The following is a 114,046-nucleotide window of genomic DNA, read 5'->3' as shown; positions in this document are numbered from 1 at the left end:
CTGATCGGCGTCTTCCTGCTCGTCGGGATCACCAAGCAGCGCGTGATCGCGGTCGTGTTCCTGTGGCCGCTGCTGGCCCAGATCGCCCGCGCGACCGACTCCGGCATGCTCAACTCGCTCCTGTTCGCCGAGTACGCCCCGTTCTTCGCGATGGGCATGGCGCTGTTCCTCATCTACCGGTTCGGCAACTCGTTCATCGCCTGGCTCGCGGTGGCCTACAACGTGATCCTGGGCATCCGCCAGGCGACGGAGTACGCCGACCGGGCCACGGAGCTCGTCGGTGCCACCGTCTCGCCAGCGATCACCGGCTGGGCGATCGTAGGGTTCGCGGCGCTCGTCTGGCTGGTCTCGGCCGGTCCGCTGGGCCGGGTGGAGGCGCGCTTCCTGACGACTCTGGGAGCGCTGACCTATCCGCTCTACCTGATCCACGCGCAGTTCGCGTTCTGGATCATCGACATGTTCCACGGCCGCTACGACGAGTACGTCGTCCTGGCCGCTGCCGTATCGACCGCCCTCGTGCTGGCCGTCGCGCTCCACTACCTCATCGAGCGCCGCCTCCACGACCCGGTGCGCGACGCCGTTCTGCGTGGTTTACGGGAGACTCCGCTTCAGGGGCGCTAATGTCGCTCCATGTGGCCCAGAGCCCGGCAGGATCGCGGCACAACGGTTCAGCCCCGGCACATCAATCCATCCCGTGTGCGTCTCCGCCAGGAGATGGCACGCTTCGCCAAAGGCACCAAGCGTGGCATGCGTGTCCTCGACGCCGGTGCGGGCCGCTCGCCCTACCGGAAGCTGTTCAAGCACGCCCACTACGAGGCTGCTGACTTCGCCCAGCTGAGCTCGGCGTACGCACCGCTGGACTACGTCTGCGACATCACCGACATCCCGGTCGATGACGGGCACTTCGACCGGGTGATCTGCAACCAGGTCCTCGAGCACGTGCCCGAGCCGGAGAAGGCCATCGCGGAGCTCTACCGCGTGCTCAAGCCGGGCGGGCGGATCTTCCTCTCCGCGCCCCTCTTCTTCGCCGAGCACCAGAAGCCCTACGACTTCTTCCGCTACACCCAGTTCTCGCTGCGGAAGATGTTCGAGGAGGCGGGCTTCGAGATCGCCAGGATGAACTGGCTCGAGGGCTACTTCGGGACGGTCGCCTACAGCTACCAGATGATGGCGAAGAACCTTCCCACGAACGTCAGTGAGCTCCGCGGGCGCGGCCTGCGCTGGAAGCTCGCCTACGTCGCCCCGATCGTGCTCCTCAACCGGAAGCTCGCAATCCGGCTCAGCCGCCTCTACGCGCGCCTGGAGGTCTCCGGCCGCCGCCTCGAGCGCGGGATGCCGAAGAACTACGTCGTGGTCGCGCGCAAGCCCGCCGACGGGACGCCACCCGCATCGAAGCAGCCCGAGGCCGAGACGAAGACGGGGACGAAGACGGGGACGAAGACGGGGACGAAGACGGGGACGAAGACGGGGACGAAGACCGCCCCGACCATGGCCGAGCTCCGGGCCGAGGTCGAGAGGCTGAGGATGGAGACCGTACGCACCCGGGAGTCCCTGCGCGACCCGCTGGTCGATCTCCCGCTCCCTGCCGAGGTCCGCACCGTCCTCGACGGCGTCCGCACCGAGCACCTCACCTACCTCAAGCCCGAGAACCTGCAGGTGCTCGCCCGTCAGGTGCTGGATGCTGACCTGCAGGACCGGCCCGGCCTGATCATCGAGACCGGAGCGGCGCTCGGCGGCTCCTCGATCGTGATGGCCGCGGCGAAGGACCCGAAGCGGCCGATGAGGGTCTACGACGTCTTCGGGATGATCCCGGAGCCGTCCGGGCGCGACGGCGACGACGTGCACAAGCGCTACCAGAAGATCGTCAGCGGCACGTCGAAGGGCATCGGCGGAGAGACCTACTACGGCTATCGCGACAACCTCTACGACGAGGTGAGCGACTCATTCACCAGGCACGGGATCGATCCGGCGCAGCACAATGTCGAGCTGGTGCAGGGCCTGTTCCAGGACACGCTGAAGATCGACGAGCCGGTCGCCTTCGCGCACCTCGACGGCGACTGGTACGAGTCGACGATGACGTGCTTGGAGCGGATCGCCCCCCACCTGGTCGTGGGCGGACGGATCGTGCTCGACGACTACTTCCACTACAGCGGGTGCCGCGACGCGGTCGACGGGTACTTCAAGGACCGTCCCGGCTTCCGGCTGGAGCGGCGTACGAAGCTGCACGTCGTCCGCACCGCCTGAGCCTGACGCCCACCGGTCAGCGCCGCTGCAGGTGAAGGACGTCGTTCGGACCGAACGACACCTCAAAGTTCGGGCGCACCTCGCGTGGCCGGCCGAGCTTGGTCTCCCAGTTCCAGTTGTGGACCGTGAACCGGAGCCGTAGGTCGAGGTTGCGCGCCCTCTCCGAGAACTCCTCGAAGACCTCCGCGAGGTCGAACCTGGAGGCGAGCCGGAACTCGCCGCGGCCCTCGGGTGAGACCTCCAGCGGCAGCGCGGCCACCTCGCCGGTCTCGTTGCAGACGGCGTCGAGGGTGACGATGCGGTCCGCCATCACGCCCTTCGGCCACTCGCCCATCACGGTGAGCATGGCGTCGAAGCGAAGGGTACGAGAGTCACGGAAGGCTGCCGAGCTGGCCTGGGTGCGACCCAGCCGGCTGGCCGGACCCGGGAGCCGGGTCGCGACGCCCTCAGGCATCGGGCGCGCCCAGCCGAGGGCGTGGACGTCGAGCCGGGCGCGTGCCTTCTCGATCCGGCCCGGTCGCTGCGCGACGGCGCCCTCGAACGCGACCCGCCAGTCATCGAGGAAGGCGCGCCAGTCGTGCTTGCTCGCCTTCTCCAGGGCCTTGCGGGACATCTCGGCCACCTTCTCGGGGGCGTCGATCATCTGGATGCAGCGCTCGGCGACCGCGTCCGTGTCCTCGGCCTCGACGATGAAGCCGTCGACCCCGTCGCTGATCTGCTCGCGCGGACCGTAGTTGATGTCGTAGCTGATCACCGGGCAGCCGAAGGAGAGCGACTCGAGGGTCGCCAGCGGGTAGCCCTCGTTGACGCTGGTCATGATGAACCCGGTGGCGTGCAGCAGCGCTTCCTTGGCTCGCGGGTCGTGACCCATGAGCTGGACGTTCTTGCCGACGTCGAGGGTCTCGATCAGGTCGGCGAGCGGCTTGTAGAGCTTGCCGTCACCGTAGATCTGGAACTTGGCCTCCGGCCGCTTCTCGATCACCTTCGCGAACGCCTTGATGGCGTGCTCGAGGCGCTTCTGCGGCTCGAGCCGGGCGACGGTGACGAACGTCGCCGGCTCCCGCTGGGGCATCGTCTCGGGCAGCACCGGCAGCTCGACCGGGTTGGGCACCACGAACCGGTGCGAGGTCGAGCCGTAGCGCATCGCGATGTGCTCCGACTGACGATGGGTCAGGTTCACCAGCGCGTCGTACTCGTGGATGTTGTCGAGCAGCGGGGCGTACTTGCCCGAGAGCTGGGAGTTCCAGCGGCGCTCCTTCACGACATGGTTGTTGTGCATGAGGTGGAGGAAGTAGAAGCGGTCGTCCTGGCGGGGCATGACGTCCCGCAGCGCGAACCGGGAGTCGGTCACGAAGAAGACCCGCTCGGCGTCGCCGGCGAGCAGCTCGAGCCAGTGCCACAGCCAGCCGCCGATGGTCTCCCACGACCGGATCGGACACCCCTCGGCGTCGGTGAGGATGTAGGGCACCCGGGACGCGGCCGGGGCACCCGGACCCGGCGCCCGCAGGTAGATCGACCCGTCGGCGCGACGGTAGTCGCGCGCCAGGTCCTTACCCGACTGCGAGTGGGCGGTGTAGTAGACGGTGCCGTCGGGGTGGAGTACGTCCGAGATGGTCGTGCCGGCCACCTCGCCCAGCTGGCCCCCGAGCGCGGCCACGGACTCGTCCGGCGCGTCGGTCGGGGTGTTCAGCCGGTACCACTCGTAGAGGTTGAGGAGGTCCATGCCCTCGACCAGCTGGCCGGAGTCGCGCAGCACCTCGCGCACCTCGTCGTAGACGGGCTTCGACTCGGTGGTCAGCAGCGTGGTCGGAATCCCGGTGTGCTGCGTGATCAGGCGGTTGCGCATGATCATCGCCCGCGTCTGCCCGCCGAACTTGGTCGCGATCTCGTTGCACATCGTGAGGTAGCGGCCCTCGGGGAACGCGACCTGCTCGTGGGGGTTGGGGATCGGCATGCGCAGAGATTAGTCGGCGTCTTTGGGGATTGCCGATTCTTCGGGCAGGATATCCGGCCTGGATCATAGGGGGAAACGTGTGAACGGACCGCGAACATCGCGGCTCCGCCCGACGACACTGCGTCGAACCATCAATGAAGGAGTCCCATGGCCAGCCCAGCTCGACGACTCGCTCGCCAGCTGCTTCCCGAGCGCCTGCGTCAGAGCCTGACCGCTCGCGTCCCGTCCATCTCGGAGGGTGCGTCACAGGCTGCGAACCAGGAGGGGAAGCCTGCGCCGATCTCCATCGAGGTCGAGCCGCTCGTCGTCGCCGCTGATCTCGAGGGTGCCGTGAACGCCGCCGGTGGCGGCTTCTATGAGCGCGCCTGGGCCCTCTTCCAGGGCATCCCGGTGGAGAAGTGGGCCGCCAAGGCCGCCGACGAGTACGTCATGTCCGGCCTCCACGTCGACCCCGACGCGACCCGCGAGACCCTGCGCGAGCTCGCCGAGTCCGGCGCTGCGTACGTCCCTGGGCGCGCGTGGCTCGCGATGACCAGCCGTGTCTTCGGCTTCGGCGACCAGGAGCTGGCCCGCAGCCTCTACGCCCGGCTCGACGAGGCCGTCGGCGACGGCACCAACGGCGACACCAAGTGGGTCGTCGAGAGCCGTGACTGGCTGCGCCCTTGGGTGGCGGCCGACAACGACGAGCCCGACGCTCCGGCCGCGCCGGAGGGCACCGTCTCCTACGCCGTCGTCGACTACGGCCACCCCGGCCGCTCCCGCGCCTCCGCCAACATCGGCGACCACGTCCAGACCGTCGCCTCCCTCGGTCACCTGGTCCGCCACCGCGACCTCGAGTTCACCGGCGAGTCCGAGCTCGACGAGCTCGCCGACCGGCTGCGCGAGCGGGTCCGCCCCGAGCGCGTCCGCGAGGGCCTCTCCGCCAAGGTCCAGCTGATGACCCTCCAGCGCGACGCGTCGATGTACCAGCCCGTCCCGAAGGACACCTGGATGCTCGGCTTCGGGTGGTACATGCACCCGATCTTCGAGATGCGCTACGGGATGCCGTTCCACAAGAACCTGCGCCCGATCTTCGTCTCGTTCCACTGCAGCACCCGCGCCATGATGACCGACGAGACGATCGAATACCTCAAGAAGTACGCCCCGATCGGCTGCCGCGACTGGACGACCGTCGACATCCTGCTCTCCGTCGGTGTGCCCGCCTTCTTCTCGGGCTGCCTGACCACGACCGTCTCGACCGTCTTCCCCGACGCCGAGGAGCTCCCTGGCCCGGACGCTCCGGTCGGCTACGTCGACGTCTTCGACGGCACCATCCCCGAGGGCGCCCCGACCTACGCCCAGGGCGGCCTCGACGAGGTCCGCTTCCGGCCGTTCGTGCAGAACATCGACGACGCGATCACGATGCTCGAGGGCTACCGTCGCGACCACCCCAAGCTGGTCACCAGCCGCCTGCACTGCTACCTGCCCGGTCGCAGCATCGGCATCGACATCGACTTCCGCCCGAAGAACCTCTCCGACCCGCGCTTCGCCGGCCTCAACCCGCTCACCCCCGCCGAGTTCGACGGCATCCGGGAGAGCATGAACGACCGGCTCGAGAAGATCCTCACCAAGATCTTCTCCGGCGCCAGCGTCGAGGACGTCTACGCACAGTGGCGTGAGATGAACGCCGCCGAGGTCGAGATCGCGCGTCAGCGCCGCGCCGGCGCCCGCAAGGTGGGCGAGCTGGTCAGCTCGATCGCCGAGGACGTACGCAGCAACCCGGTCAACACCCCGGAGCAGGTCCCGGCTGACGCGATCCACGTCGCCGTCTCGGCCCGTCCGAAGCAGCGCCCGAAGCTGCGCCGGCTGGTCAAGTCCATCGCCGCCTACTCGTCCCGTCCGGTCCACCTGTGGGTCCAGACCGGTGGGACCGACCTGCGGCTCGACGAGCTCGCCCGGCCGGGGATCACGCTCAGCGCCCTGGACGTGTCCGGCTTCGACGGCATCAAGCAGCCCGACGGCAGCACGCTCCCGATCGGCCAGGTCGAGCGGCTCGTGGTCGCCGACCTGCTCCCCGACGTCGACAAGCTCGTCATCCTCCCGGTCTCCGCGGTGCTGACCGAGGACATCGCCGGGCTCGCCGACACCGACCTGGAGGGCAACCTGGTGGCTGCCGCCGATGTCGTCGGCACGCGCGCGGTCAGCGGTTTCCAGCAGATCCACGCCGCCGCCAACAAGCAGGCCGAGCGCACCACCGAGGCAGCCGAGCTGCGTCGGGACGGCCACCAGCGGCATGCCTTCGACTTCGACGCCTTCGACATCGACGTGCTCGTGCTCGACGCCGCTCAGTGGCGCACTCAGGACCTGCTCACCTCGCTGGCGCCCTATGTCGAGACCTACGGGATGACCTACCGCAACGTGCTCCTCCTCGAGGTCGGCCCGCACCGCGCGGTCCTGCCGGAGCGCTGGAACGCGATCCCCGGCAAGACCGCGGTGGCCGAGCCGGCTCTCGCCCGGATGCCGTGATCCTGGGCTGACTCCTTGGAGAAGCAGCGATGGCGCGCCCCGCAAGGGGACGCGCCATCGCTGCTTTTGTGACCCTCAGGCCTTGTCGAAGCTGGGCTTGTCGAAGAAGGCCTCGACGACCCGCTCGGTCGCCTTGCCGTCCTGGGTGTACTGGTACTTGGCGTTGAACTCGGCGATCCGGTCGCGGTGCTCGGCCTCGAGCCGGTCCAGGTCGGACAGGGCCGCGACGACCTCCTCGGCGGTGTCGAGCATCGGCCCGGGGGCGGTGTCGGCGTAGTCGTAGAGGAAGCCGCGGATGCCGCCGGTGTAGTCGGACAGGTCGGGCACCAGGAACACCATCGGCCGGCCGGTGAGGGCGAAGTCGAAGCGCAGGCTGGAGTAGTCGAGCACCGCCGCGTCGGAGGCCAGGATCAGGTCGTTGATCTCCGGGTAGTCGGTGACGTCGATGATCCGGGCGGTGCGCTCGCTGCGCTCGCTGCCCTTGGAGTTGAACCGGTGACCGCGGAGCAGGATGACGTACTCGTCGCCCAGGGCCTCGCTGGCCGCGACCACGTCGAGGTGCTCGACCATCTTCGCCGAGCGGTAGTTCAGCGCCAGGTGGTCCCGCCAGGTCGGGGCGTAGAGGACCACCTTCTGGTGCGCGCCGATGCCGAGCAGGTTGCGCGTACGCTCGCGGGCCTCCGCCGCCGACGGGAGGACCAGCGCGTCGTCGCGCGGGTAGCCCTCGCTGTGGATCGGGCCGTCGTAGGCGTACTCCTCGCGGTAGTAGCGGTCCATCTCCGGCGTCGGGGTCAGGATCAGGTCCCACCCGGCGGTCGTACGGTCGAGCTCGGCCTCGCAGCGCAGCGGCGAGAACATCTTCGCGCGCCACATCCGCAGGCCCATCGACTTGGCCGGGTAGCCGTGGAAGGTCTGCAGGAACCGCTGCCCCTCCCGCTTGCGCCACCAGCGGTCGAAGTCGATGTTCTGGACGAGGTACTTCGCGGTGCCGATGACCCGATACCACTCCAGGCTCTGGAGCACGACCGGGATGCCGCCCTCGGGGACCCGGGAGGCGTGGTCGGCGACGCCCCAGTAGAGGGTGAGGTCGGGCCGGGTGCGACGCAGGTGCTCGTGGATCGCGAGCTGAGAGTCGGTGGCGGTCGAGCCGGCGTAGGTCGAGAGATAGACCGCGGACTCGTCGAGCGGCTCCTCGGCCGCCAGCACGCGCTCGCGGGCGAGGTTGTGGGCGTAGCTGCCGGCGTGGTCGACGGGGATCGGCGGCTGCAGGGTGACTCCGGGGCCGTTGCCGTTGACCGGACGCAGCCGGACCTCGTCACTGGTCTGGAACTCGGCCTGGTGCTCGAGGAACGCGGTGGTGTGGCGTACGTTGCCGCTGCGCTTGGCTCCGCAGGTGAGCTGGAACTGGTAGATGCCGCTGGGCAGGACGGACTCGCCCAGGCCCCACTCGTCCCAGCGCAGCGTGAAGACGACCTCGAACTCGGCAGCAGCGGTGTCGATCTTGACGGTCTCGCTGTGGCGCGATCCGGAGAGGGTCAGCCGGGCGTGCTTCGGGATCGTGCTGAGCCACTCGCCCCGCACCGTGATCTGGCCCTCGCCGAGCTCGACACGGTCGATCGCGACGGTGTCGGCCACCTCGATGATCTGGGCGTAGCCCCGGCCGTCTCGCGAAGCCAGCACGCTGCCGCCGCGTTCGCCGGTCCACGGCGTGCCGATCGGGTCGGCCCAGACGATCCGGCCCGAGGTCCCGTCCTGGAGAGTGTCCAGCCGCCAGGCGGCGGGCGCCCCGGGCTCGACGGCACCGTGGGCGGGGAGGCTGAGGGTGACCTTGCCGTCCCTGACGGGCGCCTCGATACGTACGCCGCCACCGATCGCCCGCACGGCCTGCGGCAGCTCGCCGGCGAGGGTCAGGGAGACGGTGCGGCCCTCGACCTCCGCCTTCTCCAGGGAGGTCGCCGTCGTCGGGACGGCGCGGAAGCTGAGCTGATCGAGGTAGCGATCGCAGGCCACCGACAGACCGGTGGAGGTGTGGACCCGCGGCCGGTAGCGCGTCGCCAGGTTGCCCGCCGGGCCGCGGGTGTCGATCTGGACCTCGCTGGTGGTGCGGACGACACCGTCGACGCCGACGGTGACCTCGAGGTGCCAGCGCCCGGCGGTGAGCCGGGTGAGGTCGATCTCGGCGCGGCACCCGCCGGCGCGGTAGTCCTGGTACTTGTGGCCGATCGTCATGTTGGCCTGCGCGTCGCGCCGCGGCGTCACGGTCAGGTCGATCGGGTCGGGCAACGCCGCGTCGGGGTCGCTCGCGGCGCCGTCCTCGTCGGCGGTGGCGACCACGTCGGGCACCAGGCGGGCGGTGAAGAACGGGGTCGTCTCGGCGAGGTCGACGAGCTCGATCCGCGCCACCAGGTCGACCACGACCCGGTCGGAGTCGAGCGGACGTACGTCCCGCACCAGCACCCGCGCCGGTGTCTCGTGCTCGTTGAGCGTGGTCACGGCCTCGGGCAGGTCCGTGTCGGGGAAGATCCCGCGCACCTGACCGCCGACGACCCGGGTGCTCAGGTTGCCGCGCTCGAACCAGCGCGACGCGACGAACGCGGTCAGCTCCTCGCGCTGGTCGGCGATGAGGTAGGTCAGCCGGGCCCGCACCTCGACCGGGAGCTTGAGCCACACCTCCGGAGAGACGTCGCGCTCGATCTCGACGACGAGGTCGCGCAGGCCGGTCCACTGCTCGGCGCTCATCCGCTCGACGTCACCGAGGATGGTGTTGGCGCGGCCGGCGAGCCCGCCGAGCGCCCAGTGGTCGCGCAGGTCGGAGGCCAGCTCACCGATCGCCACCCAGGTCGAGCGGGTCTGCTCGATCCACTCCGCCATGCCGAGGGTCTGGTCGTGGAGCTGCTCGACCGGGGTGCCGTCGGCGCGGTCCATGTCGACGCACACCGGCGCGGTGACCACGTCGAAGCGGCTGGCCTTCAGGTAGCCGTCGAAGCCGACCGCGTCGGCGCCGCCGCGGCCGCCGAAGCTGAAGCCGTTCTGACGCCAGAACGAGGTGCGGAAGAGCCGGTTGCTCACCCCGACATCGCTCAGCGCCACCGGGAACTCGTCGAGGGTGAGACCGGAGCGGTTCTCGGCGTGCACGACGTCGTAGGCCGGCACCACCGGCGGGGAGAGCCGCTGGCGACTCTCGATACGACCGACCGCGAGATCGGAGCCGCTCTCCTCCAGGGAGGTCACCAGCGTACGCATCGCGTTCTGGGTGAGGAGATCGGCGGCGAGCAGGAAGCAGACGTAGGCTCCGCGCGCCACGCGACCACCACGGTCGCGGGCCTCGGCCTGCGTCGCGGAGCTGTCCAGCAGCCGCAGGCGGTAGTCGTCAGGGAGATCGGCGAGGATCTGATCACTCACCACGCTGGCCTGGCCGTAGGGGGCGATCAGGATCTCGAGGGTCGTGTGGGTCTGCTCGCGCACGGAGAGCAGCGACTCGGCCAGATACTGCTTGTCCTGGTCGGTCACCGTCACCACGACCGAGACGAGCGGACCGCGCTCGTGGCCGAGAACGCGATGCCCGGCGTCACGAGCCAGTCGACGGACACCCTGAGGCATCCTTCGTTCGGCGCGACGCAAGACGTCGACGATTCCCTGACCCATGCACAGTCCCTCTCGGTTCGGGGGCGTCCCGAATGACGCTCCCGCGAATCTGATCGAACTCAGAGGTTACAGGCGAAGGAACAGTCTTCCGCACTCCGGCCGATACCCCTCAGGGAACCTTCGCCAGGGAGTCTGCCGATCGAGACCACGATCCCGCCCGGCAGACGTACGGTGCTCACCTGCACCTCTGAGCCAGAGTCGTCGGCCATCAGGGCAACGATGTCGGCGACGCCGCGACCGGTGAGCTTCACGACGCACTCCGCCCGGGTCCATCGCGCCCAGAACCCGTCGGCGCCGAACCGCCTGGCGAGGGCCGCCGGGACCGTACGCTCCACCTCGGCATCGACCGCCACCGGGACGTCGTAGGAGCCCGCCCAGGCGACCACCCGGCCGTCGTGCAGGTGGCTGCGGGCGCGATAGGCGGCGAGCTCGGCATCGCTGCCGACGCGGAGCCGGCCCCGGGACATCAGATCGAGCCGCCGCCGTCGACGACGATCGACTGGCCGTTGATGTTGGTCTGCTCGAGCAGCAGCATCCGCACGGTCGGCACGACGTCCTCTGGAGTGGTCATGGCACCCGAGGGCGTACGCCGCGCGATCGACTCGAGCTGGTTCGCACCGAGCACCGCGGACATCTCCGAGGCGAAGAACCCGGGAGCGACCGAGTTGACCAGCACCCGGCCACCGAGCTCACGGGCCAGCGAGCGGGTCGCCGCGTCGAGGCCTCCCTTGGTGGCCGAGTAGGCCACCAGGCCCTGATAGCCGCGCTGGCCACAGATCGAGGTCACGTTGACGACCCGACCCTTCAGCCCCTTGCCGATCAGACGCCGCAGCACGAACCGGGTCAGCACCAGGGGCGCGGTCAGGTTGGTCTCGATGATCTGCGCGATCCGGTCCGAGGAGGTGTGCACGTGCAGCGAGTCCTGCCCGATCGCGGCATTGTTGACCAGCCCGTCGATGACGCCGAGCCTCGCCTCGACCTCCTTGACGAACGCCTGGGCCGCCTTCTCGTCGGTCACGTCGACCGAGCCGACGTGGGTCTCCTCGGGGTACTTCGACGCCAGCGCCTCGAGCTCGGGGGTCACCGTGCGCGCGAAGGCGGCGACCTTCACGCCGCGCTCGAGCAGGTCGGTGACGATCGCGAGGCCGAGGCCGCGCGAGGCACCGGAGACCAGCACAACGGATACGGGCGGGAACGGATCGAAATCAGACATCGCTCTTCAGTGTCTCCTTGGCCGGGATCTCGGCAAGCATCTTGATGCGCCGCGGCACGGCGTACTCGGGCAGGCGTTCGGCGGCCCAACGGGTCAGGTCGTCGGCAGTCACGCCCGAGTCCTGGTCGGCGACCACGTCGGCGACGACCATGGTGCCGACAAGCGGCGCCTTCCGGCCGCGTACGGCCGCCCAGGCGATCGCGGGGTGGGACTGCAGCAGGTCGCGTACGGCACCGGCGGACACCTTGGAGCCACCGACGTTGAGCTCGTCACGGTCCAGGCGACCAGTGACCAGGACCCGACCGTCCTCGATGCGGACGGCATCGCCGGTGCGTACGGCTCCGGTCAGCTCCGCACCCGAGGCGTCGGTGCCGTGGTGCGGCGAGGTGATCACCAGCTCGCCGTCGACCACCGACAACCGCGGGCGACCGGGGACGTCGCGGTCCAGCCACTCGGTCGGGAAGCCCGCGCGACCGTCGTGGACGACGATCGAGGCGCCCACCTCGGAGGAGGCGTAGATCCAGGAGACGCGCGCGTCCGGGAAGGCCTCGCGGAGCTGCGTCAGCACGGCCTGGTCGACCGGCTCGCCGCCGAGCGTCACCTGCTCGAGCGGGAGCTTCTGCAGCTCGGCTCCGTGGCGCATCAACGTACGTCGCCAGAACGTCGGGGTGCCGGAGACGGCGGTGATGCCGTGCTCGAGCGCGGGCGCCACCCAGTCGTCCAGGTCGGCCGGGTCGACGAGCACCAGGTCCTGACCGGGCACGCCCAGCCCGAGGGTGATCACCTGCCACCAGGCGTAGGTGCCGGGCGAGTAGGGGCACAGCCAGGTACGTGGAGCCAGCTCGCCGGTCACCGTCGAGAGCGACTCCAGGGTGTGGCCGACCCGCTTGGGCCGGCCGGTCGACCCGGAGGTGAGCAGCCAGACCCGGCCGTCCTCGGCCACACGTGGGTTGGTCGCCTCCTGCACGCCGCCGGACGGCTCGACGAGGTCGAACCCGGCCCCGCGCAGCTCCGTCGCAAGGGCCTCGTCGAGCCGTCCGGCGGCGACGACGAGCAGCTCGCCGCCGTCCTTCAGACCGGCGACCGCCGGCAGCGCGTCGACGCTGTGCTCCACCACGAAGGCCGTCGGCACCGGCCGTGGGGCGGCGAGCTGGACGAGCTCACCCCAGGTCGTGCGCCGCCCCGTCCGGGCGTCGACAACGAGGTTGTCGGCGATCACTGCCCCTGGATCTCCACGAGCAGGTCGAGCACGTCTCCGATCGTCTCGATCGAGCGGAGCCCGGCCGCCTCGAAGTTGAGCTCGTCGCCGATCTCGTCCTCGACCCGGAGCGCGAGCTCGGAGAAGTCGAGGGAGCGGAAGCCGATGTCGGCCAGCTTCGCGGTGTCGTCAGCGGGCAGGGTCTTTCCCTGCACGGCCAGCACCTCGCCCATGAGCTTGCGGACCGCCGGTCGGTCAAGAGTCTCCATGGCCTCGGACCATATAACGTGAGCGCGCATCCCATGACGTCTGAGGAGACCGATGTTACGACCGGCGACCGCCGACGACCTGCCGAACATGCTCGCGTGGCGCAACCAGGACGCGAACCGGTCGGTGAGCATCAATCAGCACCTGATCACCGCCGAGGAGCACGCTGCCTGGTGGTCCCGGGCCAGCCAGGACCCGACCCGGCGAGTGCTGATGTTCGAGTACGCCTCCCGCCCGCTCGGCGTGGTGACCTTCTTCGACCACGATCCGGTCGCCAGGTCGGCCTCCTGGGGTTTCTATCTCGACCATGACGGCACCACCGCCGACGGGACCGCGCTGCTGGCGTGGACCAAGGTGATGCGCGAGGCGGTGGCGTACGCCTTCGCCCCCGAGGCCGACGGTCTCGACCTCGACCTCCTCCAGGGCGAGGTGCTCCCCCACAACGAGTCCGTACGCGCCATGAACCGCAGGCTCGGATTCACCGAGGGCGAGCCCGTCGAGCAGACCGTCGACGGCGGCTCCGTGACAGCGATCCCGGTCCGCCTGCACCGCGACGACCGACCCACCCGACGTTCCGGCAAGGAGCAGTGATGACCACCCACGAGATCGCCGTCGGCGACCGGCTGATCGGCCCGGGCCACGAGCCGTTCGTGATCGCGGAGATGTCCGGCAACCACGGTGGCGACCTGGAGCGGGCCCTCGACATCGTGCGCGCCGCGGGCGAGGCCGGCGCGCACGCGCTCAAGATCCAGACCTACACCGCCGACACCATCACCCTGGACGTCGACACCCCCGCGTTCCGACTCTCCGCCGACCACCCGCTGTGGCCCAACCGCCGCCTCCACGAGCTCTATGAGGAGGCGCACACGCCGTGGGAGTGGCACGAGCCGATCTTCTCCCTGGCCAGCGAGCTTGGGATGGTGCCGTTCAGCGCCGCCTTCGACCCGACCGCGGTCGACTTCCTCGTGAAGCTCGGCGTCCCGATGCTGAAGTCGGCCTCCTCCGAGATCACCGACCTGCCGCTGGTCCGCGCGATCGCCGAGGCCGGGCTGCCGACGATCATCTCCACCGGCACGGCCACGCTGGCCGAGATCGACGCTGCGGTGCGTACGGCCCGGGCGACCGGCAACGAGGACCTCGTCGTGCTGGCCTGCACGGCGTCCTACCCGGCTCCTCCGGAGGCCTCCAACCTCCGCGGGATCCCGGTGCTGCGCGACGGGCTCGACGTCGCTGTCGGCCTCTCCGACCACACGCTCGGCATCGGCGCCTCGGTCGCCGCCGTCGCTCTCGGCGCCTGCGTGATCGAGAAGCACATCACGCTCTCGCGCGAGAACGGTGCCGTCGACTCCGACTTCTCCCTGGAGCCGGACGAGTTCGCCTCGCTGGTCAGGGAGACGAGGATCGCCTGGCAGGCGCTCGGCGAGGCCCGGATCGGCCCGAAGTCGGCCGAGCGCGAGGGCCTGCGTTTCCGTCGTTCACTCTTCGTCACCCGCGACGTCCGTGCCGGGGACAAGGTCGGACCGGACAACGTCCGCTCCGTCCGCCCCGCCGACGGGCTGCCCCCGGGCGACGTCGACATCGTCTTCGGCCGCACCTTCACCCGCGACGCCCCGGCCGGCACACCGCTCAGCTGGGACCTGGTCTAGACCTGGTCGCGGTCGAGGGCGAGGAGCGCGTCGGCGACGCGCGCCGGCCCTCGGCCGTCGACCGTGCCCCAGCAGGCGGCGCGAAGCCTCTCCCGCAGACGTACGTCACCCAGGAGGTCACGCATCCGGGCCACGGCATCCGCGGAGTCGCCGTCGAGCTCGGCCAGGGTGGCGATCCCGACGGCCAGCCGGTCCTGGTCCATCCGGACGTACGCGTCCTGCTGATTGTCCGCGACGCAGACGAACCCGATGGCCGCGCCGAGGCAGAAGAGCTCCCAGGCCGAGGTGCCGGCGGCACTGAGCACGACGTCCGAGTCGGCGACGAGCTCGGCCAGGCTGTCGGTCGGCCCGATCACGTGGACGGCCTGTCCCGCTGCCGGCTCGATGCCGGCGATCTCCTCGGTCAGCTCCGGGGTGGCCGCGATGGCGGTCAGCTCCACGGCGATCCCCGTGCGTGCGACCAGGCGTACGACGCGTGGTGCGACCCCGAAGGCGTCGGTTCCGCCGAAGAAGGCCAGCACCCGTAGGGGCGTGTGCTCGTCGGCGGCGGTCTTGGGTGCGCTCGGACGCTGCCGGACGATCTCACGTCGCTGCTGGGCGTAGTCGAGCCCACCGAGATGCCTGGCCCCGTCGGGGATTGCCCAGGTGGAGGCCTCCGCGCCGAGGTTCTGGTCCAGGTAGAGGTCGGCGACCCGCCCGCGCGGGTCGCCGTCGGTGAGCGCCAGCAGGGGCCAGCGCTCCCTCAGCTCGGCGTAGACCGAAGCCGGGAGGAGATAGGAGTCCACGACCAGCGAGGACGGCTCGAGGCGGGCGAGAACGTCGCGGACATCGCCGACATCGTCCGGTCCCGGCGACGCGATCTCGATCCCCCGGCGCCGCACCTGCTCCGCGACCCACGGCACGCGGTCCAGGTCGGCGACCACCACGACGCGTACGCCCCGGGCGACGAGCTCCTCCCCCAGGGCCAGGCAGCGCATGACGTGCCCGATCCCGACCTCGGGACCGGCGTCGCACACCATGGCCACGCAAAGACCTTCGGCCTCGACCGATCCCACGGACATGTATGCGCAACCTCTCGGATTCGTCCGTTTCGTCGGACGGCACGGCATGTGTCACCTTTTGCGCGCCGTATCGTTGGCGCACCAGTGAGGCCCAGAGTAGAGAGCACCCCTGTGACAGTGCCCAATTCGGAAGTTCGAGAGTCCGCCCCGATCGACCATCCTCTCGATGGCGCCAGCATCCTGGTCACCGGTGGGACGGGCTCGTTCGGAAAGGCGTTCATCCGCCATCTCCTGGACAACCTCAACCCGAGGCGAGTGATCGTCTTCTCGCGCGACGAGCTGAAGCAGTACGAGTGCCGCCAGCTGTTCGGCAACGACCCGAGGCTGCGCTGGTTCATCGGCGACATCCGCGACCGCGACCGGCTTCACCGGGCGCTCCACGGCGTCGACTACGTCGTCCACGCCGCTGCGCTCAAGCAGGTCGACACCGGGGAGTACAACCCCTTCGAGTTCATCAAGACCAACGTCCTGGGTTCGCAGAACGTCGTCGAGGCCTCCATCGACGCCGGGGTCAAGAAGGTCGTCGCCCTCTCGACGGACAAGGCCTCCTCGCCGATCAACCTCTACGGCGCGACCAAGCTGACGGCCGACAAGATCTTCATCCTCGGCAACAACTACGCCTCGTCGTACGAGACCCGGTTCTCCGTGGTGCGCTACGGCAACGTGACCGGATCACGCGGCTCGATCATCCCGAAGTGGAAGGCGATGGCCGAGCGCGGCGAGCCACTCGGGATCACCGACATGCGGTGCACCCGGTTCCTGATCACGCTGCCGCAGGCGGTGCAGATGGTGCTCGACACCTTCGAGTTCATGCAGGGCGGCGAGCTGCTCGTCCCGCACATCCCGTCCCACAAGGTCGTCGATCTGGCGAAGGCGGTCGCTCCTGAGGCGACCTTCGTCGACATCGGGCTGCGCCCCGGCGAGAAGCTCCACGAGGAGATGATCAGCCCGGAGGAGGGCCGCCGCGCGGTCAGCATCCGCGACGGGAAGTACTACGTGATCGAGCCCGAGAACCCGCAGTGGGGCTACAAGCCGATCATGGATGCCGTGCCGGTCCCCGACGGCTTCCACTGCGCCTCGGACAAGAACGACATCTGGTACGACGCCGAGGATCTCCGCACGGTTCTGGAGTCGGGGATCTGAGCATGCTTCCCTATGGCCGCCAGTCGGTCTCCGAGGAGGACATCGAGGCCGTCACGGCGATCCTGCGCGGCGACTGGCTCACCACCGGTCCGACGGTCGCCGCGTTCGAGCAGGCGCTCTCCGACCTGGTCGGTGGGCACCGGGCGGTCTCGTGCACCTCCGGCACCGCCGCCCTCCACATCGCCTACGCCGCCGCCGGGGTGAGCGTCGGCGACGAGGTCGTCACCACGCCGATGACGTTCGTCGCGACCGCGTCGGGGGCCTCGCTGCTCGGCGCGAAGGTCGTCTTCGCCGACGTCGGTCCGGACACAGCTCTGATCGACCCGGCCGCGGTCGACGCGCTCGTCACCGACCGCACCAAGGTGATCGCGGCCGTCGACTACGCCGGCCACCCGGCCGATTATGCCGCGCTCCAGCCGATCGCCGACCGGGTCGGCGCGCTGACCCTCGCCGACGCGGCCCACTCGATCGGCGGCTTCTCCGGCGGGCGCCCCGTCGGAGACCTGGCCGACCTGACCACGCTGTCGTTCTTCCCGACCAAGAACCTCACCACCGCCGAGGGTGGCGCCGTCGTCGCCAAGGATCCGGCCATCGCGCAGCGGGCCCATGAGTTCCACTTCGTGGGGCTGATGCGTGACCCCGACCGGTTCCGAATCAAGGACGAGGGGCCGTGGCACCAGGAGGTCCACGAGTTCGGGCTCAACTACCGGCTCACCGACCTGCAGTGCGCCTTCGGCCTCTCCCAGCTCGCCCGGCTGGCCGGGTTCAAGCAGCGGCGTGCGGAGATCACCGCCCGCTACAACGCCGCGCTCGCCGACGTCGACGGGCTGCGGCTGCCGGTCCGGCGCGAGGGCGTCGACCCCGCCTGGCACCTCTATCCGGTGCGCATCCTCGAGGACCGACGGCGCGAGGTGTTCGAGAAGATGCGGGCGGCCGGCATCGGCGTACAGGTCAACTACATCCCGGTCTACTGGCACCCGGTCTACGCGGACCTGGGCTACCAGCGCGGGATGTGCCCGAACGCGGAGGCCTTCTACGCCGAGGAGCTCTCCTTGCCGCTCTACCCCGACCTGACCGACGACCAGGTCGACCAGGTCGTCGAGACGCTGATCGGAACCCTGTGAAGACCGCGGTCATCACCCAGGCACGCATGACCAGCACCCGCCTGCTCGGCAAGGTGCTTCGGGAAGCAGCGGGCATCACCATGCTCGAGCACCACCTCACCCGGCTCACCGCCGCCGGGCTCCCGGTGATCGTCGCGACGACCACCAACATCGACGACGACCCGGTCGCCGTCCTCGCCGACAAGCTCGGCGCCGGGGTGGTTCGTGGCAGCGAGCCCGACGTGCTGTCGCGCTTCGCGCTGGCGGTGCGGGAGTTCGAGCCCGACGTCGTCGTCCGGGTGACCAGCGACTGCCCCCTGATCGACGGCGAGGTCGTACGCCGCGGCATCGACGCCTGGGTCGCGGCCGGCGACCCCACGCTCTATGCCAGCAACGCCCTGGAGCGCACCTACCCGCGCGGCCTCGACTTCGAGGTCTTCTCCGCGGCGGCGCTGCTGGAGGCCGACCGGCTCGCGACCGAGACGCCCCACCGCGAGCACGTCACCCCGTGGCTCTACTCCGACGACACCCGGCCCAAGCTCAACCTGCCGTGGGAGCGGGACGCCTCGGCGTACCGGATCACCCTCGACACCCCCGAGGACCTGCGGCTCCTGCGGATCCTCATCGAGGACCACGACGCCCATCGTCTCGACACCAGTGGCCTCGTCTCCCTCCTGGAGAGCCATCCCGAGCTGGTCGAGATCAACGCTCGGATCGAGCAGAAGAAGCTCGGCCAATAAGCCCCGGCGGGTAAGATTCGTGCACGCGGGACGTCGCGCCGCACCTCATCCCAGCAGCGACACTTGGAGCGGTGCATGCAGAAGACTCTGATCGTCCATTCCGGCACGTTCAAGACCGGAAGCACGGCGATCCAGACCTTCCTTGCCCGCGCAAGCCGCGAGGGAAATCTTCCTCCCGAGGTCGCCTACCCGACGATCGGCCGAGGCACGCACAGCGTCCAGCACCAGAACCTCTACTCCCAGCTCCTGGGCGAGGTGCTCTTCACACCCGCCCTCGGCACCTGGGAGCAGCTCGTCGAGTCGATCGCCTCGGGCAGCGCCGAGACCACGGTGATCTCGTGCGAGTCGTTCTCGCTGCTCAAGCCCGAGCACATCAGCGCGATCGGCGACTACGCGCGCCAAGCGGGCGCGAAGGTCCGCTGGGTTCACTACGTCCGCGATCAGGCCACGTTCTACAACGCCTTCTACGTCGAGCGGCTGATGGTGATGAGGCCGGAGCACGCCGAGCTGGTCGATCTGCCCTTCGAGGAGTTCCGCGAGTGGTCACCGCTCGACATGAGCTTCCTGCGCTACGGAGAGTTCGCGGACACGATCACCACGGCCATCCCCGACGTCGACCTGCGGCTGCGCCCCTTCATCCGCAAGGAGCTGCGCAACGGGAACGCGGTCGCGGACTTCCTCAGCACGTGCGAGCTCCCGATCCAGGGCGAGGGGGCGGGATCGAGCAACGTCGGATCCGGCTGGCGGACCGTCGAGACCGCGCGGCACCTGGCTCCGATCGTGGCCGCCGCACCCATGCGTGGCCGACTCCGAGGCGTCGACTCCTGGAAGGCCACTCGTCTGAAGTGGATCCAGATCCTCCGTGGCGAGTTCGTCACCAGGGCCACCCAGCTCGGCTGGAACGACTCCAGCGCGGTCTACATGACCTCCGAGTTCCGGCAGGAGCTGCTCGACGACTATCGCGACGACAACCTCCTCATCGGCAAGCTCGGCGGCTTCTCCTTCACCGAGATGATCGAGCAGAGCACCTTCCCCGAATACAACATCGGCGACTACTCCGAGATCCCCGGCGATCAGGTGATGCAGGTCGTGAAGCTGGTCATGCAGGGCCTGCACACGATGCCGGAGGAGATCGAGCAGGAGGTCGAAGCCGCCCGCGCTCGCCGGCGCGAAGCAGCTCCTCCGCCACGGCGGCGGCTCCGCGGCCTCCTGCGCCGCTAATCGTCGACTTTCGCCACGCCCACACTCTTCCACCACCATTGGCGCGTCGCCGACAAACGACGCGCATTACTAAGACCGCCGCCAGCATTGGTGAACCCCGGGCGAGTCACTCTTACCCCCGGGGTAGATTTTAGTACGCTACCGAGGTGCCCGCCCCTGAAGAAGCGCCAACGAGTCCCGAGGACGACTTTCACATCGTCCGTCTGCTGGCGAGCGTCGAAGCGATCCCGGACCCCGTAGAGCGGGTCCGCCAATGTGTCGTCATCGGTGATCAGGTGCGGGCCCTCCAAGGTCGACTTGGCGAGATCCGTCGTCGTGCAGTGTACGAGGCGACTCTGAAACCCGGTGCTACCGGCCGGTCCGTAGCAGCCGCCCTCGGCGTCAGCACCAAGGCAGTATCCCAGGCTTCCTCGGAGTATCGGCAGACCGATCTTGCACTGCTCGACAGAACGGTCGATGTGCTCAGTAGCGCCCTGTCGCCGAACGACCCCGATATCAACCAACTCCTCGCGCTCAGGGCATCGACCAGGTCGGTGTCATTGATCGCCCAAGCGCTACTGCGCACCTACCGCGCGTGGCTCGACCTCGTCGCAAAGGACGACGATGTCCCCGACGAAGTCAGGACGCTGGACGAGGCCTACGAACGGGCCGAGTACTTGTGCGCCCTGGCGGAGATCAAGCCGACCGCGACCGTCCGTTTCCCGACGCTCGCGGTCGCCGAGCCCCGCTACGACGACGTGCCGGACGAATTGCTCTGGCCGGCCAAGATCCTGAACGCCATGCCTGGAATCATCGCCACGGCCTGCAACTACACCTACGAAGACCGCGTCAGCGAGTGGTCGCTGCAGTGGCAGATCCTGCCGGCCGAGCGATACACCAGCGTTTTTGATGCGGGACCCGACCCACAGGGCTGGGCGGTTTCGGAATGGCTCGTCTGGCTGGCCCGTGACTTCCAGCGCAGTGGCGCACCGATACATGCTCGAGTCACCTCCCCGCCGCCCTACCTCAACGAACCGGGCGAGTCGATGGCCTTCATCGTTGAAGGCGAAACGGGGACACCGGAGAGTGTCTCGGCTGTCGATTTCGCTGACACGCTGATGCGGGTATGGGACGGCACCGACAGTGGCCGACCCGCCGGATACTTCGAGGTCAAGTGGCCAGAGCGCGAGGCAGCCGAGTGATCCGGGGCCAAGCGTTCGTCGATGAGTCGAAGGTCAAGGACTATCTTCTCGTTTCGGCCGTACTTGCCGAGGAGGAGCTCGCGGCCGCACGCAAACTGCTGCGCGACCTTCTTCTCCCAGGACAGCCGCGTCTGCACATGAAACAGGAGAGCGATCCTCGCCGACGGAAGATCCTCTCCGCGATCAATGAACTGACACCAGAGGTCACGCTCTACCGAGCCCCGTCGCTAGGCCGCACGGAGCTCAGTCGCCGCGCAATCTGCCTCCAGCGGCTCGTCACCGACCTACACCGCCATGGGCATCGGGCGCTCTGCATCGAACTCGACGAGACCCTGCGGCGTCGTGATAACCAAACCTTGATCGAGGCAACCAAGGCAGCCGACTCGCGCGACTGGCTGACCTACCGCCACGAGCAGGCTCGCCGCGAGCCGTTGCTCTCCATCCCGGACGCCCTGGCGTGGGCGTGGCCGAAGGGCGGCGACTGGCGTCGGCGCTGCGACTCCCTCGCCGTCGTCGTTGTCGACGTTTAAGAGCCCGAGAAAGCGCGAAACCCGAGCGCCACGACCATTCCGGACGGGTCTCGGGTCCACTTTCCGAAGCTCAACGCAACGGACACTCACAGTGTAGACCGAGCCACTACCTTCCACAATGACGGTGGGGATCAGAGCCCCTTCTGTGACCACTTCTCAGGTGAGACTCCCCACCCCGATGTAGCCGCTCAGTCGTGCTACGTTCGAGGAGCAGGCCGCAGCGATGCCGCCCGTATGGCCCTCAGCCCGCCTCGTGCGGGGCTGTTGTGCGTCATGGCCACCCACCCGGCTAAACAACTTCCCGATGACATCCTCGTGCAGGATCGCGCGAACAACCTGGCTCGCCAACTCCACCGATCTGGGTCGATGACCAGCGCCGCTAGCGGAGGTCGAAGACCGAGTACAGCCCGCCCTTGAAGCGCGGCTGGCCGAGCTCGCGGCGCAGGCCGCGGAGGTCCGCGCCATAGCGGCGATCGACGACGAGCCAGTCGACCTCGTGCTCGTCGCGCAGCGTGGCGAGCGTGGCCGGCGAGGGCTGCGTGATCGCCGCGTCGTTGGCCGCGAGCAGCTGCGGGTCCCAGAAGGGCAGGTAGGCGGAGTTGTTGAGGTCGGTGGACGGCAGCCCGACCACGAGCGGGTCGATGTAGGCCCAACCTTCGACCAGGACCCGGCGCTCGGCGTACGCCGCGATCCAGAAGTTCCGGCGATCGCAGTCGAGCACGGGCAGCCCGATGCAGTGGGCGTTGGTCGCGATCAGATCATCGGTCTGCGAATGCTCACGGACGAACCGTGCGGCAGCGACCCCGCCCGGACCGATGATGTCCGTGTCTGCGGCCCGGGGAACCGCAGGGCCGACCGTCGCCAGGGCGATGGTCTGCGGCGCCCCAGCGAGCACGACCCCCAGCATCAGCGCCACCACGGCCGGGAGCACCGCAATCGTCGATCGCTTGGCGTAGACGAGCACGGCGGCGAGCGCGACTGCGAGCACCAGCAGCCCCACGACGAGCTGGGTCAGCAACGTCGGTGTGAAGGCGGAGCCGTCCGCCGGCATGTCGTCGCCCACCACCAGCCTCGCGATCACGACGGCGAGGCAGCCGAGAGCGGCGCAGCCGGCGATCCGGAGGCCGTCGCGCAACGACAGGTCGACGGGGAAGATGTCCGAGAGCGAGACGGCGATGAGCACGGCGAGGAATCCGCCGGCGCCCAGGAGGAAGTACGCCTGGCTCAGCGCCGGATGGCTCAGGACCATGAACGCGCCGGCACCAGCGGCCCAGGTGCCTGCCAGGAACACGAAGTCGGGCCGTCGCCAGCCGCCACGCGCCAGGGCCGCGATCACCGGCACCGCGACGAGGAGGAGCCCGACCGTGAAGCTGATCCAGATCGACAACGGCGCTGAACCGGGGAGGGTCTCACCCTCCGGCAGCATCAAGATGCCGAGCCGCTGCACGGTGCTCCCGTTGAGATCGATCCCGGTCGCCCGGGTGCCGCCGCCGTAGAACAGCTGTTGTGCGACCAGGAAGACAGCGACAGCCGACCCGAGCAGGACGCCGAGGGTGCGGACCATCCGCGTGCGACGCAGCACAGCCGCGATCACCAGCGCCAGGAACAGGCCGGCGACGATCGTCGGCAGGGCAGACGACTTCGCACCGGCCACAGCGACCATGACGACCACCGTGAGCAACCACGGCCCCCATCGCCACTGCTCGCGCCGGATCATCTCCACGACCAGCACCATCAGGACCATCTGGAGCGGCATCACCAACGCGTGCGTCGGACTGTCGAACGCGCGGGTGACGGAGTCGAAGGCCAGCTGCGCGGGGCTGACCAGGCTCGTCCAGCCGAAGAAGTCCGGAGTGGCACCCATGGCGAGGACGAGGGCAGCGACGAACCCGGTCCACTTCCGTCCGGTGAGACGGGTGGCCGCTGCGTACGCTCCACCGGCCGCGAGCAGGACGAGCAATGCGATCGACAGGCTGCGCATGAGCACGATGAGCTCGATGTGCGTGACCGTCGCCGCCGACGCCAGGTGGACGTAGACCAGCCAGTGGTAGAAGAGCGGGGTGCCGTCCACCCACGGCATCTGGGCGGGGAAGTGGTGCAGCAGATCGCCGGCGATCGCGAGATGGAAGGGCTCGTCGACGTACGGGGCCCGCAACGCGTCGACCGGTCTCTGGGTCCACACCTGGTTCGTGACCAGAAGCACCTGTACGCCCGCCACCGCCGCACCCACCCACGACCACACGCTCGCCCGCCCGATCACGACCGGGCCGACCCGCCGGCGGCGCCAGACGACGACCACCACGCCGACGAGCACCGCGACCGGATAGCCGTAGATCAGCTGGGTGAGATCGATGAGCCGCAGCAGCACGTAGAGCGGAGCCTCGAGGACGAGCCCGAGGATGGTGCCGAGAACCAGGTCGTTGCCGAGACTCGGGCCCGGCCTGGCGACCGCTCGCCACACCACGGTGCCCGGGAAGGTGAGGAACGCCAGGACGTACCCGGTGAAGAGCAGCACGTCGCCGAGAGCGACGCCGGCCACGGCCATCGCGAGGACGAGGGTCACGCCCACGACGACTAACCCGGGGAGCAGACCGGACCAGGTTCCTCCCGGAAGCACACGGCCCGAGAGCTTGCGGTCCGAGGAAGGCTTTGCGTCTGGTTCGACGCCCACGGTTGCCGGGTCTGCAGTCACCCGGGCGATCATGCCAACAAAACGCCTACATGGAGTACACCGAAGCCCCTCCGGATGCGCTATTTTCCTAGCGATGTCCCTCACCCACACCGTCTCCGTCGTCATCCCGGTCTACCGCGGTGCCGAGACGCTTCCGGACGTGGTGAGCGAGGTCGTCGACCTCGCCGACCCGTTCGTCACCCCGAACGGGCACCAGGGACGTGTCACCGAGATCCTCCTGGTCCACGACCATGGCCCGGACACGTCCGACCTCGCCATGCGACAGCTCGCCGAGAAGTACGACATCGTTCGCCCGATCTGGCTGAGCCGCAACTTCGGCCAGCACGCCGCGACCCTCGCCGGTCTGGCGTCGTCTGGGTCGGACTGGATCGTCACGATGGACGAGGACGGCCAGCACGACCCGGCGTACATCGGGCCGATGCTCGACACCGCGCTCAGGGAGCGGGCCGCCCTCGTCTACGCCCGCCCCACCAACGCGGCGCCCCACGGTCCGCTACGCAACCTGACCTCGCACGGCTCGAAGGTCGTCATCGACCGGCTCATGCCCGGCGGCAGCGCCCGGCAGTTCAACAGCTTCCGGCTGATCCTGGGCGAGTACGGCCGGAGCGTGTCCGCCTACGCCGCCAACGGGGTCTACCTCGACGTCGCGCTGAGCTGGGTGATCTCGGATGTGGCGACGTGCCCGGTGGAGCTGCGCGAGGAGGGTGAGCGGCCCTCCGGTTACAACTACCGCTCCTTGATGTCGCACTTCTGGCGCATGGTGCTCACCGGCGGCACCCGGCTGCTGCGGGCGGTCAGCATCTGCGGAGCCCTGCTCGCCGCTTCCGGCATCGTCCTCGCGGTCGTGCTGGTCGTCGCCCGTCTCGCCGGCGGGGTCCCGGTCCAGGGCTGGACCTCGCTGATGGCGGCCGTGCTGGTCTGCTCCGGTGCCATCATGCTCACCCTCGGAGTGATCGCCGAATACCTCGGCGTCTCCGTCAACATGGCCATGGGCAAGCCGCTCTACGTCATCGTCAGCGACCCAGCCAACGGCCCGCTTCGCGAGTCACCCCTGCCGGGTCAGCCCGAGTGACCGGCGTTCAGCGCCCCTCCCGACCGCCGACGCTCGTCGTCGGTGGCGGCGGCCTGCTCGGCCGCCACGTACGCAGCGCGCTCGAGCGCTCCGGGGCGCCCGTGCGGACGACGAGCGTGCCCTGGGACGACCCGGTCGCCGCCCGCGCCGTCCTGAGGTCCGAGCTCACCGCCTTCGTCGACTCGTCGCCGGACGGCCGCATCAACATCGCCTGGTGCGCCGGCGCGGGCGTGGTGTCCACCCCGGCAGACGAGCTCGAGACGGAGGTGTCGCTCTTCCGCGCCGTACTCGATGACCTGCGTGCAGCACTGCGGCCCACCACCCGGCTCGCGTTCTTCTTCGCCTCCTCCGTCGGTGGCGTCTACGCCGGTTCGGCCGATCCTCCGTTCACCGAGCACTCCGAGCCTCGTCCCCTGGTGGCGTACGGCAGGGCCAAGCTGGCCATGGAGCAAGCGGTGACCGCATTCTGTGCCGAGACCGGATCGGTGGCGCTTCTCGGCCGGATCACCAACCTCTACGGACCCGGCCAGAAGCTCTCCAAGCCCCAGGGCCTCGTCTCTCAGCTGTGTCTGGCCCAGCTGCGCGGCACCCCGCTGCCGGTCTGGGTCTCCTTCGACACGATCCGGGACTATCTCTACGTCGGCGACTGTGCCGAGATGGTCGTCGACGCCCTCGACGGGCTCCACGAGCACGCCCGAGGTTCCGGATCCAACGCCGTCGTCAAGATCCTGGCCACCGGCACCGGAGCGACCCTCGCGGCTGTCATCGGAGAGACCAACCGGGTCTTCAGGCGGCGGTCAAGGCTGCGCATCCCGGGAGCCGGCACGCCCGGTCAGGCGCGCGACCTGCGCGTGCGCAGCGTCGTCTGGCCGGAGCTCGACAAACGGACACAAACACCCTTCTCCGTTGGCGTGCGTCGCATCGCCGATGAGATCGCGCTGGCCTACGCTGCTGGTACCTCCGCCCCCGGCCACAAACATCAGTCGACCCACGTGAGCGAGGTCTCCATCCGATGACCGACATGGGCATGCTGCTGGGCTCCAGGCCCGGCGGCTCTCCATCGATCGCCCAGAGCGACTACTGGTGGTACCGAGCACGCACCCGGATCCTCGAGACCGTCATGAAGCCGTACGTCGGGACGCCGCGCCGTCTCCTCGATGTCGGCAGCGCCGACGGACCGAGTGTGACCTGGCTCCAGGGCACCGCCGGGCATCACGTCTCGCTGGACGTCGACCCGCGTGGCCTAGCCGACGGCGGCGTGTGCGGCTCCGCGATCCGGCTTCCGTTCGCCGACGGCTCCTTCGACGTGGTCGCGGCCTTCGACGTCATCGAGCACTGCGATCCCGAGGCCGACGCCCTCGCCGAGATCGAGCGGGTTCTCGCCCCCGGCGGGCGCTTCCTGATGTCGGTTCCGGCGTACAACTGGGCCTGGACCCGCCACGACGACCACAACCACCATTACCGGCGCTACACCCTGCGGCGGGCGGTGGAGGCGATCAAGGCGGCCGGGCTCTCGCCCGTGCGAGCGACGTACGGCTTCACGGGGACGTTTCCGATGTTCGCGGCTCAACGCCTGGTCACCCGGGTCAAGGAGCGCGGCACGGCCAGTGCCCGGCAGCTTCCCGAGGGCGGCGTCGCACCGCTCCCCGAGGTCTCGCCCGGGATCGAGAAGGTTCTGCTCGGCGCCACCCGCATCGACGAGCGGCTGCTGACCCGACTCGATCTGCCGTTCGGGTCCTCGGTGCTGGTCGCGGCGGTCAAGGCCGGCTGAAATTGCTTACACTTCAAAGGCGGGCCGGTCGACGTTCGCCAGACCGTGGAGACTGAAGACTTGGACACGAGCAATCACTGGTACGGACACGCCCACATCCTCTCGGAGTACTGCGGACTCTCGTTCGAGCAGCCGCGCCCGATCTGGGGCGTCCTCCAGCACGGCTGGAACCTTCTTCACGGCTTCGGCCCGGGCCACGAGCCGCCCTATGGCTTCCCCAAGTTCGTCTGGTCCCACGCGAACCTGCGCCGCGGCCAGGCGGTCGGCTGGCGCGACTACGCCGTGATCGGCGCTCCTTGGAACTACCTGCTCGAGCTCAAGAAGGACGTCGAGCCCGTACCCCCGGCTGACGAGCGCGAAGGAACGATCTTCTACCCGTTCCACACCTGGGACCACGGTGAGATCAGCGGCGATCACGACCGCCTGATCGCGGAGATCCGGGACACCGAGGACGGCCCGGTGACCGTCTGTCTCTACTGGATCGAGTACGACATGCCGGAGATCCGTCGCCGCTATGAGGACGCCGGCTTCCGGGTCATCTGTCACGGCAAGCGAGGCACGTTGCGTCAGGGCACCGACATCCGCTTCCTCCACAAGCAGTACGCGGAGCAGATCCGCCACCGTCGGGTCGCCTCGAACCGCCTGACCACGGCGATCTTCTACGGCGCCTCGGTCGGCTCCGAGGTCGCGGTCTACGGCGACCCGATGACCTTCGCCGACGTCAGGGACGCCAGCGTGAGGGACGGGAACGAGCAGGCCAGACGGTTGTTCCCCGAGTTCCACGGGGTGGAGACCGACGCAGAGGAAGTACGCGCCACGACCGTGCGCGAGCTCGGGCTGGATGCCATGGCGTCGCCTGCTGAGCTACGCGCGCTCTTCGGATGGGAGATCACCGCATGAACGACATCGACACGCCTTCGAAGGCGGCCTTGAGCGTGGTCTCGGGGGACATGTACGACTGGTCCGACATGGTCGGCGGCGGCCCGCTCCCTCGCGGACCGGTCCTGACCCGAATCGCTGTGGCGACGGCAACCGGTGCCTCCCACCTGCTCGTCGTCGGCCCGCACGACCTCGAGCTGCTCGATGCGGTCGTCGACCGCGCCGCGACGACGACCATCGTCCTCCGGACACATTCCGACGCGGAGCTCGTCTCCGAGCGGTACGCCGACAGGGCTGTCGACGTCGTCTGCGGTGACCTGCGTGCCTGGACTGCCGATCGGCCGGCCGACGCCGTGCTCGCGCTGGACGGGTTCGGACGGGTCGCATCGATCGACGCGGACCCGGCTGACTGGCACGCGATCGCCGAGCACCTCGCCGGCCACACGAGCGGCGACTCTCGGCTGGCGCTGGTCGTTCCCAACCCGGGATCCCCGCTCGCACAGCTCAGGGCCGTCAACCCAGAAGCATCCAACGAGAACGCTGACTGGTCGTTCCCCGTCCATGATCGTGCGAACCCGCGAAGCCTCGCGGACGCGAGCGCACGGTTCGGCGGTCGCGGCTACACGCTGTGGCCCGACGTCGGCTCTCCGACCCTGGCCGCAGCTCCCGAAGCCTGTTCGGTGGCGCTCGCGGTCGCTCACGGCCGCCCCACCGACACCCCCACGCTGCGCGAGGTCCAGCCTGCGCTGGGCCAGGCTCTGGACACGTTGGGAGCCGCGGGAGCCGCCGGCGGTTGGCTGGTCACGCGCGGCCTCGAGACGACCGGAGCGAGGTCGAGCGGCGAGCTTGCTCGTCCGCTCGCGCCGAGCGAGGGCGTGACCGCGCGAAGCGCGGAGACGATCTCGGCTGTCGTCGGTGTCGATCGGACCGGTGACGAGACGTCTTGGACCGCTGCCGAGCGGTCCTGGCTGATCGAGGCCATGCACGACTCGGCACGGCGCGACGCTTCGGGCCTTCGCCACCACGTACGCCGGCTGCGCGACGCGGTCGCCGACGCACCCGAGCGCTGGTGCGGTCTTCAGGTCGACGAGATCGGCCTCGACGCCGGCCATGTCGTCCCTGTCCACGAGTCGACGGTGAAGCTCGGCGAGTCCGCCGACGAGATCCTCTTGGGGCTGCTGGACGAGCTCGCCGCGTACCTCTGTGTGGCGGGGTGGCGCCACCCCTGGCCCGCCGGTCGTGGCAGGGACGAGCTCACCGTCCTGCTCGCGGCGACCATCGATGTCGCGGTGACTCCGGCCGACGTCTACCAGGTACGCCGTCGGCGAGAGTCCGCGCTCTCCTCGACCGGCATGACACCCGTGGTCGCAGGACGGCATGCGCCGCAGGAGGCCGACCCGAGCGAGCTCCGGAAGCTGATGGACGAGAACGAGGCGCTGCGCGGCCAGGTGACCTGGTTCAAGCAGCAGATGCGTCAGCGTCAGACGATGACCCACGAGGTACGCACGGCGGCCCGACGCGACGTCGCGGCACTGAACGATCGCATCAAGGAGCTGGAGGACCAGCTGAGCGCTCGGCAGGCCCCCGCCGTCAACCGAGTCGCCAAGCGCGCATCGTCCGTCCCCGGGCGGGCGCGTTCCGGCTTCGGACGCGTACCCGGGGCCCGGCGCGCTGCCCGCCTGCTCAGAAGGGTTCTCCGCGCGATCCGACGCGTGGCCAAGCGTTAGGGCCTGAGCCGGTCACGCCTCGGTGGGCGGGGCCGGCGCGAGCCGCAGGTGGATCTCGTCCGACCAGCCGAACTCGAGCTTCGCCGCCTCGGCAGCGGTCGGCTGAGGCACCCGCTCAGAGAGCTCACGGGCCACGACGATCGGCTTGAGATCGCGGCCGTCCAGCAACGACCACTGCGACGTCTCACAGGCATCGTGCTCGACCGCGGTCTTCCGCAACGCACCCACAGGCACGGTGATCAGGAAGACTCCGTCACGGTCGCCCACGTCCAGGGAGACGTCGAGGGGCTTCTCCGGGGTCGGCCAGGTCCGGAGCACCGCTCCCGTGGACTCCAGCCGGGGACCGTCCGGACCACGCAGGATCAGGTCCTCACCGTGCCACCAGGCGTCGTGAACGACGGGACGGTCGGGCGTCGCGGTGATGACGAAGGAACCGTTCGGGTCGCGGGTGGCGTTCACCGCGCGCCCCTTCATCAGAGACCGAGAGCCGAGAAAGTCCGGGTGCACCGGCAGCGGAGACGTACGTCCCTTCCGGGACAGCTTCACCCGGGTCGGCACGATCTCCTCCATGGGCATGTCCAGCCCGGACTTCTCGAGGACAGCCTCGACGGGCACCGTCAACCGCCACGGGGTGATGCCTCGCTCGCCCCGCTCGCCGATCGTCAACGGGTGAGTCACCACCGAACCGCTGCGGTCGGTGAGGGTCAGCTCCGCATGCTCAGGCGGCGCGCCCCGGAACGCGCCCCGAATCTCGATCTCGTCGCCGAGGTCGGTGGCGTGATCCACCCAGGCGTCCGGAAGATCGCGAACGGTGACCCCGAAGCCCCCGGGGAGGCGTCCTGGGCGGCACCAACGGTTGCCGATGCGGCGCCAGCCCTGCCACCGCTCGCGTCCGTCTCCCGACGTCGTCACCTGGATCACGTCACGCACATCGCGGTTGCGAATGCCGATCATGAGGCGCCATTGGCGATCGCCCGCCAGTCGCGACGGGTCGATGCTCAGCTCGAGCGTGGACCTGTCCACCTGGTCGAACGGGATCGCCCGCGGCCGAGCGACATGATCCACCGGCACCCTGCCGCCGGCGGGGCTCTCCAGCCACACCGTGAAGCGCGTTCGTGGCCGGAGCGCGAGGGTGTTGATGCCGATGTTGACCCGGACCGCGACCCGGGATCCGTCCCACCAGGCCTCGGTCGCCACTGCCTTGGCCTTCATGTACGCCGGGGCCAGGCGGAACACCGAGTCGGGGACGCCGACCGCGGCGTCCTCGAAGGACGGGAGCTGGGCGTACCAGCCGTCCCTTCGGCGGGCCAGGGGCGCCTGGGTCCCGAATTCGGCCCGATAGCGGGTCAGCGTCGTGAGCGCGTCCCGCTGCCGGCGCTTCAGCAGATCGAACACGAGTCGCTCGAACGGTCCCTGACGGTTGAGGATCGCGTCGTCGACACGCGCCAGATAGCGCTCCGCCAGGTCGAAGATGCGTCCGGACTCGTCGGCCGGATGGTCCTCGATCGACCGGGCGAGCACCTGGACATCCGTCGCCGCGAGGTGGGACTTGACCAGGTCGGACAGGTACGGAGCCTGCTCCTCGACCATGTCGAAGAGCATCTCGGCCGAACGTACGCGGTCACCGAGGTTGTCGAGGTTCCAGTGGCTCTGGGTGATCGAGGCCTCGCCGCCGTCGCGGTGACGCCAGTAGTAGATCGGCTCGGCGAGGATGTCGACCTGGCGGGCGCGGATGTGCGCGGCAAGGGCGACCGGGTAGTCCTCGTAGAGCATGTCCGGGTAGCCGAGGCCGGCGTAGTCCCAGAAGTCGCGCCGGTAGACCTTGTTCCAGATGTAGCGATCGATGCCCAGGATGTGGGTCCGGCTGCAGTGCGTGGCGATGCGGGTGGTGACGAATGGGCGCCGGTGGGACCACGACTGCCAGACCGACACCGAGTCGAAACGGCGGGCGTTGCCGGCCACGAAGTCGGAGCCCGAGCGCGCCAACGTGTCCGTCATGAGCTGGTACGCGTACTCCGGGACGTAGTCGTCGGCGTCGACGAACGCGAGCAGGTCACCCCTGCTCGCTTCGATCCCGATGTTTCGGGCCACCCCGACACCGACCTTCTCCGAGGAGACCACCCGGAATCGCGAGTCGCTCGACGCGAACCGATCGGCAACTGTTGCGGACCCGTCGGTCGACGCGTCGTCGACCATGACCACCTCGAAATCCGAGAAGGTCTGGGCGCGAAGCGACTCCAGGCACGTCTGCAGGAAGGGCTCCACGTTGTGGAACGGGATGACGATGCTCAGAGCGGGATGCGGCACATTCTCACCTTAAGAGATGGCGCGGGTAGAGCCGTCTGCTACGCGCCGCGATACCGGCGCGCTGGCTACGTTGTCGCCTCTCGACGGTGCAACCAGACCGCCGTCGAGGCTCCGCCTTGCCAGCACACCGGTCTCGCGACGCTCGCGACGTCGCCTCTACCCGCGCCATCTCTAGGTCGCTCCGTCCTCGAGCCTTCGCAACCGCTCCTCGAAACGCGTGGCCGCAGTGATCCGGGCGCGCACCTGCTCCTGCTGACGCTGGATCTCGGCCCAGATCGAGGAGGCGTCGACGTGGCCGTCCGACGGCGCTCCGGCCGCGAGGTTGCCGCGCTCGACGGTGTCGCGCAGGGTCTCCAGACGTGCCTCGAGGGCCGCGACCTGCGGGCTGACCCGCGCGAGCTCGCGCTCGAGGTCACCGATACGTACGCGCTGCCGGTCCGTGATGGCACGCAGCTCCTCGATGGTGGCACGAGCCTCGTCCAGATCGGCTGCGGATCCGGTCTTTCTGATGACCTTGCCGCGCAGTCGGTTCATCGCCATAGGGAAACGCGCTCCTCCTCGAGCCAGCCAGTCATGACGCGTGCCTCCGCCTCGATCCGATGCTCCGGCGCCACCGGCGAGGAGCCGCCGGCCTGATAGGTCCACTTCGTCTGCCCGGGGTTGTCGACGAACGAGAACCCGGACAGCAGGATGTCGGACTCCGGGAACAGGTTGACCGCGAGCCACGCGGCGGTGAAGCCCGTCGTCGGCGCCAGCTTCTCGGTCCGCCAGGGGATGTCGAGGTCGGCCCCGGTGCCGGTGAGCAGCTCCCCGTTCGGGATGGGTACGAAGCCCAGATCCGGGGGCCAGGACATCGGCCACACCTCGAGGCGGCCGTGGAATCGCATCGGTTCGGCGAGGAGGTAGAGGCGCTCGCGGTAGCGGTCGAAGGTGAACCGCGTCGGGCGGGTGATCCGGTTCCAGATCACCACGTCGGCCCGTGACCCCTGGGCGCGCGGTTCACCCGGGGCATCCAGCACGAAGCTGTTGACCCGGATCACCAGATCCGATTCGTCGATGGCCTGCGCTCGGTCGTCGCTGGGCCCCAGCGGTGCATTCCCGAGCACGGCGACCGACCTCACCGGCGCACTTCTGGCGTACGTGGTCATCAGGTCGCGTAGGTAGGCGAAGCCTTCAGTGATCGTGACTGCCCGTTCGGCGATCAACGTCACCGGCTCCCCCTTTCCAACGACCCTTGTCCCGGCGTCGTCACAGATCGCACAGACGCGGCAGGCGCGTTACCCGTTCGGAAAAATCATAACGAGCCAGACCTCCGACAGTTACCCACCCGAGTATCGATTTGAGCGTCGCGGCGCGTTTTCACGCGTGCCGGCGCAAAGTGCCATGGCGCTGTTGGCGCCTCGTCACCATCCATACATCTGCGTGTCGCTCGCTGGTCAGGCGGACTGGGCCCCGGTCCAGCTGGTGCGCTCGGCCTCCAGCTCGGCACGTACGGCGTCGAGCTCGGACTCCAGCTCGGCGACCCGGATGGCCGCCTCGGCGGCGTCGGCCTCGACGGCCTGGAGCCTCGCCTCGAGCTGCTCACCGCGAATCTCGGCCTGGGCGGCCCGGCGGGCCTCCTCACCACGGCGACGGACCGCCTCGGCGGCCCGCTGGTGAGCGGCGGCCAGAGCGGACTCGAGCTCCTCGGCGGCCTGGACGCGTTCGGCGAGCTTGGCATCCATGTGCTCGCGGAACTCGGCGTTCTCCTCGGCCCGCTTCTCGGACTCGACGCGGTGGGCCTGGGCCTGCTCGGCCCGGTCACGCGCCCAGTCGCGGCGGGTCTGGAGAAGCTCGGAGTGAGTGATCTTGGTTGCGGCAGCGCCACAGGCGAGCCCGAGAACGGCTGCGAGCACGACAACCAGCCAGGACCCGGAGGCCACCGCGGCGGTGATCGTGATAGCGGCCAGCGCCAGCAGGGCTACAGCAACCGTCAGGCGTGTGCTGCGCTGACGCCTGCGTGTGACTGGAGTTGCGCATGGGGAAGGCATGCTTCCACGGTACGGCTAGTTTTCATCGCGTTTGCGGACCCGGCACGCGTGTTCGAGGAGTCGCGAGGCCACGACGATCGCGATCCCGGCCACAGCCGCGAGGGCCGAGCGCACCAGCCGCTCCCCCGCCGCCGTGCTGAGGTCATAGCCCAGCCAGCTCACCGCGTAGCCCAGATAGCCGCCGGCGAGGAGCGCGCCGACCAGGGTGCAGGCGCGGGCCAGCACCAGCCGATTGACCGCCTGATGAGCCTCGATGTGCTCGCCGCGCACCTGCAGCTGGCGGTGGGTGATCCAGGCGGTCACGCCCAGGGCCGCCGCGATCAGCAGCAGCACCGCCGGCTGCGCCCAGGTGACGACCGGGGCCACCCCGCGCCAGGACTCCAGCACGGGGTGAGCCAGCCAGCCACCCACGATCCCGATGACGGCCCACACCGTGATGGCTCCGCCCGACATCGGGTGGAGCCGGCGCTCGTCGTCGGCGGGATCCTTCTCAGGACCCTGGTCGGGGTCCTCGGGCGCTGTGCTCAGATCCGGCTCAGAGCTCGAGGGTGAGGTCGTCGCGGCGGGTGATGCCGGACTGGTCAGACTGTTCCAGCAGCTCGGCGATCGGACCCACACCGGGAAGATCGGCGCTCGGCTCCAGGTCGAGCCACGGCTTGAGCACGAAGGCCCGCTGGTGCGCACGCGGGTGCGGCAGGGTCAGCGACTCCTCCTCGAGGATCTTGTCGCCGACCGAGATGACGTCGATGTCGAGCGTGCGCGGCTCGTTGAAGATGCCGCTGCGCGAACGGCCGTAGGCGTCCTCGATGGTGAGCGCACGCTCGAGCAGTCGCGTCGGGGTGAGCGTGGTGTCGGCAAGGATGATCGCGTTGAGATAGAGCTCGGAGTCCTCGGGCGAGTCGACCGGCTCGGTCTCGTAGACCGGCGAGATCGTCGTCACCCAGACATCCGGGGTCTCGGCGAGAGTGTTCAACGCGTCCTGCAGATTTGCCAACCGGTCCCCGAGATTGGAGCCCAACGACAGCACCGCCCGCCGGATCGGCCGCATCTCCCCGGTGAGCGTGTCGGCGTCGATGATGTACGGGTTGGGTACCTCTGTCACGTGCTCTGCCTCCGGGTGATCGTCAGGGTGACGTCTTTGAACGTCGCTTCGATAGGCGCCCCCGGTTTGTGAACCGTAACACGTACCCAAAGTGCGCGGATGTCTGCAAGGCAAATGTCCGCGATCCGCTGGGCAAGCGTTTCGATGAGGTCCACCGGGTCGCGCTCAACATTGGCTTTGACCGCCATTGCGAGACTTCCGTAATCCACGGTGTCATGCAAGTCGTCCGTTTCCGCGGCTTTGCGGGAGTCGGTGCCGATGACCAGGTCGATGATGAACTTCTGCCCCTCACGGCGCTCGAAGTCGAACACTCCGTGATGGCCATAGCACTCCAGACCGAGGATCTGGATTTCGTCCGCTGGTTCTGCGATGTTCATCGAATCGTCTCCTCGCTCCGCGCGGTCATTCCCAGTTTCGTCGCCGCCGCGAGGGTGTCCCTGGCGGCACGCACGTCATGGACACGCGTGGCCCACACACCACGTTGCGCGAGAAAGACGGTGATCGCGTCGTGAGCACTCTCACGCTCGGTCACCGGACGCAGGGTGCCGTCGGGGGCGGCCAGCAGGCGGCCGAGGAAGGTCTTGCGGCTGGCACCGATGAGCACCGGGAAGCCGAGCTTGTGGAACTCCTCCACGCCCGCCAGCAGCCGCCAGTTGTCGTCGGCCGTCTTGGAGAAGCCGAGCCCGGGGTCGACCACGATGCTGTCGTCCTGTATCCCGGCGGCTCGCGCCGCCTCGATCCGCTGCTCCAGCTCCGCCTTCACCGTGGCGACCACGCCGTCGGCGTAGACGAGATGGTCCTGGTGCTGCATCTCCGCGCCGTGCGCGCGCCAGTGCATCACGACGTACGTCGCACCGTGGTCGGCCGCGACCTTCAGGATCCCCGGGTCGGCCAGGCCGCCCGAGACGTCGTTGATGATCTTCGCCCCGGCCTTCAGGGCCGCCTCGGCGACCTCGGGACGCATCGTGTCGACCGAGAGGGTCGCGCCCTCCTCGGCCAGCGTCTCGATGACCGGCACCACCCGAGCCAGCTCGTCGGCCACCAGCGGCCTGGTCGCCCCCGGGCGGGTCGACTCGCCACCGATGTCGAGCAGGTCGGCTCCCTGCTCCAGGAGCGCGCGACCGTGAGCCACCGCGTCATCGGTCGCCAAGAAACGTCCGCCGTCGCTGAACGAGTCGGGCGTGACGTTGACGATTCCCATGACCTGCACGCCACGACCCTATCCGGCGACGCCGGAAGGGCAGACTTGACCAGGCGGGCCCGCTCAGCCAGGCTGCCCGGCATCTCATTTACCCAGGGAGGCATCGTGGCCAAGATCCTGCTCCGCTCAGCAAGGGACCCGTTCGAGGTGATCGAGGCGGGCGACCCGCGTGCATGGGGCATCGGGTTCTACGGCACGAACGTCGGCAACCTCCTCTTCGCCGACTCGACACACCGGCTCCTCAGCGTGCCCGGAACCGAGATCGTCGCGAACAGCTTCGTCCATGAGCGACGCGCGTTCACCGCCGACGAGGTCGCGGCGACCAACGACGAGTACGACCACTTCGTCGTGCCGCTGGCCAACGCCCTCCGGCCGGAGTTCACCCGCCCGTTGACCCGGCTGACCGCCTTCATCGAGCAGCTCTCGATCCCGACCACGATCGTCGGCATCGGCGCGCAGCTCTCGCTCGACGACCTCGACACCGCTCCCGGCGACGAGCTGGCAGCCCTCCACCGAAGATTCATGAACAGCGTCCTCGAACGGTCCTCGAAGGTCGGCGTACGCGGCGAGATCACCGCCGCCTACTTGCGGCGGCTCGGCTACGGCGACGAGCACGTCGAGATCATCGGCTGTCCGTCGATCTACCTCAACGGCCCCGACCTCACCGTCCGCGACGACCGCTCCACGCCGATCGCCGACGAGGACCCGATCGCCGTCTCGATGAGCCCGCTGACCGCGCCCTGGTTCGAGACGTACGTCGACGCTTTCGCCGACCGGCACCCGCGCATGACGTACGTCGGCCAGACCCACCACGACTTCGCGATGCTCCAGTGGGGACGGCACCGTCAGCCCGAGATGGGTATCGACCGCGGCCACCGGCTCTACGCCGAGGACCGGACCCGGATGTTCCTCGACGCCGGCTCCTGGATGCGGTTCCTGGCAACCCAGCGGTTCGCCTTCGGCACGCGTATCCACGGCAACGTCGCCGCGGTCCTCGCCGGGACCCCTGCCATGGTCGTGGCTCACGACTCACGCGTGCTGGAGCTGTGCGACTACCACGGCCTGCCCTACACGATGCTCGACTCGATGCTCGACTCATCCAGGGCCGAGACCACGGTCGACGAGCTGTATCAGGCGACCGATTTCACCAGCTTCCACAACCGCCTAGCCGAAGGCTGGAAGCGGTTGACCGCTTTCCTGGACGACGCCGGCCTGGCGAACATCGCACAGCCGGGCCAGACGAGTGCGGCGTACGACACCGAGCTCGCCGCGCTGGAGCCGGCGGCACCTGTCGCCACGCTCCGGGGCTCGGGCGATGACGCCATCCGGCGCATCGAGGACCGGATCCACGCGCTCAAGATCGCCTCCGAGCACGCCGACACCGCCGCCAAGCGTCGCGAGCGGGAGCTCGAGAAGAAGCTCACGGCCTCGGCGAAGAGCCAGGCCAAGCGGATCACGGCTCTCGAGGCGACCACGCGCAAGCAGCAGACCCGGATCGAACGGCAGGCCGGCCGTCTGGACCGCCAGCGAGCCCTGATCGACGAGCTGCGCGCAGACCTCGCTCGCCACCAGGAACGAGCGGGCCTGCGCGGCTTCGTCCGACGAGTTCGCCGCCGACTGCGTCGCTCCGCGAGCTAGAGATCGCGCGGGTGGGGGCGCCGTCGCGAGCGTCTCGCGGCGTGCAGCAGGGGGTTGGGCCCGCGCTATCTCTCTAGCGGGTCCCGCCCCGGATCAGGGCCATGGCCTCGGCCCGGGTGGTGGCGTTGGAACGCATCGTGCCGCGTACGGCGCTGGTGATCGTGCGGGCGCCGGCCTTCTTGACGCCGCGCATCGTCATGCACAGGTGCTCGGCCTCGACCACCACGATGACGCCGCGCGCCTCGAGGAGCTCCATGAGCGCGTCGGCCACCTGGGTGGTGAGCCGCTCCTGCACCTGTGGTCGCTTGGCGTAGACATCGACCAGCCGGGCGAGCTTGGACAGGCCGGTGATCTTGCCGGAGGTGGCCGGGATGTAGCCGACATGGGCGACGCCGGTGAACGGCACCAGATGGTGCTCGCACATCGACCACAGCTCGATGTCACGGACCAGGACCATCTCGTCGTGGCCGAGGTCGAAGGTCGTGGTGAGCACTTCCTCGGGCGTCTGGTGCAGCCCGCGGGTCACCTCCTGGTAGGCGCGAGCGACGCGGGCGGGCGTGTCGAGCAGCCCTTCGCGATCGGGATCCTCCCCGATCGCGTAGAGCAGCTCGCGCACGGCCGCCTCGGCCCGCTTCTGGTCGAACACCGGTACGTCCGTCACGTCCCGCTCGGGGACATGGACCGGCGCTACGTCATCGAAGTTGTCGGACATGTCTTCAGTATCAGGCGGGCGGGGTGCCCTCGGGCGAGCCGGCCTCGGCCGGCTTGGCGACGTCGACACCGTTGGCGGACTGGGGGCCGGACTGGGCGCCCGACTGCTTCCCGGCGGCGCGGATCGCCTTGGCGAGGTTCTCCTTGTCGCGCTCGACGATCCACCGCGGGATCTCGACCGCTGGGCGCTCGGAGGGGCGGCGGGTGTCGGAGCCGGTCCAGGCCGGACGCGGGTCGCGGCGACGCAGCGGCTCGAAGATCTCGGCGACCTCGTGCTTGGAGAGCGTCTCCTTCTCGAGGAGCTCCAGGACCAGGGTGTCGAGGACGTCCCGGTTCTCCTCGAGGATGTCGAAGGCCTCCTGGTGCGCGGTGGCGAGGAGCTTCTTGGTCTCGTCGTCGACGACGGCGGCGACCTCCTCGGAGTAGTTGCGCTGGTGACCGATGTCGCGGCCCAGGAACGGCTCCCCGTTGGACTCGCCGAGCTTGATCGCACCGAGGCGCTCGGTCATACCGAACTGGGTGACCATCGCGCGGGCGAGGTTGGTCGCCTTCTCGATGTCGTTGCCAGCACCCGTGGTCGGGTCGTGGAAGATGAGCTCCTCCGCGGCGCGGCCACCGAGCATGTAGGAGAGCTTGTTGAGCATCGCCGAGCGCGTCTGGCTGTACTGGTCGTCGTCGGGCATCACCAGGTTGTAGCCCAGCGCCTTGCCGCGCGGCAGGATCGTGATCTTCTGGACCACGTCCGGGCCCGGCAGGGCCGCGGCGACCAGCGCGTGGCCACCTTCGTGGTAGGCGGTGATGAGCTTCTCCTGCTCGCTCATCAGACGCGTGCGCTTCTGCGGGCCGGCGATGACCCGGTCGATGGCCTCGTCGAGCGCCTTGTTGGTGATCAGCTTCTGGTCGCTGCGAGCGGTCAGCAGCGCGGCCTCGTTGAGCACGTTGGCCAGATCGGCACCGGAGAACCCGGGGGTCCGGCGGGCGACCGAGTCGAGGTCGATGTCGCCGGCCAGCGGCTTGCCGCGGGCGTGGACCTGCAGGATCTTCTCGCGACCGGCGAGGTCGGGAGCGTCCACCTGGATCTGGCGGTCGAAGCGGCCCGGGCGCAGCAGCGCCGGGTCGAGCACGTCGGGACGGTTGGTCGCCGCGATCAAGATGACCCCGCCGCGTACGTCGAAGCCGTCCATCTCCACGAGGAGCTGGTTGAGCGTCTGCTCGCGCTCGTCGTGGCCCCCGCCCATGCCGGCACCGCGGTGACGGCCGACGGCGTCGATCTCGTCGATGAAGACGATGGCGGGAGCGTTCTCCTTGGCCTGCTCGAACAGGTCGCGGACACGGCTCGCACCGACACCGACGAACATCTCGACGAAGTCCGAACCGGAGATCGAGTAGAACGGCACGCCCGCCTCGCCCGCGACGGCTCGCGCGAGCAGGGTCTTACCGGTGCCCGGCTGGCCGTAGAGCAGCACGCCCTTGGGGATCTTGGCGCCGACGGCCTGGAACTTCGCAGGCTCCTGCAGGAACTCCTTGATCTCCTGGAGCTCCTCGACCGCCTCGTCAGCACCGGCGACGTCGGCGAACGTCGTCTTGGGCATGTCCTTGGTGATCAGCTTCGCCTTGGACTTGGCGAACTGCATGACCCCGCGGCCGCCACCACCCTGCATCGAGTTCATCAGGAACAGGAACAGGATGATGATCAGTGCGAACGGGAGTACGAAGCTCAGGATCGAGCCGAGCACCGAGGGCTTGGCCACCTCGGAGCTGAACTTCTTGAGGTTCTCACCCTCGGCCTGGGTCTTGCGCACCATCTCGATGAGCGCTTCCTGGTCACCGTCGACCCAGGAGGTCGTGACCTCGGAGCCGCCATCACGGGTGCCCTTGACCAGGGTCGCCTTGATCTCCTGGTCGCCGTCGACGAACGTGATCTCCTTGACCTTGTCGTCCTGGATGTACGACGTCAGCTGGCTGGTGGTGATCTCGTCGCCGCCGTTGCGGGGGGCCAGGTACTGCAGCGCGAGGATCACACCGAGCACTGCCACGATGATCCACAGCCAGGGACCTTTGAATATGCGCTTCACAGGCTTCTTTCAACCGTTTACGGGGTCAGACACGCACGCAGGGCAGCGCGCACGTCATTTAGAACGACGGTACACGCCAAATCGTGCCCACCCCATCTGCGCGGTTCCGCTGTTGGCGTAACAGCAGGCGCTCGCCTGCTCAGTTCCAGCCTCAGCTGTAGATGTGCGGCGCGAGGGTCGAGATGTCGCGCAGGTTGCGGTACTTCTCGTTGAAGTCGAGGCCGTAGCCGACCACGAACTCGTCGGGGATGTCCCAGCCGACGTACTTGACGTCGACCGGCATGCTGACCGCCTCGGGCTTGCGGAGCAGGGTGGCGATCTCGATGCTCGCCGGGCCGCGGCTGGTGAGGTTGGAGGTCAGCCAGGTCAGGGTCAGGCCGGAGTCGATGATCTCGTCCACGACGAGCACGTGCTTGCCGGTGACGTCGGTGTCGAGGTCCTTCAGGATCCTCACCACGCCGGACGACTTGGTGCCGGAGCCGTAGGAGGAGACGGCCATCCAGTCCATCTCGACGTGGCGGTTCAGGGCGCGCGCGAGGTCGGCCATGATCATCACCGCACCGCGTAGGACGCCGACGATCAGCAGCTCCTGGCCCTCGTAGTCCTTCTCGATCCGGCGGGCCAGCTCTTCGACCTTCGCCTGGATCTCGTCGTGGGTGAACAGGGTCTTCACGAGGTCGTCGCCGACGTACTCGGTGTCCATGGGCGCCACTCTAGACGACCTCCGGCCGTCTAGCTCCTTGCGCGTCGGAAGCCCACTCGCCTCGTTCCTCGGCGGCACGCTCCCTCCTTGCTGCGTCGCTCAAGTGCTGGGCGTGAACGGTCCCGATTCGAAGGCGATACAACCGTTCGTACGCTTCGCCCGCAGGTGTCCTGGGAGGTCGATCCAGCGCTGGCCGTGCCAGCCGGTGACCAGCTCGTCGACGGCCTTGACGTGCTCACGGGTGAGCTCCGCCGGCGGGCTGCCGGCCTCGATGGCGGCGAGCCGGAGGACTCTGGTGCGGACGGCGGAGGGATACCCGGCGAGGGTCTCGACCGGGAGGGATCCGCCGAGCTCGCGGTGCATCGCCTCGGCGATGTCGTCGATGAAGTCGGCGTCCTCACGGAGCTGCTCGGCGGTGCGAGCCAGCGCGTCGGCGACCCCTGGGCCGAGGTCCTCCTCCAGCGTGGGCAGGACGCGGTGGCGGATGCGCGCGCGGGTGTAGGCGAAGTCGCGGTTGTGCGGGTCCTGCCAGAAGTCGAGGCCCTCGACCTGGCAGGCGGTCTCGGTGTCGATCCTGGTCGTCGCCACGAGCGGCCTTCGGTAGCGGTCGAAACTGGCTCGCATCCCGGAGAGGCTGCGCGCGCCCGAGCCCCTGGTCAGCCCCAGCAGCACGGTCTCGGCCTGGTCGTCGCGGGTGTGGCCGAGCAGGATCACGCTCGCGCCGAAGCGCTCGGCGAGCTGGTCGAGGACCGCGTAACGCGCCTGCCTCGCCGCGGCCTCGGGGCCCTCGCCGTCGGCCTTGACCTCCACCGTCGCGGTCACGGTCTCGTCGGCGCCCATCTCGGCGAGCTGTCCGACGACCTTCGCGGCCTGCGCCTGGCTGCCGTCCTGCAGCCCGTGGTCGACGGTCGCGCCGATGATGTGCAGCCCGAGCTTGTGGCCCTCGAAGACCGCGGCCGAGGCCAGCGCCAGCGAGTCCGCTCCCCCGGAGCAGGCGACGATCACCTTCTCGCCCGGCTCGAGCCGCTCCAGTGCGGCGCGGACAGGGCGGCGTACCGCAGCAACCGAAGGGTGCAGGCTCATGCCGCCGCCGCCTCCGTCGAGGAGAGCGAAGAATACGGAAGCGGCGGCATGCTGTATTGGATTGTCGCTCGCTGGCGCTCGCTCACAGGACCCGGGTCACCCAGGCGTCCGGCTCGACGATCTCGGCCTTGGTCGGGAGGTTCTCGGGGCCGACGAAGACGGCGTTGAACTCTTCCATGCCGACCCGGTCGACCACGTGGCGTACGAACTTCGCGCCGTCGCGGTACTGGGCCATCTTGGCCTCCAGCCCGAGCAGGCGGCGCAGCAGGCGGTCGAGTACGCCGATGCCCTGGCGGCGCTTGTTGAAGGCCTTGCGGATCGTGGTGACGCTCGGGATCACGCCGGGGCCGACGTCGTCCATGACCACGTCGGCGTGGCCCTCGAGCAGCGACATCATCCCGGTGACCCGGTCGATGATCTCCTTCTGCTCGGGCTTGGCGAACGCGTCCACGATGCTGCCGTTGCCCTTGAGCGCCTCGGTGACGCGCTGCAGGCCGCCGTCGAAGATCGAGGCCGGGTCCATCGCTTCGGAGAGGCCCTCGATCTGGGCGAAGAGGTGGTCGCGCATCCACGGGCTGGCGGTGAACTGGACCCGGTGGGTCTCCTCGTGGAGGCAGACCCACAGCCGGAAGTCGGTCGGGTCGAGGCCGAGCTCGCGCTCGACGTGGACCGCGTTGGGCGCGACCAGCAGCAGCCGCCCCGACGGCCCGTAGAACGGGTCGAACTGGCCGAGGATCTTCGAGGACATGAAGCCGAGCAGGCCGCCGACCTCGGCAGCGCTGATCTTGGAGCCGACTGCCTGGGTGAGGGTTCCCGGGGCGCGCTTCGCGGTGATCCGGTCGACCACCGGCGAGATCACGTGGGCGAAGGTGTCGGCGTTGGCCTGGATCCAGCCCCTTCTGTCCACCACCAGGACCGGCGCCGTGTCGCGGGGCGCGTCCAGACCGGTGAAGGCGCGTACGAACTCGGTCGCCTTGGCGGCGTCCGCGCGCAGCTCCTCGACGGCGTGCTGAGCCTCGCTGCGCGAGACGATCGGGCCATCTCCACCGACCGTCGCACCGAGGCGTACGGCCAGGTCCCAGTCGACCATGGTCGCTCCGGACGGGGCGGGGTCCTCAGCACGATGGGTCATGCGTACGACCGTATCCGACCGGACCTATGCCGAGCATCGACACGTCGCGACCGCCGTCATCGCGTCATCGAGGGCGTCGCGTACGTCCAGGGTCTGCGGCGGCTTGAAGCCGTCGGCCATGAGTACGACGACGAACGGCGTACCGCGGGCGTCGACCGCGATGCCGGAGAGCCCGGAGACGCCGGTGAGGGTTCCGGTCTTCGCCCGGACGCGGCCGCGACCCGGCTCGGCGTCGAAGTTGAACCGCCGCGAGAGGGAGCCGACCCAGCCGGCGACAGGAAGGCCCGTCATCGCCGGCGCGAGCTCGGGACGATTGGGGCTGGCGGCCGTCTGGAGCGTACTCACCAGCAGCGTCGGCGGGATCAGGTTCTGCCGGGAGAGGCCGGAGCCGTCGCGGAGGACCAGGCCGGTGGTGTCGATGCCGAGCTCCTTCAGCGTGGCCGTGATCGCCGCGGTGGAGCCGTCGAACGTCGGTGCTCCTTCGGCGACCCCGACGTGGCGGGCGAGGATCTCGGCGAGCTGGTTGTCGCTGTGCTGCAGGGTGTATTCGACGATCTCGCGCAGCGTGTCGCCCTGACGTACGGCGAGCTGGGTGCCTGCCTTCGCTCCCCTCGCGGGCTTCCCGACGACCTTGATCCCGTGCTTGGCCAGGGCCTTCTTGAACTGCTCGGCGGCCTGCGCCGACGGGTCCCGGCTGTAACCCGTCAGCTGGGAGCCGCCGTGGTCGACCGACAGCGCGGTGATCCCGCCGACCTCCTCGCCCAGGTAGGTGCGTCGCCAGGTGGGACTCACCGTGGGACCACCGAAGAGACTGTCGTCGTAGGCCAGAGTGACCGACTTGGTGGTGCCGAGCTCCCGCGCCGTCTCGGCGGCGAGGGCGTCCAGGTCGCTGGAGCTGAGAGATGCGTCACCTCCCCCGACGAGGGTGACGGTGCTCCCCTGGAGCGTGGTGCTGGTCTCGAACCGGCGCTCGGGGCCGTACGCCTCGAGCACCGCGACGCTGGTCAGCAGCTTGGTGACGCTCGCCGGGGTCGCGGCCCCGGTGCCGTGGGTGACCAGCGGGTCGCCCGCGAGCGGCGCGATCGCCGCCTTGAGGTGCTTGCCGAGCCGCTTGTCGCCGACCATCTCCCGCATCACCTGCTCCAGCGCGGCCTGATCAGGCTTTCCCGGAGCTCTGGTCTGCTCGCCCGCGACCGCCGCGGGGCTGACGGCGGCGATGCTCAACGGGGCGGGCGGAGGGGTCGGCGCGACGTTGCCGCGGGCGTAGCGGACCCACCCCAGGGCGTACGCCCCTGCCGCGGCAGCCACCAGCAGCGCGAGCACCAGCGGCACCACGATCGCCAGCTTCCCGCGGCTCTCCTCCGGCTCCTCGGAGGGCCACTTCGGCGCGCTTTGGGGCTCCACGGATATCCTCCTCGATGCCGGGTCTGACGCCGATCGGTGTCAGACTGTCCGGCATTCCGTTTTTGGGTTTGTCTGGAGGCAGAGAAGTGACGCAGGAGTTCGACGTACTGATCGAGGTCCCCAAGGGATCCCGCAACAAGTACGAGGTGGACCACGAGTCGAACCGGCTTCGACTCGACCGCGTGCTGTTCACCTCCATGATGTACCCCGCAGACTACGGCTACATCGAAGACACCCTCGGTGGGGATGGTGACCCGCTCGACGCGCTGGTGCTCACCCCCTACCCGCTCTTCCCGGGTGTGCTGGTCGAGGCCCGCCCGGTCGCGATGTACGTCATGGAGGACGAGAAGGGCCAGGACGAGAAGGTCCTCTGCGTCCCCTGCGACCCCCGCTTCGACCACATCCAGGACCTCGCGGATGTCGACGAGTGGACGCTCAACGAGATCAAGCACTTCTTCGAGCACTACAAGGACCTCGAGCCCGGCAAGACCGTCAAGGGCTCCGACTGGGTCGGCAAGGCTGCTGCGGAGTCGGAGATCGCCGCCTCGATCGATCGGTTCAAGAACACCGCTCACTGAGGCGGTCGGTTGGCTGACCGAGGTAACTCGGTCAGGGCGCGTGAACGTTGACCGAGGTAACTCGGTCGGGTGTCACTTCCTTCGTGGAGTTCCGCGAAGGAAGTGTTCGTTCACCGAGGTAACTCGGTCAGGGCGCGGATGCTCACCGAGGTAACTCGGTCAGCATTCACCGAGCGCGGCGCGCAAAGAGTCGTACGTCGCCTCCAGTTCGCCCGCGACGCTGCGGACGACCTTCGTCGCGGGGCGCTGGGCCACCAGGTCGGCGAGCTTGGAGGCGTACGCACGGAGGTGCTCGTCGCCCCCGGACTCCGCCACGATCTCCCTCACGATCGGATGCCAGGGATCGTTGCCGTCGTCGCGACCGTGGAAGCGGCGTAACGCGTCGTCCTCGACGGCCTCTAGCATGACCTCTACGAACTCGGCGCCGACGTCGCGCGCCGCCACCTCGAAGCGTTGGAGCTCGCTGACTCTGGCGAACAGCTGTGGAAGCACGACGTCGCCGGACTCGCTGAGGTAGCCGCGGATCAGCCCCAGCACCGCAGGGCGGATCCGTGCGCCGGCGCCGATGAAGTCGCCTCGCCACCCGCTGATGAAGGTACGCAGCAGATCGATGTCACACACCAGCGTGCCCGGGTGGTCGGCCGCGAAGCGCCTGGCGAGCGTCGACTTACCCACCCCGGGCATTCCGTTGATGAGGATCATCCTGGCCACATGGTCAGTCAACCATCCGTTTGGGTTTCAGCTGGCGATCTGCATCCGGGACTTGAACCGACCCAACGTGCGGTGCGGGCTGTACAGGTCATCCCAGATGACGCGTACGAAACCGTAATCAGTGATCTCTCTGATCTCGTCCTCACGCCGCTTCTCCTCGAACACCGCATCGCTGGGCGACTGACCAGGCCTGAGCAGTTTTCCGTATTTCACCTTGCCGTCGAACTCACCGAACAACCGGAACTGCGGCCAAGCCCAGTCGACGACGCCGACCAGCGAACCGTCCGCCCGATAGACAGGCACCTGAAGCTCAGGACGTGGTAGCCCTCCGACGCGGAACATCCACAGGCAGCGCGACTCCCCGATCGATCCCGACAACGGATCAGCGTGTGCGACGGCGGCTCCGAGCGGATGGCTGAAGGGCCACTGGTTCATCCGCTTGTATTCGGCGATCAGCTCCTCCTTCGTGAATGCCTTCGCTCGAAGACCGGCATCCAGAAGGCACTGAGTGACCTCGTCGTGGGCCTGGAGGCTCGTCTCCAGCGCGCATCGCACCGCAGGCAGCGTACGCAGCCCGTCGCGTATCTCGATCTCCTCCTCCCCGATGACACCCAGGTGATGGACGACGTCTCCCTCGAGCGGTCTTCCTGCGCCATCGAGCCTGGTCACGTGCACCTTGGCGAGGTCCACACCCCACAGGTCGATCCCGTGAGCGACCATGCCGGACACGTGGCTCAGAGCGATCTTGCTGCCCAGCGAACGTTGCACGGCTCGGGCACGCACGCGATGTCGTCCGACCGGGTCGAGTGCTGCCCATTCGTCGGCGAACACGTACGCCCCGCGTCTGATCCGACGCCATGCGCCCTGACGGACGACCCCGGTGATCTCGCGGTCTGCGTAGCCGGCGTTCTTGGCTTCGCGGCGGGTGAAGAAGCCTTCAGCGGCGGTGATGAGTCGTAGTGGGTCCATGCGTCCCAGGGTTTGCCCTCACACCGACGTTTCCGACCAGATATCGGCTGGCTGTGGATAACCCGGACCCGAACGCCGCCTGTGGAGAGTCAGCGGCCCGTTATCGCGCGGTGCGCTGGTGGATGCTCACCGAGTTACCTCGGTGGCCGCGCGCTTACCTCGCGGAGTTCCACGAAGTAAGCGCCACCCAACCGAGTTACCTCGGTGAGCATCCGCCGCCCCTCAGCCGAGCAGGTCCTCCGACCGCAGCAGCTCCTCCGGCACGCCGAAGCCGTCGACGAGCAGCCGCGCATCCGGGCGCAGCTGGCGGCAGAGGCGGTTGACCTCGGCGGTGATGGCCTTGGAGCGCTCGGAGGAGAGGCGGCCGTGCTCCATGAACCAGGCGCGGTCGGCCTCGATGACCGAGAGGGCGCTGAGGTCGCAGAGGACGTCCATCAGATCCCGCACAGCCCCCGAAGGCAGCCCGCGGACCTTCTCGCGGAACGCCTCGTGGACCAGCCGCTCCACGTGCGCATGAGCGACACCGATGACGTGGTCCTGCACGGTCGAGAAGACCGCCCCCGGCTCGCGCCCGGCCTTGACCCCCGACTGAAGCCGCCGGGCGACGCCGGCGAGCATGTGCTCCTCGCGGAAGCGCAGCATCGCCAGGTGGTAGTCGGAGTCGAGGATGTCCGGCTCCCGCTCCCCAGCGATCGGGACGACGTCGCGGACCCGCTCGAGCAGCTTGTGCACGGCGGTCCGCTCCAAGACCGTCTCGACGGCGAGACCGGCCACGAAGCGTACGAGATCGAGCTGGTCCATCTCCTCGAACTCGCTGGAGTAGCCGGTGAGCAGGCCCTTGGCGACCAGTTGCAGCAGCACCGTGTTGTCGCCCTCGAAGGTCGTGAAGACGTCGGTGTCGGCCTTCAGGGCCGCAAACCGGTTGGCGGCCAGATAGCCGGCCCCGCCGCAGGCCTCGCGGCACTCCTGGATCGTTCGGGTCGCGTGCCAGGTCGCCAGGGCCTTGGTGCCGGCCGCTCGCGACTCGAGCTCGCGCCGGGCGTGCTCGGAGGTCGTGACGCCGGAGAAGACGTCGTGCAGGTCGTCGCGTACGACCTCCTGCGCGAAGCGCAGCGCATAGGTCCGCGCGAGCAACGGCAGCAGCCGCCGCTGGTGCTGGCCGTAGTCGAGGAGCAGCGACTCCTCGGCGTCCGAGGACGCCTCGAACTGCCGGCGCCGCAGCGCGTAGCGGACCGCGATCGTCAGCGCGACCTCGGATGCCCGGATCCCGGCGCCGCCGACCGAGACGCGTCCCTGCACGAGCGTGCCGAGCATGGTGAAGAAGCGCCGCCCGGCCGACTCGATCTCGGAGACGTACTCGCCGGCCTCGGTGACGTCCGCGAAGCGGTTCAGGAGGGATGTACGCGGCACCCGCACGCCCGAGAACCACAGTCGTCCGTTGTCGACGCCGTTGAGCCCCATCTTGGGTCCGTCGTCCTCGATCCGGACGCCGGGAGCAGGCGCGCCGCCCACCCGGATCGGCACCACCAGGGCATGGACGCCGCGCTCCTCGCCGCCGACCACGAGCTGGGCGAAGACGACCGCGAGCTCACCGTGGGCCGCGGCGTTGCCGATGTAGTCCTTGTACGCATCCTCCCGGGTCGTCTCGATGACGAACTCCCGCGCATCCGGGTCGTAGGTGGCCACGGTCCCCACGGCGGCCACGTTGGACCCGTGGCCGTGCTCGGTCATCGCGAAGCACCCGAGCAGGCTCCCGGAGACGATGTCGGCGAGATACCGATCGTGGTGGCGCGCGGTCCCGAGCTGCAGGATCGCGCCTCCGAAGAGCCCGAACTGCACGCCCGACTTCACCAGCAGAGACAGGTCGCCGCCGGCCATCTCCTCGAAGGCGGCGATGGAGGCGCCGACGTCACCGCCCCCGCCGTACTCCTTCGGGAACCCGAGCCCGGTCAGACCGGACGCGGAGACGTCGAGAAGCACCTCCCGTACGCGCTCGCGATACTCCGGCCGGGACAGTTCCTCGACCTCGTCGAGGAAGTCGGCACGCTCGATCAGGGACTTGCGTACGTCCTCCCGGACTCCCGCGTATCGCCCGTCGAGAAGTGCGGTCAATGAGGCTGCATCGATGGCGGTCACACCGCCACCTTAAGCCTCGATCAAGCCCGGATCAGGTCAGCTCGTGGGCGACCTTCGACTCGCGGTCGGCGATCTCGTCGGACTCCGCGACGAGTCGCCGCACACCCTTGCGCTGGAACTTCTGGCCGGCCGCCAGGCCGCCGAAGTAGAAGGCGACGAGCGCGATCATGCAGCCCGCGATGTCGTCGGCGAGGTAGTGCCAGCCGAAGTAGATGGTCGCGACGACGGTGATCCCGAAGTTGATCCAACCGGCCCAGCGGGCGATCTTGTTGTTGACCGTCGCCTGGATCATCAGCGCCACCAGCAGGGTGATGCCGCAGTGCAGCGAGGCGAAGCCACCGACCGACTGCACCACGTTGGCGTCGACGTCGAAGAGCACGTGCTGTCGGGTGAAGACCAGCGACTCCATCAGTGTGCTCGCCGGTGTCTCGGGCAGGTCCGCGTAGAGATAGGGGTACTGCAGGCCCGGACCGACCGTCGGCAGGCAGTAGTACGAGACCGTGCCCAGGATCCAGGCGATGCACTGCGAGCTCACGAACCAGTAGCCGTAGGCGAGGTTGCGCGACCACACCAGCCAGCCGGCGACGGCGAACGGCACCAGCGGCAGGAACCACATGTAGATGTAGGAGAGGAACCAGGCCGCCCAGCCGGTGCCGAGGAGGTCGTGGAGCACGATCGCCGGGTCGGCGCCGAAGAACACCGCCTTGTCGATCAGGTGCAGCTCGTGGTCGAACTCATAGGTCTCCGGCACCACGAACGGCAGGAACGACTTGAGGTTCCGGTAGCAGACGTAGACCAGGTAGAAGCAGACGATGCCCAACGCCACCAGCGTCAGCCGCTCACGGGTCCAGTGGGTGCGGACCCGCTCCTTGAAGATCGGCCCCATGTCCTTCCACCTGAACTTCGACTTCCACAGCGTTCGTGGCACGAGGTCGACGAGGAGCGCAGCTCCGACGAGGAGGGGAAGGCGGAGCCAGGACGGTCCGAGGAAGCCCTCCGGGTCGAGCATGCGCTTGTCGACGATCTGCGCGGTCACGACTGCGATCAGGCCGAAGATCAGCGCGCTGCTGACGAGGAAGATCTGAGCGCGACGATACATAGCCGCTAATTCTAAGTGGCCGGTGGTTGCTCTGCCGATTCCTGGGTGCCTGATCCCTCGGCCGATGCGGGGATCGCCAGCCGATTCGGCTCGACCCTCAGCCTGACCGACTCCCCCGGCGCCGGTGCCGAGTCGGCGACGGCGTCGACGTCCCCGACGTCATCGAGACGTACGACGAGCCGGTGCTGCTCCGGCGTGGCCCTGGCCGAGACCACGGTGCCGGTGAGTGGTCCGGACGGGTCGGCGACGAAGGCCGAGCGGCGCAGCGCAACCGCTTCGGCCGGTGCCATCCCGGCGGCCTTCAGGACCGTGTACGCCGCCGGCCCCTCGAGCACGCGGGCATAGCCCAGGAACAGGGCGGCCCAGGTGTCCGTGGGCCTCGCCCACACCTCCCGCAGGGTTCCCGCCTGCACCAGGTGACCGTCGCGCAGGAGCGCGATCCGGTCGGCGACCGCGAAGGCCTCCTCCTGGTCGTGGGTGACCATCAGCGCGGTGGTGCCCGCCTCGTGCAGGATCCGACGCAGGTCCCCCGCGAGCCGTTCCCGCAGCCCGGCGTCGAGCGCGGAGAGCGGCTCGTCGAGGAGCAGCAGCCGCGGTTCGACCGCGAGCGCCCGCGCGAGCGCGACCCGCTGCCGCTCGCCACCGCTCAGCGTGCCCGGGAGGCGGTCCTGGTAGCCGCCCAGGCCGACGAGCTCCAGCAGGTCGGCGACCTTCCTCGTACGGTCGGCGGCCGGGATCCGGCGCAACCGCATCGCGTAGGCGACGTTGTTCGCGACGCTGAGGTGCGAGAACAGCTGCCCGTCCTGGAACATCAGCGCGAAGCCACGCTTGTGCGTCGGCACCCCGCGCAGCTCCCGCCCGTCCCAGCTGATCTCCCCCGACGCCGGCTCCAGCCCCGCCACGGCCCGCAGCAGCGTCGACTTCCCCGACCCCGACGGCCCGAGCAGCGCCAGCACCTCCCCGTCCGCCAGCTCCAGGCTGACGTCCGAGACGGCCGCCTTCCCGTCGTACGCCACCGACACCTCACGCAGCGACAGCATCGCAACCTCGATCCTGGTTCACAGTGCTCCGATCGAAGGTACGCGGAGACGCTCGACGAGGAGCATCACGACGGCGGTGGTGGCTGCGAGGACGCAGGCGGCGGCGAGGGCCATGCCGTAGTTGTCCGAGCCTGGACGGGAGAGCAATCGGAGGATGACGACGGGGAGGGTGGGGCGCTCCTCGCGCACGAGGAAGGAGGTCGCGCCGAACTCCCCGAGCGACGCCGCGAACGCGAACCCGGAGGAGGCGAGGAGCGGCTTCCAGATGGCAGGTACGTCCACGGTCATGACCGCGCGCAACGGCCCGGCCCCGAGCCCGGCGGCGGCCTGGCGGAGGCGGTCGTCGACCGATCCCAGGACCGGCACCAGGGTGCGTACGACCAGGGGCAACGCGACGAGAGCCTGTGCGAGCGGCACCAGCCACGGCTCGTCGCGGAAGTCGAGCGGGGCGGACCCGAGGGTCAGGTAGAGCCCGAGCCCCAGCGTGACGGCGCTGACCCCGAGCGGCACCATGAAGAGCCCGTCCAGGACGGAACGTACCCGCCGCTCGGCCACCGAACGGGACCGGCGCGTCACCGCGAAAGCGACCAGCAGCCCGAGGGCCAGCGCGACCAAGGAGGCTTGCACCGCAACCGCCAGCGAGGTCATCAGCGCGGTCGTGACCGGCACCGGCAGCGGAGGGTCGAACCCGGGAGTCTGCAGGGCCGCGTAGTTCCCGAGACTCCACCGGTCATCGTCTCGCAGCGACCCGAGCAGCAGGGCGAGCAGCGGCCCGGCGACCAGCAGGACCAGCACCGACGTCGACAACAGAGCCGGGATGTCTCGCAGCGAGACCCGCCGGCGGCGTACGACGACCCGGGACTGCGCGGGATCCGGCACCGAGCGCAGTCGGCCGGCCACGACCAGCAGCCCGATGACGACCACCAGCTGGAGCACCGACAGCACCGCGGCACCGGGAAGGTCGAACAGCGTGAAGGTCAGCTTGTAGATCTCGGTCTCGATGCTGTTGTAGCGCACCCCGCCGAGGGTGAGCACGATCCCGAACGCGGTCGCACAGAAGAGGAAGACCACCGAGGCCGCGGAGACGATCGCGGGACGCAGCGCGGGCAGGGTGATCGTCCACAGGACCCGGGAAGGCGACGCTCCGAGAGCGGCAGCGGCCTCCCCGGGGCGCGGGTCGAGCGACTCCCAGGCCGCCCCGACCGCACGGATGACCACCGAGGCGTTGAAGAAGACCAGCCCGAGGATGATGGCCGTCGGCGTCCCGTCGAGCCCCAACCCGGCCAACAGCCCGGCCTCGCCGATGAGCTCGCGGAAGGCGACACCGACGACGACGGTGGGAAGCACGAACGGCACCAGCAGCCCCGCCCGGATGATCCGCTGCATCGGAAAGCTCAGCCGATAGAGCGCGAAGGCGGCCGGCAGCCCGAGCGCGACGCTCAGCACCGTCGCCAGCCCCGAGGACCACAGCGTGAACCAGAGCGCGCGCTGGATCTCCGGGCGCCCCAGGATCCTGGTCACGACCGACGGATCGAAGGATCCTTCGAAGAACAGGCCGCGCTGCACCATCCCGATGACCGGCAGGACGAAGAAGACCGCCAGCACGGCCACCGGGAGAGCGGCGAGCGCGACCAGGGTCCCGATTCGCCGGGTCACAGCACGACGGGTGGAGCTCACTGCGCGATCGTGTCACTCCAGGTCGCCAGCCACGCTTCCCGGTTCTCGTCGATCTCCTCAGGCTCCACCGAGAGTGGCGAGGTCGGCTGCTGGGCGAACTTCGCCCAGTCGGCAGGCAGTTCGACGCCGGAGGAGACGGGGAACACGTACATGCTCTCCGGCAGTGCCCCCTGCACGCTGTCGGAGAGCATGAAGTCGATCAGCGCCTTGGCGCCTTCGGGGTGGTCGGCGCCCTCGAGCACACCGGCGTACTCGACCTGTCGGAAGCAGGTGTCCAGCAGCGCCTTGGTCGTCGTCTTGCCGTCCTTGACGGTGAAGGCCGGCGAGGAGTCGTACGACACGACGATCGGTCGCGTCCCCTTGCCGCCGCCCTGGGTGAAGTCTGAGTAGTAGGCCTGGTCCCAGCCGTCGACGACCTTGGTGCCGTTGTCCATCAGCTTGCCCCAGTAGTCGGCCCAGCCGTCCTCGCCGTACTCGGCCACGGTCGCCAGCAGGAACGCCATCCCCGGCGTCGACGTCGCCGCACCCGGCGTGACGAAGAGATCCTTGTACGCCGGCTCGGCCAGGTCGTCGAGCGACGTCGGCGGCGTCAGCTTCTTCGCGGCGAACCACTCGGTGTCGATGTTGACGCACACGCTGCCGTTGTCGACCGGGGTGAGGAAGTGCTTCTCGTCGCCCGGGAGGTTGAACTCGTCGACCCCAGCCGGGATCGTCTTCGGCGTGTAGGCCTCCAGCGCGCCCTGGTCGATCGCGCGGCTGGCGAAGGTGTTGTCGACGCCGAAGACCGCGTCACCGTCGGGGTTGCCGGTGTCCAGGGCGATCTTGGTGGTCAGCTCGCCACCATCGCCCGCGTGCCGGATCTCGGCGGTGTAGCCGGTCTTCTCGGTGAACTCGGCCAGCACCTCCTTCGGCAGCGTGAAGCTGTCGTGGGTCAGCAGCACGACGGTCTTGTCGTCGGCTCCGCTCGACGGCTCGGCGTCCGGCTCAGCGGGGCTGCCCCCGCACGCGGACAGCAGCAGCGCCGAGATAGCAGTGGCAGCGATGGCAGGCGTACGCATGCGCATTCCTGACTCCCTTCGCCGGTATCAACCGGAGCAGGTTCGGAGGGTCTGCGGCGCTGTTCGCCGCACTCTCAGGCCTTCCGGCCTCCCCTGTCTGTTCCCGCCAACACTACTGGTTGCGAGAATCCACCCATGACCGACGTCGCCATCTCGTCCTTCGACGACCTGTCCCCCAAGACCGCGTACTCCCTGTGGCGGCTGCGCCAAGACGTCTTCATCGTCGAGCAGGACTGCCCCTACCTCGACCTGGACGGCCGTGACCTCGAGCCCGGGACGCGTCACGTGGTGCTGAGCGACGGCGACCAGCTCGCCGGCACCGCCCGCATCCTCGACGACGGCGACGTATGGCGGATCGGCCGCGTCGTCCTCGCCCCCACCCACCGCGGCAAGGGCCTGGCCGACGTGATCATGACCGCCGCCGTCGAGGCCGTCACCGATCGCGACGTCGTCCTCGACGCTCAGACGCCGCTGGCCGGCTGGTACGCCAAGTTCGGGTTCGTGAAGGACGGCGAGGAGTTCCTCGAGGACGGCATCCCGCACACCCCGATGCGGCTCACGCGCTGACAGGGGCGAAGAGCACGCTCGCCTCGGTCTCCTCACGGGTCGCCTGACCGCGGGCGGCCAGCAGCTCGAGATGGGCCTTGGTCTCCATGACGGCGAGGCCGGCGTTGAAGAAGTCGAGCTCGGCGAAGGCGCGCTCGTGGCGGGTCCAGCCGAGGTCGTTGGCGACCTCGAGCGCGGAGCGTCGACCAGCCTGCAAGGACGCCAGCGACTGGGCCAGCCGCGACTCGTGGTGGGCCAGGAGCTCGTCGACGCGGGCGTGCGAGGAGGTGGCGACCGGACCGTGAGCGGGCAGCAGCCGCAGGTCTGGCAGGGTCCTGACCTTGGTCAGCGAGGCCATGAAGTCGCCGAGCGGGTCGATGACCGGCACCGGCTCGAAGCCGATCGACGGTGTGATCGTGGGCAGCACGTGGTCGCCGGCGAACAGGACCGAGCCGGCCAGGTCCGCATAGACGTAGTGGCCCTGGGTGTGGCCAGGGGTGTGCACGGCATCGAGGTCACGCCCGGCCACGTCGAGGCGTACGTCGCCCTCCAGCCACTGCGAGGGCATCCGCCAGTGGGAGAGATCGGGCGCGGGCGGCGGGTTGGCGGCCCACTCGGCGGCCAGCTCGTGCGCACCGGCGTACGCGAGCAGCCGGTCGGTCGAGACCCAGCCGTCGAGATCGCCGTTGGTGAGCTCGAGCGTGGCCCGGTCGCCGGCGCCGAGCAGCACGTCCGCGCCGAACTCCTGACCGAGGACCGAGGCGAGCGTGTAGTGGTCGCGGTGTACGTGGGTCACGAGGAACCGCCGGATGTCACCGAACTCGAAGCCGAGATTCTTCAGCCCGGACTCGAGCGCTTCCCGCCCCTCGGTGATCGCCCAGCCACCGTCGACCAGCGAGAGCCCGTCGTCGCCCTCGAGGACGTAGATGTTGACCGCCTTGAGCCCGTCCATCGGCAGCGGCAGCGGGATCCGGTGCACGCCGTCGGCGACCGTCCACGCTCCCGGAGCGGACCAGTGCTCCCCTGAGTCAGGCGAGATCGCGGTGGCTGTCGACTGACTCATCCGTCTCCTTCGGGTTGACCTTCCAGAGCCAGAGCAGGCCCAGGATCGGCAACAGGGCAGGAACGAAACCGTATCCGCTCCCGAACTTCGACCATACCGAGTCATCCGGGAACCAGGACGGCACGGCCAGGGACAGGACACCGACGACGATGACGCCGGCCAGCTCGACCCACAGCATGATCTTCGCGAAGCCCGCCGACCCGCCGGCCGCCCGGCGGATCGCGAACCAGCCCGCGACGTACGTCGCCGCGGCGACGACCGAGAGCGAGTAGGCGATCGGGGCCTCGTCGAAGGCGGTGAAGACCTGCACCAGGGACCGGGCTCCCGCGGCGAGTACGAAGATCGCGTAGACCGTCAGCAGCACCAGGTGCGGACCGGAACGAGTCTTGGCAGGGGAGGTCGCGGTCACCGGACCATCATGACGCGTACGGCCACGACGCCCGTCGCCAGGGCAGCCGCCGCGATCACGCCCGAGGACCAGGTCGAGCGGTCCCCGCGCATCGTCTGCAGAGCGAGCGGCATCAGGCACACCAGCGCGCCGAGGTAGCCCAGGAAGGTCGACAGCGACTCCGGCTTGCGTCCGCCCGACCAGGCCGCCAGGGCACCGATCGCGAGCACGATCGCCAGGATCTCCAGCATCCACGCCACCTGATCCAGCCATTTCGGCCGGGGCGCCTTCAGCACCACGCCGAGCACGGCCGCGATCGTCACGAACGCGGCATACCCGGCCACGATAAATCCGATCAGGGTCACGGCGTCCACGTGCCAATCTTCTCCAATGACCTCCACCTCTCCCGATCCGGGGCTCGTCGCCCGGCTCCGCGCCGCCGGCTGCGTCTTCGCCGAGGACGAGGCGGCACTGCTCGAGTCCGCCCCGGTCTCCGCCCTGGAGCGAGAGGAGATGGTCGTACGCCGCGCGGCCGGCGAGCCGCTGGAGCTCATCCTGGGCTGGGCCGAGTTCTGCGGGCTCCGGATCCGGGTCGCACCGGGGGTGTTCGTGCCCCGGCAGCGCTCGGCGCTGATGGTCGAGCTCGCCTGCCGGACGGCCGAGCGAATCGCGGCACCCAAGGTGCTCGACCTCGGCTGCGGGGCCGGAGCGCTGGGCGCCGCCATCGCGGCGCGCCGGCCGGAGGCGGAGGTCTGGGCCACCGACATCGACCCGGCGGCGGTCGAGTGCGCTCGGGGAAATCTCGACAAGCTCGGGGCCACTGCGTTCAGACCCCGAAACCGACGGGTGCTCCTCGGCGATCTCTACGACCCGCTCCCCCACGACCTCGAGCTCGACGTGATCGTGGCCAACGCGCCGTACGTGCCGAGCGACCAGATCCGGAACATGCCGCCCGAGGCGCGCGACCACGAGCACCACGTGGCCCTCGACGGCGGCGCGGACGGGCTCGACGTCCAGCGCCGCGTGATCGAGCAGGCTCCGAAGCATCTGGCCGCCGGCGGCGTACTCGTCATCGAGGCCGGCCAGGAGCAGGCGGCCGTCACCGCGAGCCTGATGCGGGAGCAGGGGCTCGTCGCGGAGATCCATCACGACGAGGACCTCTACGCGACCGCGGTGACCGGAACGGCCCCCTGAGCGCACCTAAAAGCGAGGCGTCCCTCTGATTGCACACCACCCCCGCAGTGTGCATTCAGAGGGACCGCCACCTGGAAGTTCGTCCACCCCCCACCGGTGGGCGACCTTCTCGCCGATGAAACGGGCCACCCGCCGACCCATGACGCGGGTTGGGAAGAATTTTTTCGAGAATCCCGTCAGACTTCCGTCATGCAGGCTTACGGTCTGGCGCACCTGGTGCCGTTGTCCCTGCTCACAGCGGGGATCGTGGCTGTCGTCTGGCTGGGCAGACGGCAGCGGACCGAGGCGAAGCCGTCGAGATTCTCACGAGGATTCGCGCTCGCGATCCCGCTGACGACGATCCCGCTGCAGGCCCACGAGTGGGTCACCGACTTCGATCTCTTCATCGATCTGCCGATCCACCTGTGCGACCTGGCGTGGGTCGCGGCGGCGTTCGCGCTGTGGACCCACCATCCCTACCCGACCGCGCTGACCTGCTTCTGGGGCCTCACGCTGACCACGCAGGGCGTGTTCACCCCGGACGTGATGGACTTCCCGGACGTCAGCTACTTCACCTTCTGGGGTCAGCACCTGATGATCGTGACCGCCGCGGTCTATCTGGTCTTCGGGCTCAAGCTGCTACCCCGGTGGCGCGACTACGGCTGGACGGTCGCGACGACGGCGGCGTGGGCCGTCGTGGCGTACGTCCTCAACCTCGTCCTCGACGCCAACTACGGCTACCTGCGCTACAAGCCGGAGTCGGGCTCGATGCTCGACCTGCTCGGGCCGTGGCCGGTCTACGTCCTCAACGAGATCCTGATCGTCGCCGTCGTGTGGGCGCTGATCACGCTGGGGCTGCGGATCTGGGCCCGTCAGGACGGGTCGACGAGGACGCCGGTGCGCTCGTAGCCGGCGAGAGCCGAGGCGTACGGCGCCAGGTCGATGCCCTTCTCGCTCACCCAGCCGTCGTCGTAGTAGGAGGAGCGGTAGCGCTCCCCGGAGTCGCACAGCAGCGAGACGACGCTGCCCTCGGTGCCGGCCTCGGACATCTCGCGTACGACACCCAGCGATGCCCACACGTTGGTGCCCGTCGAGGGGCCGACCGAGCGGCCCATCCGGGCCGAGAGCCAGCGCATCGTCGCGATCGACGCCGCGTCGGGGACCTGGACCATGTCGTCGACGACCCCGCCGACGAAGGACGGCTCGACCCGCGGCCGGCCGATCCCCTCGATGCGCGACGGCATGCCGGTGGCGTAGTCGGAGGTGTCCGTCTCCCAGCCGCCGTAGAAGGCGGAGTTCTCCGGGTCGGCGACCATCAGCCTGGTGGGGTGGCGGCGGTAGTGGAGGTAGCGGCCGATCGTCGCCGAGGTGCCGCCGGTGCCGGCCGAGACGACGATCCAGGTCGGCACCGGGTATCGCTCCTGCGACATCTGGTCGAAGATCGACTCGGCGATGTTGTTGTTGCCGCGCCAGTCGGTGGCCCGCTCGGCGTAGGTGAACTGGTCCATGTAGTGCCCGCCGCACTCGCGGGCGAGGCGCTCGGCCTCTGCGTACATGTCGGGAGCACGGTCGACGAAGTGGCAGCGGCCGCCGTGCCACTCGATCAGGCGCACCTTCTCCTCCGAGGTCGAGCGCGGCATGACCGCGACGAACGGCAGCCCGAGGAGGCCGGCGAAGTAGGCCTCCGAGACCGCGGTGGATCCCGACGAGGCCTCGACGACCGTTGAGCCCTCGTGGAGCCAGCCGTTGCAGACCGCGTAGAGGAACAGCGACCGGGCCAGGCGGTGCTTCAGAGAGCCGGTGGGATGGCTTGATTCGTCCTTGAGGTAGAGATCGATCTCGGGGCACGTCGGCAGGGGCACCGCGTGCAGATGGGTGTCGGCCGAGCGCTGCGCGTCGGCCTCGACGCGGCGTACGGCTTCGTCGATCCAGGCGCGATGAGAGTCAGAGAGGCGTGGCACCGCCCGAGCGTAACTCCCCCCTGAACTTCCACCGGCACGTGCGGTGAGCCACAATGACAGACGGAATCATGTCGGGGCCGGGCAGTGAAGTTGCCCACAAGTTAGACCGATCTAAGGACCCCGATTAACCATTGCGGCCCCAAAAGCGAGACAAAAGACCTGTGGACGAACCTCTTGACGTAGTGCTGATCGGCGGCGGCATCATGAGCGCCACCCTGGGCGTGCTCCTCCAGGAGCTGGAGCCCAGCTGGTCCATCAAGCTCATCGAGCGGCTCGACTCACCCGCCGCCGAGTCCTCCGGCCCGTGGAACAACGCCGGCACCGGCCACTCCGCGCTGTGCGAGCTCAACTACAGCCCGCAGAACGCCGACGGCTCGGTCGACATCTCCAAGGCCGTCAACGTCAACGAGCAGTTCCAGCTCTCCCGTCAGCTGTGGTCCTTCCTGGTCGAGAACGGCCGCATCCCGGACCCGGACAAGTTCATCCACACCGTGCCGCACATGTCCTTCGTGTGGGGCGCCGAGAACGTCGACTACCTGCGCAAGCGCTACGAGGCGCTCTCGGTCCACCCGCTCTTCAGCGGGATGGAGTTCAGCGAGGACCCCGAGGTCATCAAGGGCTGGGCGCCGCTGCTGCTCGAGGGCCGCTCGGCCAAGTCGCTCGCCGACGAGCCGATCGCGGCCACCTGGACCAACGCCGGCACCGACGTCGACTTCGGCTCGCTCACCTCGATCCTGACCCGCACCCTGGTGGACAAGGGCGCCGACCTGGAGACCGGGTCCGAGATCACCGACCTGCACCAGACCATGGACGGCTTCTGGCACATCTACGGCCGCAACGCGACCGGGAAGTACCACCTGCGTTCCCGCTTCGTCTTCGTCGGCGCCGGCGGCTACGCGCTGCCGCTGCTGCAGAAGGCCGCGATCCGGGAGATCCGCGGCTTCGGCGGCTTCCCCGTCTCCGGTGAGTTCCTGCGTACGTCCAAGCCGGAGCTCGTCGCCCAGCATCGCGCCAAGGCTTACGGCAAGGCCGCCGTCGGCGCTCCGCCGATGTCGGTTCCCCACCTCGACACCCGCTACGTCGAGGGCAAGACCCACCTGATGTTCGGTCCGTACGCCGGCTGGAGCCCGCGCTTCCTCAAGACCGGCTCGCTCACCGACCTGTTCCTCTCGGTGCGGCCCCACAACCTGCTGCCGATGCTGCGGGCCGGCCTGACCAACATGGACCTCACCGTCTACCTGGTCAAGGAGCTGCTGCGCTCGCCGCGCAAGAAGTTCGACGACCTCCTCGACTTCTTCCCCGCCGCCGACCGCAAGGACTGGGAGCGGGTCATCGCCGGCCAGCGGGTGCAGGTCATCCGCCCCGATGGCGTACTCCAGTTCGGCACCGAGGTCATCACCGCCGAGGACGGCACCATCGCCGGCCTGCTCGGCGCCTCCCCCGGTGCCTCGACCGCCCCGGGGATCATGGTCAACGTCCTGCGTCGCTGCTTCCCCGACCGCTGGGACGGCTGGCAGCCGCAGCTCAAGACGATGATCCCGGCCACCGGCCCCGAGCTCAGCGCCGACCCCGAGCTCGCCGCCGAGACCTTCGCGCGCACCGACCGCCAGCTCCACCTCGGCTAGTAGCCAAGCCGACCGCTGCCCACCGCTGCCCGCCCCCGGTCGAACCTCCCTTCGCTGGTCGAGCCGTGAGGCCGCCTGCGGCCGAGCGTGTCGAGACCAACACAGTCCCCTGCCGCGCTCGACAGAACCGTGTTGGTCTCGACACGCCTCCGCCTAGCGGCTCCGGCGGCTCGACCAGCGGTTGGCCCGGCCGGCGGGGGCGGTCAGCTCGTGAGGTGGGTTGCTACAGCGAGCGCCTGTCCACGGATCTCGGGGATGGCGGTGGCCTCGTAGAGCGCGCCCTTGCAGGGCGGGCCGACGGTCAGAAGATTGGGTACGACGCTGCCGTCCGCTCCGATGACGTGGCCGTCCTCGGTGACGTCGATGCCGAGGCGGAGGGGGTCGGGGGCGATCAGGCCGCGCTTCTGGAGCGCGAGCAGGAGGGGGTTGTCGGTGCGGGTGATGTCGGGTGAGGGGCCGGTGCAGTTGATCACCGCGGTGACCTCGCGGTCACCGTCGGCCAGGGAGACGACCGGCTGGTCGACAGCGTCCACCCGGCAGCCGAGCACCCCGCCGCCGAGGATCTCCAGGCGCCCCTCGGCCCGGTAGGCGTCGAGGAGGGCGGCGATGCGCGGAGCCATGCGGTGGCGGCGTACCTCCCACTCACGGGCGTAGACCTCGCGGAAGCGACGGCGCTCCGGCTCGGGCAGGCGGCGCCAGATCGACTGGGTCGGGCCACGCAGGCCGTCGATGACGGCACGCCAGTCGACACCGAGGCCGGCCGCGTGCTCGATCTGGTCGCGTACGAGGCCTGCGATGCCGTCGGCGGTCAGCGGGCCGTCGGGAACCGGGGTCACCCAGGAGGTGAACTGGTCGTCGACGTGGGGGTTGGGGACCAGGCCGTGGCGGCTCACCATGATCACCCGGCGCTCCGGGGAGTCGTCGAGGAGCGTGACGGTCGTGTCGACGGCGGTCAGGCCGGTGCCGACGACGAGTACGGTCGCATCGACGGGCAGGGCGCTGATCCGAGCCACGTCCCAGGGGTCCGACAGGTTCCACTGCGCCTCGGGTAGTCCGGCCAGCGGCTGGGGCGGTGGGTTGCCGTAGGCGAGGACGACGGCGTCCGCGACATGTCCTGCGTCGTCGCCGGTCAGCACCCGGAAACCGGCACCGGCCGGCTCGACGTCGATGACCGTCTCGCCGACGGTCTCGAGCGTCCCGGGACCACCCTCGGCAGCACCGGCGAGCCGGTCGCGGAGGTAGCGCGCGTAGTCGCGCCGGGGCAGGAAGTCGATCGGGCCGAGCTGGATGCCGGCCTCGGCCGCCCAGTCGAGCAGGTCGTCACGGTCGCCGGGGAAGCCCGACATGTTGTTGGCCCGGACGTTGAGGAGATGGCGGCCGTCGGTGGTCGAGTAGGCCACTCCGTAGCCCACCTCTCCGCGTGACTCGAACAGCGTCACCGACGCACCGCGGCGGAGCAGGTTGATCGCGGTCAGCGTGCCGCTGGCTCCTCCTCCGATGATCGCCACCGTCGGGGTGGAGGTCGGTTCGGGCGGCAAGGCGTCTGTCGTCACCCAGACACCTTATCTGCGCTATTCGAGGTTTGTTCAGCAGGTTACTTGGATTCCGAAGATCGCAAACACCTATTTGCAAACAAACCTTTGCGGTTTATCGTGGAGGTATGAAAGAACCGACGATCGTCCCGAGCCTGGACCAGCTGAAGGCACTCACCCATCCCGTCAGAACGCGCATGCTCGGCATCCTGCGCGTCGACGGACCTGCGACGGCGACGATGTTGGCAGCCCGGCTCGGCCTCAACAGCGGCGCAACCTCCTACCACCTCAGGCATCTGGCCCAGCACGGGTTCATCGTCGACGACCAGGAGCGCGGCAACGGCCGTGAGCGCTGGTGGAAGGCGGCCCACCAGATGACCCAGACCGATAGTGAGCTGCTCCCGGACAACGAGGAAGCACGCGAGGCGTTCGACGCTTACCTGCAGGTCGTGGTGACCAACTACGCGGAGAAGCTGCAGCGCTCGATCGAAGAGCGTGTCATGTTGCCCGATGAGTGGCGCGAGACGACGACCTACAGCGACTGGATCCCACGTCTCACGCCAGCACGTGCGATCGAAGTGCGAGATCGCATCATGGACATGCTCAGCGAGCTCGAGGACGACCCGGACGGCGAGCCATTCACGTTCCAGCTCAACGCCTTCCCCCAGCCGGGCCATCTGGGCAGGGACCCCGAGGCAGACTGAGCGATGCGGCTCCCCCTCTACGGCTGGTTGACCTCCAACGCCATCTCCTTCGTCGGGACCCGCCTCTCGATGCTGGCGCTCCCGTGGTTCGTACTCGAGACCACCGGCAGCCCTACCAAGACCGGGTTGATCGCCCTCTTCGAACTGGCACCCCTCGTGGCCATGAAGATCTTCGGCGGTCCCTTGATCGACAGGCTCGGAAAGCGCCGCGTGTCGATCACCTGCGACCTGGCCTCCACCCTCGTGGTCGGCCTCATCCCACTTCTGTACGCCACGGGGTGGCTGCACTTCGCCGCCCTCCTTGTTCTCGTGGCCCTCGCCGGTGCCCTGCGTGGTCCGGGCGACGACGCGAAGAGCGCGATGATCCCGGAGCTGGTCGCCTCCGCCGGCGTACCCACCGAGCGTGTGACCGGACTGCACTCGGTGGTCGAGCGCACGGCCTCGATGTTCGGAGCGGCCGCAGCCGGCGTGCTCATCGGTGTGGTCGGTGCAGCCAACGCGATCGCCATCGACGCCGTCTCGTTCGCCCTGTGCGCAGTGGTGCTGGCCACCACAACGGCACGTCTCCCTCGCCCTGCCGGGTCCGCGAACCCTGTCGCGGCCAAGGACCCGACCCCCTATCTCGGTCAGCTCGCCGAGGGCTGGAAGTACCTTCGCGGTGACCGCGTGCTGCTCGGGATCGCCATCATGGTCGCCTTCACGAACCTCATCGACGCTGCCGCGAGCGGCGTCCTGATGCCACTGTGGGCACAGACCCACGCCAGTGCGCAGACACTCGGCCTGCTGTTCGCCGTCATGGGTGGCTGCTCGGCCATCGGCTCGGCCATCGCAGCCATGATCGGCAACCGGATACGGCGCTACCCGACGTACCTCATCGCCTTTCTCATCACCGGACTGCCGCGGTTCGCCGTCATCGCCGTCGGGGCACCGCTGTGGGCGATCTTCGCGGTCTTTGCCCTTGCAGGTGTGTCCAGCGGGTTCCTCAACCCGATCATCGGTGCGATCAAGTACGAACGGATCCCGGCTCCGCTCGTCGGACGCGTCACCTCCCTCATCGCCGCGGGCGCCTGGGGCTTGATGCCGCTCGGCGGCCTGCTCGGCGGGACCCTGATCTCCACGATCGGCCTCACCAGCGCCTTCGCCATTCTCGGGATCGCGTACTTCGTGGTCACGATGTTCCCCGCGATCGACCCGACCTGGAAGCAGATCGAGCGGCGGCCGGATCCGGCGGCTAGCAGGCTTCCCGCAGCCGCGGAATCCTAGGGATGCCGCCGAGCCGCTTGTTGTAGCGGACGTTGTCGGAGTAGCCCTCCAGGAGCGTCCAGAGCGCCTTGTGGGCCGGCCACGGGATGGCCTCGCCGGGGAACGCCCAGCTGGAGCCGAAGCCGATCCAGACCGGGACCCACTCCTTGGCGCAGTCCCACTCGCCCCGCTTGGACATCAGCAGCCGGTGGCGGACCTGGAATGCGAGCCGCTGCCCGTCCTTCACGATCGGCGCCGCGCACACCCGCCACAGCGGCATGTCGAGGGACATCAGCTCGATCTCGATGTCGCCCAGAACGCGCGGGTCCACCAGGACCGTAGCGACGTTCTCATGCGGGCGCCTCATGAACATCACGCTAGCGGCGAGCACCGACAAACGTGACTGGATCCGCCAGGAGCGAACAGCGCCACCTGATTCGCGACCCCGTCGGACAAGACGTACGCAGCGGGCCTATCATCCCTCCCAATCTCGGTCGGGCAGGGAGGCCCGAGTGGAGGGAGTGACCGCGCGAAGCGCGGATCGAGGAAGGACCCTACGTTGGCACCCCCGAGGCAGCCCAGAACCGGCGATGAAGCCGAGAAGTACGCCGCGGAGCATCTGCATACCCTCGGCTGGCCCGACGCTGCCCCGTCAGGCAGCACCGCGGCCGCCGACATCGACATCATCGGCGGCCGACCGGACAACGTCGTCGTCGCGCAGGTGGTGCTCACCCGCTCACCGACCGAGGCACGCAGCGTCTGTGCCGTACGCGGCGCGGGCTACGCCTACGACGCTCGGACGGTCGCGCTGTTCAGCCGTGCGGGTTACACCGTGGACGCGGTCGAGTGGGCCGACAGGGTCCGGGTCGCGCTGTTCGAGTTCGCCGCCGATGGCTCGATCCGGACGCACGGGAAGCACGCGGCCGAGCTGGTCACCACCGCCACGGCCCCCGCGCCGACCTCGGCCCTCGGCCGGGCGCCCGAGCCGGCCCCCGGGCGACACATCGATTCCACCCGAACGGGCAGCTTCAACTTCACCTCGAAGATCCCTGCGATCAGGCCGCGCCGGAGGGCAGCGGAGAAGACCGACTCGGATGTCGCGCCGGATCCGACCGCAAAGGCGACCGAGAAGATCGCCGGCCCGCTGACCGGCCAGGTCCCGGCGTACTCCACCATGAGCATCCCCAAAGCGCCGACCCCGCCGGCCGGCGAGCGCTGGGTCCCGGACGGGCTCGGGCCGATCCTCGACACGATCGCCCGGGTCTCGCAGCTGCCCGTGGTGCTCGTCCTGGGCTCGGACCGGCGGGTCGAGTGGGTGCGGCAGACGTTCCAGGTCGGCACGATCACGGTCACCGACGAGAGCGTGCTGCCGATGCTGCTCTCGCTGGTGACGGGCCGGGAGTCGCAGTACGAGAGCGGCGAGTCCTATCACAAGGTCGACGGCCTCAAGCCACAGGGCGAACGGGCGCTGGAGTCCTGGCGGGCGTGGGAGGCCTACGACCGCGCGATGGCCATCTATCGCCGGGCGGTCTGAGTCTCAGGGCGCTCAGCAGTAGCCGAGCATCTCCTCGAGCGCCCGTCGCTCGCTGTCGTCCGCGGCGAGCGACCAGCGAGTCTTGGTCCCGATCCAGCGGGCTGCGTACGCACACTGGAACTCCTTCCGCACCTCGACGGCGTCGCGGAGGAGCACGTCGTCGCGCTGGTTGCACCCGTTGCCGTCGGTGTCCGCCCAGCTCCCGCCGAACGACGAACGGACGTAGACAGTCAGCCCCTCCGGTCGCCTCGCACCCGTCGCCAACGCCGCGAGATCACGGCGCGACTCGAGCCCGTCGACCGGCCCCGGTGCAGGCGCCGCGGTCGCCGCCGGTGGGGTCCGCCGTGTCGCCGGCGCATCGTCCGGAAGCCACAACGAGACCGCCCAGCCGGCGACCGCCAGCAGGACGACCAGCACTCCCAGCGACGTACGTCTCCCCACGCCGTCGCATTGTGCCCGCGACCACCGACATTCGAGCCTGCGTCCCCGCGAAGCGGGTCGAGACCTACGGGCTTTCCGGGCAGGTATTACCGAACGGTGACGGATGTGCTGATCCCTGTCGCCCAGGGATCAGCGCTGGCACAGTGAAGGCATGACTGTGCTGGACAGCGGACAGGCACCCCGCGCCGAGGTCGGGGTCATCGGTGGGACCGGGCTCTACGAGTTCTTGACCGATGCCGAGGAGGTGACCGTCGAGACCCCCTACGGCGACCCCTCCGCGCCGGTCACGGTGGGCACGGTCGCCGGCCGGTCGGTCGCCTTCGTGCCCCGCCACGGCCGTTCGCACGAGTACCCGCCGCACGCCATCCCCTACCGTGCCAACCTCTGGGCGCTGAGGTCGCTCGGCGTGACCCAGGTGCTCTCCCCGAGCGCCGTCGGCGGTCTCCGGGCCGATGCCGTCGCCACCGGCGACCTGGTCACGCCCGACCAGCTCGTCGACCGCACCTGGCGCCGGATCCCCAGCTACGTGGAGAGCGGCGCCACCCACGTACCTCTCGCTGATCCCTACTGCGCGCGGATCGCCAAGGCGTACGCGGCCTCCGACCCGTCCGTGAAGGTCGGCGGAACGCTCATCGTGATCGAGGGGCCGCGGTTCTCGACCCGCGCGGAGTCGATCCACCACGCCGCCCAGGGCTGGACGCTGGTCGGGATGACCGGCGCCCCGGAGGCGGCGCTCGCCCGCGAGCTGCGGATGTGTTACGCGCCGTTGTGCCTGGTCACGGACATGGACGCGGGCGCGGCCGAGGGCGAGGGCGTCGACGAGGACGACGTCTACGCGCTCTTCGCGGCCAACCTGGAGCGGATGCGGACCATCCTGGCCGACACGATCGAGGGCCTGCCCGACCCGGCCGGCTGCTCCTGCTCGACCTGGGCCGAGGGCAAGACCCTCGCCTACGAGATCCCATGAGGGTCCTGCTGACCGGGTCGGCCGGCTTCATCGGCACCGCGATCGGCCGGGTGCTGGAGGATGCCGGCCACGAGGTCGTGCGCGTCGACGTGCTGCTGCCGATGGCCCACGGCGAGGCGGCCGAGGTGCCGCCCGGGACGAACCTGCTCGACGTACGCGACGCCGGTGGCTGGGGCGACCTGCTGGACGGCATCGACGCGGTCTGCCACCAGGCGGCTGTCGTCGGTGCCGGCGTGACCGTGGCCGATCTCCCGCTCTACGCCGCACACAACGACCTCGGCACCGCCGCGCTCCTGGCCGCCATGAGCGAGCACGGGGTCTCCCGGCTGGTGCTCGCCTCCTCGATGGTCGTCTACGGCGAGGGCCGCTATGTCTGCGAGACCCACGGCGACCGGGTCCCGCCGCCACGCTCGCGCGCCGCGCTCGATGCCGGTGACTTCGAGAACCATTGCGACCTCTGCGGCGGTGCACTGAGCTGGGCCGCGGTGGCCGAGTCCGCCAGGCTAGACCCGCGCAGCTCGTACGCGGCCAGCAAGGTCGCCCAGGAGCACTACGCCTCCGCCTGGGCCCGTCAGGCCGACGCGACGGCGATCGCGCTGCGCTACCACAACGTCTACGGGCCGCACATGCCCGCGGACACGCCCTACTCCGGGGTCGCCGCCATCTTCCGGTCCTCCTTGGAGCGGGGCGAGGCGCCGCAGGTGTTCGAGGACGGCGGCCAGCAGCGCGACTTCGTCCACGTCGACGACGTGGCCCGCGCCAACCTGGCGGCCCTGGAGGCGACCTCCGAGCGGTCACGCGGGGAGCTGGCGGCCTACAACGTCGCGTCCGGGCACCCGGTCACGATCAGCGAGGTGGCCTCGCTGGTCGCACGCGGGACTCAGACGGAGGTGGAGCCGGTGGTCACCGGGCGCTACCGGATCGGGGACGTACGCCATGTCGTCGCCTCCCCGGAGCTCGCGGCGAAGGAGCTCGGCTTCCGCGCCGACGTGCTGCCGGAGGTCGGTCTGCCGGCCTTCGCCACCGCGCCGCTGCGGACCTAGGGCTCCGGGGTTCACCAGCTCGTGTAGAGCAGGTGCTGGACGAGCAGCGCGGTGAGGACCTGCAGGGCCAGGCCGGGTCGTCGCCAGCGCTCGGGGAGGAGCGCGCAGCCGAGGGTGAGCCAGGGCATGAACGGCAGCCAGATCCGTTCCACCTCCGCCCGGCTCATCTGGGAGGCGTCGGCGAGGGCGACCATGATCACCGCGGCCGAGACCAGGACGACGACGACCCGGTTGGCCCGGTCGGCCAGATCGCGGCGAGCGGCCCAGGTGGCACCGAGCCCGGCACCGACGAGCGGTCCGGCGCTGATCGCGAGCGCGGCCAGGTTGCCCCAGGTCCAGTAGGCGCCGGGGCGCTGGCTGGCCAGCCCGTCCCAGTAGCGATCGACCAGCACGGGATACGCCTCCCACCAGGCGAAACCGCCGGCGGCGAAGGTGAGCACCACCGCGAGCGCCGACGCCGCCGCGACCGGCAGCACCCACCAGCCCCGCCCGAGCCAGAGCACCGCCAGAGCGAGCACGCCGGTGAGCGGGAGCCCGTACGACATCATCACGACGTAGCCGAGGAGCAGGCCGGCGAGAACCGCCCACGGCCAGCCCCGACCGGCCCCGGCCCGGCAGGCGAGGGCCAGGCAGCACATCCCCCAGGCGACCGCGACCGCCATCACCGCATCGGCCGAGACCGCCAGGAACACCGCGCTCGGAGACAGGACCAGGTACGGCCCCGCCGCCCGTGCCGCGTCCTCGGCACCGAGGACCCGGACCGTTGTCATGACCGCCGGCGGCAAGGTCGCGGCGAGCGCGATGACGACCAGGCCCGCGGCGAGATCTCCACCGAGACCGACCTTCACCAGAAGCACGAAGAAGAGCACCATCCCGGGCGGGTGGCCGGCGATGTGGACCGGCCAGTTCCCCTCCGGGGCGTCGTAGGGGATCCGGGAGACGTACTCGCGCAGCAGCCCCGGTACGTCGTCGACAGCCCTGGCCGTCTCGAGGTACTCCGTCGGGTTCCCCAGCACCCGCGAGATGCCGTCGGGGCCGTCCACCAACGCCAGCGCCAGCAGCCACACCAGGCCCGCGGCGTACGCGACCAGGAGCAGGCGCCGCCAGGGTAGGCGCCGCGCCATCGGGTCCGCCCAGCGCAGCGACGCGAGCGCGAGCAGGACCGCCGGAAGCGTGCCGATTCCCACCTTGACCTGCGGGTATCCGTGGAGCGGAGGGAACGTGCCGTCGTCGAGGTGCACCCGTGGCCACACCTGCCAGTCGAGCAGGGGCGGCACGACGACGGCCGTCATGACGAGGGCGACCGTGGCGACGAGCCCCACCAGGGCGGCGCGGTGAGCTGAGGAGTTCACGACTGCGAGCGTAGGTCCGCGACGGCCCGATGGCCGCCGGCGCACGGGGCCCGTCACCGGACCGTAAGATCTGCGGGCCCCATCGGCGGCGGCTCGTTCCTAGAGTCGATCGCATGGCCGAGACCAGTCCCGATACAGACCTTGTGCTGCCCTGCCGCGACGAGGCCGCAGCTCTGCGCGAGCTGCTGCCACGGGTGCCGGCGGGGCTCTCCGTGATCGTCGTCGACAACGGCTCGACCGACGGCACCGCCGACGTCGCCCGCGCGCAGGGGGCGCGAGTGGTGTCGGAGTCGCGGCCGGGGTACGGGGCGGCGGTGCACGCCGGGCTGCTGGCCGCCACCGCGCCCTATGTCGTGGTGATGGACGGTGACGGATCCTTCGATCCAGCAGCCGCGCTGCCTCTGGTCGAGACGATCAGGCGTGACGAGGCGGACCTGGCGCTGGGCCGCCGCAGACCGGTGACCGCGGGGGCACAGCCGTGGCACGCCAGGGTCGGCAACCGGCTGGTCCTGGCCGCGCTGCGGCGTCGCACCGGTCTGCGGGTGCGCGACATCGCCCCGCTGCGCGCGGCCCGCCGGGAGGCGCTGCTCGGCCTCGGAGTGGAGGACCGGCGCTCGGGCTACCCGGTCGAGCTCCTCGATCGCGCGGCCCGCGCCGGCTGGCGGGTCCACGAGATCGACGTCGACTACCACCCTCGGACCGCCGGGCGCTCGAAGGTCTCCGGCTCCGTGCGGGGCAGCCTGCGGGCGGCGTACGACTTCTGGCGGGTGCTCTCATGACGTCGCTGACGTTCCTCCTCGTCGCCAAGGCACCCGTGCCCGGCTTGGTGAAGACCCGGCTGGCGGCCGGCGTCGGGAAGGCGACCGCCACGGCCGTCGCGGCGGCCGCTCTGCTGGACACGATCGAGGCGTGCACGCTGGCCGTGGGGCCGGACCGGTGCCGGCTCGCCCTCTCCGGCGACCTCGCCGACGGGGTCCGGGCGGACGAGCTCCGGACCGCGCTCACCGGATGGACCATCGCCCCGCAGCGCGGGAACGGGCTCGGGGAGCGACTCGCGAACGCCCACGCCGAGGTCCCCGGACGGGTCGTGCAGATCGGCATGGACACCCCGCAGGTGACCCCGGCCGGGCTGCTGGCCGTGGCCGGCGGCCTGGAGGCGGCCGACGCCGTGCTCGCTCCGGCCGAGGACGGCGGCTGGTGGGCCCTGGCGCTCCGTGACCCGTCGGCCGCCACCGCGCTGCGCGACGTACCCATGTCCACCCCTCAGACGTACGCAGCCACCCGCTCCGCGCTCGAAGGACTCGGCCTCCGGGTCGCCGCCGGCGAGCGGCTGCGCGACGTCGACCACCTCGCCGACGTCGATCCGGTCGCCGCGGCCGCCCCGCACACCCGGTTCGCGAAGATCGCGGCCGAGATCGCGCGGGTCGCCCGATGACCGCGGTGGCGGCCGAGTCGGCGTTCGCGCACGCATTCGCCAGCGAGGAGTGCCGGGTGGTGAGCGTCGATGGCATGGCCTCCCGACTTCCGGTCGAGGACTGGACCCGCACCGCCGACGCCGCGGACCTCGCCCTGCTCTCCTACTGCGCCGGACCGACGGTCGATCTCGGCTGCGGCCCCGGGAGGATGACCGCCGCGCTCGCCGCCCGCGGGCTGCCGTCGCTCGGCGTCGACATCGTCCCGGAGGCGGTTGCCCAGACCGAGGCTCGCGGTGGCCGCGCGGTCTGTCGCGACCTCTTCGAGCCGTTGCCCGGTGAGGGCTGGTGGACGACCGCTCTCCTCGCCGACGGCAACGTCGGGATCGGCGGAGACCCGCTCGCCCTGCTCGCCCGCGTACGCCGGCTGCTCGTGCCCGGCGGCCGGGTGGTCGCCGAGGTGCATCCGCCCGGGACGCCGAGCGGCCCGCTGCTCGCCGAGCTCGTCTGCCAGTGCGGTGGCTCCTCGGAGTTCCCCTGGGCGGTCGTCGGTGCCGACGCCATCGGGTCGATCGCCGCCGAGGTCGGTCTCGCAGTGAGGCGGCTCGAGCCGCTCCCACATCGTCCGGCACTGCCTCGCCGGTCACCCCAGGCCCCGCTCACCCCCACCGGTGACCGCTGGGTCGCCGTACTCGTAGAGGACGCCGCATGAGAATCCCCTCGGAGGACTCGTTCAGCTCACGCCTGCGCAGCGCCGCTGTCGCCGCGAGAGTCGGACTCTGGCTCGGAGTCTGCTTCCTGGTCGCGCTCGTGACCGGCCTGATCAGCCACTACGCCCAGGTCGACCATCAACCGGTGCCGCTTCCGACCAGCCCGTCGCGGCTCTACCAGCTCACCCAGGGCCTGCACGTCGTCGCCGGCACCGCTGCGATCCCGCTCCTGCTGATCAAGCTGTGGGTCGTCTTCCCCAAGCTCTTCCAGCCGATGCCGCGTCAGGTCCGGGAGGCACTGCCGACGGCGCTGGAGCGAGGCTCGATCGCCGTCCTGGTCAGCACCTCGCTGGTCCAGCTCACCACCGGTCTGCTCAACGTCGCGCAGTGGTACCCCTGGGGCTTCAGCTTCCGCAGCACCCACTACGCGCTCGCGTTCGTCGCCGTCGGAGCGCTGCTGGTGCACATCGCGGTGAAGCTGCCGGTCGTCCGCGACGCCCTGAAGGGCGACGTCGACGACACCTCCCACGACCGGCCGAACGCGGTCCGGCCCGGGCCGGTCAGCCGGCGCGGCGTGCTCGCCCTGGCCGGCACGTCCGCGGTCGCCGCCGCCGTGCTCTATGCGGCGGGCACCGTCCCCGGCCTCAGTCGGATCGCCGCCCTCTCGCCACGTTCCCGTGAGCACGGCATCCCGATCAACCGCACCGCGCACTCGGCCGGCGTGGTGGCCGAGGCGAGCAGCGCCGCCTACCGGCTCGAGGTCGTCCACGGCGCCACGACCCGGTCCTTGACCCGCGATGACCTGGTCGCCATGGAGCAGCGCACGCACACTCTCCCGATCGCCTGCGTCGAAGGCTGGAGCGCCTCGGGCGAGTGGGGCGGCATACGTCTCCGCGACCTGCTCGACCTCGTCGGCGCCCCGCCTGGACGAGAGGTGCGGGTCCGGTCGATCCAGACGTTCAGCGCGTCCGCGGACACCGTGCTTCCGCCGAACTTCGCCGATGACGAGCGGACCCTGATGGCCCTGATGCTCGACGGCGAGACGCTCTCGATGGACCACGGCTACCCGGTCCGGCTGATCGCGCCCGACCGTCCCGGGGTCATGCAGACCAAGTGGGTCTCCCGGATCGAGGTGCTCTGATGAGAGGCATGCGCGGAGGACTGATCCTGCTCGGGGCGGCCGGGATGGCGTACGGCGCCTGGCTGCTGGTGAGCACACAGGACCTCGGCCAGATCGTCGAGGTCGTCCTCTGGCTGGCGGCGGCGGTCGTGATCCACGACGGGATCCTGGCGCCGGTGGTGCTCGGGCTCGGGTGGGTCGGTGGCCGACTGCTCCCGCGGGCCGTCGCCCGCGGCGCGGTGACGGTGCTGGTGCTGCTCGGGCCGGCGGCTCTGGTGGCGATCCCGGTCCTCGGCCGGTTCGGGGCGAAGCCGGACAATCCGACGCTGCTGGACCGCGACTACACCCAGGGGCTGCTGGTATTCGCGATCCTGTGCGTGTGCGCCGGTGTCGCCGTCGCGCTCGGCGAACTACGCTCACGACAGCCCGCCCGAGCGAACGTCGAGGAGGAGTAGACCGATGGCCCGTGTGCTCGTGGTCGACGACGACCTCACCGTTCGCGAGGTGCTGGCGTCCTACCTGCGCGCGGGCTCGCACGACGTCGTCGAGGCCGGGGACGGCGAGCAGGCGCTGCGCGCGATGAGCGAACGACCCGCCGACATCGTCATCCTCGACCTGATGCTGCCCGGCATCGACGGTCTGGAGGTGTGCCGGCGGCTCCGGCAGGCGAGCGAGGTGCCGATCATCATGCTCACCGCACTCGGCAGCGAGGCCGACCGGATCATGGGGCTCGAGCTCGGTGCCGACGACTACGTCGGCAAGCCGTTCAGTCCGCGGGAGCTGGTGCTGCGCGTCGACTCGGTGCTCAAGCGCACCGGCCACTCCGGCGAGGGCGGCGTGGTCTCCGACGGCTCCCTGGTTGTCGACGCCGACCGGCGAGTGGCGACCAACTCCGGGGCGGAGCTGTCCTTGACCACCCGGGAGTTCGACCTGCTCCGCTACCTGATCGCCCACCCCGGCAAGGCTTTCACCCGGGAGGACCTGCTCGAGCACGTCTGGGGATGGACGATCGGCGACCGTTCGACGGTCACCGTCCACGTACGCCGGCTGCGCGAGAAGATCGAGTCCGACCCGACCCGGCCGGAGCGGCTGGTCACGGTCTGGGGCGTCGGCTACCGCTGGGAGTCCGCGGAGGTGGGCGCATGAAGTTCGCCGATGCGGCCCAGATCGCCCTCGTCGCCGCGGGCGCCGGTCTCGCCGTCGGTCTGGCCGGGCTCCTGGTCGCCTGGCTGACGCGCCGCTGGTCGATCCGCTGGCAGCTCACTCTGGTCGCAGCGATCGCCGTGCTCACGGTCTTCGGTGGCGTACTCGGGATCGCCTGGATGATGTTCCTCTCCGGCCACGACCTGCAGGTCATCACCGTGGTCACCTCGATCGCCGTGGTGGTGGCGATCCTGGTCGCCTTCGTCATCGGCTCGGCGATGGTCCGCTGGTCCGGCGCCGTCCAGCAGCAGGCGCGCGGGATGGCGCTCGGGACGCGGCAGCAGCCTTCCGAGAGCGGACCGCGGGAGCTCAGGTCGCTCTCGGCCGAGCTCGCCGAGACCCAGCGGCGGCTCGAGGAGGCCAGTGCGCGGGAGGCCAGGCTCGAGGAGTCACGGCGCGAGCTGGTCTCCTGGGTGGCCCACGACCTGCGTACGCCGCTCTCGGGGCTCCGGGCGATGGCCGAGGCGCTCGAGGACGGGATCGCCGCCGATCCCCACCGCTACCACCAGCGCATCCGCGTCGAGGTCGAGCGGCTGGCCAGGCTCGTGGACGACCTCTTCGAGCTCTCCCGGATCCAGGCCGGCGCGCTCACCCTGACGCCGGAGCCGGTCCTGCTCGGTGACCTGGTCAGCGAGGCGCTGGCCGGGGCCGATCCGGTCGCCCGGGAGCGGCGGGTCCGGCTCGGTGGTCAGGTCGAGGACGGCCTCGAGATCACCGCCGACCCGGCCAGCCTGTCCCGCGTCGTCTCCAACCTGCTGATGAACGCCATCCGCCACACCCCTGCCGACGGCACCGTGGTGGTGCACTGCCAGATGGCTCCCGGAGACGTACGCAGCGTCGACCTCAGCGTCAGCGACGGCTGTGGCGGCCTGGATCCGAGCGACATGGAGCGGGTCTTCGATCTCGGCTGGCAGGGCAGCTCCGCGCGCACCCCGACCGCACCCGAGGGCGCAGACGGCGCCGGCGGCCAGGGCGCCGGTTTCGGCCTCGCCATCGTCAAAGGTCTCGTCGACGCACACCGCGGCAGGGTCTGGGTGGAGAACCTTCCGGCCGCGACCGGCTGCCGGTTCCACGTACGCCTGCCGGCCTGACTCCGGGGGCTCAGTCGACGGTCGAGCCCTCCAGCTCGTCGACGAGCACAAGGCCTCGCTCGGCCCAGGCGACCGCGGCACGCGCCTGGTCGATCAGGCCGTCGTAGGCGAAGATCTTGTAGCGCACGATCCGGTCCCACTGGCTCGCGTCGTAGTGCTCGAGCCGCCGGGCCAGCGTGGGGTGGCTGCGGTCGACGAGCGTGGCACGGGTGGCCTCGAGCATCGCCAGGTGCTCGGTCCAGTGGTCGCGGAACTGCTCCAGCTCGGCGCGCGCGGCACCGGGCTCGGCCCACTCCAGGTAGGCGGCCTTGAGGTAGGCGGGCTCCCGCTGCCGGCGGATCTCGATGGGCGAGTCCATCCACTCCCGGAAGGCCTTCACCCCGGCCTCGGTGACGGCGTACTCCTTCTTGGTGCCCTTCTTGCCCCACGGCACGACCGCGGACTCGAGCAGGCCGTCGCGCTCCATCCGGTTCAGCTCCGGGTAGATCTGCGAGTCGGGAGCGTGCCAGACGTGGGCCACCGACTGGCTGAACTGCTTGGAGACGTCGTAGCCGGTCATCGGGCGTGAGGTGAGCAGCGCGAGCAGCGCGTACCTCAGCGACATCGTGACCCCCTCTGCACGCAATGACTGTGGCGCGAGCGTACCCGCCTCTTGCCACTAACTATAGAGATAGGTAGTTTGTGACGAGCACAACACCTATCTCCATAGGGAGTTCCCACATGACCATCCCGGATTCGCCTCCGGTCACCGCCGCCAGCAAGATCTTCAACTTCCCCCGCAACGCCTGGTACGTCGCGGCCTGGGACCACGAGGTGACCGCGAAGCAGCCGCTCGCCCGCACCATCGCCGGCCGCCCGCTGGCCCTGTGGCGCAACGGTGACGGTCGTGCCGTCGCCCTCGCCGACGCCTGCTGGCACCGGCTGGCGCCGCTGTCGAAGGGCAAGGTGCTCGGCGACGAGATCCAGTGCCCCTACCACGGGCTGCGCTACAACTCGGCCGGCCGCTGCACGAGCATGCCCGCGCAGGAGACGATCAACCCGAGCGCGATCGTCCCGTCCTACCCGGTCGTGGAGCGCTACCGCTACGTGTGGGTCTGGGTCGGCGACCCCGACCTCGCCGACCCTGACGCCGTGCCCGACATGCACCAGATGGACTCCCCGGAGTGGGCCGGCGACGGCGAGACGATCTACGCGCCCTGCAACTACCAGCTGGTGCTCGACAACCTGATGGACCTCACCCACGAGGAGTTCGTGCACAGCTCGAGCATCGGGCAGGACGAGCTCTCCGAGGCCGAGTTCGAGGTGAGCCACACCGATCGCGGCGTGACCGTGACCCGCTGGATGCGCGACATCGACGCTCCGCCGTTCTGGCTCAAGAACATGCGCGACAGGTTCCCCGGCTTCAGCGGGAAGGTCGACCGCTGGCAGATCATCCACTTCGAGGCACCCTCGACGATCCGCATCGACGTCGGCGTCGCCAAGGCCGGCACCGGCGCCCCCGAGGGCGACCGCAGCCAGGGCGTCAACGGCTTCGTGATGAACACGATCACCCCCGAGACCGCGCGCACGTCGCACTACTTCTGGGCCTTCATGCGCAACTACCGCCTGGAGAGCCAGACGATCACGACCCAGCTGCGCCAGGGCGTCCACGGCGTCTTCGGCGAGGACGAGGAGATGCTGGCCGCGCAGCAGCGCGCGATCGACGCCAACCCGGAGCACGAGTTCTACAGCCTCAACATCGACGCCGGCGGGATGTGGGTACGCCGGATCCTGGACCGCATGCTGCAGGCGGAGGGTCTCCCCGCCGCCGCAGCGAAGTAGGCGGCGACCATGGCAGTGAACACCCAGACCTGGTGGCAGCAGGGCCGTGTGGTCGAGACCGATGACCTCGCCGAGGGCGTACGCCGCATCGTGCTGTGCCCCGACCGCCCCGTCCACGCCGCTCCCGGCACCCACATCGATCTCCGGCTCGACCTCTCCGGTCATGTGCGGAAGCGGTCCTACTCCATCGTCCGCTCCGAGGACGGCGGCCGCAGGCTCACCCTCGGCGTGCAGCTGGCCCCGAGCTCGCGCGGTGGGTCCCGCCACATGCATGGCCTCCGCGTGGGGGACGTGGTCGAGATGACCGGTCCGGTCCAGAGCTTCCCGCTCGGCGTCGGCGCCGACCGCTACGTGCTGGTCGCCGGCGGCATCGGCATCACCGCCCTGGTGGCGATGGCCGACACCCTGCGCCGCCGCGGCGCCGACTACACGCTCGTCCTGGCCGGCCGTCGGCGTGCGGTCATGGCCCACCTCGACGAGCTCGTCGAGGTGCACGGCGATCGCCTGCGGGTGTTCGTCGACGACGAGGACGTACGCCTCGACGTGGAGACGCTGGTCGGCGAGATCGCCGGCTCTTCGGCGGCGGCGCGGACCGAGATGTACATGTGCGGGCCGATCCGGCTGATGGACGCGATCCGCCGCGCCTGGGCGGCCCATGAGCTGCCGGAGCCCAACCTGCGGTTCGAGACGTTCGGCAGCAGCGGCGCCTGGGCGGCGGAGGACTTCGTCGTGCACCTCCCCCAGTTCGACCGCTCCGTCCGCGTCGGCAAGGACAGCTCGATGCTCGACGCGCTCGAGGACGCCGGCGTCGACGTGATGTGGGACTGCCGCAAGGGCGAGTGCGGGATCTGCCAGGTCAAGGTCCTCGACGTCAGCGGCCGGATCGACCACCGCGACGTCTTCCTGAGCCAGCAGCAGAAGGAGACGTACGCCTCCTTGTGCCTCTGCGTCGCTCGCGCCGCCCGCGGCGAACCCGGCAATCCCGGCGATCCCGGCGATCCCGGCGATCCCGGCTCAGCCTCCGCCGAACCGGCCGCCGTGACCCTGCATCTTCCGTGAACCCCCACCCCGAAAGAGACCCGAGATGAACCTTCGTGCGCGCATCGACGCCGCCGCGATGACCCCGTATCAGTGGATGGTCGTCGCCCTCTGCGTCCTGCTGAACTGTCTTGACGGATTCGACGTGATGGCGATGGCCTTCACCGCCTCCTCGCTGAGCGAGGAGTTCGCGCTGAGCGGCTCGGAGCTCGGCGTGCTGCTGAGCGCCGGCCTCGTCGGCATGGCGGTCGGCTCGCTGGCGCTGGCTCCGGTCGCCGACGTCATCGGACGCCGGCCGCTGATCCTGATCAGCGTCGGCCTGGCGACCCTCGGCATGCTGCTCTCCGCGGTCGCCCCCTCGGCCGTCCTCCTCGGCCTCGCCCGCGTCGTCACCGGACTGGGGGTCGGCGGCATCCTGGCCAGCACCAACGTGATCGCGAGCGAGTACGCCTCGGCGCGCTGGCGCGGTCTGGCGATCGGCCTCTACACGGCGGGGTACGGCATCGGCGCCACCCTGGGCGGCGTGGCCGCGCGCGGCATGCTGGCCGACCTGGGCTGGCGCAGCGTCTTCGTCGCCGGCGGCGTCGCGACCGGGATCGCGCTGATCCTCCTCGTCGTGCTGCTGCCCGAGTCGGTCGACTTCCTGGTCCAGCGCCGGCCGCGGCAGGCCGTCGAGCGGATCAACCGGATCCTCGGCCGGCTCGGGCAGCCCGCGATCACCTCGGACGCCCTGGAGGCCGCGCCGCGGCCGACGACGCGGCACCGCAGCGGCAACCCCGGCGTACTGCTGAGCGCTGACCTGCGCCGCTCGACCCTGCTCATCTGGGTGGCGTTCCTGGCCACGATGTTCGGCTTCTACTTCGTCAACAGCTGGACCCCGCAGCTGCTGGTGACCTCGGGGATGTCCGAGGCGGACGCGGTCACCGCCGGCATGATGCTGGCGCTGGGCGGCACCGCCGGCTCGGTCCTCTACGGCCTCGTCGCCTCCCGGCTGGACAGCCGCCTGGTCCTGATCGGCTTCACGGTGCTCTCGGCGCTGACGATGGTCGTCTTCATCACCAGCACGGCGCTGCTCACCGTCGCGCTGATCATCGGCGTGGTCGTCGGCGCGCTCATCAACGGCTGCATCGCCGGCCTCTACACGATCACCCCGGCCGTCTACAGCACCGAGATCCGCAGCACCGGCATGGGCTGGGCGATCGGCATCGGCCGCATCGGAGCGATCCTGTCGCCGATGCTCGCCGGGCGCCTCCTCGACGCCTCGTGGACGCCGGTCAACCTGTACGTCGGCGCTGCCGTCGTCGTCGCCATCTCCGCCGTCGCGCTGCTCTTCCTGCGGACCGGGCAGGCCGCTCGGACCGTTCCGGACATGGCCTCGGCCTAGGCGCCGGGAATCGGTCCGTCCCGGCTGCAACCGGGACGGGCCGTGGACCGTCTAGATCGGCAGGACGCCCGCTCGGGGCGTACGACCGACGAGGAGTCACCATGTCCACATCCCGCATCCAGCTCCGTGCCGCGCTCGCGGCGACCGCCGTTGTCGGTCTGCTCGGCCTCGCCGGGTGCGGGAGCGACCCGGCTCCGTCGGCCGGATCGCCCTCCGCCGCCCCCGCCTCCTCGGCTCCGTCCTCGGCTCCGCCTTCGGAAGCGCCCGCGACTCCCACGCCGACGCCAGCCCCGTCGGAGGTCCCGATCACCGCCACCCCGACCCCGAAGCTGGACTGGGGCGGCCCGCTGGCACCCGGGGCCTTCGGGAGGATCATGGCCGAGGGCAACGTACGTTCGCTCGTGCAGCAGGGCTGGATGACCCGCGACGCCGCGCGCGAGGAGGCCTGCGAGGGCAAGCACTGGAAGTGGGCCGACCAGGTCGGCGACGGCGTCGACGTCACCTACGACCAGCAGGGCGAGATCGTCTCCTTCGGGATGAGCAAGCCCGTCCTGGAGACCGCTCGAGGCGTCACGATCGGCGACTCCCTGATGGTCCTCAAGGACATCTACGGGACCGGCGCCCAGCAGACCAACGACTACGGCCAGACGACCTGGGTCGTCAAGGACAGCGACCGCTGGATCGGCTTCCTGCTCTCCGGCAACACCCGCGACGCGAAGGTCGAGTTCATCGAGGTCTCCGTCGGACGTCAGCCGGGCCTGCTCCGCGACGGGTGCTGAGGTGCTGTGACGGTGGCCATAGGCACCTGTGCGCAGAGCACAAACGATCGCCAGGTGCCCACCGCGCCGCGTTGGTAGCCTCCGGTCATGCCCAGCCAGCGCTCCGAAGATGCACCGCCGTCACCTCTTCCGCAACCGTCGGCGATAACCCGCACGTTGGCGCAGCGCCTGCTGCCGCGCGCCGAGGAGCTCGGCACGGTGCTGCGGGACACGCTGCAGGCCAAGGACGAGCGCTACGCGACCACCGATCTGATCGCGGCGGAAGAGCTGCTGCAGTCCTGTCGCGACAACATGCTGCGCTCGCTGCAGTCACTGGCAGACCAGGTGCCGCCGGGCGTGGACGTCTTCGACGCTGCTCAGACCACCGCGCGGCGCCGGGCGGATTCCGGCTTCCCGCTCGAGTCGCTGTTGCACGCCTACCGGCTCGGCACGGAGGTGCTCTGGGCCGCACTTCTCGACGAGGCCCGCTCCCGGGTCCCCGAGCTGCTCGACGAGCTCCTGGACAGCGCCGTGCAGGTCATGCAGCTCATCGACCTGATGTCGACGGCCGTCGCCGACGAGTACCGGACCCGGGAGCTCGAGGCCAAGCAGCGCGACACCGAACGCAGGCAGGCGATCCTCGACGGCCTGCTGGAGGGGCGCGCCGCGGACCCTGGATTCGCCGCCGAGGCGATGCGAATCCTGGGCCTGACCTCGGAGACGAGGATCGCGGTCGTGGTGATCCGGCACCGCACCTCGGCGACCGGACCTCCTCCGTCGCCGGGGACGGCGCTGGCCGCTGCCGGATTCCGCTCCGAGTGGCGCCTGCGGTCCGACCGCGAGATCGGGCTCGTCGACCTGGGCCGGGCGACGGTCCCGCAGCTGGTCGGACGGCTGTCGTCGATCGTCGACGGTTGGGTGGGTGTCTCCCAGGAGACGGTCGGCCTGGCAGAGGTGCTCGCCGAGTTCCGGATGGCGGAGCTGGTACTGGCCAGCCTGCCGGCCGACGAGCCCGGCGTCGCCGCTCTCACCGAGCGACTACCCGAGGTGCTGGTCGCCGCGAACCGTCCGATCGCGGACCGGATCCGGTCCCGCGCTCTGGGCGACCTGCTCACCGTCCCTCTCGACAAGCAGGAGTCGCTCCTCGACACCCTGGACCGCTGGTTCGCCAACAACCGGTCCACCTCAGAGACGGCGACGGAGATGCACTGCCACCGCAACACGGTGGTCTACCGCCTCAAGCAGATCGAGGAGCTGACCGGCTGCCGCCTCGACGACGGACGCGATCAGCTGCTGCTCCGACTGGCGCTTCTGGTCTCCTGAATCAGGTGCGCCTAACTGTGCTGCAGCACAGTTGGGCGCCTCCAACTCTGTGCGTGTCGCTGATGCCGCGGGCCCCTGTCCGGTGGCACCGTGAGACGCGCATCGAGCTCGGAGGTATGTGTCATGGGGACACCACAAATCGATCGTCGCTTCTTCCTGACCCGCGTCGGGGTGCTGGGGGCTCTGGCCGCGGCGGGCACCGTGGTGCCCGGGGCCGCGAGGGCGGTGACCAGCGGATCCCCGACGGATCCGCTGGTCGATGTGGTGGCCAAGCTGTTGGCCGAGATCGCCCGCGACACGATCAACGGTCTCGCCGTCTTCGTCGCGCCCGGCCCTGATGCCTACTCCAGGACCCAGGGGACCCCGCGCCAGGAGCCGGGCGCGATGGAGGCGAAGACTCCCGACTTCCTGATCGAGTCGCTCGACAACTACGTACCACTGCCGGACCAGGTCGCGACGGCGGTCGGCCGCGCGCTCGCCAACGGGCTCGCCGACGTGCCGATCGTGGTGCCGAACGGCCTCCCGCTGGTCACCAACGGCCTGCTCGCCGATCTCGACGACGCCATCAAGCTGCTGCTCCGCAACGACGCGGCCCTCCCGCTGTCCGTCGTGATCGCGCTGCTGCTCAACTCCCAGGCGGTTCGGGTCGATCCCGGATCGGCGGCCGGGGCGCACCTCTCGCCGTTCTCCCGGCTGTCCTTCGCGAAGAAGGCGGAGGTCTTCGAGCTTCTCGAACAGGCCGATCCGCAGCTCGTCGGCTCGATCGACGCCGAGCTGCCCGAGCCTCTGCAGGGCACGACGTCGGGGATCATGCGGTTCATCGCAGGAGCCCTGCTGGAGTTCTCCGTCTTCGGCACCTTCTGCGAGTGGTCGACCTTCGATGCCGCCGGCCTGACCGTCACCGAGCGACCCGTCGGCTGGGACCTGACGAAGTACGACCCCGGGAGCATGGACGGCTGGGACGAGTTCAAGGGCTACTACCAGGGACGACAGAAAGTGAGCGCCCGCTGATGCGCGACGTGATCATCATCGGAGCCGGAGGCGGGGGCGCGGTCGCCGCCAAAGAGCTCGCCGCACAGGGGCTCGACGTACTCGTGATCGAGGGTGGGCCGCGGCACGCCAAGCCCCGCGAGCAGTGGAGTCGGCTGGAGAACGACGCCAACAACCCGCTCACCGGCTACCTCCGGGTCGGACAGGAGGACCGCGACCGGCCGGCGGCCTACCGCGAACTGCCCCAGAACTCATTCCTGTGGCAGGTCTCCGGGGTCGGCGGGACGACTCAACACTACTTCGGCAACAGCCCGCGGGCGTACCCCGGGGTCTTCGCCGGGTACGACGGCCCCGACGCCGCCCTGTACGACGTCGAGCACCTCTTCCCGTTCTCCTACGCCGATCTGGTGCCGTACTTCGAATGGGTGGAGACGACGCTGCCCGTGCAGACGGCCGCCGTCGGCACCAAGGAGTCGGTCTACCTGCGGGGCTGCGAGACCCTCGGCCTTCCGGTCCAGAAGACGAAGACGACGCTCGAGGCGTCGTACCGACCCCAGGAGAACGCGATCCTCCAGCCGGGCGGCACGGCCGGCAGGACGAACGACGCCAACCTGCTGAAGTTCCCGCAGGCGACCGGCTGCACGTTCTGCGGCCACTGCTTCCAGGGTTGCACGTCGCCGGACAAGGCGCCTCGCAACCTGGTCGCGAAGCGCTCGACGGACAACAGCTACATGCCGATGGCGCTGACCGCAGAGTCCTGGGCCGACGGCGGCAAGGCCGTCGAGCTGGTCACGGACGCGACAGTCACCAAGATCCGTACCGAGGACGTTCACGGCGAGCTGACCGCGACCGGTGTGACCTGGCTGGACAACCCGACCGGCATGGTGCACACCGAGGACGCGAAGGTCGTCGTGATGTCCGGCGGCGCCGTGGAGAACCCACGGCTGTGGTTCAACAGCGAGCTGCCCAACCCCAACGACTGGGTCGGTCGGGGCTTCACCGACCACTACCTCGACTGGACCTTCGGCCTCTTCGACGAGAACGTCGGCAGCTCCAAGGGACCGGCCTCCGCGGCGCGTACCGACTATCCGGGTTACGGGATGAACATGAACGTCGGCCTGATGCCCGGCATCGAGGCGTTCACGATGACCTTCTCCGACAGCGGGATCCGCGGCCAGTACACCAACGGACGCGGGATGACCGGCGCCTGGGACGGCGAGACCGGCCGGCTGATCGGGCCCGAGCTGAAGGACGTGCTCGGGCACGGCCTCGACAACATCCTCAACGTCGTCAGCATCGTCGACGACGACGTCTCCCCGGTCAACCGGGTGACGCTCTCCGCGCTGCCTGCCGACGAGAACGGCCCGATCCCGAAGGTCACGTTCGCCAACCGGCACCGGACGCCCCGCAGCCAGCGCAACCGTGAGTTCCTCGCCCGCGAAGCAGCCCGGCTGTTGAAGGGCGCCGGGGCCAAGAAGGTCTACCGGATGGACTTCCCCGCGCTTCCGCTGCACGTCCACTCGACGATGCGGATGGGCGAGTCCGAGGAGAACTCGGTGGTCGACCACAGCGGTGAGACCCGGGCGGTGAAGCGGCTCTTCGTCGCCGACAACTCCGCGCTACCCAACTCGGTGGGCGGCCCCAACCCGACGCTGACGATGCAGGCGATGGTCACCCGGATCAGCGAGCACATCGTGACTCGCTACTTCGACGGCGAGGCCTGGGTCGCGAAGGGGTCGTCGGTCATCTCGACCGACGCGCGGATCTCGCGCGGCCTCATGAAGCTCGGGCTCTAGGGAGACGTACGGTGGAGGTGACCGGATCCCGTTCTCGTGGAGGTATCCCATGTCCCGTCGCGCAACGGCTGCCGCACTCGCTGCCGGTAGCCTGCTGACCCTCTCCGCCTGCGGTGAGGGGGCAGATCCTGACCCGGACGATCGCAACGAGGTGAGCGCGAGGTTCGCCGATCCCGACGGAAAGAGGGTCGGGACCGTCGAGATCGAGGAGGACGACGGGGCCACCCAGATCAGCGTCCGGGTGAGCGGCCTACCGGCCGGCTACCACGGCTTCCACGTGCACACGACCGGCAGGTGCGAGGCCGACAGCGCTGCCCCGGACGACCCGTCGAAGACCGGCGACTTCCTCTCCGCGGGCGGCCACCTCAACCCGGACGACAGCGCCCACGGCGAGCACCTCGGCGACCTGCCGGCGCTCCTCGTGAACGAGGACGGCACCGCCAACCTGGAGTTCACCGGCCCTTTCACGCTCGACGACCTCCGGGACGCGGACGGCAGCGCGGTGATGATCCACGCGGACCGGGACAACTACGCCAACGTCCCGGAGCGCTACGCGCCCGAGGGCCCGGACGAGGACACCGCCAAGACCGGCGACGCAGGCGACCGGATCGCCTGTGCGGTGATCGAGGCCGGCTGATCCCCGGCGAAATGAGGGGACGTACGCCGCACCTGGCCGCAGACTGTGGCGGTGACCACCGAACTCACCCCGACCGACATGACCCATCTGCGTCGATGCCTGGAGCTGGCGGCGGAGGCGCTCGCGGACGGCGACGGGCCGTTCGGGTCCGTCCTGGCCGACGCCGCCGGCAACGCGCTCCAGGAGGACCGCAACCGCGAGCACTCGACCGGTGACCCGACGGCTCACCCGGAGATCGTCCTCGCCCGTTGGGCGGCGACCCAGCTCGACGAGGAGATCCGCGCCGGGGCGACGGTCTACACCTCCGGCGAGCACTGCCCGATGTGCTCGGCGGCGCACGGCTGGTCAGGGGTCGGCCGGATCGTCTACATCGCCTCCTCCGAGCAGCTGACGCAGTGGCGGACCGGCTGGGGAGCAGGTGAGTCGCCGGTGCGGCCGCTGCCGATCCAGGAGGTCGCGCCGCAGGTCGCCGTCGTCGGCCCCGTCCTCGAGCTGGTCGAGGAGATCCACGCGCTCCACCAGGCGGCAGCGCGGCCCTGAACACCGCCTGGAGCCACACCTCTCGACCTCGTGGCACAGTGATCGGGTGATCACCGCAGCAGACTTGGCGCAGGCAGTCGCTCCTGCTTTCGCGGAGCTGTGCCAGGCCGGAGAGTCGACCCGCCACGTGCTCGGCGTGGAGCTCGTCGAAGCCGACGGACCGATCCAGGTCGAGCGCGGCGACGTGGTCCTGGCTGTGGGCGTGCGCTCGCTGGACGACGCTCTGGAGGTCGTCGGCAAGGCTGGCGACGCGGCAGCGCTCGTGCTCCGGCGATCGTGGGCCGACCACGACGAGGTGCGTAGTCGCTGCGCCGAGCGGGGACTGCCGCTGCTGGCGATCCCGGACGAGGCGCCGTGGTCGCCGGTGATGGCGATGCTGCGGAAGGCACTCGAGGCCGCCCAGACCGGCCGGAGCCCGGAACCGGCCGACGACCTCTACTCCGACCTGTTCGACATGGCCGACAAGGTGGGCGCGTTGCTCGGGGCGCCGGTCACGGTCGAGGACGCCGCCTCACGGGTGCTCGCCTACTCCACCGGCCAGGAGGACGTCGACCAGGCGCGGATGTCGACCATCGTGGGCCGCCGGGTGCCGCGCGAGGTGCGCAACCACTTCCGCTCGGTAGGCGTCTTCCGACACCTCGCCCGCTCCGACGAACCGCTCTTCGTGCCCGCGGCGAACCCGGGCACCCGGCCTCGCTACGTCATCCCGGTGCGCGCGGGCGGCGAGTGGCTCGGTTCGATCTGGGCCGTGGTCGACGAACCTCCCCGAGCCGCACGATCGGGCGAGTTGCGGGCCGCCGTCGACGTGATCACCCTCTACCTGCTGCGCCTGCGCACCCACACCGAGCTGCACCGTCAGACGCAGCTCGACCACGTCCGCACCGCCCTGCGCGGCGACACGACGGACCGACCCGAGTGGCTCGGTCCGGAGCCGTGGCGGGTGGCCGCGCTCACCGGCCCGGAAGGCCTGGGAATCGAGGCGCGTGCCGAGTTGTGGGTGATCCTGGCGCGTCGGCACGGCTGGCGGCAGCCGGTCGTGGTCGACCTCGACGGGCTCCTGTACGCGGTGCTCTCAGACTCATCCGGCCCCGGATCGACCGCCTGGTTCACCGACCTGGTCCGCGCCGAGTCACGGCACAGCCCCACGGTCGGGATGCGGCTCGGCTCGGCGGTGGGAACGGTGGCCGAGCTGCTCCGGTCCCGGACCGAGGCGGCCGAGCTGTCCACCGTCGAGCTCACCGGCCACCGCCGGGCGGTGGCCTCGGTCGAGGACTGCTGGCCCGAGCTGGTGCTCGCCCGCGCCCTGTCTGGAATGGCCCGGATGCCGCTGCTCTCGCCGGTCGCCAGGCTCACCACGCCCGACGCCGACGCCACCCTGCTGGCGACGCTCGAGGCCGTCGTCGACCACTGGGGCGAGGTCGGCCGGGCGGCGCGGGTGCTGGGGGTGCACCCCAACACCGTGCGCTACCGCCTGGCCCGACTCGCCGAGGCCTGTCCGCTCGACCTCGATGACCCCGCCCAGCGCCTGGCCGTACGCCTCGAGCTGGCGCGCGCCCGCGCCGACGCGGCGAACGAGTGATGCCGTCGGGCTACCGCAGCGGGTCGACCGGGCGCAGCTGATCGGGGCGTACGCCGGTGGTGATCTGCTCGGCGAGCAGCCGGCCGGTGACCGGGCCCAAGGTGATCCCCCACATGCCGTGGCCGCCGGCGACGAAGACCTTCGGGTCGCGCGTGGCCCCGACGAGCGGGAGCCCGTCGGACGTACACGGCCTGGCACCGACCCACTCGTCCTCGCGCTGATCGAGGTGGACGCCCTTGAGGAGCGTCCTGGCCTCGGTCACCAGAGCCTGGATCCGCCGAGGGTCCATCGGCGCGTCGACGTCGCGGAACTCCATCATCCCCGCGATCCGCAGCCTGTCGCCGACCGGCGTGCACGCCACCCGCTGGGTCGGGAAGTAGACCGGGCCCCGCGGCTGGTCGTCGACCTTGACCGTGAACGAGTATCCCCGTCCGGCCTGCACGATGCGGCGGACGCCGAAGTCGCGCGCGAGCCGGTTGAGGCGAGCGCCCGTGGACAGCACAACGACGTCGTACCGCTCGCCGGCGACCACGACGCCCGAGCCGGACGAGACGAGATCATCCGCGTCCCGACCGGCCAAGATCCTCCCGCCGCGGCGGCGGACGGAGGCAGCGATGGAGTCCACGTACGCGGCCGGGTCGATGAAGCGCTGGTCGCGGATCCGGATCGCGGTGGCGATGCCGTCGGCGAGCGCGGGCTCGTCGGCACGAGCGGTCTCACCGTCGACGAGATCGAAGTTGATCTCCTGCCCGCTGGACCGGATGTGCTCGAACTCCTCGAGCAGCGCCTTGCTGTCCTCCGTCGTCCGGAACGCGGCCGTGAACGGCTCGGCACGCTTGGTCCTCGCCTCCACGCCACCCTGCTCCAGGTCGTCGAAGGCCGCGAGCGCCCCGTTGTTGAGCGGGATCAGAGCGGCCATCGCGCGCTGCCACCGCGGGTGGGTGCAGTTGCGGCCGAACTGCGCCAGGAACCGCAGCAGGCGCGGGTTGGCGGTCGGCGGGATGTACACCGGCGAGGAGGGGCTGAGCACCGCCCGGAGGCCATAGGCCAGCACCGAGGGCTCGGGCAGGGGCACCGCCATGCTGGGCGTCAACCACCCTGCGTTGCCCCAGCTCGAGCCCGCAGCGACGTCGTCGCGATCGAGGACGGTGACCTCGACACCGGCCTCTTGGAGGAACCATGCGGTGGACAACCCGACCATGCCTGCGCCGACCACGACGACGCGCTCGGGACGTGAGTGCCTGCTGGAGTTCATGGCTCCATGGTCGGCCGCCACGCGCGTCGGCTCGTTGGCCGTCGTCCACAAGTTCAGGGCGTGCAACTGTGCTCTCGCCACAACAGCCCACTATTACCCCCACCACACTATTCTTGCATTGACTGCAACTTGCACTCAGTGCAAGAATAGTGTGGTGCCCACCTCAACCCCGCCTCCGAACGCTCGCGAGCGTCAGAAGCGGGAGCGTCGGCTGGCGCTGATCGAGGCTGCTCAGCGACTGGTCGGCGAGCGTGGTCTCGATGACGTCACCGTGGAGGAGATCAGCTCCGCGGCGGGGTTGTCGACGCGTACGTTCTTCAACTACTTCGACTCCAAGGACGACGCTGTCCTCGGCATCCAGGAGGTCGATCTGGACGCGGAGGTGCGCGCCCAGTTCGTCTCCGGCGGGCCGTCGGGACGGCTGATGACCGACCTGGAGGCGCTGGTGGCGGGATTCCTGGGGAGTGCCGCCCCCAACATCGAGCAGGGCGAGCGGGCGATGCGGCTGATGATGTCCGAACCCCGGCTCGTGCAGCGACACATCGCCTGGCACCAGCGCGTCGTCGGTGAGCTGGAGCAGCTGCTCGCCGAGCGCCGCGAGGCACGGCCCTCCCCTGTCGACGACGACACGATCGGGATGGTCGCCGGGCTGCTGCTGCGGGCAAGCGCGCTCGCCTGGGCGCGGTCGGGCTACGAGGGCGATGCGGCGGCGCATCTGCCCGAGGCCGTCGCCCAGCTCCGCCTGCTCCTCGACGACTAGCCACATCTCTCGGGACCTCTCATGTCACACGGGACCCGTGTGTCACCACCTCTTCAACCCCTGCCTGTTCAACTCCTGCCTGGAAGGTCCAACCCCATGAGTCAAACGGTCGCGCCCGACGCGCCCGATAAGCCGTTGGTCGTGCTGACGCCGCGTACGATCTGGCTGATCTTCGGGGCCCTGATGGCCTCGATGTTCCTCTCCTCCCTCGACCAGACGATCGTGAGCACGGCGATGCCGACGATCGTCGGGGAGCTCGACGGGGTCGAGCACCAGGGGTGGGTGATCACCTCCTACATCATGGCGATCGCGATCGTCATGCCGCTGTACGGGAAGTTCGGTGACCTCTGGGGTCGCCGTTGGCCGTTCCTGGTCGCCGTCGCCCTGTTCACGCTCGGCTCGCTCTTCGGCGGGATGGCGCAGACGTTCCCCGAGCTGGTCGCCGCCCGCGGTCTCCAGGGGCTCGGCGGTGGCGGGCTGATGATCCTGTCCCAGGCGATCATCGCCGACATCGTGCCGGCCTCCGAGCGCGGCAAGTACATGGGTCCGATGGGCGCGCTGTTCGGCATCTCAGCCGTCATCGGGCCGCTCCTCGGTGGCTGGCTCACCGACGGTCCGGGCTGGCGCTGGACCTTCTGGATCAACGTGCCGGTCGGGATCATCGCGTTCGCCGTGGCCTGGTTCGCCCTGCGGCTGCCCTCGCACCGCTCGGGACGCCCGGTCGACTGGCTGGGGATCATGTTCATGGTGCTCTCCACCTGCGGCATCGTGCTGCTGACCTCGTGGGAGTCGCTCGGCCAGGACGGCTACGACTGGTCCTCGCCGCAGCTGCTCGGCCTGCTCGTCGGCACCCTGGCCTCGGTGGCCGCGTTCATCGTCACCGAGACCCTCGCGCCCGAGCCGCTGATCCCGCTCCGCCTCTTCAAGAACCCCACCTTCACGGTGACCACGCTGATCGGCCTGGTGCTCGGGATGGGCATGTTCTCGGCCATGGCGATGCTGCCGACGTTCCTGCAGATGTCGACCGGCGCCTCGATCACCAGCTCCGGACTGCTGATGCTGCCGATGATGGCCGGCATGATGCTGACCGCGATCGGCTCGGGCATCGCGATCTCGAAGACGGGCCGCTACAAGATCTTCCCGATCGCCGGTCTGCTCATCACCGCGGCCGGGATCGCCTGGCTGACCACGATCACCGGCGACATGTCGATGGTCGTCTTCGGGCTGATGATCTTCGTGCTCGGCGCCGGGATGGGCCTGGTCATGCAGACCATCGTGCTCGCCGTCCAGAACGCCGTCGACCCGCATGAGCTCGGCACCGCGACCTCGGCGAACAACTTCTTCCGGGAGATCGGTGCGACCGTCGGTACGGCGCTGTTCACGACCGTGTTCACCACGCGACTGACCGACAACTTCGGGGGGCTGGCCGAGAAGATGGCCTCCTCGGGGATGATGCCCGCCGACGGCGCAGGATTCTCCGGTGGGAGCCTCACCCCGGCTGCTGTCGAGCAGCTGCCCGAGCCGCTCCACACCTGGGTCGTCGACGCCTTCACCGAGGCACTCGCACCGGCGTTCTGGTATCTCGTGCCACTGATCCTCCTCGGTCTCGCGCTCGCGCTGTTCCTCAAGGAGGTCAAGCTCTCCGACGAGGCCGGCATGGTCGCCCGCGGGGAGGCGGTCGCAGGCTGAGGCTTCCTTGACGGTCGCCGTGGCAGGGGGCATTCTCCTGTCACGGCGACCGTCCGCTCGAGGGACGTGCGCAGCTCTCGGAAAGGCATGTCATGCCCGCTCGCGCCCTGCCCCTCTCGATCGCGACGGTGGCCGCCCTCGTCGCGAGCATGCTGCTCGGTGTGGCGCCGGCCGCCGCAGCACCCGCTCCGGCCGAGGCCATCGTCCTGGAGACGCTCTCCAACCGGGCCGACCTGGTCTCCGACGGCAACGCGCTCGTGCGGATCACCCTTCCTTCGGACGCCGAAGCCGATGGCCTGAAGGTAGGCCTGGCCGGCAGCCGCGACGTCACCGCGGCCTTCGCCGAGCGGCCCAACGGCGAGATCGAGGGCGTCGTACGCGGCCTGCGGGTCGGGACCAACGAGCTGACCGCGCGCCTGCCCGACGGTCGTGGCGCCTGGCTCACGATCACCAACCACCCGCGCGGCGGGCCGATCTTCTCAGGACCTCAGCTGCAGCCGTGGCGCTGCCAGCCGACAGCGAGGGACGCGCAGTGCAACCAGGAGCCGACGATCAGCTGGCTCTACCGGTCCGCCAACCCGCTGCTCGACGGCCTCCAGCCCTACGATCCCGAGAACCCGCCACGCGACGTCGCCACCACGACCACCGACGAGGGCGTGACGGTGCCGTTCGTCGTACGAGTCGAGACCGGCTACCAGAACCGCGACCAGTACCGGATCGCCGTGCTCTGGCAGCCCGGCAAGCGGTGGCAGCGCTGGCGCCCGCAGCAGCAGTGGAACAACAAGCTGTTCATCCCGCACGGCGGCAGCTGCGGGGTCGACCATGAGGTCGGCACGGCCCCGACCAAGGACTACGCCGGCACCTTCGACCTCGGCATCCCGGTCGTCGCGGACGCCCTCGGCGACAGCCCGACCGTCGCGCTCGGCCGCGGCTTCGCGATGCTCTCCACCGCGCTGGCCAACACCGGCCACAACTGCAACGTGACGAGCGCGGCCGAGTCGCTGATGATGGCCAAGGAGCACCTCGTCGAGACATACGGCGACCTGCGCTACACGATCGGCAGCGGCTGCTCCGGCGGCTCGATCGCTCAGCAGACGATCGCGAACGCCTACCCCGGGATCTACCAGGGCCTGGTCGTGACCTGCTCCTACCCCGACTCGCTCTCGCCGGGCCTGCAGTTCTCCGACTACCACCTGCTCCGCAAATACTTCGAGAGCTCCAAGCGCCTCACCGACGGCAAGTTCTGGAACCCGCTGCAGTGGGCGGCGGTCGAGGGCCACCTGCTGCCGCTCAACGCGGTCACCGCCGACGAGGGCCTCTTCAAGCAGGCGGTCATGCCGACGCACCCGTGCGCCGGGGTCAGCGACCAGGAGCGCTACGACGCGGAGAACAACCCCGGCGGCGTACGCTGCTCGATCATCGACGGCACGATCAACGTCTTCGGCCCGCGCCCGGAGAGCGTGTGGACCCCGCAGGAGAAGCAGATCGGGCGCGGCTTCGCGGGCTCGCCGCTGGACAACACCGGCGTGCAGTACGGCCTCGAAGCGCTCCGCTCCGGGGCGATCACACCGGAACAGTTCGTCGACGTCAACGAGAAGATCGGCGGGCTCGACATCGACGTCCAGCCCCGGGCGCAGCGCTCGGTCGCCGACCCGGCCGCGCTCACCAACGCCTACCGCAGCGGGATGGTCAACACCGCCAGCAACCTGTCCGACGTGGCGATCATCGACCACCGCGGACCGGACCCGGGCGTCGCGCACGACGCGCGCTGGGCCTGGGCGATGCGCGACCGACTGACCCGGGAGCAGGGGCACGCCGACAACCAGGTGATCTGGTACGGCGTGACACCCCTCATCGGCGACCCGAGCTACTCCAAGGAGGCGCTGCTCGCGATGGACCGCTGGCTGGCCTCGGTCGAGGCGGACAAGCGCTCGGTGGCGCTGGCGGACAAGATCGTCCAGGACCGCCCCGGCGACCTGCACGACCGGTGCACCCAGACCCAGGGGATCTCCAGCGAGGACGGCCTGTTCCTGCCGGTCGCCGACCCGCTCGTGGACGACCTGACCGGTGGCGCGCTCGACGGCCTCAACCCCGCCCTCAACCCGGTCCTGGATCCCGCGCTGAACCTCGTCGTGGACCCGGTCTCGGACCTGGTGTGCGGGCTCGGACCGGTCAGCGACCTGGTCAAGACCGACTTCGCGACACCGCGGATCGTGGCCGGCGACAACAACTACTCCGACAACGCCAAGTGCCACCTCAAGCCGCTGCGTCGCGCCGACGACTACGGCGCCTTCGGCCTCACCGATGCCCAGTGGGCTCGGCTGGAGGCGGCCTTCCCGGACGGAGTGTGCGACTACAGCAAGCCGGGTGTGGGCTTCACCAAGACCGTGCCGTGGATGACCTATCAGGAGGCCGATGGCTCGGTCGTCTACGGAGGTACGCCGCTGGGCCGCGCCCCACGGTCGTCACCGCTCGAAAATTGACCGGTGGTTCTCGCCGAGTCGGTCGGCGCTAGTGTCTCGCCCATGTCTTCCCCCGAGCCGACCTTCGTCCTGGTCCATGGCGCCTTCGCCAACTCGTTCTCGTTCGCACCGCTGCAGGCCGAGCTGGCGCTGCGCGGGTTCCGCTCGCTCGCCGTCGACCTCCCCGGCCACGGCTTCGAGGCGACGTTCCCGGTGGCCTACCAGGCGCCCCAGGACCTCGCCGAGCTCGCTTCGGCCCCGGGCGGGATCAAGGGCGTGACCCTCGCCGACAACGTGGCTCGCCTCGTCTCGGTGCTCGAGCGGGCCAAGGAGCACGGCCCGGTGATCGTCGTCGCGCACAGCCGCGGCGGAATCACCCTGACCGCCACCGCCAACGCCCGCCCGGACCTGATCGACTCGATGATCTACGTCTCGGCCTGGGCACCGGTGGAGCTGGATGCGGTCGCGTACAACGCTGAGCCGGAGATGGCCGCCTTCGACGCCTCCGCGCTGATCGGCGCGGCCGCCGCGAATCCTGCCGATGTCGGCCTGCTGCGCTGCAACTTCCGCACCGCTTCCGCCGAGGTCCTCGCCGGCCTCAAGCATGCCTTCATGGCCGATGGCACCGACGACGAGTTCCGTACGTTCCTCAACACCTTCCAGCCCGACGAGAACCTCGACGCCGGCGGCGCCGACGACCGCGCCCAGGCTTCGACGTGGGGGACGGTGCCCCGTGCGTTCGTACGCCTCAGCGAGGACGTCAGCATGCCGCCGGCGATGCAGGACCGGCTCATCCGCGAGGGCGACGCCCTCACCCCGGACAACCCGTACGCCGTCCACACCCTGACGTCGAGCCACCTCGGCTGGCTCGTCCACCCGTCCCCGGCCGCGGATCTCCTCGCGGAGATCGCGGCCGGCTGATCGGGGTCAGCTCGGCCTGCACGAATCCCGGACACACCGTGGTCACCTCGACGGGAGTCTCGGCGAGCGCCTTGGCCAGCGCGATGGTCACGCTGTTCAGCGCGGCCTTGGACGACTGGTAGGCGGGCACGACCGTGCCGTAGTAGGGCGATTCCGGGTTGGTCTGGTCGGCCGCACTTCTGGCGGCAATCAGACGTCGCAGGGGCCCGACTAAAGCGTTTCCGTCCTTGATGTCACCCCTGGTTCACTGTCCCGGTGGCATCCTCCCCCGGCTCCCTCTGGCACACCCTGATCCATCTCCGCGGCAACCCGCGCGCATGCGTGTGGACCGAGCCGATGTGGGGCCTGTCGATGGCGCTGGTACTGCCCTACCTCTCCGTCTTCATGCTCACGCTCGGGCTGCACGACGCACAGATCGGCCTGCTCGCGACCGCCGGGATGATCTCCCAGGTGTTCTTCGGGCTCGCCGGCGGCATCATCACCGACCGGATGGGACGTCGGCTGACGAACGCGGTCTTCGACCTGATCGCCTTCGTGATCCCCTGCCTGATCTGGGCATTCGCCCAGGACTTCTGGGCGTTCCTGGCCGCGTCGCTGCTCAACGGCGCGCTGCAGGTCACCGCGAACGCCTGGGACTGCCTGATGGTCGAGGACGCGGAGCGCGACCAGATCACCGGCATCTACTCCTTGGTAAGGGTCGCGGCCGACTGCTCCGCGCTCTTCGCCCCGATCGCCGCCTTCATGGTCGCGCAGTTCGGCATGGAGCCCGCGGTGCGGGTGCTCTTCATCAACGCCGCGGTCGTGATGCTGGCCAAGATCATCCTGTTGTACGCCGCCTCCCACGAGACCCGACAGGGCCGGATCCGGATGGAGCAGACCCGGCACGAGAGCCTCTGGCGCCTCTTCGTCGGCTACCGCGAGGCGGCGCGGCTGCTGGCCCGCTCGCGCGGCTCGGTGCTCGCGATGGCCATCGCCGCCCTCGTCGCGGCTGTCACCCTCGTCAACGCCACCTTCTGGCAGGTCCTGGTCAACCACCACCTACACGTGCCCGACGCGATGCTGCCGTTCTTCCCGATGGTGCGCTCCCTGCTGTCGGTGCTCTTCCTCTTCACCCTCATCCGCCGGCTGACCTCGGGACACGATCTCAAGCAGGCGACGTTGTGGGGCTTCGGCATCTATCTGGCCGGCCAGCTCGTGCTCGTCGTGATCCCCGCCGCCGAGGGTGAGGCCGACCTCGTTACGTACGCGCTTCTCGGGGTGTGCCTCCTCCTCGACAGCTTCGGCGCCGGGATGCTCTTCATGCTCTCGGAGTCGCTCGTCGCCTTTCACGTCGACGAGGCCGAGCGGTCACGGGTGATGGCGCTGCAGCGCACCGCGGTGATGCTCGCTGCCGCCCCGTTCGGCTTGATCTCCGGGTGGCTCTCGGGGATGGACCGCACCTATCCGTTCTGGCTGACCAGCGGGCTGCTTCTGATCGGTGTGGTCACCACCGTGGTCTGGTGGGTCGGGCCTCACGCCGAGCAGCCGGTCGAGCCCGTGTCCGCGGAGCGAGCCTGACGACGGACACGGCCCACGCGAACTTGGCGTGCGGTCCTGGACGCCCTCGCTACCGAGTGGGGGGACTCCAGCAGCACGGGCGCCCGGACCGCACCCGGAAGTGATAGCACGCATCCTGCGTCGAGCGCTGACAAACGCCACCAACTGGTAACGAGCGCGCCCAGCCACTCCGCCCGAAAGTGATACGGGGTGGCAAGCCGTCAGCCGGAGAGCAAGGAACCCCGGTCTCGTGGCCAGCGTTTTCGCTGGCGAGACCGGGGTTTGCTGAGCCGCCTGTCGGAATCGAACCGACGACCTTCTCACTACGAGAGCGTTCCTGGTCGTGACTGCGGCCTTCTGCGCGCTCGTGACGTCATTGCATCCGTTGCGTTCCTCGAGCCCGATTTCAGGTCGGGGGGCCACCGGGGGGACACGATTCGGGAGCACATACCAAGTCCGTATCGCGGGGGCGGAGCGTCACCCATTCCGGCACCTGGCCCCCTTGGCGGGGGTCTGGGGGCTTGCCCCCACGCTGCCCAACACCACCGATCATAGAAGCGTCGCGGGGAGTGTCCCCACCGGCAGCAGCGCCCACCTCCCCCTCGTCATCGGCCGAGGTCCTGGAGCGGGCTGGTTCGTGCTGATGACGACGCTAGGACTTCCGCTGTTTGCGCCGTTCGATGAACTTGCGTCCCTTGTCGCGGAGATCGTCGTAGCGGGTGCCGACGTAGAGGAGGGCGAACCCGAGGGCAGCGACGCCGGCCAGGCCGAGAGGGTCGGAGATGAGGTCGACGAGCGGGTTGTGCATGACCGAGGAGGTTAGCGGTCGATGGGGCTCGGGACTGGCTGATCCGGCATTGCGAGCTGCGTCGGTTGGAGAGTGAGCGCTTGGTCTACGGACTGGGCGCTCTTCTTCATTTGCGCGGCACGCAGGAGGACCGGCCGCCAGGCCGCACGCCCCCGGAGGCCGCGCTCGCGGCCGGAGGCCGCCTTGAGTCAGTAGAGAAAGTTCTCACGAGGCGGACGCTGCCCCCTGTCGTCGGCTCGCATCCCTAGTTTCGGTGCGCCGATCGTTTCGAGGGATTTCCAGAGCGTCGACGCTTGAGAGCTTTCCTGGCCCGAAGGTCGATAAACACGGCCGATGCAATGAGCCAAATGGCGGCGAGCGCAAGCGCAACTGTCGCCCATAGGCGGGCGGGCATCGGCAGCGGATCACCGAATCGGGGATTCCAAACGCCGAGCAGTAGGCCGCCGATCACCGCGAGGCCGCCGAGGCGCGCCGCCGCTCGACCAGAATGCATGTGGACTGCCTCCCCGCCTCGCCTACTCTTTTCCGTCTGCCCTCAGCCGCGCTGTGTCGGCCTGGCAGCGGAAACCTGTCCGACGGTTGAGTCGACAAATTGACACAGAACAGCGGTTGCATCGTCGTGCTTCTTTCCGCGGAACTTCCCTGTCGCATTCTCGTCGGCTTCGCGGGTGCGCCGCGCCAGCTCGTGCGGTCCCGCGTCAAGGATGCTGAAGAGGTGTTCCCAGGTCTGCCCGTGCCGCTCGACGAGCGTCGCGGCTCCGTCGGTCAATACCGCAGCAGCTTGGACCGGTTCGGCAGCGAGAGAGACGCTGCCGGCGACAGCGTGACGGGCCGCTTCAGGCTTGGTGCTGGCAACCCAGAATCCATCGAGGGTGTTCCGCACTGCACCGATTCCGGCAACCGAGTAGTCCTCGAGGTGATCGAGGCGGTCGTCGGTGATCGGCAGCACGCCTCCATCGGCCATGTGGAACACGACCGATGAGTCCGCGAGGGCGAGATAGTCGATCCGGTCACCGTGCAGTCGGAGCAGGGCGACCGTCGACGAGGGGCTGTTGGGGTCCTCGAGGTCACAGGTCTCCGAGTGTGCGTCGCACACTTGCTGAATCGCGCGCTCGAGGATCGCGGACAGGCTCCAGGTGCTCGGCGTGGCTAGTCCTTCGGCGAGACGCAGGCCCAGCTGGCGGACGAGCCAGGGCACATCGTGGATGCATCCGTTCTCGAGGCCCGGCACGGGTGAGGCTCCGTCAAGAACGATCACGAAGTCGTTGCCGATGAGCACGAAGTCCTCGTTGTGCTCGTGGGTCGGTGACGTCTCGGTGTAGCTCTGGGCACTAAGACGGATGCTCACTCAGGGGCCTCAAATTCGTAGGCGAAGGTGTGCCGGTCGCTAGCGAGACGGAGCGGAACACCTCGACTGGACCCGAGGCAGAGTACGCGATGCGGTGTAGCTCGATGACCGGAACGCCTGGGTGCAGGTGAAGGCCTGCGGCCTCTTCAGGATTGGGCGGTCGCGCCTGGAGCTCCTCGCGGAATCGCTCGATCCTGTGACCTGCCTCGTCGAGACGGGCGTACGACCCACCCCGGGCACGGAGTCCTCGGTAGTGATCGCGGTTCCTTCGACGATCTCGGGTAGGTAGTAGCTGTCTGCGAGCTGCGTCGGGTCATCGGCGAGCCATGTGCGCCGGCGGCGTACGAACACATCCGCTCCAGGCTCGATCTCGTACCACTCCGCAACCCATGCCGGCGCGGGGACGGTGCCCAGCTCGAGCACGTCTTGAGACCAACTCAGGCCGGCCGCCTCAGCCTCGGCCTGGAATGGCGCCTGCCCGCGATCGCGGACACGCCTCGCATAGCGATCGGAACCGAGAAGGACCATGTGCGGCCGGCGCGGCCGAAGACGCCGCTACCGGTTCTACTGTCGACGAGTCCCTCAGCTTTAGCGCCGCGACTGCTGAGCAAGATGGGGCCCGGAACGGGCTCCGGGGAGGGACCCGGGGGGCCACCGGGGGGACACAAGAGCGGGAGGCAGGCGAATGACAAACAACAAACCCGGCCTCCGCAGCCATGTTCTGGCTGGTCAGGACCGGGTTTCTGTCGGAGCCGCCTGTCGGAATCGAACCGACGACCTTCTCATTACGAGTGAGACGCTCTACCGACTGAGCTAAGGCGGCGTACCGTCATCCGTTACCGCATGAAGCGACTCTGGTTGAGCGGACCGGACGAGTGTACCGAGACTGCGCGCTCGACACTAAAACGGTGCGCCTCGACCTGCTCGTCGATGGTCATGCGGGTGGGCTTGCCCTTGCCGATGAGGCGGCCCAAGCGGCGTACGCCGTGCTTCATTGTTGCTTTGCTCTTCTCTGAACGTGGGTCAACCACCGACTGCGGACACAGTGGTGGTGATTCAATGATGACCGCCGGCGATTCATAGAGGTAGACGATCTTTCCTTGGAAAGTCATAGGATGTCTCTATGTTGTCGCTGCACCAGCTCCGCGTGTTCCTCGCGGTCTACGAGCATGGCTCGTTGACCGCGGCGGCCGACGAGCTCGGGTATGCACAGCCATCGATCTCGGAGCAGGTCAGGAGCCTGGAGCGTACGCTCGGCGTCCAGCTCTTCCGGCGCGTCGGGCGCGGGGTGGTGCCGACCGGGGTGGCCGACGAGCTGAGGCCGCACGCGGAGCGTACGGTTGCGGCTGCCGAGGACGCGCGCAAGGCCGTGCAGGCGGTGAAACAGTTCGAGACCGGGACGATCCGGTTCGGGATGTTCGGGATCGCGCGGCTCTACGGCGGTGCCGGCCTGGTGGCCGACGTGCTCGACCGATACCCCGGCGTGCGCGTCGAGCTGACCGGGCAGAACTCCACCGAGGTCCAAGATGACCTGCGGCGCGGACGGCTCGAGGCGGCGATGCTGCTCGTCGGCAGCGTCTCCGGTCCGGGGTTGAAGGTCACCCCCGTCGCCCGCGACGAGCTGGTCTACATCTCGGCCGACCCGGCCCACCTGGCCACGCCGGTCACCCCGCACCGGCTCTCGCTGGCCTCGCTGGTCATGTCCGACACGAGCTGGAGCTCCGAGGACCCCACCCGGGTCACCATCCGCAACCTGCTCCACGAGACCGGGCGCAACCCACCCAGCCGGATCGAGGTCGAGGACATCGAGACGGCCGTCGAGCTGGTGGGCATGGGGTACGCCGACAGCGTCATCGCCAAGGGAGCAGCCGAACAGCTGCTCCCCAGGCTGGCACCGAAGGCCGGCTGGGTGTCACTGCGGCCCCGGACGTACGACACGTTCGCCGTCGTCCACCGCACCGACGCCACCCTCTCCCCCGCCGCCACGTTGATGATCGAGCTGGCCACGAAGCGGATCCAGGCCATCGCGGACCCGGTCCACCGGCGCTAGCTGTTCCTCCATCGAGTTATGTAGCCGAAAGCTCACATCCCGTGCGGAGTTCCGCTGGGGATGTGAGCCCCGGCCTACATACCTTGACGAAGGCTCCGGGTCATTCGCAGCCGTAGCCGTCGTTGTCGGCGTCGAGGCGCCACGGATCGGAGCCGTGGACGCGTACGGGCTTCTTGCTGCTCGGGATCTCTCCGCAGTCGCGGTCGTTGGCCGAGGTGGCGTTGTAGACCTTCTCGCCGTTGCCGTAGGTGTAGTCGAGACCCGAGCCACTTCCACCGGAGGTGCCGCGCTTCTTCAGGTAGAACGACGCCGAGACGTCGACCTTCCGCTTAGCGTCACCGGCGAACTTCCAGCGGTAGTAGCGGCTGACCTTCGGCGTCACGATCACGGCGCACTTGCCGTACCTGTTCGTCACGCAGGAGGTCACGCTCATCCAGCGGCCGCTGGCCTTCTTCTGCAGGTGGATGCGCTTGCCCTTGATCGGGTTACCGCCCGCGGTCAGCTTGCCGACGGGGCGGTAGGACCTCGTCCCGTACTTGTTGGCGGAGACCTTGACGACCTTGGTGATGACCTTGGCGACGGTCCCCGGGGGTGTGGTGGCGTGGGCGGGCTGACTGATGACGGGGGCTACCGCGATCGCCAGGGAGGCGATGGCGGTGGCAGCGAAGACCTTCGTCGTCGAACGGATTCGCTGGTTGATGATCACGTGCTCGTGACCCTTCCTCTCGAAGTGACGTTTCCGGCAGTGATCCTCTGGTCCAGAGAGATCCGCCGGGGCCGTCACGACGAGGACCCACCCCACATCGGGTAAATCCGCAGTTCGAGCGGTGTCAGCACTCCAAGCCGTCGTCGGGGACCTTGCCGTCGACCAGGTAGGCGTCGATGGCGTCGTCGACGCAGCCGTTGCCCTGCATGTAGCCGGTGTGGCCGTCGCCGTCGCGGGAGACGAGTACGCCGTTGTCGAGAGCCTTTGCGAGCGCTTCGGCCCACTCGTAGGGGGTGGCCGGGTCGCGGGTGGTGCCGACGACGACGATCGGGTTGGAGCCCTGGGCGTCGATCTCGGGCTCGGGCTCGGTGGCCTTGAACTTCTCTGCGGCGCAGCCGTTGAGCATCCAAGCCAGGGCGGCACCGAAGGTGGGAGCGGCCTCCTCGAAGGCGGGCACCTGCTTGCGTACCTCCTCCGGGCTGAGGCCGGAGGAGTCATCGAGGCAGTTGATCGCCCAGTTGGCCTCCATCGTGTTGTTGATGTAGCCACCCTCGGGGTCACGGCCCGCGTAGTTGTCCGAGAGGCTCATCAACTGGGAGCCGTCGCCCTTCAGCGCCGCCTGCAGGGCGTCGGTGAGGTAGGGCCAGTAGGACTCGACGTAGAGCGGGGTGATCAGGCCGTAGAGGGCGTTGCCGGCGGTCAGCTCGCGGTCGCCGGCGGGCAACGGCTCGGCGTCGATGTCGGCCATCAGCTTCTGGACGCGCTCGACGCCCTCGTCGACGCTGTCGCCGAGGAAGCAGCTGCCCTCGTCGACGCAGTTCTCGACGTAGGAGCGGAGTGCGACCTCGAAGCCCTTCGCCTGGGCGAGGTTGGCCTCGAGGACGCTCAGCCCGGGCTCGATCGCGCCGTCGAGCACGAAGCGGCCGACCCGGTCCGGGTAGAGCTCGGCGTAGGTCGAGCCGAGCTGGGTGCCGTAGGAGGCGCCGAAGTAGTCGAGCTGGTCCTCACCGAGCGCAGCCCGGAGTACGTCCATGTCTCGAGCCGCCTCGACGGTGCTGACGTGGGCGGAGATGCCGTCCTTCTGGGCGGCGCAGCCGTTGGCCATCTCGACGCCGGTGTCGACGTAAGCCTGAGTCTCGGCCGGAGTGTCGGGGTCGGGGTCGACCGCGACGTAGGCGTCCAGGGACTTGTCGTCGAGACAGTCGACCGGGGTGCTCTGCCCGACACCACGCGGGTCGAAGCCGACGATGTCGTAGGAGTCGCGGACGGTGGAGCTGAAGGACTGGTTGTTGTAGAGGGCGTACTCGATGCCCGAGCCGCCAGGGCCACCCGGGTTGATCGCCAGCGAGCCGATCTTCTTCTCGGTGGCCGGGTCCTTGATGACCGAGACCGCGATGGTGCGGCCGGTCGGGTCGGAGTAGTCGAGCGGCACCTCGAGGGTCGCGCACTCGAAGGCGCCGTTGCAGTCCTTCCAGTCCAGCTTCTGGCTGTAGAAGGTCTGCAGCCCCTCGGTCGGGGCCGCGGTGGCCTCCGCGCTCGGACTCACCTGGTCGGCGTCGGGGGTGCCGCCGTCGGCACCACACCCCGCGGCGATCACGGTCAAGGTGGTCAGCGCGGCGGCGCCGGTCACTGCTTTGAGTTTCACTGATCTCCTCCGGGCGGCAACAGCGCCACCATCATCGCTTCCAGCACCAACTGGGGCTGCACGTTGAACTCCAGCAGCTGCTCACGGGCTTCGAAGATCGCCCCGATCCGCTGCAGGTTGAGCTCGGGGGTCGAGACCGCGACGAGCTGCTCGATCTCGCGCCGGTGCTCCTCGTTGACGAGGGTCACCGGAGCGCCGGCGGCCATCGCGATCGCGTCGCGGTAGACCGAGACCAGGTCCATCAGCCCGCGGTCGATCACGTCGCGGTGGCGGCGGGTGGCGCGGCGCTTCTGGTCCTTCTCGAGCGCGGACAGCGCGGGACCGTACTCACGCGGCCGGCGACCGCGATCGACCACGCCGTAGCCGGTGTCGAGGTCAGCCTTCTCCCGAGCGTCGAGGTCGGCGGTGACCGCGTCGGCCTCCTCCTTCGAGACCGCGGCGAGCTCGCCGGCGGCCCGGAGCGCGTCGGCGAGGGTGTTCAGCCGGGCCGGGTAGGCGACCACCTGCTCGCGACGGCGACGGGTGTCGTCGTCACGGGCCAGCGCCTTGGCCCGGCCGATGTGGCTCTGGCTCGCGCGAGCCGCGTAGGCCGCGCGCGCCTCGTCGACACCGAGCGTGCGCTGGAGAAAGGCGGTCACGTCGGGAGCCGTCGGGGTGGTCAGCGTGACCAGCCGACACCGGGACCGGATGGTCGGGAGTACGTCCTCGACCGTCGGCGTGCAGAGCATCCAGACCGTGCGGGCGCCGGGCTCCTCGACCGCCTTGAGCAGCGCGTTGTTGGCCTGCTCGGTGAGCCGGTCGGCGTCCTCGATGATCAGGATCTGCCAGCGGCTTCCGGCCGGCGTGAGGGCGGCCTGCCGGACGAGGTCGCGGATCTCGTCGACCCCGAGCGTGAGCTTCTCCGTGCGGACCAGGTTGACGTCGGCGTGGCTGCCCGCGAGCACGGTGTGGCACGCGTGGCACTGGCCGCAGCCTCCGTTGGGGCACTGGAGCGCGGCGGCGAAGGCGATCGCGGCGTTGGACCGTCCCGAGCCCGGGGGCCCCGTGAACAGCCACGACTGGGTCATGCCGTGGCCGGCTGCGGCGGTCCGCAGCGTCGAGATGATGTGGTGCTGGCCGACCAGGTTGTCCCAGACCGAGGTCGTGGCGACGCTCATGCGGTCACCGCCTCGGCGAGCAGCGGCTCGAGCCGCGCCAGCACCGCCGCATGGATCTCCTCGACCGGCGCGCGGGCGTCCAGGACCAGGTAGTGGTCGGGATTCCGCTCGGCCAGCCCGACGAACGCGGAGCGCACCCGCTGGTGGAACTGATGCGACTCCTGCTCCATCCGGTCGCGCTCCTCGAACCGGGTGAAGCCGGCCGTCGGATCGAGGTCGAGCAGCACGGTCAGGTGAGGCCGCAGGTCGGCGGTCGCCCACCGCGCGACCTCCTCGAGCTGGGCGGCGTCCAGCACCCGGCCGGCGCCCTGGTAGGCCAGCATCGAGTCGACATAGCGGTCGGTGATGACCACCTCGCCCCGCTCCAGCGCCGGGCGGACCATCGACTCGATGTGCTCGGCCTTGTCGGCGGCGAACAGGAGCGCCTCGGTCCGGTCGTCGAGGTCGCCGGTCTCCGGGGACAGCACGATGCGGCGTACGTCCTTGCCTACGGCGGTGTCGCCCGGCTCGAAGGTCAGCAGGACCCGGTGGCCGCGGGCGGTCAGGGCCTCGTGGAGCAGCCGCGACTGGGTCGACTTGCCCGACCCCTCGCCGCCCTCGAAACAGACGAAGACGCCGTGCTCTGCGTAGACACCCGGAAACCTCACGAGCCAAACCTACGGGGTGGGACCGACAACCCAGACGCACGCCGCCCAGGACCATCACATTGAGACTGCCGAAGGTGGCACCACCCGTTAAGGTTCGGTCGTCCTCACGCTGACCTAAGGAGTCTCCGGTGATCTACGTCCTGATCGTCCTGCTGCTGGCCGCCCTCGCGGTCGCGGCCTATCTGCTCTGGAAGAGCAGGCAGCAGCCGACGGCGCAGAAGGAGCCCGACGACTTCATCGGCGACCAGCACAAGCACGCCTCCGACCAGCTGCGCCAGGTGCGTAACGGCGACGTCATCGAATACCTCGGCCACAACTGGTTCGTCCGCGGACGGATCGACTTCGACGAGCACGGCTACCGCTGGACCGAGCACATGCTCGACGACGCCGAAGGCAAGAAGTGGCTCTCGATCGAGGACGACGAGAGCTTCGAGGTCTCGCTGTGGCACGCGATCCCGCTCGGCGACATCGAGCAGGGCGCCGTCGGTGACCGCGACATCATCGTCGGCGGCGTCGCCTACCGGCTCCAGGAGAAGGGCTCCGCCGCCTTCACCGCCACCGGCGCGACCGGCACGGCGCCCTCGGGCACGGCCGAGTACGCCGACTACAAGTCGGTCGACGGCAAGCTGCTCGGCTTCGAGAAGTGGGGCAGCAACTGGGAGCCCTCCCTCGGCGAGGTGCTGCAGCCGTTCGAGCTGACCGTCTACCCCTCCACCGACCGGCCCGCCACCCTGGACGACGAGTGACGCTTCTCGACGTCCCGTTCGCGGACGTACGCGGCGACACCCTGCGCTGGACCCTCGCACCGACCCTCTGCACCCCGCTGGCTTCCCGGACGGTGGATCTCGGCAGTGGTCTCACGGTGATGCTGAGCGTCCTGGGCGCCAGCCACCAGGTCGTCGTACGCCGCGACGACCGCCCGCTCCTGCACGAGACGATCGCGTGCGGGATCGCCGAGGCCGCGCCCCTTCCCGAGGCACACGCGGCGGGCGGCTACCGCCTCGCCTCGCACGTCGAGGAGATGGGACCCGAGGAGCTCGCCGCGCAGGCGTCGCGGCTCGTGGAGCGGCTGAGCGGGCGTACGGATGCCGTGGTCGCGCACTTCCCGGGTGACCCGCACGCGGTGACCGCGCTGGCCCTGGACCGGTCCGACGCCAGGCAGATCGTCTGGAACACCTGGCACACCTACCCACAGACCGGCGAGATCGTCGCCACCACCACCAGCTACCGGCCCGAGGAGGGCACAAGTGTCTGACCCCCATGGCTCCGGAGGCCCGAACCGCAAGCTGATCGGCTGGGCGATCGTCGCGGCGTGCGTCGCGCTCGCCATCATCATCGCCATCGCCGTGTCCGGCGACGGGAACAGCCCCGAGAAGTACCTGCGCAAGAACTTCGACCACGTCAGCGGCACCGACCCCGACAGCGAGGCCGGGATCGTCTTCGAGGACGACGGCACGGTGAGCTCGGTCGCCAACCAGATCGACAGCGGCACCGACGCCGACGAGAACCGGGCCGAGGGATCCAGCCACTACCTGCGCTACGACGACGACTGGCTGGTCGTCGTGGAGCCGCGTACGCCCTCGGGCTCGACGATCACGCTCTACGAGTACGACCGCGGCTACCGCCACCACGCCACGGTGATCGGGCTGTGGGGCTGGAACAGCTTCTACGGCCGCAACAGCGGCGGCGGCAGCAGCGGTGATTCCTTCCGCGGCGGCGGCAGCGGATCCGGCAAGTGACCACCCTCAGACTGGAGATGAACCGATGACTGACCTTGTGAGCGGACTGCTGTCCACCGTTGCCTTCGCCGCCCTCGGGCTGGTGCTGCTGATGATCGGCTTCTACGTGATCGACCTGCTCACGCCGGGCCGGCTGGGGCAGCTGATCTTCGTCGAGCACCGCCGCGACCCGGCACTGCTGCTCGGCTCCTCGGTCGTCGCGATCGCGACGATCGTGGCCACCTCGATCTACACCGCGGAGGCGGACACGCTCCAGGGGCTCGCCGAGACCGCTGCGTACGGCCTCATCGGGATCGCCCTGCTCGCGTTCGCGTTCGTGGTCCTCGACCTGCTCACTCCGGGCCGGCTCGGCGAGCTGATGACCGATGACAAGGACGACCCGGCGATCTGGGTCGCCGTCGCGGTGCAGCTGGCCGTCGGCGTGATCGTGGCGGCCTCGATCACGTGAGCCTGGCCCTCCCCTCGTTGTCTGCGCTGCCCGAGGGACGGGCGGCGCGGCTGCTCGTCCTCGCGGCGGTGTTCGTCTGCGCCGCCTGCGGCCTCGTCTATGAGCTCGCGCTGGTGACGCTGGGGAGCTATCTGCTCGGCAACTCGATCGCGCAGACGTCGCTGGTGATCGCGGTGTCGATGTTCGCGATGGGCGTCGGCGCCGTGCTCGCCAAGCCGCTCACCGCGCGGCCGCTGCGCTCGTTCGTGGGCGTGGAGATCGCGCTCGCCGCGGTCGGCGGTGCGTCGGTGCCGGCGCTCTACGCGTCGTTCGCGTGGCTGCATCTCTACACCCCGATGATGCTGCTGGTGACGTTCCTGATCGGCGCGCTGGTGGGTGCCGAGATCCCGCTGCTGATGGAGCTGCTGCAGCGGCTGCGGCGCCAGCAGGCCTCGCTCGCGGTCGCCGACATCAACGCGGTCGACTACGTCGGTGCGCTCATCGGCGGACTCGCGTTCCCGTTCCTGCTGCTGCCGACCCTGGGGCTGCTGGTGGGGACGGTGGCGACGGCTGCTCTGAACGTGATCGCCGCCTGGACGGTCGGGGTGGCGCTGGCCGGTTCACGCCGGCAGCGCGGGGCGGTCACCGCCGTCTGCGGCGCGCTCGCGGTCGCCCTCGGCCTGACCGCGGTGACGGCCGACTCCTTCGAGCTCAACGCTCGGCAGGCGCTCTACCGCGACCCGATCATCCACTCCCAGCGCTCGGCCTATCAGGAGATCGTGGTGACACGGGGCGCTCCGGTCGGGCCGGCGTTCGATGACGTACGCCTCTTCCTCGACGGTGACCTGCAGTTCTCCTCGCTCGACGAGTACCGCTACCACGAGATGCTCGTCCATCCGGCGATGAACGGGCCGCATCAGCGGGTGCTGATCATCGGCGGTGGCGACGGGCTCGCGGCGCGCGAGGTGCTGCGCTATCAGTCGGTCTCCTCGGTGACGCTGGTCGATCTCGACCCGGCGGTGGTGTCGCTGGCGCGCTCCTTCGAGCCGGTCTCGTCGCTGACGTCGGGGTCCCTGGAGGACCCCCGGCTGACGTACGTCGCCGCCGACGCGTTCTCCTGGGTGCGCGACTACTCCGGGGCACCGTTCGACGTGGTCATCGCCGACTTTCCCGACCCGGACTCGACCGCTCTGGCCAAGCTCTACTCGGTCGAGAACTACAGCATGATCGCGCGGCTGCTCGCCCCGTCCGGGCGGATGGTCGTGCAGTCCGGCAGCCCGTTCTTCGCGCCGGACGCGTTCTGGTCGGTGCGGCACACCCTCACCGAGGCCGGCTATCGGACCACGCCCTACCAGGCGGACGTACCCTCGTTCGGGAACTGGGGCTACGTCCTCGCCTCCCGCGACGGCTCGGCCCCTGAATTGGCGCTCGACGACGAGGCGCCAGGCGGGCTGCGCTACGCCAGCGACGCCGTGCTCGCGGCCGCCTCGTCGTTCCCGCCGGACCGTGCCGAGCGGCCGACCTCGGTCACCACGCTGCTGGATCCGGCGATCCTGGACTACGCCCGGAACGGTTGGGTGGGCTACTGATGTTCTTCCTTCTCCGACTGGTCCGGCGGACCTCACGGCATTACGCCTGGGTGCTTCCGCTCGCCATCATCGGCTTCGTCTTCGTCACCGGCTGGATCGCGATGGCGCTGACCCAGCCGGGCAGCGACATCGTGCGCCCCACCAACTACTGGTGGTGGTTCCTGGTCACCGCGACCACGGTCGGCTACGGCGACCTCTTCCCGGAGACCACCGGTGGTCGGCTCGTCGGGGCGTACGTCGTCTTCGGCTCCATCACCACCCTCGCCATCTTGTTCAGCCGGATCTCGGCAATCATCGAGAACGCCAAAGGACGCCGCATGCGTGGAGAGATCAGCTTCAGCGGACAGAACCACATCGTGATGCTCGGCTACGCCGCCGGGCGCACCGAGCGGATCCTGGTCGAACTGCTCTCCGAGCCGGAGCGCGAGGTCGTGCTCGCGACCTGGGAGGACCAGCTCTCCGAGCACCCGATGCCCGGGGAGGACCGCCTGCATTTCGTACGCGGCGACATCACCGACCTCGACGTGCTCGCTCGCACCGGGCTGTCCAACGCGCACAGCGTGCTGATCGACCCGCGTGACGACAACGAGGCGGTCACCCTCACCGTCGCGGCCAACGCGGCTGCCCCGTCGGTGCACACGATCGTGGCACTGCGCGACCTGCGGGTGCAGCGCACCATCTTCCGCGTCGACAGCACCGTCCACTGCGTCCAGTGGCACAACACCCAGCTGATCGCCGAGGAGCTCAGCGACCCGGGGATCGCGGAGGTCTACCAGGAGCTCGCCACCGCGGGCGGCAAGGGCACCTACTCGCTCACCGTGCCTCCCTCGGCCGCGACCGTCGCCGTCGGTGTCTGGCAGTCCGCCCTCGGCCGATCGCACGGCGCCACGCTCCTGGCCGTCCGCACCGCCGACGGCATCCAGGTCAGCCCGCCCTGGGATCTCCACGTCGCTCCCGGCGCGCGGCTCTTCTACATCGCGACCGATCGGTTGGACTACGACGAGGTCGCGGGGTCTCTGCTGGCGGCGGCGTAGGTCGCGGAAAGAAAATTCCTTCCGCGGGCGACAGCTCTGACATCACCGACAGCACCGATGCCCGGGCATGCGGAAGGAATTTTCCTTCCGCTCGCGGTCAGCAGACATGGCCCGCGGCGCCCGCGATGTCGCGCTGAGCCTGACCAGACCTGACCAGACCTGACCAGACCTGACCAGACCTGGCCGACCTTGGCAGGTCGCGAGGAAGAATTTTTCTTCCGCTCATAGGACTGTTGTGAAGCTGAGAGTGACCCATAGGCCACGCTCAGCTTCACAACCCGATCAGGACTTCTTGGTCGCGGCCTTCTTGGTCGTCTTCTTGGCGGTCGACTTCTTCGCCGTGGACTTCTTCGTGGTCTTCTTCGTCGTCCGCTTGGTGGTCTTCTTCGCCGGACCCTTGGCGCGCTTGTCGGCGAGCAGCTCGGCGGCACGCTCGGCGGTCAGGGTCTCCAGGTCGTCGGCGGCCCGGAGGGTGGCGTTGTATTCACCGTCGGTGACATAGGGACCGAAGCGACCGTCCTTGACGACCATCGGCTGCCCGGAGACCGGGTCGGGGCCGAGCTCCTTGAGCGGCGGCTTGGCGGCGGCACGGCCGCGCTGCTTCGGCTGGGCGTAGATCTGCTCAGCCTCCTCCAGCGTGATCGTGAGCAGCTGGTCCTCCGAGCTCAGGGTCCGAGAGTCGGTGCCCTTCTTCAGGTAGGGCCCGTAGCGGCCGTTCTGGGCGGTGATCTCCTCGCCGTCGGCGCCGGTGCCGACGACCCGGGGCAGGGTCAGCAGCTTGACGGCGTCCTCGAGCGTGATGGTCTGCAGGTTCATCGACTTGAAGAGGCTCGCGGTTCGGGGCTTGGCGCCCTTCTTCGCGTCTTCGGGGAGCTGCTCGGTGACGTAGGGACCGAACCGGCCGCTCTTCGCGACGACGGTGAGGCCCGTCTCGGGGTGGACGCCGAGGTTGAGCTCCTCGCCGGCCGGGTTGGCGAAGAGCTCCTTGGCCTTCTCCAGGGTGAGCTCGTCGGGCGGCAGGTCGTCGGGGACGTTGGCACGCACCGCGAACGGGGTGCCGTCGTCGCCGGGGCCCTCGATGTAGGGACCGTATCGGCCGACCCGGAGGTTGACCCCGGCCTCCGGAGAGCCGACCGGGAAGGTCGCCAGCTCGCGGGCGTCGATGTCGCCGAGACCGTCGACCAGCGGCTTGATGCCCTTGACCCGCTCGGAGCCGAAGTAGAACTCCCCGAGCTCGGTGGTCATGTCCTTGCGGCCGTTGGCGATCTCGTCGAGGGTCTCCTCCATGCTCGCCGTGAACCGGTAGTCGATCTGGCGAGGGAAGTGCTCCTCCAGCAGCCTGACCACCGAGAACGCGACCCAGGCCGGGACCAGCGCGGTGCCCTTCTTGAAGACGTACCCGCGGTTGATGATCGTCTGGATGATGCTCGCGTAGGTCGACGGGCGGCCGATCTCGCGCTCTTCCAGCTCACGGACCAGGGTGGCCTCGGTGTAACGAGCAGGCGGCTTGGTCTCGTGGCCGTCAGCGGTGAGGCTCGCGGCGTTCACCCGCTCGCCCTCGGTGAGGTTCGGGAGCCGGGTCTGCTGGTCGTCGGAGGTCTGGTCGGCGGAGTCGGTGCCCTCGACGTACGCCTTCAGGAAGCCGTGGAAGGTGATCACTCGCCCGGTCGCGGAGAAGACCACGTCCTCGCCCGTGGCCGCCGAGGCGCCGAGGCGGATCGCGACCGAGTTGCCGACCGCGTCCTTCATCTGGGAGGCCACGGTGCGCATCCAGATGAGCTCGTAGAGACGGAACTGGTCGCCGGTCAGACCGGTCTGCGCCGGGGTGCGGAACGAGTCACCCGCGGGGCGGATCGCCTCGTGGGCCTCCTGGGCGTTCTTGACCTTGGAGGCGTACGTCCGAGGCGCGTCGGGCAGGTATTCGGCGCCGTAGAGCTCCCGGACCTGAGCGCGGGCCGCGCCGACGGCGTCTCCGCTCAGGGTCGTGGAGTCGGTACGCATGTAGGTGATGAAGCCGTTCTCGTAGAGACGCTGGGCGACCGACATCGTGGTCGACGCGCTCATCCCGAGCTTGCGGCTCGCCTCCTGCTGCATCGTGGTGGTGCGGAAGGGGGCGTACGGGCTGCGCTTGTAGGGCTTGGACTCGACCGAGCGGACCTCGTAGGTCTGGCCCTCGAGGCCGGCGACGAGGGACTCGGCGCGGGTGCGGTCGAGGTGGACCACCTTGTCGCTCTTCAGCAGGCCGTCGGGACCGAAGTCGGTGCCGCGGGCGACGCGGCTGCCGTCGACGGAGGTGATCCGGGCCGGGAACATCCGCGGCTCGTGGTCGGAGCCGGCGTCGAAGGTGCCGGCGAGATCCCAGTAGGAGGCGGTGCGGAAGGCGATCCGCTCACGCTCACGGTCGACGACGAGCCGGGTGGCGACCGACTGGACACGGCCCGCGCTCAGGCGGGGCATGACCTTCTTCCACAGCACCGGGGAGATCTCGTAGCCGTAGAGACGGTCGAGGATGCGGCGCGACTCCTGGGCCTCGACGAGGTCCATGTCGAGCTCGCGCGGGTTCTCGGCGGCAGCCAGGATCGCGGCCTTGGTGATCTCGTGGAAGACCATCCGCTTGACCGGGATGCCCTTCTTCGGCTTCAGCTCGTCGAGGAGGTGCCAGGCGATCGCCTCGCCCTCGCGGTCCTCATCGGTGGCGAGGTAGAGCTCGTCGGCGTCCTTGAGGAGCGACTTGAGCTTGGCGATCTGCTTCTTCTTGTCGCTGGGCACGACGTAGTAAGGGGTGAAGCCGTTGTCGACATCGACGCCGAAGCGCCCCCACGGCTTGTCCTTGATCTTGGCAGGGGTGTCTGCCGCGCTCTGCGGAAGGTCGCGGATGTGCCCGACGGATGCCTCGACGACATACCCCTGTCCGAGGTATCCGCCGATCTTCTGAGCCTTCGCCGGGGACTCGACGATCACCAACTTGTGTGCCACTGACGTCCTTATCTCACTGCAGCAGAGCCTGGCACCACCGACAAGCTCTGGCGAGACACGTTAGCGCGTGTCTCCAGCCGGCATGGGTCCAGTCACCGCGGTTCATGCGGCACTGAGCTCTCGGACAACATGGCGTGTTGCCTTGGGCGCCGCGAAGACAATACCTAGCACGCTGGGGAGCGGGAGCGTGAAATCGGTGTCTCATCCGGCCATGTCCAAAAACTGTCGGTGCTCGTCCGTATGGTGGCTTTCGAGGACGGCGAGACCAATCCGAACCGAGAGGTCTCTGCTGATGATCGACGCCGAATACATCGACTACATAGAAGGCCCGGCCACGCCCCCGGAGCACCTGGTCTGCTCCGAGTGCGCGCAGCTGCTCACCCGGACCAACGTGATCCTGGAGCGCCTTGAGGCCGAGCTGACCCGGCCCCGCTGGTCGGAGCCGGACACACCGCCGCGACCCGACCACGAGGTGGCCCTGGACTGGCTGGCCGCGCTGTGCGGCGGCCACGAGGCGGTCACCGCGTTGGATGCCGCGCCGCTGGTCGAGGACGGGCTGGACCTGCCGGTCGTGGAGGATCCGGCGGGACGTACGCAGCTGGAGGCGGTCGCCGCGCTGCTCGACGAGGTCGCGGCCGACTTCCCGGGACAGGAGGTCGGCTTCGCGATGCGACAGGCCCTGCTGCGGCTGTGGGAGATCGACCCGCTGGTCGTCGACCGGCCCACGCAGCCGGCTCAGGTGGCGGCCGGGATCGTGTGGACGGTCCTGGGCGCCAACGGGCTCGCCGGGCCGGGTGGCCTGGTCACCGCGACCGAGCTCAAGAAGCGGCTGGGCGTGAAATCGACGCCCTCGGCCCACGGCAAGCAGCTGGCGGCCGCGCTCCGTGGCTTCTGGCCGTGGCAGACACAGCGGCCGTGGGGCATGCGCGACCTTCCCGATCTCGAGCCGCTGGGGTATCCAGACCTGCTGGTCTCGAGCGTGCGCAGACGCCTGATCAGGCTGCGGGACCAGGCGTGCCTGGTGCGGGACGGAGGAAGCCCTCGCTGACCAGCTCCTGGGCGATCGGCAGATAGCTGCTGCGCACGACCGCGGGGTCGCGGTCGAGGATCTGCGCGAGGGCGTCGAGGATCTGGCCGACGGTCAGGTCACCGTCGCACGCGCCCGCAAAGGCTGCCTCGATCGTGTCCGCCTGGCGCGCGCGGCGCAGGCCACGCTGCTGGCGCAGGATGACGGTGCTGGGGTCCTCGGCGCCGGGCTGGCCGAGGGTCTCCTGCTGGACGTCCTCGATGATCACCAGCGTGGAGTCCTCGGTGACCTCGACACGAGCCGCCTCACCCCACGCCTCGAGCGCCGGGGCGATCGGCTGCTCGACGTCGTAGGGCCACTCGAGGAGCTCGCGCTTCGGGTTGCTCGCGCCGGTGCGGTGAAGGTTGATCCAGCCGAACCCGACGCCCTCGATCTTCTGCTCCTCGAACCAGGACAGCCAGGTGTCGTAGCGGGTCAGGTAGTCCTGGGCGCCGTGGTGGCCGGAGTCCTTGAGCCACAGCTCGACGTACGCCGCGGGGTCGAGCACCTCACGCTGGACCACGAACGCGTCGACCTCGTCCCCGAGCCACCCCTCGAGGCGGTCGTCCCAGGGCTGGTCCTCGGAGATGATCCAGTTGCCCAGGATCTGACACCAGCCGCCCTCGGTGAGCATGCCGGGAGCGGCCCTGACGATGTCCTCGACCACCCGGTCACCGGGGAGCCCGGAGTCGCGGTAGACGAGGCGCTCACCGGTCGCCGGGCTGATCACGAACGGCGGGTTGGTGGCGATCAGGTCGAAGCGCTCACCGGCGACTGGCTCGAAGAACGACCCGTCGCGTACGTCGATCCGG

At 69.5% G+C, this 114,046-nt stretch carries 106 protein-coding genes, 1 tRNA gene, 3 pseudogenes and 1 riboswitch (2 of these 111 running past the window's edge); of the genes and pseudogenes, 57 read left to right on the top strand and 53 right to left on the bottom strand.

Annotation, left to right across the window (positions count from 1 at the left end):
- A protein-coding gene (locus ACFWQC_RS01110; protein WP_378671862.1) for an acyltransferase family protein crosses the window boundary here: on the top strand, positions 1-621 show its 3' portion. The gene continues 510 nt to the left of window position 1, outside the view; only the last 621 of its 1,131 coding nucleotides appear in the window; its start codon lies off the left edge, out of view; the stop codon is at positions 619-621.
- Between the two features lie 9 nt (positions 622-630).
- On the top strand, positions 631-2,244 hold the full coding sequence (locus ACFWQC_RS01105; RefSeq protein WP_378671860.1) for a class I SAM-dependent methyltransferase: 1,614 nt from the start codon (positions 631-633) through the stop codon (positions 2,242-2,244).
- A 16-nt stretch (positions 2,245-2,260) separates the two neighbouring features.
- On the opposite strand, the gene ACFWQC_RS01100 is transcribed toward ACFWQC_RS01105, so the two are convergent.
- A complete protein-coding gene (locus ACFWQC_RS01100) occupies positions 2,261-4,198 on the bottom strand; it encodes a glycosyltransferase (RefSeq protein ID WP_378671858.1) in 1,938 nt (645 codons plus the stop codon).
- 147 nt (positions 4,199-4,345) lie between these two features.
- Here ACFWQC_RS01100 and ACFWQC_RS01095 point away from each other — a divergent pair, with 147 nt between their 5' ends.
- Positions 4,346-6,703, top strand: a complete 2,358-nt coding sequence (locus ACFWQC_RS01095) for a hypothetical protein (protein WP_378671856.1) — start codon at positions 4,346-4,348, stop codon at positions 6,701-6,703.
- Positions 6,704-6,778: 75 nt separating this feature from the next.
- Here ACFWQC_RS01095 and ACFWQC_RS01090 read toward each other — a convergent pair whose 3' ends face one another.
- From ACFWQC_RS01090 to ACFWQC_RS01070, 5 genes are read right to left on the bottom strand one after another with little or no spacing between them, the layout of a single operon-like run.
- Positions 6,779-10,348, bottom strand: a complete 3,570-nt coding sequence (locus tag ACFWQC_RS01090; protein ID WP_378671854.1) for a CDP-glycerol glycerophosphotransferase family protein — start codon at positions 10,346-10,348, stop codon at positions 6,779-6,781.
- A 59-nt stretch (positions 10,349-10,407) separates the two neighbouring features.
- Positions 10,408-10,815, bottom strand: a complete 408-nt coding sequence (locus ACFWQC_RS01085) for a hypothetical protein (RefSeq protein ID WP_378671852.1) — start codon at positions 10,813-10,815, stop codon at positions 10,408-10,410.
- Positions 10,815-11,561, bottom strand: a complete 747-nt coding sequence (locus ACFWQC_RS01080; protein WP_378671850.1) for an SDR family NAD(P)-dependent oxidoreductase — start codon at positions 11,559-11,561, stop codon at positions 10,815-10,817. Before ACFWQC_RS01080 ends, ACFWQC_RS01085 begins: the two co-directional genes overlap by 1 nt.
- Positions 11,554-12,780, bottom strand: coding sequence for an AMP-binding protein (locus ACFWQC_RS01075; protein ID WP_378671848.1), 1,227 nt, complete (start codon positions 12,778-12,780; stop codon positions 11,554-11,556). The genes ACFWQC_RS01080 and ACFWQC_RS01075 overlap by 8 nt, the downstream gene beginning before the upstream one ends.
- Positions 12,777-13,028, bottom strand: coding sequence for a phosphopantetheine-binding protein (locus ACFWQC_RS01070; RefSeq protein WP_008354901.1), 252 nt, complete (start codon positions 13,026-13,028; stop codon positions 12,777-12,779). The genes ACFWQC_RS01075 and ACFWQC_RS01070 overlap by 4 nt, the downstream gene beginning before the upstream one ends.
- A gap of 52 nt (positions 13,029-13,080) precedes the next feature.
- Between ACFWQC_RS01070 and ACFWQC_RS01065 the strand changes: the two genes are divergently transcribed.
- Positions 13,081-13,617 (top strand): GNAT family N-acetyltransferase, encoded by a 537-nt coding sequence (locus tag ACFWQC_RS01065; RefSeq protein ID WP_378671846.1) that lies wholly within the window; start codon positions 13,081-13,083, stop codon positions 13,615-13,617.
- On the top strand, positions 13,617-14,672 hold the full coding sequence (pseI, locus tag ACFWQC_RS01060) for a pseudaminic acid synthase (RefSeq protein WP_378671844.1): 1,056 nt from the start codon (positions 13,617-13,619) through the stop codon (positions 14,670-14,672). Before ACFWQC_RS01065 ends, pseI begins: the two co-directional genes overlap by 1 nt.
- Here the strand turns inward: pseI and ACFWQC_RS01055 are convergent.
- Positions 14,669-15,733 carry a PseG/SpsG family protein gene (locus ACFWQC_RS01055; protein WP_378671842.1) on the bottom strand — a complete coding sequence of 355 codons (1,065 nt, stop codon included), beginning with the start codon at positions 15,731-15,733 and terminating at the stop codon, positions 14,669-14,671. The two genes, pseI and ACFWQC_RS01055, sit on opposite strands and share 4 nt — an antisense overlap.
- Positions 15,734-15,850: 117 nt before the next feature.
- Here ACFWQC_RS01055 and pseB point away from each other — a divergent pair, with 117 nt between their 5' ends.
- The 6 genes from pseB (at position 15,851) to ACFWQC_RS01025 (ending at position 21,651) form a co-directional block, all read left to right on the top strand.
- Positions 15,851-16,876 carry a UDP-N-acetylglucosamine 4,6-dehydratase (inverting) gene (gene pseB / locus ACFWQC_RS01050; RefSeq protein WP_378671840.1) on the top strand — a complete coding sequence of 342 codons (1,026 nt, stop codon included), beginning with the start codon at positions 15,851-15,853 and terminating at the stop codon, positions 16,874-16,876.
- 2 nt (positions 16,877-16,878) lie between these two features.
- On the top strand, positions 16,879-18,000 hold the full coding sequence (locus ACFWQC_RS01045; protein WP_378671838.1) for a DegT/DnrJ/EryC1/StrS family aminotransferase: 1,122 nt from the start codon (positions 16,879-16,881) through the stop codon (positions 17,998-18,000).
- Complete coding sequence (locus ACFWQC_RS01040; protein WP_378671836.1) at positions 17,997-18,719, top strand: cytidylyltransferase domain-containing protein; 723 nt, start codon at positions 17,997-17,999, stop codon at positions 18,717-18,719. The genes ACFWQC_RS01045 and ACFWQC_RS01040 overlap by 4 nt, the downstream gene beginning before the upstream one ends.
- Before the next feature lie 75 nt (positions 18,720-18,794).
- The gene (locus ACFWQC_RS01035) at positions 18,795-19,940 is read left to right on the top strand and encodes a hypothetical protein (RefSeq protein ID WP_378671835.1); all 1,146 of its coding nucleotides are present in this window, start codon (positions 18,795-18,797) and stop codon (positions 19,938-19,940) included.
- Between the two features lie 146 nt (positions 19,941-20,086).
- Positions 20,087-21,121, top strand: a complete 1,035-nt coding sequence (locus tag ACFWQC_RS01030; protein WP_378671833.1) for a hypothetical protein — start codon at positions 20,087-20,089, stop codon at positions 21,119-21,121.
- Complete coding sequence (locus tag ACFWQC_RS01025) at positions 21,118-21,651, top strand: hypothetical protein (protein WP_378671831.1); 534 nt, start codon at positions 21,118-21,120, stop codon at positions 21,649-21,651. The genes ACFWQC_RS01030 and ACFWQC_RS01025 overlap by 4 nt, the downstream gene beginning before the upstream one ends.
- Positions 21,652-22,030: 379 nt before the next feature.
- Here ACFWQC_RS01025 and ACFWQC_RS01020 read toward each other — a convergent pair whose 3' ends face one another.
- Complete coding sequence (locus ACFWQC_RS01020) at positions 22,031-24,220, bottom strand: hypothetical protein (protein WP_378671829.1); 2,190 nt, start codon at positions 24,218-24,220, stop codon at positions 22,031-22,033.
- 196 nt (positions 24,221-24,416) lie between these two features.
- Between ACFWQC_RS01020 and ACFWQC_RS01015 the strand changes: the two genes are divergently transcribed.
- From ACFWQC_RS01015 to ACFWQC_RS00995, 5 genes are read left to right on the top strand one after another with little or no spacing between them, the layout of a single operon-like run.
- On the top strand, positions 24,417-25,415 hold the full coding sequence (locus ACFWQC_RS01015) for a glycosyltransferase (RefSeq protein ID WP_378671827.1): 999 nt from the start codon (positions 24,417-24,419) through the stop codon (positions 25,413-25,415).
- Positions 25,412-26,431, top strand: a complete 1,020-nt coding sequence (locus ACFWQC_RS01010; protein WP_378671825.1) for an NAD-dependent epimerase/dehydratase family protein — start codon at positions 25,412-25,414, stop codon at positions 26,429-26,431. The genes ACFWQC_RS01015 and ACFWQC_RS01010 overlap by 4 nt, the downstream gene beginning before the upstream one ends.
- Positions 26,428-27,186, top strand: coding sequence for a class I SAM-dependent methyltransferase (locus tag ACFWQC_RS01005; protein ID WP_378671823.1), 759 nt, complete (start codon positions 26,428-26,430; stop codon positions 27,184-27,186). Before ACFWQC_RS01010 ends, ACFWQC_RS01005 begins: the two co-directional genes overlap by 4 nt.
- Positions 27,187-27,246: 60 nt before the next feature.
- Positions 27,247-28,086 carry a hypothetical protein gene (locus ACFWQC_RS01000; protein WP_378671821.1) on the top strand — a complete coding sequence of 280 codons (840 nt, stop codon included), beginning with the start codon at positions 27,247-27,249 and terminating at the stop codon, positions 28,084-28,086.
- A complete protein-coding gene (locus ACFWQC_RS00995) occupies positions 28,083-29,792 on the top strand; it encodes a hypothetical protein (RefSeq protein WP_378671819.1) in 1,710 nt (569 codons plus the stop codon). The genes ACFWQC_RS01000 and ACFWQC_RS00995 overlap by 4 nt, the downstream gene beginning before the upstream one ends.
- A 12-nt stretch (positions 29,793-29,804) precedes the next feature.
- On the opposite strand, the gene ACFWQC_RS00990 is transcribed toward ACFWQC_RS00995, so the two are convergent.
- The 8 genes from ACFWQC_RS00990 to folP form a co-directional block, all read right to left on the bottom strand.
- On the bottom strand, positions 29,805-32,099 hold the full coding sequence (locus ACFWQC_RS00990; RefSeq protein WP_378671817.1) for a glycosyltransferase: 2,295 nt from the start codon (positions 32,097-32,099) through the stop codon (positions 29,805-29,807).
- A gap of 171 nt (positions 32,100-32,270) precedes the next feature.
- Positions 32,271-32,639: a hypothetical protein gene (locus tag ACFWQC_RS00985; RefSeq protein WP_378671815.1), complete on the bottom strand. Its 369-nt coding sequence runs from the start codon at positions 32,637-32,639 to the stop codon at positions 32,271-32,273.
- Entirely contained in the window at positions 32,630-33,310 is a 681-nt protein-coding gene (locus ACFWQC_RS00980; protein WP_378671813.1) for a hypothetical protein, read from the bottom strand. The genes ACFWQC_RS00985 and ACFWQC_RS00980 overlap by 10 nt, the downstream gene beginning before the upstream one ends.
- Positions 33,311-33,535: 225 nt before the next feature.
- The gene (locus tag ACFWQC_RS00975) at positions 33,536-34,129 is read right to left on the bottom strand and encodes a hypothetical protein (protein WP_378671811.1); all 594 of its coding nucleotides are present in this window, start codon (positions 34,127-34,129) and stop codon (positions 33,536-33,538) included.
- A gap of 15 nt (positions 34,130-34,144) precedes the next feature.
- The gene (locus ACFWQC_RS00970) at positions 34,145-34,582 is read right to left on the bottom strand and encodes a DUF3180 domain-containing protein (RefSeq protein WP_378671809.1); all 438 of its coding nucleotides are present in this window, start codon (positions 34,580-34,582) and stop codon (positions 34,145-34,147) included.
- 82 nt (positions 34,583-34,664) lie between these two features.
- A complete protein-coding gene (gene folK, locus ACFWQC_RS00965) occupies positions 34,665-35,231 on the bottom strand; it encodes a 2-amino-4-hydroxy-6-hydroxymethyldihydropteridine diphosphokinase (protein WP_355017461.1) in 567 nt (188 codons plus the stop codon).
- Positions 35,228-35,608 (bottom strand): dihydroneopterin aldolase, encoded by a 381-nt coding sequence (folB, locus tag ACFWQC_RS00960; RefSeq protein WP_378671807.1) that lies wholly within the window; start codon positions 35,606-35,608, stop codon positions 35,228-35,230. Before folB ends, folK begins: the two co-directional genes overlap by 4 nt.
- Positions 35,605-36,432 carry a dihydropteroate synthase gene (folP, locus tag ACFWQC_RS00955; protein ID WP_378672280.1) on the bottom strand — a complete coding sequence of 276 codons (828 nt, stop codon included), beginning with the start codon at positions 36,430-36,432 and terminating at the stop codon, positions 35,605-35,607. The genes folB and folP overlap by 4 nt, the downstream gene beginning before the upstream one ends.
- A 105-nt stretch (positions 36,433-36,537) precedes the next feature.
- On the opposite strand from folP, the gene ACFWQC_RS00950 reads away from it, so the two are divergent.
- Positions 36,538-38,070, top strand: coding sequence for a polysaccharide pyruvyl transferase family protein (locus ACFWQC_RS00950; protein WP_378671805.1), 1,533 nt, complete (start codon positions 36,538-36,540; stop codon positions 38,068-38,070).
- Positions 38,071-38,143: 73 nt separating this feature from the next.
- Here ACFWQC_RS00950 and folE read toward each other — a convergent pair whose 3' ends face one another.
- The 6 genes from folE to dacB form a co-directional block, all read right to left on the bottom strand.
- A complete protein-coding gene (folE, locus tag ACFWQC_RS00945; RefSeq protein WP_378671803.1) occupies positions 38,144-38,782 on the bottom strand; it encodes a GTP cyclohydrolase I FolE in 639 nt (212 codons plus the stop codon).
- 10 nt (positions 38,783-38,792) lie between these two features.
- Positions 38,793-40,856, bottom strand: a complete 2,064-nt coding sequence (gene ftsH / locus ACFWQC_RS00940; protein ID WP_378671801.1) for an ATP-dependent zinc metalloprotease FtsH — start codon at positions 40,854-40,856, stop codon at positions 38,793-38,795.
- A 151-nt stretch (positions 40,857-41,007) separates the two neighbouring features.
- Entirely contained in the window at positions 41,008-41,559 is a 552-nt protein-coding gene (hpt, locus tag ACFWQC_RS00935) for a hypoxanthine phosphoribosyltransferase (protein ID WP_141801736.1), read from the bottom strand.
- Between the two features lie 99 nt (positions 41,560-41,658).
- Complete coding sequence (tilS, locus tag ACFWQC_RS00930) at positions 41,659-42,642, bottom strand: tRNA lysidine(34) synthetase TilS (RefSeq protein WP_378671798.1); 984 nt, start codon at positions 42,640-42,642, stop codon at positions 41,659-41,661.
- An 82-nt stretch (positions 42,643-42,724) separates the two neighbouring features.
- A complete protein-coding gene (locus tag ACFWQC_RS00925; protein ID WP_378671796.1) occupies positions 42,725-43,774 on the bottom strand; it encodes a zinc-dependent metalloprotease in 1,050 nt (349 codons plus the stop codon).
- A 24-nt stretch (positions 43,775-43,798) separates the two neighbouring features.
- Positions 43,799-45,178: a D-alanyl-D-alanine carboxypeptidase/D-alanyl-D-alanine-endopeptidase gene (gene dacB, locus ACFWQC_RS00920; protein WP_378671794.1), complete on the bottom strand. Its 1,380-nt coding sequence runs from the start codon at positions 45,176-45,178 to the stop codon at positions 43,799-43,801.
- Positions 45,179-45,264: 86 nt separating this feature from the next.
- Here dacB and ACFWQC_RS00915 point away from each other — a divergent pair, with 86 nt between their 5' ends.
- Complete coding sequence (locus tag ACFWQC_RS00915) at positions 45,265-45,756, top strand: inorganic diphosphatase (protein WP_045549276.1); 492 nt, start codon at positions 45,265-45,267, stop codon at positions 45,754-45,756.
- A gap of 159 nt (positions 45,757-45,915) precedes the next feature.
- On the opposite strand, the gene ACFWQC_RS00910 is transcribed toward ACFWQC_RS00915, so the two are convergent.
- The 8 genes and pseudogenes from ACFWQC_RS00910 to ACFWQC_RS00875 all read right to left on the bottom strand — a co-directional run bounded on the left by ACFWQC_RS00910 (position 45,916) and on the right by ACFWQC_RS00875 (position 54,446).
- Positions 45,916-46,458: an AAA family ATPase gene (locus ACFWQC_RS00910; protein WP_378672277.1), complete on the bottom strand. Its 543-nt coding sequence runs from the start codon at positions 46,456-46,458 to the stop codon at positions 45,916-45,918.
- Positions 46,459-46,494: 36 nt separating this feature from the next.
- On the bottom strand, positions 46,495-47,298 hold the full coding sequence (locus ACFWQC_RS00905; protein WP_378672304.1) for a hypothetical protein: 804 nt from the start codon (positions 47,296-47,298) through the stop codon (positions 46,495-46,497).
- Between the two features lie 3 nt (positions 47,299-47,301).
- A pseudogene (locus ACFWQC_RS00900) lies at positions 47,302-47,436 on the bottom strand (type IV toxin-antitoxin system AbiEi family antitoxin domain-containing protein); the annotation flags it as partial.
- A 222-nt stretch (positions 47,437-47,658) separates the two neighbouring features.
- Positions 47,659-49,572 (bottom strand): acyl-CoA dehydrogenase, encoded by a 1,914-nt coding sequence (locus ACFWQC_RS00895; RefSeq protein WP_378671792.1) that lies wholly within the window; start codon positions 49,570-49,572, stop codon positions 47,659-47,661.
- A 31-nt stretch (positions 49,573-49,603) separates the two neighbouring features.
- Complete coding sequence (locus tag ACFWQC_RS00890; protein WP_378671790.1) at positions 49,604-50,671, bottom strand: phosphatase PAP2 family protein; 1,068 nt, start codon at positions 50,669-50,671, stop codon at positions 49,604-49,606.
- An 11-nt stretch (positions 50,672-50,682) separates the two neighbouring features.
- Positions 50,683-51,711, bottom strand: a complete 1,029-nt coding sequence (locus tag ACFWQC_RS00885; protein WP_378671788.1) for an ABC transporter ATP-binding protein — start codon at positions 51,709-51,711, stop codon at positions 50,683-50,685.
- 18 nt (positions 51,712-51,729) lie between these two features.
- Positions 51,730-53,388 (bottom strand): ABC transporter permease, encoded by a 1,659-nt coding sequence (locus ACFWQC_RS00880; RefSeq protein ID WP_378671786.1) that lies wholly within the window; start codon positions 53,386-53,388, stop codon positions 51,730-51,732.
- Complete coding sequence (locus ACFWQC_RS00875) at positions 53,385-54,446, bottom strand: thiamine ABC transporter substrate binding subunit (RefSeq protein WP_378671784.1); 1,062 nt, start codon at positions 54,444-54,446, stop codon at positions 53,385-53,387. Before ACFWQC_RS00875 ends, ACFWQC_RS00880 begins: the two co-directional genes overlap by 4 nt.
- Positions 54,443-54,551, bottom strand: a riboswitch (TPP riboswitch). Its footprint overlaps the gene before it by 4 nt.
- A 30-nt stretch (positions 54,552-54,581) precedes the next feature.
- On the opposite strand from ACFWQC_RS00875, the gene ACFWQC_RS00870 reads away from it, so the two are divergent.
- Positions 54,582-55,013 carry a GNAT family N-acetyltransferase gene (locus ACFWQC_RS00870; RefSeq protein WP_378671782.1) on the top strand — a complete coding sequence of 144 codons (432 nt, stop codon included), beginning with the start codon at positions 54,582-54,584 and terminating at the stop codon, positions 55,011-55,013.
- On the opposite strand, the gene ACFWQC_RS00865 is transcribed toward ACFWQC_RS00870, so the two are convergent.
- The 3 genes from ACFWQC_RS00865 to ACFWQC_RS00855 are packed head-to-tail and all read right to left on the bottom strand — an operon-like array spanning position 55,003 to position 56,817.
- The gene (locus ACFWQC_RS00865) at positions 55,003-56,055 is read right to left on the bottom strand and encodes an MBL fold metallo-hydrolase (RefSeq protein WP_378671780.1); all 1,053 of its coding nucleotides are present in this window, start codon (positions 56,053-56,055) and stop codon (positions 55,003-55,005) included. The genes ACFWQC_RS00870 and ACFWQC_RS00865 overlap by 11 nt on opposite strands.
- Positions 56,021-56,464 carry a hypothetical protein gene (locus ACFWQC_RS00860; RefSeq protein WP_378671778.1) on the bottom strand — a complete coding sequence of 148 codons (444 nt, stop codon included), beginning with the start codon at positions 56,462-56,464 and terminating at the stop codon, positions 56,021-56,023. Before ACFWQC_RS00860 ends, ACFWQC_RS00865 begins: the two co-directional genes overlap by 35 nt.
- A complete protein-coding gene (locus ACFWQC_RS00855; protein WP_378671777.1) occupies positions 56,461-56,817 on the bottom strand; it encodes a hypothetical protein in 357 nt (118 codons plus the stop codon). The genes ACFWQC_RS00860 and ACFWQC_RS00855 overlap by 4 nt, the downstream gene beginning before the upstream one ends.
- A gap of 16 nt (positions 56,818-56,833) precedes the next feature.
- Here ACFWQC_RS00855 and ACFWQC_RS00850 point away from each other — a divergent pair, with 16 nt between their 5' ends.
- Positions 56,834-57,637: a putative protein N(5)-glutamine methyltransferase gene (locus ACFWQC_RS00850; RefSeq protein ID WP_378671775.1), complete on the top strand. Its 804-nt coding sequence runs from the start codon at positions 56,834-56,836 to the stop codon at positions 57,635-57,637.
- A gap of 189 nt (positions 57,638-57,826) precedes the next feature.
- The gene (locus tag ACFWQC_RS00845) at positions 57,827-58,525 is read left to right on the top strand and encodes a TIGR02206 family membrane protein (protein ID WP_378671773.1); all 699 of its coding nucleotides are present in this window, start codon (positions 57,827-57,829) and stop codon (positions 58,523-58,525) included.
- Here ACFWQC_RS00845 and ACFWQC_RS00840 read toward each other — a convergent pair.
- Entirely contained in the window at positions 58,489-59,577 is a 1,089-nt protein-coding gene (locus ACFWQC_RS00840; protein WP_378671770.1) for a PLP-dependent cysteine synthase family protein, read from the bottom strand. The genes ACFWQC_RS00845 and ACFWQC_RS00840 overlap by 37 nt on opposite strands.
- Before the next feature lie 161 nt (positions 59,578-59,738).
- Here ACFWQC_RS00840 and mqo point away from each other — a divergent pair, with 161 nt between their 5' ends.
- A complete protein-coding gene (mqo, locus tag ACFWQC_RS00835; protein ID WP_378671768.1) occupies positions 59,739-61,202 on the top strand; it encodes a malate dehydrogenase (quinone) in 1,464 nt (487 codons plus the stop codon).
- Positions 61,203-61,405: 203 nt separating this feature from the next.
- Here mqo and ACFWQC_RS00830 read toward each other — a convergent pair whose 3' ends face one another.
- The gene (locus tag ACFWQC_RS00830) at positions 61,406-62,755 is read right to left on the bottom strand and encodes an FAD/NAD(P)-binding protein (protein ID WP_378671766.1); all 1,350 of its coding nucleotides are present in this window, start codon (positions 62,753-62,755) and stop codon (positions 61,406-61,408) included.
- Positions 62,756-62,862: 107 nt separating this feature from the next.
- Here ACFWQC_RS00830 and ACFWQC_RS00825 point away from each other — a divergent pair, with 107 nt between their 5' ends.
- Together ACFWQC_RS00825 and ACFWQC_RS00820 are read left to right on the top strand one after the other, a co-directional pair.
- On the top strand, positions 62,863-63,438 hold the full coding sequence (locus ACFWQC_RS00825; RefSeq protein ID WP_378671765.1) for an ArsR/SmtB family transcription factor: 576 nt from the start codon (positions 62,863-62,865) through the stop codon (positions 63,436-63,438).
- A 3-nt stretch (positions 63,439-63,441) separates the two neighbouring features.
- Positions 63,442-64,701, top strand: coding sequence for an MFS transporter (locus tag ACFWQC_RS00820; protein ID WP_378671763.1), 1,260 nt, complete (start codon positions 63,442-63,444; stop codon positions 64,699-64,701).
- On the opposite strand, the gene ACFWQC_RS00815 is transcribed toward ACFWQC_RS00820, so the two are convergent.
- Positions 64,670-65,047 carry a hypothetical protein gene (locus tag ACFWQC_RS00815; protein WP_378671761.1) on the bottom strand — a complete coding sequence of 126 codons (378 nt, stop codon included), beginning with the start codon at positions 65,045-65,047 and terminating at the stop codon, positions 64,670-64,672. The genes ACFWQC_RS00820 and ACFWQC_RS00815 overlap by 32 nt on opposite strands.
- Before the next feature lie 192 nt (positions 65,048-65,239).
- On the opposite strand from ACFWQC_RS00815, the gene ACFWQC_RS00810 reads away from it, so the two are divergent.
- Positions 65,240-66,214, top strand: a complete 975-nt coding sequence (locus tag ACFWQC_RS00810; RefSeq protein ID WP_378671760.1) for a hypothetical protein — start codon at positions 65,240-65,242, stop codon at positions 66,212-66,214.
- A gap of 12 nt (positions 66,215-66,226) precedes the next feature.
- Here the strand turns inward: ACFWQC_RS00810 and ACFWQC_RS00805 are convergent, their stop codons facing one another.
- A complete protein-coding gene (locus ACFWQC_RS00805; RefSeq protein WP_378671758.1) occupies positions 66,227-66,655 on the bottom strand; it encodes a hypothetical protein in 429 nt (142 codons plus the stop codon).
- A gap of 151 nt (positions 66,656-66,806) precedes the next feature.
- On the opposite strand from ACFWQC_RS00805, the gene ACFWQC_RS00800 reads away from it, so the two are divergent.
- Positions 66,807-67,622, top strand: coding sequence for an S-methyl-5'-thioadenosine phosphorylase (locus ACFWQC_RS00800; protein WP_378671756.1), 816 nt, complete (start codon positions 66,807-66,809; stop codon positions 67,620-67,622).
- Positions 67,619-68,665: an NAD-dependent epimerase/dehydratase family protein gene (locus ACFWQC_RS00795; protein WP_378671754.1), complete on the top strand. Its 1,047-nt coding sequence runs from the start codon at positions 67,619-67,621 to the stop codon at positions 68,663-68,665. The genes ACFWQC_RS00800 and ACFWQC_RS00795 overlap by 4 nt, the downstream gene beginning before the upstream one ends.
- 11 nt (positions 68,666-68,676) lie before the next feature.
- Here ACFWQC_RS00795 and ACFWQC_RS00790 read toward each other — a convergent pair whose 3' ends face one another.
- Positions 68,677-70,017, bottom strand: a complete 1,341-nt coding sequence (locus tag ACFWQC_RS00790; RefSeq protein WP_378671752.1) for a hypothetical protein — start codon at positions 70,015-70,017, stop codon at positions 68,677-68,679.
- 113 nt (positions 70,018-70,130) lie between these two features.
- Between ACFWQC_RS00790 and ACFWQC_RS00785 the strand changes: the two genes are divergently transcribed.
- Genes ACFWQC_RS00785 through ACFWQC_RS00755 form a run of 7 tightly spaced genes read left to right on the top strand, consistent with a single transcriptional unit; the run spans position 70,131 to position 75,553 of the window.
- Positions 70,131-70,796, top strand: a complete 666-nt coding sequence (locus ACFWQC_RS00785; RefSeq protein ID WP_378671750.1) for a glycosyltransferase family 2 protein — start codon at positions 70,131-70,133, stop codon at positions 70,794-70,796.
- Positions 70,793-71,452: a DUF2064 domain-containing protein gene (locus ACFWQC_RS00780; RefSeq protein ID WP_378671748.1), complete on the top strand. Its 660-nt coding sequence runs from the start codon at positions 70,793-70,795 to the stop codon at positions 71,450-71,452. The genes ACFWQC_RS00785 and ACFWQC_RS00780 overlap by 4 nt, the downstream gene beginning before the upstream one ends.
- The gene (locus ACFWQC_RS00775) at positions 71,449-72,141 is read left to right on the top strand and encodes a methyltransferase domain-containing protein (protein WP_378671746.1); all 693 of its coding nucleotides are present in this window, start codon (positions 71,449-71,451) and stop codon (positions 72,139-72,141) included. The genes ACFWQC_RS00780 and ACFWQC_RS00775 overlap by 4 nt, the downstream gene beginning before the upstream one ends.
- Positions 72,138-73,280 carry a molybdopterin-dependent oxidoreductase gene (locus ACFWQC_RS00770; protein ID WP_378671744.1) on the top strand — a complete coding sequence of 381 codons (1,143 nt, stop codon included), beginning with the start codon at positions 72,138-72,140 and terminating at the stop codon, positions 73,278-73,280. The genes ACFWQC_RS00775 and ACFWQC_RS00770 overlap by 4 nt, the downstream gene beginning before the upstream one ends.
- Positions 73,280-73,714: a hypothetical protein gene (locus tag ACFWQC_RS00765; protein WP_378671743.1), complete on the top strand. Its 435-nt coding sequence runs from the start codon at positions 73,280-73,282 to the stop codon at positions 73,712-73,714. The genes ACFWQC_RS00770 and ACFWQC_RS00765 overlap by 1 nt, the downstream gene beginning before the upstream one ends.
- Positions 73,715-73,718: 4 nt before the next feature.
- Positions 73,719-74,405 (top strand): response regulator transcription factor, encoded by a 687-nt coding sequence (locus ACFWQC_RS00760; protein ID WP_378671742.1) that lies wholly within the window; start codon positions 73,719-73,721, stop codon positions 74,403-74,405.
- Positions 74,402-75,553 (top strand): sensor histidine kinase, encoded by a 1,152-nt coding sequence (locus ACFWQC_RS00755; RefSeq protein ID WP_378671741.1) that lies wholly within the window; start codon positions 74,402-74,404, stop codon positions 75,551-75,553. The genes ACFWQC_RS00760 and ACFWQC_RS00755 overlap by 4 nt, the downstream gene beginning before the upstream one ends.
- A 10-nt stretch (positions 75,554-75,563) precedes the next feature.
- On the opposite strand, the gene ACFWQC_RS00750 is transcribed toward ACFWQC_RS00755, so the two are convergent.
- A complete protein-coding gene (locus ACFWQC_RS00750; protein WP_355223753.1) occupies positions 75,564-76,157 on the bottom strand; it encodes a PadR family transcriptional regulator in 594 nt (197 codons plus the stop codon).
- A gap of 116 nt (positions 76,158-76,273) precedes the next feature.
- On the opposite strand from ACFWQC_RS00750, the gene ACFWQC_RS00745 reads away from it, so the two are divergent.
- The 10 genes from ACFWQC_RS00745 to ACFWQC_RS00700 all read left to right on the top strand — a co-directional run bounded on the left by ACFWQC_RS00745 (position 76,274) and on the right by ACFWQC_RS00700 (position 87,419).
- The gene (locus tag ACFWQC_RS00745) at positions 76,274-77,374 is read left to right on the top strand and encodes a Rieske 2Fe-2S domain-containing protein (RefSeq protein ID WP_378671739.1); all 1,101 of its coding nucleotides are present in this window, start codon (positions 76,274-76,276) and stop codon (positions 77,372-77,374) included.
- Positions 77,375-77,383: 9 nt separating this feature from the next.
- Complete coding sequence (locus ACFWQC_RS00740; protein ID WP_378671738.1) at positions 77,384-78,433, top strand: PDR/VanB family oxidoreductase; 1,050 nt, start codon at positions 77,384-77,386, stop codon at positions 78,431-78,433.
- Between the two features lie 25 nt (positions 78,434-78,458).
- A complete protein-coding gene (locus ACFWQC_RS00735) occupies positions 78,459-79,796 on the top strand; it encodes an MFS transporter (RefSeq protein ID WP_378671736.1) in 1,338 nt (445 codons plus the stop codon).
- Between the two features lie 101 nt (positions 79,797-79,897).
- Complete coding sequence (locus ACFWQC_RS00730) at positions 79,898-80,575, top strand: hypothetical protein (protein ID WP_378671734.1); 678 nt, start codon at positions 79,898-79,900, stop codon at positions 80,573-80,575.
- An 87-nt stretch (positions 80,576-80,662) separates the two neighbouring features.
- Positions 80,663-81,877 carry a PucR family transcriptional regulator gene (locus ACFWQC_RS00725; RefSeq protein ID WP_378671733.1) on the top strand — a complete coding sequence of 405 codons (1,215 nt, stop codon included), beginning with the start codon at positions 80,663-80,665 and terminating at the stop codon, positions 81,875-81,877.
- 123 nt (positions 81,878-82,000) lie between these two features.
- Entirely contained in the window at positions 82,001-82,888 is an 888-nt protein-coding gene (locus tag ACFWQC_RS00720; protein WP_378671731.1) for a hypothetical protein, read from the top strand.
- Positions 82,888-84,663 (top strand): GMC family oxidoreductase N-terminal domain-containing protein, encoded by a 1,776-nt coding sequence (locus tag ACFWQC_RS00715; protein ID WP_378671730.1) that lies wholly within the window; start codon positions 82,888-82,890, stop codon positions 84,661-84,663. Before ACFWQC_RS00720 ends, ACFWQC_RS00715 begins: the two co-directional genes overlap by 1 nt.
- 49 nt (positions 84,664-84,712) lie before the next feature.
- The gene (locus ACFWQC_RS00710) at positions 84,713-85,300 is read left to right on the top strand and encodes a superoxide dismutase family protein (RefSeq protein ID WP_378671729.1); all 588 of its coding nucleotides are present in this window, start codon (positions 84,713-84,715) and stop codon (positions 85,298-85,300) included.
- Between the two features lie 51 nt (positions 85,301-85,351).
- Entirely contained in the window at positions 85,352-85,840 is a 489-nt protein-coding gene (locus ACFWQC_RS00705) for a nucleoside deaminase (protein WP_378671727.1), read from the top strand.
- A gap of 46 nt (positions 85,841-85,886) precedes the next feature.
- Positions 85,887-87,419, top strand: coding sequence for a PucR family transcriptional regulator (locus ACFWQC_RS00700; RefSeq protein ID WP_378671725.1), 1,533 nt, complete (start codon positions 85,887-85,889; stop codon positions 87,417-87,419).
- 10 nt (positions 87,420-87,429) lie between these two features.
- Here ACFWQC_RS00700 and ACFWQC_RS00695 read toward each other — a convergent pair whose 3' ends face one another.
- Positions 87,430-88,674, bottom strand: coding sequence for an NAD(P)/FAD-dependent oxidoreductase (locus ACFWQC_RS00695; RefSeq protein WP_378671724.1), 1,245 nt, complete (start codon positions 88,672-88,674; stop codon positions 87,430-87,432).
- Positions 88,675-88,828: 154 nt separating this feature from the next.
- On the opposite strand from ACFWQC_RS00695, the gene ACFWQC_RS00690 reads away from it, so the two are divergent.
- The 4 genes from ACFWQC_RS00690 (at position 88,829) to ACFWQC_RS00675 (ending at position 94,506) form a co-directional block, all read left to right on the top strand.
- The gene (locus ACFWQC_RS00690; protein ID WP_378671722.1) at positions 88,829-89,434 is read left to right on the top strand and encodes a TetR/AcrR family transcriptional regulator; all 606 of its coding nucleotides are present in this window, start codon (positions 88,829-88,831) and stop codon (positions 89,432-89,434) included.
- A gap of 96 nt (positions 89,435-89,530) precedes the next feature.
- The gene (locus ACFWQC_RS00685) at positions 89,531-91,123 is read left to right on the top strand and encodes an MDR family MFS transporter (protein ID WP_378671721.1); all 1,593 of its coding nucleotides are present in this window, start codon (positions 89,531-89,533) and stop codon (positions 91,121-91,123) included.
- 92 nt (positions 91,124-91,215) lie between these two features.
- Positions 91,216-93,606, top strand: a complete 2,391-nt coding sequence (locus ACFWQC_RS00680) for a DUF6351 family protein (RefSeq protein WP_378671720.1) — start codon at positions 91,216-91,218, stop codon at positions 93,604-93,606.
- Positions 93,607-93,648: 42 nt separating this feature from the next.
- Positions 93,649-94,506, top strand: a complete 858-nt coding sequence (locus ACFWQC_RS00675) for an alpha/beta hydrolase (RefSeq protein WP_378671718.1) — start codon at positions 93,649-93,651, stop codon at positions 94,504-94,506.
- Here ACFWQC_RS00675 and ACFWQC_RS00670 read toward each other — a convergent pair.
- Complete coding sequence (locus ACFWQC_RS00670) at positions 94,397-94,636, bottom strand: SDR family NAD(P)-dependent oxidoreductase (RefSeq protein ID WP_378671716.1); 240 nt, start codon at positions 94,634-94,636, stop codon at positions 94,397-94,399. The genes ACFWQC_RS00675 and ACFWQC_RS00670 overlap by 110 nt on opposite strands.
- A gap of 125 nt (positions 94,637-94,761) precedes the next feature.
- Here ACFWQC_RS00670 and ACFWQC_RS00665 point away from each other — a divergent pair, with 125 nt between their 5' ends.
- On the top strand, positions 94,762-96,063 hold the full coding sequence (locus ACFWQC_RS00665; RefSeq protein ID WP_378671715.1) for an MFS transporter: 1,302 nt from the start codon (positions 94,762-94,764) through the stop codon (positions 96,061-96,063).
- A gap of 631 nt (positions 96,064-96,694) precedes the next feature.
- On the opposite strand, the gene ACFWQC_RS00660 is transcribed toward ACFWQC_RS00665, so the two are convergent.
- The 6 genes and pseudogenes from ACFWQC_RS00660 to ACFWQC_RS00635 form a co-directional block, all read right to left on the bottom strand.
- The gene (locus tag ACFWQC_RS00660; RefSeq protein WP_378671713.1) at positions 96,695-96,850 is read right to left on the bottom strand and encodes a hypothetical protein; all 156 of its coding nucleotides are present in this window, start codon (positions 96,848-96,850) and stop codon (positions 96,695-96,697) included.
- Between the two features lie 535 nt (positions 96,851-97,385).
- On the bottom strand, positions 97,386-98,198 hold the full coding sequence (locus tag ACFWQC_RS00655) for a protein phosphatase 2C domain-containing protein (RefSeq protein WP_378671712.1): 813 nt from the start codon (positions 98,196-98,198) through the stop codon (positions 97,386-97,388).
- Positions 98,182-98,418: pseudogene (locus ACFWQC_RS00650) on the bottom strand (UTRA domain-containing protein); the annotation flags it as partial. The gene ACFWQC_RS00655 and the pseudogene ACFWQC_RS00650, both read right to left, overlap by 17 nt.
- Positions 98,419-98,468: 50 nt before the next feature.
- Positions 98,469-98,726: pseudogene (locus ACFWQC_RS00645) on the bottom strand (UTRA domain-containing protein); the annotation flags it as partial.
- A gap of 222 nt (positions 98,727-98,948) precedes the next feature.
- A tRNA-Thr gene (locus ACFWQC_RS00640) sits at positions 98,949-99,021 on the bottom strand.
- Between the two features lie 13 nt (positions 99,022-99,034).
- Complete coding sequence (locus ACFWQC_RS00635; RefSeq protein WP_378671710.1) at positions 99,035-99,310, bottom strand: hypothetical protein; 276 nt, start codon at positions 99,308-99,310, stop codon at positions 99,035-99,037.
- 11 nt (positions 99,311-99,321) lie between these two features.
- On the opposite strand from ACFWQC_RS00635, the gene ACFWQC_RS00630 reads away from it, so the two are divergent.
- Positions 99,322-100,248, top strand: coding sequence for a LysR family transcriptional regulator (locus ACFWQC_RS00630; protein ID WP_378671708.1), 927 nt, complete (start codon positions 99,322-99,324; stop codon positions 100,246-100,248).
- A 100-nt stretch (positions 100,249-100,348) separates the two neighbouring features.
- On the opposite strand, the gene ACFWQC_RS00625 is transcribed toward ACFWQC_RS00630, so the two are convergent.
- The 4 genes from ACFWQC_RS00625 to tmk form a co-directional block, all read right to left on the bottom strand.
- Entirely contained in the window at positions 100,349-100,954 is a 606-nt protein-coding gene (locus ACFWQC_RS00625) for an excalibur calcium-binding domain-containing protein (RefSeq protein WP_378671706.1), read from the bottom strand.
- A gap of 124 nt (positions 100,955-101,078) precedes the next feature.
- Complete coding sequence (locus tag ACFWQC_RS00620; protein ID WP_378671704.1) at positions 101,079-102,599, bottom strand: alpha/beta hydrolase; 1,521 nt, start codon at positions 102,597-102,599, stop codon at positions 101,079-101,081.
- A complete protein-coding gene (locus ACFWQC_RS00615; RefSeq protein ID WP_378671702.1) occupies positions 102,596-103,756 on the bottom strand; it encodes a DNA polymerase III subunit delta' in 1,161 nt (386 codons plus the stop codon). Before ACFWQC_RS00615 ends, ACFWQC_RS00620 begins: the two co-directional genes overlap by 4 nt.
- Positions 103,753-104,403: a dTMP kinase gene (gene tmk / locus ACFWQC_RS00610; RefSeq protein WP_378671701.1), complete on the bottom strand. Its 651-nt coding sequence runs from the start codon at positions 104,401-104,403 to the stop codon at positions 103,753-103,755. The genes ACFWQC_RS00615 and tmk overlap by 4 nt, the downstream gene beginning before the upstream one ends.
- Before the next feature lie 128 nt (positions 104,404-104,531).
- Between tmk and ACFWQC_RS00605 the strand changes: the two genes are divergently transcribed.
- The 6 genes from ACFWQC_RS00605 to ACFWQC_RS00580 are packed head-to-tail and all read left to right on the top strand — an operon-like array spanning position 104,532 to position 109,192.
- The gene (locus ACFWQC_RS00605) at positions 104,532-105,149 is read left to right on the top strand and encodes a DUF4178 domain-containing protein (protein WP_350660291.1); all 618 of its coding nucleotides are present in this window, start codon (positions 104,532-104,534) and stop codon (positions 105,147-105,149) included.
- Positions 105,146-105,658, top strand: coding sequence for a DUF2617 family protein (locus tag ACFWQC_RS00600; protein WP_378671699.1), 513 nt, complete (start codon positions 105,146-105,148; stop codon positions 105,656-105,658). The genes ACFWQC_RS00605 and ACFWQC_RS00600 overlap by 4 nt, the downstream gene beginning before the upstream one ends.
- Positions 105,651-106,142 (top strand): DUF4247 domain-containing protein, encoded by a 492-nt coding sequence (locus ACFWQC_RS00595; protein ID WP_378671697.1) that lies wholly within the window; start codon positions 105,651-105,653, stop codon positions 106,140-106,142. The genes ACFWQC_RS00600 and ACFWQC_RS00595 overlap by 8 nt, the downstream gene beginning before the upstream one ends.
- Positions 106,143-106,167: 25 nt before the next feature.
- Complete coding sequence (locus ACFWQC_RS00590) at positions 106,168-106,590, top strand: DUF350 domain-containing protein (protein WP_378671695.1); 423 nt, start codon at positions 106,168-106,170, stop codon at positions 106,588-106,590.
- The gene (locus tag ACFWQC_RS00585; RefSeq protein ID WP_378671694.1) at positions 106,587-108,158 is read left to right on the top strand and encodes a polyamine aminopropyltransferase; all 1,572 of its coding nucleotides are present in this window, start codon (positions 106,587-106,589) and stop codon (positions 108,156-108,158) included. The genes ACFWQC_RS00590 and ACFWQC_RS00585 overlap by 4 nt, the downstream gene beginning before the upstream one ends.
- Entirely contained in the window at positions 108,158-109,192 is a 1,035-nt protein-coding gene (locus tag ACFWQC_RS00580; RefSeq protein WP_378671692.1) for an ion channel, read from the top strand. The genes ACFWQC_RS00585 and ACFWQC_RS00580 overlap by 1 nt, the downstream gene beginning before the upstream one ends.
- 282 nt (positions 109,193-109,474) lie before the next feature.
- On the opposite strand, the gene topA is transcribed toward ACFWQC_RS00580, so the two are convergent.
- On the bottom strand, positions 109,475-112,168 hold the full coding sequence (gene topA, locus ACFWQC_RS00575; RefSeq protein ID WP_378671690.1) for a type I DNA topoisomerase: 2,694 nt from the start codon (positions 112,166-112,168) through the stop codon (positions 109,475-109,477).
- 292 nt (positions 112,169-112,460) lie between these two features.
- Between topA and ACFWQC_RS00570 the strand changes: the two genes are divergently transcribed.
- Complete coding sequence (locus ACFWQC_RS00570; RefSeq protein ID WP_378671688.1) at positions 112,461-113,216, top strand: hypothetical protein; 756 nt, start codon at positions 112,461-112,463, stop codon at positions 113,214-113,216.
- On the opposite strand, the gene ACFWQC_RS00565 is transcribed toward ACFWQC_RS00570, so the two are convergent.
- Positions 113,164-114,046 carry the 3' portion of a methyltransferase gene (locus ACFWQC_RS00565; RefSeq protein WP_378671686.1) on the bottom strand. Its footprint extends 596 nt past the window's final position, so only the last 883 of its 1,479 coding nucleotides appear in the window; the start codon falls outside the window, past its right edge — the gene reads right to left on this strand; the stop codon is at positions 113,164-113,166. The genes ACFWQC_RS00570 and ACFWQC_RS00565 overlap by 53 nt on opposite strands.

The sequence above is a fragment of the Nocardioides sp. NPDC058538 genome, from assembly GCF_042719275.1.
In the GTDB taxonomy this organism is placed as follows: domain Bacteria; phylum Actinomycetota; class Actinomycetes; order Propionibacteriales; family Nocardioidaceae; genus Nocardioides.
Note: the sequence above shows the minus strand (reverse complement) of the source record. Positions and strands in the feature narration are given on the sequence as shown.

Coding starts and splice junctions, on each gene's coding strand:
- ACFWQC_RS01105 (WP_378671860.1), top strand. CDS start 631: ATGTGGCCCAGAGCCCGGCAGGATCGCGGCACAACGGTTCAGCCCCGG.
- ACFWQC_RS01100 (WP_378671858.1), bottom strand. CDS start 4,198: ATGCCGATCCCCAACCCCCACGAGCAGGTCGCGTTCCCCGAGGGCCGC.
- ACFWQC_RS01095 (WP_378671856.1), top strand. CDS start 4,346: ATGGCCAGCCCAGCTCGACGACTCGCTCGCCAGCTGCTTCCCGAGCGC.
- ACFWQC_RS01090 (WP_378671854.1), bottom strand. CDS start 10,348: ATGGGTCAGGGAATCGTCGACGTCTTGCGTCGCGCCGAACGAAGGATG.
- ACFWQC_RS01085 (WP_378671852.1), bottom strand. CDS start 10,815: ATGTCCCGGGGCCGGCTCCGCGTCGGCAGCGATGCCGAGCTCGCCGCC.
- ACFWQC_RS01080 (WP_378671850.1), bottom strand. CDS start 11,561: ATGTCTGATTTCGATCCGTTCCCGCCCGTATCCGTTGTGCTGGTCTCC.
- ACFWQC_RS01070 (WP_008354901.1), bottom strand. CDS start 13,028: ATGGAGACTCTTGACCGACCGGCGGTCCGCAAGCTCATGGGCGAGGTG.
- ACFWQC_RS01065 (WP_378671846.1), top strand. CDS start 13,081: ATGTTACGACCGGCGACCGCCGACGACCTGCCGAACATGCTCGCGTGG.
- pseI (WP_378671844.1), top strand. CDS start 13,617: ATGACCACCCACGAGATCGCCGTCGGCGACCGGCTGATCGGCCCGGGC.
- ACFWQC_RS01055 (WP_378671842.1), bottom strand. CDS start 15,733: ATGTCCGTGGGATCGGTCGAGGCCGAAGGTCTTTGCGTGGCCATGGTG.
- ACFWQC_RS01045 (WP_378671838.1), top strand. CDS start 16,879: ATGCTTCCCTATGGCCGCCAGTCGGTCTCCGAGGAGGACATCGAGGCC.
- ACFWQC_RS01035 (WP_378671835.1), top strand. CDS start 18,795: ATGCAGAAGACTCTGATCGTCCATTCCGGCACGTTCAAGACCGGAAGC.
- ACFWQC_RS01015 (WP_378671827.1), top strand. CDS start 24,417: ATGTCCCTCACCCACACCGTCTCCGTCGTCATCCCGGTCTACCGCGGT.
- ACFWQC_RS01005 (WP_378671823.1), top strand. CDS start 26,428: ATGACCGACATGGGCATGCTGCTGGGCTCCAGGCCCGGCGGCTCTCCA.
- ACFWQC_RS00995 (WP_378671819.1), top strand. CDS start 28,083: ATGAACGACATCGACACGCCTTCGAAGGCGGCCTTGAGCGTGGTCTCG.
- ACFWQC_RS00985 (WP_378671815.1), bottom strand. CDS start 32,639: ATGGCGATGAACCGACTGCGCGGCAAGGTCATCAGAAAGACCGGATCC.
- ACFWQC_RS00975 (WP_378671811.1), bottom strand. CDS start 34,129: ATGCCTTCCCCATGCGCAACTCCAGTCACACGCAGGCGTCAGCGCAGC.
- ACFWQC_RS00970 (WP_378671809.1), bottom strand. CDS start 34,582: ATGTCGGGCGGAGCCATCACGGTGTGGGCCGTCATCGGGATCGTGGGT.
- folB (WP_378671807.1), bottom strand. CDS start 35,608: ATGAACATCGCAGAACCAGCGGACGAAATCCAGATCCTCGGTCTGGAG.
- folP (WP_378672280.1), bottom strand. CDS start 36,432: ATGGGAATCGTCAACGTCACGCCCGACTCGTTCAGCGACGGCGGACGT.
- folE (WP_378671803.1), bottom strand. CDS start 38,782: ATGTCCGACAACTTCGATGACGTAGCGCCGGTCCATGTCCCCGAGCGG.
- hpt (WP_141801736.1), bottom strand. CDS start 41,559: ATGGACACCGAGTACGTCGGCGACGACCTCGTGAAGACCCTGTTCACC.
- tilS (WP_378671798.1), bottom strand. CDS start 42,642: ATGAGCCTGCACCCTTCGGTTGCTGCGGTACGCCGCCCTGTCCGCGCC.
- ACFWQC_RS00925 (WP_378671796.1), bottom strand. CDS start 43,774: ATGACCCATCGTGCTGAGGACCCCGCCCCGTCCGGAGCGACCATGGTC.
- ACFWQC_RS00910 (WP_378672277.1), bottom strand. CDS start 46,458: ATGATCCTCATCAACGGAATGCCCGGGGTGGGTAAGTCGACGCTCGCC.
- ACFWQC_RS00890 (WP_378671790.1), bottom strand. CDS start 50,671: ATGTATCGTCGCGCTCAGATCTTCCTCGTCAGCAGCGCGCTGATCTTC.
- ACFWQC_RS00885 (WP_378671788.1), bottom strand. CDS start 51,711: ATGCTGTCGCTGCGTGAGGTGTCGGTGGCGTACGACGGGAAGGCGGCC.
- ACFWQC_RS00875 (WP_378671784.1), bottom strand. CDS start 54,446: ATGCGTACGCCTGCCATCGCTGCCACTGCTATCTCGGCGCTGCTGCTG.
- ACFWQC_RS00870 (WP_378671782.1), top strand. CDS start 54,582: ATGACCGACGTCGCCATCTCGTCCTTCGACGACCTGTCCCCCAAGACC.
- ACFWQC_RS00865 (WP_378671780.1), bottom strand. CDS start 56,055: ATGAGTCAGTCGACAGCCACCGCGATCTCGCCTGACTCAGGGGAGCAC.
- ACFWQC_RS00850 (WP_378671775.1), top strand. CDS start 56,834: ATGACCTCCACCTCTCCCGATCCGGGGCTCGTCGCCCGGCTCCGCGCC.
- ACFWQC_RS00845 (WP_378671773.1), top strand. CDS start 57,827: ATGCAGGCTTACGGTCTGGCGCACCTGGTGCCGTTGTCCCTGCTCACA.
- ACFWQC_RS00825 (WP_378671765.1), top strand. CDS start 62,863: ATGAAAGAACCGACGATCGTCCCGAGCCTGGACCAGCTGAAGGCACTC.
- ACFWQC_RS00820 (WP_378671763.1), top strand. CDS start 63,442: ATGCGGCTCCCCCTCTACGGCTGGTTGACCTCCAACGCCATCTCCTTC.
- ACFWQC_RS00815 (WP_378671761.1), bottom strand. CDS start 65,047: ATGAGGCGCCCGCATGAGAACGTCGCTACGGTCCTGGTGGACCCGCGC.
- ACFWQC_RS00800 (WP_378671756.1), top strand. CDS start 66,807: ATGACTGTGCTGGACAGCGGACAGGCACCCCGCGCCGAGGTCGGGGTC.
- ACFWQC_RS00795 (WP_378671754.1), top strand. CDS start 67,619: ATGAGGGTCCTGCTGACCGGGTCGGCCGGCTTCATCGGCACCGCGATC.
- ACFWQC_RS00785 (WP_378671750.1), top strand. CDS start 70,131: ATGGCCGAGACCAGTCCCGATACAGACCTTGTGCTGCCCTGCCGCGAC.
- ACFWQC_RS00780 (WP_378671748.1), top strand. CDS start 70,793: ATGACGTCGCTGACGTTCCTCCTCGTCGCCAAGGCACCCGTGCCCGGC.
- ACFWQC_RS00775 (WP_378671746.1), top strand. CDS start 71,449: ATGACCGCGGTGGCGGCCGAGTCGGCGTTCGCGCACGCATTCGCCAGC.
- ACFWQC_RS00770 (WP_378671744.1), top strand. CDS start 72,138: ATGAGAATCCCCTCGGAGGACTCGTTCAGCTCACGCCTGCGCAGCGCC.
- ACFWQC_RS00765 (WP_378671743.1), top strand. CDS start 73,280: ATGAGAGGCATGCGCGGAGGACTGATCCTGCTCGGGGCGGCCGGGATG.
- ACFWQC_RS00760 (WP_378671742.1), top strand. CDS start 73,719: ATGGCCCGTGTGCTCGTGGTCGACGACGACCTCACCGTTCGCGAGGTG.
- ACFWQC_RS00755 (WP_378671741.1), top strand. CDS start 74,402: ATGAAGTTCGCCGATGCGGCCCAGATCGCCCTCGTCGCCGCGGGCGCC.
- ACFWQC_RS00750 (WP_355223753.1), bottom strand. CDS start 76,157: ATGTCGCTGAGGTACGCGCTGCTCGCGCTGCTCACCTCACGCCCGATG.
- ACFWQC_RS00745 (WP_378671739.1), top strand. CDS start 76,274: ATGACCATCCCGGATTCGCCTCCGGTCACCGCCGCCAGCAAGATCTTC.
- ACFWQC_RS00740 (WP_378671738.1), top strand. CDS start 77,384: ATGGCAGTGAACACCCAGACCTGGTGGCAGCAGGGCCGTGTGGTCGAG.
- ACFWQC_RS00735 (WP_378671736.1), top strand. CDS start 78,459: ATGAACCTTCGTGCGCGCATCGACGCCGCCGCGATGACCCCGTATCAG.
- ACFWQC_RS00730 (WP_378671734.1), top strand. CDS start 79,898: ATGTCCACATCCCGCATCCAGCTCCGTGCCGCGCTCGCGGCGACCGCC.
- ACFWQC_RS00725 (WP_378671733.1), top strand. CDS start 80,663: ATGCCCAGCCAGCGCTCCGAAGATGCACCGCCGTCACCTCTTCCGCAA.
- ACFWQC_RS00720 (WP_378671731.1), top strand. CDS start 82,001: ATGGGGACACCACAAATCGATCGTCGCTTCTTCCTGACCCGCGTCGGG.
- ACFWQC_RS00715 (WP_378671730.1), top strand. CDS start 82,888: ATGCGCGACGTGATCATCATCGGAGCCGGAGGCGGGGGCGCGGTCGCC.
- ACFWQC_RS00710 (WP_378671729.1), top strand. CDS start 84,713: ATGTCCCGTCGCGCAACGGCTGCCGCACTCGCTGCCGGTAGCCTGCTG.
- ACFWQC_RS00695 (WP_378671724.1), bottom strand. CDS start 88,674: ATGAACTCCAGCAGGCACTCACGTCCCGAGCGCGTCGTCGTGGTCGGC.
- ACFWQC_RS00685 (WP_378671721.1), top strand. CDS start 89,531: ATGAGTCAAACGGTCGCGCCCGACGCGCCCGATAAGCCGTTGGTCGTG.
- ACFWQC_RS00680 (WP_378671720.1), top strand. CDS start 91,216: ATGCCCGCTCGCGCCCTGCCCCTCTCGATCGCGACGGTGGCCGCCCTC.
- ACFWQC_RS00675 (WP_378671718.1), top strand. CDS start 93,649: ATGTCTTCCCCCGAGCCGACCTTCGTCCTGGTCCATGGCGCCTTCGCC.
- ACFWQC_RS00660 (WP_378671713.1), bottom strand. CDS start 96,850: ATGCACAACCCGCTCGTCGACCTCATCTCCGACCCTCTCGGCCTGGCC.
- ACFWQC_RS00635 (WP_378671710.1), bottom strand. CDS start 99,310: ATGACTTTCCAAGGAAAGATCGTCTACCTCTATGAATCGCCGGCGGTC.
- ACFWQC_RS00630 (WP_378671708.1), top strand. CDS start 99,322: ATGTTGTCGCTGCACCAGCTCCGCGTGTTCCTCGCGGTCTACGAGCAT.
- ACFWQC_RS00615 (WP_378671702.1), bottom strand. CDS start 103,756: ATGAGCGTCGCCACGACCTCGGTCTGGGACAACCTGGTCGGCCAGCAC.
- ACFWQC_RS00590 (WP_378671695.1), top strand. CDS start 106,168: ATGACTGACCTTGTGAGCGGACTGCTGTCCACCGTTGCCTTCGCCGCC.
- ACFWQC_RS00580 (WP_378671692.1), top strand. CDS start 108,158: ATGTTCTTCCTTCTCCGACTGGTCCGGCGGACCTCACGGCATTACGCC.
- ACFWQC_RS00570 (WP_378671688.1), top strand. CDS start 112,461: ATGATCGACGCCGAATACATCGACTACATAGAAGGCCCGGCCACGCCC.